Consider the following 110,384-nt stretch of genomic DNA (forward strand, 5'->3'; position numbering starts at 1 on the left):
AAGACGCCGGATTCGCCGCCGGGCGGTTCCAACGTGTGGGCCACGCAGGCGACGCTGGTCGACGCCGACACCACGACCGCCGACGAGGCGATCGACTATCTGCGCTCCAACGTCACGGTCCCCGACGACATGCAGTTCATGGTGACCGGGCAACCGGCCATCCAGAAGGACAGCATCGACGCGCTGCTCACCCGGATGCCGCTGATGATCGCGCTGGTCGTGCTGGTCACCACGCTGCTGATGTTCCTGACGTTCGGCTCGCTGGTACTGCCGATCAAGGCCGCGCTGATGAGCGCGCTCGGTCTCGGCTCCACGCTCGGCATTCTGACCTGGATCTTCGTCGACGGGCACGCGGCCGGGCTGCTCAATTTCACGCCGCAGCCGATCATGTCGCCGGTACTGGTGCTGATCATCGCGATCATCTACGGCCTGTCGACCGACTACGAGGTGTTCCTGCTCTCTCGCATGGTCGAGGCGCGCACCATGGGCGCGAGTACCACCGAGGCGGTCCGGATCGGCACCGCGCAGACCGGCCGGATCATCACCGCGGCCGCGCTGATCCTGCTGGTGGTGACGGGCGCGTTCGCGTTCTCCGACCTGGTGATGATGCAGTACATCGCCTACGGCATGATCGCCGCGCTGTTCATCGACGCCACCGTGCTGCGCATGCTGCTGGTGCCGGCGACCATGAAGCTGCTCGGTGACGACTGCTGGTGGGCGCCGAAGTGGATGAAGAAGATTCAGCAGAAGATCGGCCTCGGCGAGCCCATCCTCGACGACGAGCGGCCCGGCACCGACGAGCTGGTCGACCTGGTGAAGACCACTCCGGTCACCGATCCGGTGACGCTGCAGATTCCGGTGCTGGCCGACGGCACTCCGGCCAAGCCCGCGCGTAAGAAGAAGCCCAAGCGGGCGCGGTTCATCGGCGGAGTGGACGGCGAGGCGCCGACGCAGCGGCTCGGCGAGATTCGGACCGAACCGGGGCGGCCGGGCGACACCGGCAACCTTTCGCGGGTTCCGGATGCGGCACAGGAGGATTCGGAGAGCGATCCGGCCGCCCTGTCGTCCGGCACCGCGTCGCTGTTGAATCTCGGTACCGAGCAAGACGTTCCGGGCGATGGTGCCGCGGCCGAGCGCGGCGGAGCGTCGGATTCGGGTACGGCGCAACAGAATTCCGCCGGGCCGCAGGGCCGCGGACCGCAGCCGGGCATGTTCGCGCCGCAGACGACCCCGCAGACGAACCTGAAACTGCCGCGGGCCATCGAACCGCAGTCCGGCGTGATCGGCGTGACGCCGCGTTCCGAGGCCATGCCGACGACTCCCGTCCGCACACAGTCCGTCACGCCGCCGAATGCCCCTCGCCGGGCGCAACCGTCCGCGCCCACGCCGCCGGAGCCGCCCGAATCGGCCACGGAGACATCGCAGTCCGCTCCCGGGCCGACGCCGCCGATCCGGCCGTCGCTGTCCGGGCCGCTGCCACAGCCCCCGCGGGCGGCCTCGGAGGAGCCCCGGGCCTCGATGCCCTCCATCTCGACACCCTCGGTGTCGACGCCCGCCATCTCGACGCCGCAGACGGCGCGACCGCCGCTGCCGCCACGAACCGTCCGGCCGCAGGAGCAGACGCGGCCCACCGAGCCGTCGAAATCCGCCGCGCCCAGTGAGCCGACACAGCCGACCGCACCGGTCGGCACCACACCCCGAGTGCTGCCACCGCAGCCGGGGGTGGCGCCGCACCCCGCCAGCCGCGCACAGCTGTTCCATTCCGGTCCGAGTCACGAGAGTCCTTCGCCCGCAAAGGATCCCGCGTCGGCACCGGATCAGGGATATCCCACCTCGGACCAGGGTTCCTCGGCCGCCGAACGGAAGTTCATCGAGCCCGGGCAGCGGTCCGGCGTATCGGAGGACTCCTACGGCGCACCCGAGGCGCCGCGCACCCCGCCCGGCAAGTTGCTTCCCGCCCCCGAGCGCCGCTACAGCCCGACCGACGGCGCATACCAGGCACCGGAGCAGTCGTACGAGCCAACCGAAAACCCTTACCCGGCACCGGAACAGCCGTACACCGCGTCCGGCCGGTCATACGCCGACTCCCACCAGGCCTACAGCGCAACCAGCGAGCCCTACCCCGCCCCCGAACAGCCCTACCGCTCCACCGGCGAGCCCCATTCCACACCCGAACAGCGCTACGGTCTCACCGGCGAGGCCGGCATCGCACCCGAACAGCGCTACGGTGCTGAGGGCGAATCGAACGACGCACTTCAGCGGGACCACGGTGGCTCCCGTGAGACCTACTCCGAGCCCGAACCGGGAGACGGTGGTTACACCGCGCCTGAGCAGGCCTATCTGTCCGAACACCAGGCTTACAGCGCGGCGGACCAGTCGTCTACTGCGCCAGAGCAATCGGCGAACCAGGCCGAGACGCCGGACGCCGCCGGGGACCAGCCGGACGATACCGAACGCAACACCATCGAACGCTGGATGGCCGACCTCCGCTCCTCCCGACGCCGCCCGGGACATCCGGATCCGGACGAGGGCAAGCACTCCGGCGGAGCCGGTCGCACCGTCAGCGTGAACGAACTGCTCCGCCGCCAGAACCGCGACTGAACGCTCCGGTGAGCGATCGGCCGCGGCCGATCACGTCCTGCGTGAGATGAACATGATGTACTCGCAGGGCGCGTCCGTCCGGTTGGCGAAGCCGTGGTCGGCGTCGGCCTGGAAGAACAGCGAGTCGCCCGCGTGCAGGGTCTCGCTGATGCCGCCGATCGCGACGGTGAGGGTGCCTGCGAGCACCACGAGTTGTTTCTCGGTGCCCGGCGGATACGCGGGCAGCAGGCCGGTGGAGACCCGCGCGGGCAGGTAGTGGACGACCATCTCGGCCCCGCCCGCGCCCGGGGCCGCCGACACCATGTGCCGCTCGAAACCGGTTTCCGGGTCACGGAAGACAGGGCGCTCGTTCCTGCGCATGACAACGGCCGCACCGGGCGCGGCAGCGGCAGCCCCACCGATCAGCTCCGACAGCGACGCACCGAGCGCGTGGGCGATCTTGGACGCGACGCCGATCGTCGGGCTTTTCTCACCGCGTTCGACCTTGGACAGCATCGCCTTGCTGACCGACGACTGCGCGGCCAGTTGCTCCAGCGTCAGGCCCGCCTCCTCGCGGCGTCGGCGCACGTTCCGGCCGAAAGCGCCGGCCAGGTCGTCACCGTGCAGCGCCGCGGCCACGTTCCGGTCTTGCTCGACCACCCTGCTCCTCGATCACTAGGCGCCTGTGCTGCCGACAGTGTATGTTTCTCCGATAGAAGACGGTTGTCTTCTATCGGAGACGTACGGCCGGAGGTTCCATGCGTTTGATCTCGAGTGGCAAGCACCACGCCACTTTCGAATTCGGCGACCTGCGAGTGATCTCGTTGCGGGACGGGTACATCGACATGCCGCCGACCCGACTGCGCGACGAGAACGGGTGCGCGCTCGACGCGCTGCCCGCCGCCGTCCCGCTGGTCGGCGACAACTTGCGGCTGTCGGTCAACGCCTTCTTCGTCACCGACGGCACGCGATCGGTGCTCATCGACACCGGCGCGTCCAACGTCTGGCACGACCCCACCATGGGTTTGCTCCACGACGCGCTCGACGAAGCGGGAATCGACCGCGCGCATATCACCGATGTGGCCATCACCCACAACCACGAAGACCACGTGAGCGGCCTGATCGCGCCGGACGGTTCGCAGGCGTTCCCCGGACTCGAGCGCGTGTGGATCGGCGCGGGCGACACCGCGGTGTTCACGGGGCGGCTCGAGCCGATCCGCGACCGTGTCGTACCGGTGTCGGAGAGGGTCGCGATCAACGAATGGACCACCGCCGTCCCGACACCGGGCCACACCCCCGGCCACACCGTCTACGACCTCAGCGGCGGCACCGGCCACCTGCTCGCCTGGGGCGACACCGTCCACGTCCCCACCCTCCAGTTCGAGCAGCCGACCGTGTCATGGGAACTCGACGGCAACCAGCCCCAGGCCCGCGCCGCGCGCGCCGCCCTCCTCGAACAACTGACCCGACCGGACCACTTCGTAGCCGGAGCCCACCTCGACTCCCCCGGCATCGCCCGCGTAACCCGCTCCGGCGACGGCTACGCGCTGGAGTACCTCGCACCACCGATCGGGCAATAGATCGCCTATAGCCACGGAACACCTTGTGGCCGAGTCGGATTCGCCCGCCGACCGGATCGACAGCGCGTACCTTGCGCGAACTACCTTGCCTTTCCGGTTGTTTCGACGGTCCCGCTGGCGGCGTCCAGTGCGGGGGCGAGGGGGGCGAGGGCGGAGCGGAGGAGGTCGGCGAGGGAACCGGAGACCACGACCAGGTTGCCGCTCGCGGGCTGGATCCACTGTTCCAGAGCGACGCGGATGGCGGCGGCTACTCCGGCCGCCAGGACGCGGGAGGTGAGGCCGGTGGGGTCGTCGATGCGAGCGGCGATGACGGTGGCCAGGGGGTCGGTGATGACGGTGGTGGTTCGGAGAAAGGCTTCGCGCAGGGCGGGTGTGCGGGTGATCAGAAGGAGGGCCTCGCGGGCGGTGTCGCCGGAGGCGGTGTACTGCTCCACGATCGCGTCGACGACGGCGTCCGCGAGGGGGACCTCGGGCGGGCGGGACGCCACCGCGGCCGCGACCCGCTCTTCGCGTTCGGCGGTGACGGCGGCGACGATGGCCTGTTCGCGGCTGGAGAAGTAGTTGTTGTAGGTGCGCGGTGAGACACCGGCCGCCTCGGCGATGTCGTCCACGCGCACGTTGCCGGGCCCCCGTTCCATGGCCAGCCGCAGTGCCGCCGCGCGCAGTGCCTCGCGCGTGGCTTGCTTCTTTCGCTCACGTAAACCCGCCACCCGCCCAGCCTTTCACGAATTCGTGCACACACGCAAACTTGCGTGCACGCAAATTTGCGGTCTACGCTGTGCCCGAACCGCCCATCCGCACCAGAAGGGACAGCACACATGCGCGGCAGAGGAATGACGTACGACACGGGCTTCGTGAGCGCGGGCAGGATTTCGAGAACGGATTGGGATCTCCGGACCGTCGCGCGCGAACTCACCATCATTCGAGATGACTTGCACTGCAACGCCGTTCAGATCATCGGCGGCGATCCGGAACGGCTCGAACAGGCCGCCCGCCACGCCGCCGAACTCGGCCTGGAGGTCTGGTTCTCGCCGTACCCGCTGGATCTGACGCCCGGGGAGATCCACACCTTGTTCCTCGACTGCGCGGAGCGAGCCGAACGGCTACGGCGGACGGGAGCCGAGGTGGTGTTCGTCGCCGGTGTCGAGCTGACCGTCATGAACAAGGGCTGGCTGCCGGGCGCGGACGTCGACGAACGCCTGCGCCTGCTGCTGGCCGACCCCGACGGCCGGGCCGAACGACTCGCGGGCGTGAGCGCCCGGCTGGACGAGTTCTTCGGCACGGCCGTGCCCGCCGTCCGCCAACGCTTCGGCGGCCGAATCACTTACTGCGCCATCCAGTTCGAGCGCATCGACTGGGCACCGTTCGACTTCGTATCGCTCGAACTCATCCGCTCCGCCGAAGTCGCCGACCGGTTCCGCCAGGGCGTGCGCGATCTGGTCGCACCGGGAAAGCCGGTCGCTGTCACGGGATTCGGCGCGGCCACCTGGCAGGGCGCGGGCGACGTCGCGCCGCGCAGCATGGAGATCGTCGAACACGACCCCGCGACCGGCGACCCCGTCCGCTTGAACGGGGAGTACACCCGCGACGAGGCCGGTCAGGCCGCCTATCTGAGCGAGCTGCTGGAAATCTTCGACTCCGAGGGCGTCGACAGCACCTTCGTCTTCCTGTTCGCCCTGTACAACTACCCACACCGCACCGACCCCCGCACCGACCTCGACCTAGCCAGCCTCGGCATCGTGAAGGTCCTGGAGAACGGCTACGGCGACACCTACCCGGACATGCGCTGGGAACCCAAGCGGGCCTTCACCGCCGTCGCCGAACACTACGGCCGCGCCCTGCAGACCACTCCCGCGTAGCCCGGCCGGTCCGTGGTCACCCGAGTTGGTCGCGGCGGCGAGCGAGGTACGCCGTCTCGGCGGAGTTGCCCGCCAGCTCGATGGCCTTGTCGTAGGCCGCACGCGACTGCCGGCTGCGGCCCAGCCGCCGCAGCAGATCGGCCCGGGTTGCGTGGTAGGCGTGATATCCGGCCAGCTTGCCTTCGATGCGGTCGACAGCGGCGAGTGCGACCTCCGGCCCGTCCAGCTCGGCGAGGGCGATGGCCCGGTTGAGGGCGACGATCGGGGAGGCGTCGAGGCGCACGAGTTGGTCGTAGAGAGCGAGTATCTGGGACCAGTCGGTATCACGCACGTCGCGGGCGGAGGTATGCACGGCGTTGATCGCGGCGAGGATCTGGTAGCGGCCGGGAGCCGCTCCGGCCGCGAGACGCTCGCGCACCAACCGATGCCCCTCGGCGATCAACGTCTCGTCCCAGGCGCCGCGGTCCTGCTCGGCGAGGGCGACCAGTTCGCCGTCGGCCGAAACCCGGGCGGGGCGGCGGGCTTCGATGAGCAGCATCAGCGCCAGCAGTCCGGCCACCTCGCCGTCGCCGGGCAGCAGGGTACGGATCAAACGGGTGAGCCGGATCGCCTCGGTGGTCAGGTCGTGCCGTAGCGGCTCGGTGTCGGAGCCGGTCGCCAGGTAACCCTCGTTGAAGACGAGGAACAGGACGTTGAGCACGCCGGTGACGCGGGACGGAAGGTCCTCGGCGGACGGTACCCGATAGGGGATGCGGGCCGCCGTGATCTTGGCCTTCGCGCGCGTGATCCGTTGCCCCACAGCGCTTTCGGTCGCCAGGAAGGCGCGGGCGATCTCGGGCACGGTCAGGCCGCCGACCATGCGCAGCGTCAATGCCAGGCGGGCCTCCATCGCCAGCGCCGGGTGGCAGCAGGTGAAGATCAGCCGGAGCCGATCGTCGTCGATGGCGCCGAGCGGCTCGGGCGGGGTGTCGTCGTACACGATCCGAGCCTCCTTGTGCTTGTCGTCGCGCTTGTTCTCGCGCCGGATCCGGTCGATGGCCTTGCGGTTGGCCGTGGTGGTCAGCCAGGCGCCGGGGTTGGGCGGCACGCCGTCGCCCGGCCACCGCTCGACAGCGGTCGCGAACGCCTCGGCCGCTGCCTCCTCGGCGATGTCGAGGTCGCCGAAACGCCTGGTGAGAGCGGCGACCACCCGCGACCACTCGTCGTGGTGGGCGCGGGTGATCGCGTGCTCGATGTCGTTCACCGGAACGGCCGTACCTCGATCTTGCGATCGCACGCCTTCGACGCCTCGGCGGCGAGTGCGAGCGCCACGTCCAGGTCGGGGGCCTCCCACACCCAGACTCCGGCAAGGTATTCCTTCGACTCCACGAACGGCCCGTCGCTGAATACCGGCTGCTCGCCTCGGTTGTCGACGACCGTGGCCGTGTCGGTGTCGGCGAGTCCCCCCGCGAAAACCCAGTAGCCCTCGGCCCGCAGTCGTTCGTTGAACGCGCTGATGGCGGGCTCCCGGTCCGTGCTGCCCGGATTGCTCTTGTCGTCGATCACCGAAACCAGATACTGCATCTGAAGTCCTCTCCTGTGCGTCGCCGGCGGGTGTGGTCTATCGGTCGGCGATCGCGCCCCCGCTTTTCCGAGGCTGCGGCCCGACACCCTCGGGAACCTTCCCGTGCACGTGCGGGATGTACACGAGCTTGTGCGTCCGGCCGTCGAGCACCGTCGACTCGACCAGCTCCAGATCCAGCTCGGCACCGCCGTGCAGCAAACCCGCGCCACCGGCGCGGCCGGAGACGGCGGGGAACATCATGACCTCCAGCCGGTCGACGAGCCCGGCGGCGAGCAGGGCACGGTTGAGCGCGATGCTGCCGTGCGAACGCATCGGCACGTCCGTCGTGCGCTTCAGTCGCTCGATCGCCGTCACGGCGTCCTCGTGCAGAACCGTCGAGTTCTGCCATCCGAGCGGCTCTTCGAGCGTGCTGGAGAACACGATCTTCGGCAGCTCGTTCAGGCTGTCGTAGTAGGGCTCGTCGTACTCGGTCACGAACTGCCGGAACTCGCGGAACGTCGTCGCGCCGAAAACGAGCACCTGCTCCTGGGCGAAGGTACGCACCCGATCCGCGATCAGCTCGGGCCCTTCCTTCCCCCAGTACCCGGGCCAGCCCTCCGCCATGCCGTAGCCATCGACGGTGCTGAAGAAGTCGACAGTGAAGGTGGTGCTCATGATGCTCTCCTCGCTCGCGCCACCCCCGTTGGGCGGCCTCACCACTGCTACGAACACCACCACCCCGATCCGACACCCCACCCAAGATTTCTTCGAAAAATTCTCCGGAACACTCAGCCGCGCATGGTGGCACGCGGCCACGGGCGACGGCGGCGCGGATTTCGGTGGGGGCCTGACCTTGCCCGCCGGTCAGAAGCCCGACATCAGACGGCGCCACTGGGCGCCGAAGGGCTGTTTGGCCGTGACGGAGCCGAATCGCAGCCGCCCGCTGACGACCAGGTGCAGCGGGCCGATCGGGGGGCCGGTACGCACCTTGTTGTTCGCGCTGGAGCCGATCAGGTCCAGGCCGTTGAGGTCGACCGTGGCCGCCGCGGGCACGATCAGCGTGAGCGAACTGCAGAAATCGTCCACGCGCAGCTCCACCACCTGGGTGGACATGATCGCCTGGGTGAAATCCAAAGTGACGCCGGAGAATTGGCTGTTGAGGTAGAGCACCGGCGGCACCTGCCACCGGCCCTTGCGAGTGATGCCGGACAGCCGGGCCCGGATCCGATCGCCCGACGATGCGGCCGGTGCCGGACGCGCCGCGCCGAACGAGGGCGCCTTCGAATACGGCGGCGGGGCGGGCTGCGGCTGACCCGCCATCCGGATCCCGGGCAGGTCGATCAGTACGGCGTTCAGCTCGCCGCGGGTCTTGGCGGCCAGCGCGGTATCCATCCGCTCGGTGAACTCACCCAGCGACAACATGCCCAGGCCCACGGCCCGCTGCAGCAGCACTCCGACGTGCTCGCGCTCGGCATCGGACACCCGCAGATCGCGGTCGCCCACCGCGCCGCCGGGCTCCGGCACCGATCGCGTCCCAGGAGCCGAAACCGTCTCACCACCCATGCCGTCGAGGGTACCGACGGCGGCGTTCCCGCACATCAGGGCAATCCCTGATCCGGGCTACGCCCTCGGGGGCAGCCGAGGGCTACTCCAGGCCCTGCTCGATCGCGTACCGGGTCAGCTCCACCCGGTTGGCCAGCTGGAGTTTGCGCAGCGTGGCCTGGACGTGGTTCTCGACCGTGCGGTGGCTCAGGCCCAGGCGAGTGGCGATCTGCTTGGCGGACAAGCCCTTGGCGACCATGCGCAGCACCTCGGTCTCGCGGTCGGTCAGTGCCGGGCGGTGCGGTTCGTCGCGGCCGGACGGCGCGCTGGCGATACGGCGGTACTCACCGAGGACCAGACCGGCCAGGCCCGGCGTGAACACCGCCTGCCCGGCCGCGGTGGCGCGCACCGCCGCGACGAGTTCCGCGGCCGAGGCGCTCTTCACCAGGTAGCCGGTGGCGCCCGCCTTGATCGCGTCCAGCACGTCGCCGCGTTCGGCCGAGGCGGACAGCACCAGCACCCGGCTGTCCGGCGAGACCCGCAGAATCTCGGTGGTGGCCTGAGCGCCGTTGCCGTCGGGGAGCCGCATATCCATCAACACCACCGTCGGCCGCACGGCCGCGGCGCGGCGGGTCGCCGACCCGACACCGTCGGCGGTGGCGGCCACCTGAAACCCGGCCTCGGTCAGATCGCGCGAAACGCCGTCGCGCCACATCGGGTGATCGTCCACCACCATCACCGAAACGTCTTCGGCGGCAGCGCCTTCCGGCTTCGCATCGCCCGGACGTTCGCCGCCCGGCACATCATCTCCGCTCATGTTCGTCTCCCGTCCCGCCCGGTCTCCCGCGTCAACTCCGACCTACCGCACCGGCTCCGGCCGCCCAGACCAACTCGCGCCTTCCACACCAATTCAGGTCTCCTACACCAACTCCGGCCTCCCACACCGACTCCGCTCGTCCGCATCGGCTCCGGACCCCCCGGCTGTACGCGACCGCGTCATCGTCAGGCCCCGGTCGGTCGGGGCACGCGGAATTCCCATTCGGTGCCTTCCTCCGTGGTGAGCAATTCCGTTTCGCCGCCCAGGGCCTCGATGCGGCCGACGATCGAGCGCGTCACTCCCATTCGCCCTTCGGCGGCCGCGTCGGCGAGCCGGCCGGGGGCGATGCCGGGGCCGTCGTCGCGGATGCTCACCACCAGAGCATCGCCCATATCCTCCAGCAGCACATACGCTTTGGCATCGGGTCCGGCGTGCAGTGCGGTATTCGACAGCGCCGCCGCGACGGCCGCCGCGATTTCCCGGGCGGTGTATTCGCCGATCCGCACGGGGTCGCCCGGGGTGGAGACGAAGACCGAGGGGGACGCCTGCGCGGTCAGCAGCGGGCGTAGATCGACTCGCGCACCGCCGGATTCGGACCGGGCGCCCTGCTCGGAGATCAAGACCCGCAGGGCCACTTCCTGTTCCCCCGCGCGCTGCGCGAGTTCCGCTGTGCTGCCGCCGATCTCACTCCCCCGGCGCTTGATGTAACTGAGTACCTGCAGGACACCGTCGTGCACCTCGCGCGCCAAGCGCTCCCGTTCCTGCGCCGCGGCGGTCAACCGCATCGCGGCCTCCAGTTGCCGCTGGGCTCGGCGGGCCGTGCTGGCGGCGAGGCCGATCGCCAGGCCCACCGACACGAGCACGGGCGCGGTGGCGTCGTTCCACAGCTCCAGTTCCCACTGCTCCCGCACCGCGATGCTCACCGCCGAGACCAGCAGCCCGGACAGCACACCGCCGATCGCACCCCACCGGATGGCCGCCGACATCACCGCATTCGCGGCCCAGAGCGTGGTCGGCAACGTCTGGTGCCCGTGATACCAGTCGTAGTCGGCGACCAGCCGGGTCGAGGCCATCAGCGCGATCACCACTGCGTGGTCCCCGAGCACCACCGCCGTGTGCCGACGCGCGGACTCGGGATCGGCCCACTGCGACAACAGGATCGCCGAAACCACCGACCACACCACCAGTCCCCCGATCAGCAGCCAGCTGAGCCCGGGCTCCCGATACGAGTCCACCGAAGCGACCTGCTGCCCCACCGCATACAACACGGTGACCAGCCGAAACGCCTGCGCCGCCCGCCACAGCGGAGCAGTCGCCACCGCATCGTTGCCCTGCTCGGCGGCCACTATCCCCACCTCGGCTCAGCCGTCGCCCGCATCGCGGATCTTCTCCGCTTCCCCGGCCGAGGCCGCGGGGGCGGGCAGGGAGTAGCGGCCCTCGTCCGGGGTGTCGGGTTCGGCGTGGAACATCGGCTCGTCCGGTTCGCCGGTGTTGAGTTCCTGGTACAGCTCCTCCGGACTGCCCGCCAGGAGTGAGCGGACGGCCGTGTTGAGCACCGCGACGAACGGCACGGCCAGCAGGCCGCCCGCGATGCCCGCCAGCACGACACCGGCGGTGATGGCCAGCACGACCGCCAGCGGATGGATGCGGACCGCCCGGCCCAGCAGCAACGGTTGCAGCACATGGCTTTCCAGCTGCATCACCGCGATCGTGATGCCCAGCACGATCAGCGCGGTCACCAGTCCCTTGGTCATCAGCGCCAGGAACACCGCCACCGACCCGGCCAGCACCGACCCGACGATCGGGATGAACGCGCCGATGAACACCAGCGAGGCCAGCGGCAGCGCCAACGGCACGTTGAGGATCCCCAGCCCGGCCCCGATGCCGATGGCGTCCACGGCCGCCACCACCACGGTGGCCCGCACGAATCCGATCAGCGTTCCGAAACCCAGCTGCCCGGCCTTGCGCACCCGCGGCCGCTGCTCGGTCGGAATGACCCGGGTGACGAACTGCCAGATCTGGTCGCCGCTGTAGAGGAAGAAGATGGTGATGAACAGCGTCAGGAAGATGCCGGTGAGGAATTCCCCGATCGCCGCCGCGGTGGTCAGCGCGCCGCTGGTGAGCGAATCCTGGTTGGACTCCAGCGTTTTGATGATGGTGTTGCCCGCGTTGCGAATCTGGTCGTTGCTCAGGTGCAGCGGGCCGTTGATCAGCCAGTCCTGAATGGTGTGGATGCTGGTCTTGAACTCGTCGGTCAACTGCGGCAGGCCGTTGACGAACTGCTCGATGACGAAGGTGAAGACCCCCGCCAGCAATCCGAGCGATCCGATCAGTGCGACGAACACCGCGACCGAGCGCGGCAACCCCATCCGCTGCATCCAGTCCACCACCGGCGACAGCAGCGCCGCCAGCAACAACGCGATCGCCAGCGGAATGACCACGGTGGTCAGCCGGTGCGCCAGATAGGCCACGGCCAGCACCGCGACCAGGATGATCAGCAACCGCCAGGACCATTCGGCCGCCTCCCGCACCAGCGGATGCACCGCCTCGGCCGCGCGCCGGGCGGGCCGCTCCCGCACCACCGCTCCCCCGGCCGTGTCCTCGCTGTCCTCGCGGCTGCTCCCCACGTCACTCACGCCGCGAGCCTAACCGCACCGGCACGCGTGCGCGCGGGACCGCACCGGCGTGAAACGCTAGATTGGTCCTCGTGTCGGCGCCCTTGGAAGCGGTCAAACAGACCATGCGAACGCGCTGGCCGCTGTACCTGGCATCGATGCTGGCGGCCAACGCCTTCGGTGCGATTCTGGTGTACGCGTTCATCCAGTACGGCCTGCCCTCGCCGGAGGGCTCGCCGACGGGTGTGCGCCGCACCGGCCTGCTGATTCCCGTGACGGTGTTCGTGGTCGGCGGTGCGCTGAGCGTGACCGCGTCGGCGCTGATGCTGCGCCCGGTGATGCGCTGGCAATTGCGGGGCGGCCCGCCGAGTCGTCAGGAGCAGATGGCCGCGCTGCACGCGCCGCTGCGGCAGGCCATCGTGCATCTGCTGTTGTGGCTGGTCGGCGGCGGCGTGCTGGCCGCGACGATCATCGTCGACACGCCCGAGCTGGCGGGTGCGGTCATCGTCACCGAATGTATGGCGGCCACCATCGTGTTCGGCTTCACCTACATGCTCGGCGAACGCATCCTGCGCCCCGTCGCCGCGCACGCGCTGTCGACCGGAACCTTCGACCACACCCTGACCCCCGGCGTCGGCACCCGGATGGCGATGACCTGGGGCATGGGGACCTTCGCGCCGACCATCGCGATCGTGCTGCTGTGCGTCACCCAGATCACCTCGCAGGTGCAGTTCTCCGCGCGGTCGCTGGCGGTGTCGATCCTGCTGCTGTGCGGTGTGGTGATCATGCAGGCGCTGGCGCTGTCGATGCTGACCGGCTCGAGCATCTCCGATCCGGTGCGCCAGCTCTCGCGCGCCATCAATCGCGTGCAGGAGGGCGCGCGCGACGTGCAGGTGGAGGTGTTCGACGGCAGCGAGATCGGGCTGCTGCAGGTCGGGTTCAACCGGATGATGGAAGAGGCCGCGCAGCGCCGCGAACTGCAGGAGCTGTTCGGCCAGCACGTCGGCGAGGAGGTGGCCCGCCGGGCCCTCGAGTTCGGCACCGAACTCGGTGGCGAGACCCGGTTCGTCGCGGTGCTGTTCGTGGACATGGTCGGCTCCACCGCGACCGCCGCCGAGCGCCCGCCGACCGAGGTGGTGAGCCTGCTCAACGAGTTCTTCCGGGTCGTGGTCGACGTCGTCGATCGCAACAACGGTCTGATCAACAAATTCGTCGGGGACGCGGCGCTGGCAATTTTCGGCGCACCGCTGGATCGCCCCGACGCACCCACGGCCGCGCTGACCGCCGCCCGGGAACTGCGTGAGGCGCTGCGCGAGGTGCCTGGTCTGGATATCGGCATCGGGGTGTCCGCGGGCCTGGCCGTGGCCGGAAATATCGGGGCCGCAAATCGTTTCGAATACACCGTGATCGGCGATCCGGTCAACGAGGCTTCCCGGCTGACCGAACTGGCCAAGGAACATCCCGGCCGGGTGCTCGGTTCGGGTAGCGCGCTGTATTTCGCCGACGCGCGGGAGCAGCAATTCTGGGAATCCGGCGACGAGGTGCAGTTGCGCGGGCGCCGCCGCAAAACCCGTCTGGCCTGGCCGAAGCCGCTGGACAACCACCGCGCGGAGGCCGGCGGGGCCGATGTCGAGCTGCGCCCCGACTCGATAGTGGACTGAACGGTCTGCGTGCCCGGCGCGAAACACGTGCCGAAAGCAGGGGGCTGCGTCGCAAAAGAACCGTTCGTTAGGCTGACGGACGTGAGGGCCCATGGTGAACTAGCCGGCGACTCCGAGTCGCCCGCCGAACCGGGCCGCCGGGGGCGGTTCTGGTGGGTGAAATGGGTTCTCGGGGTAGGGCTGTCGGCACTGCTGATCGCCGAGGGTGTTTATCTGTGGCCCCGTTTGCACGATTCGTGGCGAAATCTGACGGAAATCCATTGGGGCTGGGTCGCGGCCTGCATCTTCGTGCAGGCGGTGTCGATGAGCGGTTTCGGGCGGATCCAGAAACAGTTGCTGCGGGCCGGTGGCGTGGCGGTGAGCCAGCGTAAATCCGTGGCGGTCGTCTACGGCGCGACCGCGATGTCGGTGACGCTGCCCGCCGGTCAGGTGTTCTCGACGGCGTTCACCTATCGCCAGACGCGGCGCTGGGGCGCGAGTCCGATGGTGGCGTCGTGGCAGCTGGTGATGTCGGGTGTGGTCGCCGCGGCGGGCATGGTGCTGCTCGGGGTGGGCGGGGCCGTGCTGGTGGGTGATCAGGTCGGGCCGTGGAAGCTGGTGCTGCCGGTGGCCGCGGTGATCGCGCTGATCTGGGCGGGCAACTACGTCTCGAACAATCCGGGCACGCTGGAGTCGCTGGTCCGGCGGGTACTGCGCCTGGTCAACCGGATTCGGCACCATGCGGCCGACAGCGGCATGGACAAGGTGCACGAGATCCTGCACCAGCTGGAGTCGGTGGAGCTGGGGCGGCGCGACGGCGGTCTGGTCGGGGCGTGGGCCGTGGTGCACCGGATCGGCGACGTGGCCTGCCTGGGCGCCGCCTGCTACGCCGTGGGCGCCGAGCCGCGGCTGGCCGGGCTGCTCATCGCGTTCAGCGTCGGCAAGGCGGTCGGCACCATACCGTTCGCGCCCGGCGGCATCGTCTACGTGGACGCCACCCTGGTCTACAGCCTCACCGCCGCCGCCGGGCTGCCCGCCGCCCAGGCCGTCGCTGCGGCCTTCGTCTATCGGATGGTCAGCTTCATCCTGGTCGCGATCATCGGCTGGATCGTCTTCGCGTTCCTGTTCCGCAAGCCGCAGGCCGAGGACGCGGAGTTCGAGAAGGAGTTCGAGCGCCGCTCGGCGATTCTGGCCGAGCAGCGGCTGTTGAACGAGAAGCGTCCACGGGAGGAGAAGGCGCCCGAGTCCCCGGGCAAGGCGAGCCCGGGGTCGGCCGACGGCACCGCCGCCGGACAGCCCGGCGAGAGCTGACACCGGCCCCGTCTGTCACCGTGACGCGACGCGGAACCGCCGCAAGCTCCGCTGTGGCCTCGGGACGAGCGGCCACATCGCTCCCATTACCCTGACGGCGTGAGGAAACTGGGGCCGTTCGTGGTCGACCTGCTGCTGGTGATCGTCTTCTGCGCGATCGGGCGGCGCAGTCACGACGAGGCGGTGCTCACCGGGTTGCTGCGTACGCTGTGGCCGTTCGGCGCGGGGCTGGTCGTCGGGTGGTTGCTGGCGGCGGGGCTGGGCGCCCGCGACGGATTCGCCGCTGCGCTACGGCGATTCGATCCGCTGCCGCTGTGGCCGACGGGCGTCGTGGTGTGGCTGTCCACGCTCGTGGTCGGCATGCTGCTGCGCGTGGTCAGCGGTCAGGGCACCGCGGTCAGCTTCATCATCGTGGCGGCGACGGTCCTCGCGGTCTTCCTGCTCGGCTGGCGACTCGCCTGGCGATTCCGGCGCTGACTTCTTTGCGCCACCAGGCTCTTTCGGGACGTCGGCGTGAGGACAGCTACTTGTCGTCCGGGGCCGCGAGGGCTTGGAGCATACGGGCCGCCATGCGTGAGGTGGCGTCGCCGCTGTCCACGTCGTCGATGTGGATGGCGAAGGCCAGGTCCCCCATGTTCGCCAGTAACCAGCCGCTGGTTCCGGCGGTCGCGGCGTATGCCGTTACGCCTGCGTACCGGCGCAGCGCCGCCAGCTCGGGGCCACCCGCGGCATCGTCGGTGAGCATGCGGCGCAGCTGCTGCAGCACCGGGTCGGGCAGCGGGGAGAGCTCGGCCTCGGTGGTGGCGGGGCGACCGATCTCGATCATCGGCGGGACGACCGAACCGCGGGCGATGGTCGAGGCGGCGAGCGCCATTCCGAACGGACTGGCCAGGATCGGGTCGGCCCCGCCCTGGCGCACCTGCTCCACACCGCGGCCGCCGATCGGCAATCGGCCCGTGGTCTGTTCCAGGCCGGGCACCTTGAAGCCGATGCCGACCCCGAGCGTGGCCGCCGCCTCGGCCGCGTCCTGCACCGAAACATCTTGCGGCGCCTTCTTTTTCGCGACCGCCGCGGCCTGCTTGAACAGCTCGATCATGCCCCCGGCCGGGTAGGCGCCGGTGAACGCGACCGGACCCTGCTCGCTGGCGTAGGTGTTCTGCGCGGCGGCCACGACGGCGCCGGTGGAGGGCTGCACGGCCACGATCGAGGCCGCCGTCCCGGCGCTCACCACAGCGTCCTCGGCGGCCCGCTGCAACCGTTGGTCCAGTGTGGAGGCGATATCCGGTCCGGGCGGGCCCTGCTGTCCGGCCAGCTGCGCGACCGGACGCCCGTCGGCCTCGAACAGCTTCACGCCCCAGCCCGCGTGGTTGTCGCGATTCTCCTGCCACACCTTGCGGAAGGCATCGGTGAGCGGCGAGAAGATGCGGCGGTCGGTGACGATCAGCCGTGGCTCCTTGTCCATGACCACGCCCGGGATCGGCGCCATCCGCGGCTCCAGGATCGCGAAATCGTCTTCCCGCAACTGCACCGCGACCACGGGTTTGCCCTGGGACGCTGCCAATTGCTGCATCAGCGACGGCCCGGTGATCAGCGGGGCGACCGGAGCGATGGCGTCGGCCAGCGCGTTGGTGGAGGCCACCGGGTCGGGGGTCTTGGCGGGATCGAGCTTCACCACGTTGATCACCTGCTCGGTCATCAGCGTGTTGCCCGCGTTGTCGTTGACCTTGGGCGGCGGGGCGTCGGTGCGTACCAGCTTGATGCTGCGCTGGCCGTCCAGTTGCGGGGCCACCACATTGGGCTCCCAGGAGATGCGCCAGCCGATTGCGAGCTTGCGAATGGTGCCTTGCAGATCGTAGGTCCAGTCCTTGCCGGGACCGAAGTTCCAGTCGGCCTTCAGGTTGAACATGCCCGAATCGCCGTCCAGGCCGATGTACTGGGCAACCTGGTAATCAGGTTTGCCGGGATTGAGCCCGTCGAACAACTTCTGCAGGGTGGCCTCGGCGCCGTTGGGGTACGAGGTCAGCTGGGCGGCACTCTCGGCGTCTCGATCGTCCAGTAGTTGAGTGAATTTCTCGACGATGGCTTGGGGGCTGTCCGGCTTGTCGTCCAGGCCGCACGATCCCAGCGCGACCACCAGGGCGACCGCGCCCGCAAGTGCCGCTGCGCCGCGAACGCGAAAGCGGCGGGATCCCCACACATCCATATCGCCCACTCTTCACTCTTGCCACTCCAGTAACAAGACCAACGGTACCCGAATAAATCTGCCGCGACGCCGGCTCGGCGCCGCCCGCATTCTCCATGCTCAGAGACCAGAATAGTGCCCCGACCGCGACAACCGGCGCATAGGGCGCGGAATCGCCGACCGTGTTGATCATGCGACCGTCTCGCAGCCCGTTCTCCGACAGCGGAATTCGTCGCGCACTCGACGGCGTAATCTTGTAATCACTGTTACAAGCTTTTCAAAGCAAGCGAGGTAGGACCATGAGACACGGATCGCGAGGCCGGGCATTCGGACGTCCCGGCGGTTGGCAGCAAGCCGATCTGCCCGACGCCGCCGATGCCCCGGACTGGTTCGCCGGGAGGTTGCCGAGCGAGTGGTTCGCGGGCCCGCCGACGATCGAGATCGACCGCGACGAGATCATCGTGATCGGCGAGTTGCCGCTCCCGACGCCGGAATCGAGCGATGGTGACGAGCAGGAGGCAGACGATGCCGCCACCTCCGTTCCGCGCGCTACCTGGGAGGGGCTGGTCGCGCGCTTCCGCGAGTCCACCCGCCCGGCCCGCATGCGGATCGCGCAGGAGGCCCAGGCCCGATACGGGCGCAGTGTGGCCTGGGGCGTCTCCGTACAGGGCGAGCGAATCCTGTTCACCCACTCGGCGGTTCCGGTCATGACCCGCCTGCGCCAGCCCGAACGCAAGGTCCTTGACACCCTGGTGGACGCCGGGGTAGCCCGCTCCCGCGCCGACGCCCTGGCCTGGACGGTCAAACTGGCCGGCCAACACGCCGAGGAATGGCTCGAGGAATTGCGCTCGGCCATGCGCAAGGTGGAAGACCTACGCGCCGAAGGCCCCCGCGGCCTTTGACGGACGCGGGAAGCGGCATCCCACGGCCCCGGCACGGGAGGACGGGTTTCCCTGCCTGAACCCGGTCCGCCCTGGCGGGGCGGGTCTCGGCGTACCGGCCGACCTGTCGGGCTAGGGTGGCGGGATGGCACCGATTCTCGTGCTCAACGGCCCCAACCTGAACATGCTGGGCATTCGGCAGCCTGAGGTGTATGGGTCGGACACGCTCGATGATGTGGTCGCGTTGTGCCGCCGGACGGCCGCGCGATTCGATCGGGAGGTCGAGCCGTTCCAGTCCAATTCCGAAGGCGCGCTGATCGATCGCGTCCATGCCGCGCGGGGCGTCGAGGGCGCCATCGTGATCAACCCGGGCGGCCTCACCCACACCTCGGTGGCATTGCGCGATGCCCTGGTGATCCCGGAGGTGCCGATCGTGGAGGTGCACATCTCGAACGTGCACGCCCGCGAGGAGTTCCGGCACCACTCCTACATCTCGCCCATCGCCACCGCCGTGATCGCGGGCATGGGCATCCAGGGTTACGCCGCCGCTATCGAATTCCTCTGTGCCACAACATAAACGGCGGGGACTGACTCAGGAGGCGCAGCCGATTGCGGCCCCTGCGGCCGCCGGGACCCCGTGCCGGTTCACGCAGTCGAGACCCTCGCCGACGTCGATCACGCGCCAGTGCGTGTGCCCGTCCCGCTCGGAGTACTCGAACAGATACATGACCGGGTGGAGGGTGCCCTCCGGGTGAGACATGGCCGATGCGAACGAGCCACTGCATCGGGCCTGTTCGAGACGGGCCAAGGGGTATCGAGGCGTCCCGGTCATTCTCAACGTGGTGATCAGGTACTCGTCGGTTACATCAGCGCACGGATCGGCCACCGGCGGCGCGGGGGCAGGCGCGGCCGAATTGCCCGGTGCCGGAGCCGCGCTCGGCGCTGCGGGCGCGGCGGCGGGTTCGGGCGCCGAAGAGGCAACCGACGCGGTTCCGCCCGGGGCGGGCCTGGTGGTTTCCGCGCCGGATTCGCTTCCGCCGCCGCACGCCGCGACCGAGATCGTGAGGGCGGCCGCGAAGGCGGTGAACAATGCGCTGCGGGTCATGACTTCTCCCTGGTGAGCACGGCCTCGGGGCACTGCTGGAGCGACGAGTTCAGAGGCGGCCGACCTCACGAAACCCCTTCTCGCGCAACGCTTCGATGTCGCTTGATCATCGATGGCCGAGCGCGACTCGTTACCGGGTGGAACGAAGGAAAATGCCTTGTCCGGTCCGAGATGTAGTAGTTATGCTACGTCCCATCTCTAGTGTGCTACGGAGGGTGGGATGACGGTAGGCGACGGCGTGGTGCTGGATGTCCGAGGTCTGCGGATGCGGTACGGCAGCCGGGATGTCTTGCACGACGTGACTTTTCAGGCCCGGGCGGGCGAGGTGCTGGTGCTGCTGGGCCCCAACGGCGCGGGCAAGACCACCACGATCGAGATTCTCGAGGGCTTCCGGATGCGTTCGGCCGGAGAGGTTTCGGTGCTGGGCATCGATCCGGCCCACGGCGACGAGGCGTGGCGGGCGCGGCTGGGTGTCGTGCTGCAGTCCTGGCGCGATCACGGCCGCTGGCGGGTGCGGGAATTGCTGTCGCAGGTCGGCGCGTATTACGGGCCGTACTCCACGGCCGCGATCACCAGGCCCTGGGATACCGACGAATTGATCGCGGCCGTCGGCCTGACCGCACAGCGCGACGCCCGGATCAGCAGCCTGTCCGGCGGCCAGCGCCGCCGCCTGGATGTGGCCATCGGCATCGTCGGCCGCCCGGAACTGCTGTTCCTGGACGAGCCCACCGCCGGTTTCGACCCGCAGGCCCGCCGCGAATTCCACGACCTGCTGCACCACCTGGCCGACGACGAGCAGACCACCATCATGCTCACCACCCACGATCTGGACGAGGCCGAGAAGCTGGCCGACCGCATCCTGATCCTGGCCGGCGGCCGCATCATCGCCAACGGCTCGGCCGACGAGCTGTCCCGGCGGATCGAGGGCGAGGCCGAGGTGAAATGGACCCGCGACGGTCAGCGGTTCGTGCACACCACGACCGAGTCGACCAAGTTCGTCTACGAACTGTTCCAGCAGTACGGCGCGGCGATCGACGAACTGGAGGTCCGCCGCGCCTCGCTGGAGGACACGTACATGACCCTGGTGCAGCGCTTCGAATCCGGGCAGACCGACACCGAGGTCCACACTCTCGAGGAGGTCACCCGATGACACCGAAGACGGCGGCGGTCCGGGCGGGCGCGGCCCGCGGGCTGATCGAGCTGCGCCAGCTGCACACCAACGGCCAGGACCTGTTCATGCAGTACTTCTGGCCGGTGCTCATGCTGGTGGCGTTGTTCTTCATGCGCAACGGTCACTTCGAGGCGACCGGCATCGGCCTGGGTTCGCTGGCCCTGCCGAGCATTCTGGGCCTGCTCGTCGCCTCCACCGGCCTGATGGGCATCTCGCAGTGGCTGACGATGGACCGCGAGGACGGAACGTTGTTGCGCGCCAAGGTAACTCCGAACGGCATGGCCGGCTACTTGATCGGCAAGCTCATCAGCACCTCGGGCACAGTGCTGGTGCAGGTACTGGTGATGCTGGCGGCCGGGGCGCTGGTGGTGGGCGGCATCCGCCTCGACAGTCTCGGTGGCTGGTTCACCCTGCTCTGGGTGCTGGTGCTGGGCCTGCTCGCGACGCTGCCGATCGGCGCGATCATCGGATCGGCGTTCGAGAATCCGCGCGGTGTCGGATTCGCCTCGTTCCCGATCATGGGTTTGGTCGCGGTGTCGGGCATCTTCTACCCGATCACCTCGATGCCGGGCTGGGTGCAGGGGCTGGCGCAGGTGTTCCCGATCTATTGGATGGGCCTGGGCATGCGCTCGGCGCTGCTGCCGGACGAGGCGGCGGTGGTCGAGCTCGGGCACTCCTGGCGGCACTGGGAGACCTTCGGCGTCTTCGTGGCCTGGGCCGCGATAGGCTTGGCGATCGCGCCGATCATGTTGCGCCGCATGGCTCGCCGCGAATCCGGTTCGAGCGTGGCGACCCGCCGGGAGAAAGCGATGCAGCGTGCCTACTGAGGTCATCTACAACCGCATCGCGATGCTGCGCGCCGAACGCGGCATCTCGCGGCGGCAGCTGGCCGAGGCACTGGGCGTGCACTACCAGACGGTCGGATACCTCGAACGCGGCGAGTACAGCCCGAGCCTCCATCTGGCGCTGCGCATTTCGGAGTTCTTCGGGGTGGCGGTGGAGGTGGTCTTCTCCACCACACCGTTCCCCCGGCTGGGCTCCGAATCCGAATCCGCCTGAGCCGCACGGCTTCGTCTCGTCCCCTTCGTCAAAGCTTCGCGAGCCGGTCCTGTTCCTTCTGGTATGCGCGCCATGCCTGCTGGGTCGGGGTCGGCTTCGTCATGAGTGCCTGCCAGTCGGTCGAGCGGACGAAGTTCACGACCATCAGCACGGGCAGGATGAACGCCTGGAAGAAGATCAGGTAGCTGCCACCCTCGAACACGAAGGCCAAATACGCCGCGTAAGCGAGGTATCCGGCGCCGAAGGCGGCATTGAACCACCGCACGGTCTCGCTCTGCCCACCCTTCACGGCCGCCATCGAGACCATGACGATGCCACTGACCGCGAGCATCCCGACGTACACCTCGAACATGAACTTCCCTTCCGACACCTGGTCCGACCCACTGTCAGCACCCGATGCCCGAAAGAAAACCGCGAACCCCTTGCCGGGCCCTTACCAAGCCCTTGCACCGCCGCTACCGGAGGTCTCCTCCACCGCGACTGTCTCCGAATCCGCTCGAACGGCAACGGCCCTGATCCACATTCGGATCAGGGCCGTGCACAGCCTCGAAAACGCTTGCCCTCAGGGTCGATCGAACTCTCCGTGCCACATACCGGTGGTGAAGGCATCCCACTCGCCCGGTGCGAACACCAGTGCGGGGCCGGAGGGGTTCTTGCTGTCACGCACCCCGACCGCACCTTCATCGAGGAACGCGACTTCGACGCAATCCTTCGACCCCGTGCTACGGCTGCTCTTGAACCATCGGGCTTGGGTTAGGTCTACGCTCACGCTGCATACTCCTTTGCGATCTCTAGGATGAATGCGCGACTCTCCGCCTCATCCAGCGCCCGCCGTTCGATGTCGGCGTACACCTCACGATACTGCCGAACCTCCTCCGGCTGCTCCAGATACAGATCTCCCACGAAGCCTTGCACGTAGACGACTGGCGGCATCGTCAGTTCGGCCTTCGGATGGACGGGAAACTCCAGGATCACGAACGCACCGACCATCAGACCTCGGTAGGTCCCAGCGGACATCGGAACTACACGAATCGACATGTCGGACAGCGGCCTTGCCTCGGCGAGGTGGCGCAGTTGCGCCTCCATAATTCGCGCATTGCCCGTCGTTCTCCGCAGTGCTGACTCATCGATCAACACGTGCAGGGCGAACGGCTTGTTCATCCGGGTGAGTCTCTCCTGGCGTTTCAAACCGGCTTCCAACATCCGCTCGACATCGGCGGAAGGTTTGTTCGGAAACTCGGTCCAGATCAGCTCACGTCGGTAGTCGGCAGTGTGCAGCAGGCCGGGCAGGAAGGTGGTCTGGTACGACGTGATGCGCTGGGCCGCGTCCTCCAGGCTCACGAACAACCCGAACTCCTTGGGGATGGCGTCGTCGGCGAAGGCTTGCCACCAGCCGGTTGCCTTCGTCTCCTTGACGAGTTCGGTGATGACTCGGGTTTCCTTGGGGGTCAGCTGGTACAGGTCGCAGAGGTGTTGCATGAGGACCGGGTAGAGGCGGGCGTTCTGGCCGGTCTCTATCTTCCAGAGGGTGGATCGGGCTACGCCGATGGCGTCGGCGGCGGCCTCGCGGCTGATGCCGGCCTGTTTGCGCATGGCCTCGAGGGTGAGGCCGAGCATGCGGCGGGCGGTGTTCGTATCGGCTGTGGGTGTCATCGAAAGGGCCTCCGGGACGGCTCGTTTGAGAAAACGCGTTTTTACTCGAACAGGAATTCACCGGCTACTGAAACGGAGCCGGATTTCTGCCGAACATTGGTGCCCGAGCATTGCGTAGAGACCTGCACGGGTGTGTTCTAGATGCACGCCCGGCCGCCCCGGACGTACCAGATCGCCACTGCAAAAACACTTTTCGGAGGTGCAGAGTGCTCGGAATCCCAGTCACCGATCAGAATGCGTTGCCCCCGGACGAGATAGCAGCCAGCGTACACCCGAACGCCGCTGTGCCGCACTCATTCTCGAAGGAAGTTCGAAAGGAGGGGACCGACGAATTTCGCGTCGGCCAGAATGAACCGACCACGGTGGTCGGACCATCGCTGCATACCCTGCGGGAAATACTCGACAAATTGTCCGAGCTGGCACGGGATGTGTGAGCGCCGCACCCGAGCGGGGGAATGGCTGGCCGTCTGGCGACTCGATCACTGGCGCATCCGCGTGCTGCTCGTGCGCGGCAGCGCCGGGGACGAGCGGCCGTTGCTGCGCGCCCACATCCCGGCGCACGCACCGGATCTGGCCGAAGTGCGCGAGCGATTCCCGGAGCTGTCCATACTATGGAACGCGATCCGGCACGAATACTGGGCGGAAGCGACTACGCCCCAGGCGCATTCACGGGGGACGATGTGAACGACACGCCGACCGACACCGACCGTGCCGACGAGATCACGGCACGCGCCGAACGGGCGGGCTACCGCCTCGAGCACATGCCCGGTTCGCTACACGAATGGCACCTGCTCGACGCCGAAGACGGCGCACCGCTCTATTCGTCCACCACCCTCGCCCTGATAGAGCAGTGGCTGAACGAATAGCCCGGCCGCCGTACTCAGCGTCGGAACTTCATGAAAACGGTCAGGCCGCGCGACCCCGCATGAGCTCGAAGATCGACACCGCGCGGCCTGCCTGCTCGCTGGCGGCGAGTGCCTTGCGCCAGAAGGTTTGCGCGGTGTGCGAGAGGGTGGCGTCCACGCCGACCTCCTCGCTGGCGTCGATGATGTGCTGCGCCCCGGCGTCCATCATCCGGAACGCCGACTCGTCGCCCCAGCCGCCCGCCTTGGCCGCGGCGGCGTACTCGGCCATGAAGAACGGGAACGCCTCGCTGGAACGCTGTGCGTAGGGCAGGAATTGGTCGATATCGTGGCCGGAGCGCTCGATGACCGCCAGCGCCTGGTCGAACGCGAGCATCCAGGGATGGAAGACCACCAGCAGCGCTTGGTAGAAGACCTGCGCCACACCGTCGTCCGCGCCGAGGTACTCCTGCGGGCTGAGCGGGCGCAGCAGCTCGGCGTGCCGGTCGAAGACCTCGCGGGGGCCGCTGTAGAAGATGTACGAGGCCGGATGGGTGATGTTGTCGCCCGCCGACATGAACCCGCCGGACAGGAACTGCGCGCCGTGCGAGCGCACCCAGGCGCCGCCCGCGCGGGCCTTCTCCGGGGAGTCGGAGGACAGGTTCACGATCACCTTGCCCGGGAGCTGATCGACGGCCGGGCCGAGCACGTCGTACATGGCGGCGTAGTGGGTCAGGCTGAGCACGATCACCTCGTTCGCGGCCAGCGCCTCGGCGACGGTGGCGGCCCGCTTCGCGCCGAGTTCGGCCATGGCTTCGGCCTTTTCGGGGCTGCGGTTCCACACCGTCACCTCGGTACCGGCGGCCAGGAACTGCCGCACCATCGCCTGGCCCATGGGTCCGAGCCCGACGACGGTGACGGAACGGGTCTGCTGAGACATCTTGCATCCTTCGCTGTGCTGCTCTGGTCGGGTTTCGGCGCCGGTTCCGATAGTCGTCGCCGCAGGTAGGCTCGGGAAGAGCGCACGTCGAGGTCGGGTTGCTTACCTCGAGGTTCGGAAACCGGTCAGGAGGTCGCAGTGGAAACCAGCCGTGACGCAGATCACGATGTGTGCGGGATGTCGATCGCGATCGATGTCGTCGGCGGCAAGTGGAAGTTGCACCTGATGTGGGTGCTCGGCGCGGGGCCGCAACGGTTCGGCCAGATTCGGCGGATGCTGGACGGGGTGAGTGAGAAGGTGCTCGCCGAGAATCTCCGGCATCTGGAGTCGGCCGGGGTGGTGCATCGTGAGATCTATCCGGAGATCCCGCCGCGCGTGGAGTACTCGCTCACACCGCGCGGGGAGGAACTGCGCCAGGCCCTCGTTCCCTTGGAGGAGTGGGGCGACAGGCACCGTGACCACGTCCTGGGCTGCGAACTCAACCCGGTGTGAACGTCAGGCACGACAAAGTGTTAGTGCCGGTTCAGAGCGAGCGCGTCTCGTGCGGCGGGAAGGCGGTTCACACCGGAGAATGTCGGGATGACGAGCGGGGTGGCGCGGCGGGTGATCCTGGCGCCGGACAAGTTCAAGGGGTCGTTGACGGCTCCCGAGGTTGCCGGGGCGCTGGCCGCGGGGATCGAGCGGGCGGCGCCGGACGTGGAGGTGGTGGCGGTGCCGGTGGCCGATGGCGGCGACGGGACCGTCGACGCGTTCGTGGCCGCCGGGTGGGAGCCGGTACCGGTGCGGGCGGAAGGGCCTACGGGGGTGGTGGGTGATTCGGTGTACGCGGTGCGGCGTGGTGCTGCCGGGCGGCCCACCGCGGTGATCGAGCTGGCGCGCGTGGTGGGCCTGGAGCGGCTGCCCGACGGCCAGCCGGATCCGTTGCGCGCGAGCACCTTCGGCCTGGGCCGGGTGATCGCGCACGCGCTCGATCGAGGCGTGCGCGATATCGTGCTCGGCGTCGGCGGGAGCGCGTCCAGTGACGGCGGCGCGGGCATGTTGCAGGCGCTGGGGCTGCGGATTCTGGATGCGCACGGCGAGCAGGTGCCGCCGGGTGGCGCGGCGCTGGCCCGAGCGGAGCGAGTCGAGCGGTCCGGCCTGCATCCCGCGCTGGCCGACACCTCGTTCACCCTCGCCAGCGATGTGGACAACCCACTGCTCGGCCCGCACGGCGCGGTGGCGGTCTTCGCACCGCAGAAGGGCGCCGACGCCGACCAGCGCGCCACTCTCGAAGCGGCCCTGGCCAATTGGGCGAAGCTGATCGACCCCGGGTGCGCGGAGCGGCCCGGCGCGGGTGCGGCGGGAGGCACGGGATTCGGCGCGATGGCCGTGCTCGGCGCGGTGGAACGCCCCGGCATCGACGTCGTGCTGGACCTGATCGATTTCCGAACCCTGGTCCGCGCAGCCGAACTGGTCGTCACCGGTGAGGGATCCCTCGATGACCAAACCCTGCGAGGCAAGGCCCCGATGGGCGTCTGCGCCGCCGCCCGCGCTGCCGGAATCCCGGTGGTCGCCGTCGCGGGCCGCTGTCTGCTCTCCGAATCCGAGCTGCGCACAGCCGGTTTCGAGGCGGCCCTCACCCTCACAGATCTCGAACCCGATCCGGCCCGATCCATCGCCCACGCCGCCCCGCTGCTGGAACGCCTGGGTGCCACCCTGGCCGACCGCTGTTTGCGGCGCTGACACCCTGAACATGGCGTGCGCCCGCCCGTGAGTAGCTTCTCGGGTATGGACAATGACGGACCCAGCCGGACGGCGCTCGTCACCGCCTATGCCCGTGCCTACCATCAGATCGCCGACCAGCCGCGCATTCTCGCCGATCCGCTGGCGGCACGGCTGCTGGATGTCACGGTCGATGAGCTGAACGAATTGGGCCGCCCCGGGGAGAGTGGCCGCGAGGAAATCCTGCGGCTGGGTGTCGGTGACCGGCCGCGCCGCCTGTTCTTCGCCGCTCGCGGCCGTTTCGCCGAGGATCGGGTGGCCGCGGCCGTCGGCGCGGGTGTGCGGCAGGTCGTGATCCTGGGCGCGGGGCTGGATACCTTCGCCTACCGTCATTCGCATTCCGGCCTGCGGGTATTCGAGGTCGACCATCCCGCTACCCAGGCGTGGAAATCGGAACGCCTCGCGGCATCGGGTATCGACCTGCCCGAGGGGTTGTCCTTCGTACCGGTCGACTTCGAAACCGACACGCTGGCAACACGATTGGCGGACGCCGGATTCAGCCGGAGCGATTCGGCGGTATTCGTGTGGCTCGGTGTCGTCTACTATCTGACCCCGGACGCCGCCGACGGCACCCTCGATTACATTGCGCGGCAATCGGGATCGGTCGAGGTGATCTTCGACTATCTCGCGGACACCGACGAGGATCGAGCGCAACTGCGGGCGCGTGCGGAGCGCGCGGCGGCTGTCGGTGAGCCGTGGTTCAGCTACTTCGCTCCCGACGACATCGCCGCTCGATTGCGCGCACTCGGCTTCACCGACGTCGAAGACCACGCCGCTACGGACCTCATCGCCGGGTACCTCGGTGACTCCGCGGAATTCGAGGGCGAGCCACCCCAGGCGTTGCGCCCGGTCCGCATCCTACGAGCGAGCCGCTGAGGTATCCGCCGAAGTCGTTCGAATCAGTTCATCGGCGCCTGATCGGCATGGTCGATGGCGACCGTGCCGGTGCGCAGGTAGGTCAGCACGGCCTGGTCCACGGCGGGGTTGTTGCGGCCGAAGGTCCCATGGTCACCACCTTCGACGGTGATGAGCGCACCGTGCAGAGCCGCGGCCATCGCGGGACCGCCGTCGTATTCGGTGACCGCGTCGTGGCGGCTCTGCAGGACCAGGGGCCGGGTGGCGAGGCCGCGATCGGCGATCGGCACGGGCGTGGTGACCGGGTCCCAGTCGGCGCAGGCCACGCCGGAACGGACGAGATCGGCGCGGGCGTCGAGGGCGTTGCCGCCGGAGGCGACGGTGGCCGCGGCCGAGCCGAGCAGTTCGGGGCGGCCGGGCACGGCGTTCTCGTTGCAGGTGACGGCGGAGAAGACGTTGCGGCCCGTGCGGTCGATGGCCGCCACGCCCTCGATCGCGCGCAGTTGCCGGGTGTCGGCGGGATTCGCGTCGGCGTCGGCCATGGCGCGGGCGAAGGTCGGCCAGAAGGAGCGGGTATACGTTGCGACCGCGGTCGCGGCCAGCAGCGGCACCTGCGCCGACATCCCGCCGGAGGCCAAGGTGCGCACCAGGTTCTGCAATTGCCCGATCTGGTCGCGGCTGCCGTTGAAGCCGTCGCGGGCCAGCCGGGCGATCGGCTCGGGCAGCTCGCCCGGCAGGTCGGCGGTCGAGGCCGGGGGCGGGGTCAGGTTGGCGTACCAGCCGCCGCCCTGCGCGACCACCAGACGCACCCAGTTCTCGTACACGCGCAGCGGTGTCGCGCCGAGGTGGTAGTCGCCGTCGTGGGCGGCGATCCAGGTGAACAGGTCGTCGAGGCGCTGCTTGCCCGCCAACTGCTGCTGTGCGAACTGCTCGTTCCACACCCAGTCCGGGTGCACGCTCGAGTCGAGCACCATGCGATCGATGCGCTGCGGGAACAGACTGGCGTAGACCGCGCCCAGATAGGTGCCGTAGGAGGTGCCGAAGAAGTCGATGCGGTCCAGGCCCAGCGCGGCGCGCACGGCGTCCATATCGCGCGCGGTGTTCTCGGTGGTGACGGTCTCGACATAGCCGGGTTGCGCGGCGTCGCACGCGGCCTTGGTGGCGCCGCGGTCCTGTGTGCCCGCGGTCCCGCACTCCAGCGGTGTCGCCCAGCGCAGGCCGCGCGGCTGTACCGCGATCCGGTCGTAGTGCTCGCTCAGCTCGGCGGGCAACTCCGGCGAGCGGCGCGCCCAGTAGTCGAGGGCGTCCGCGCCCGGACCACCCGGATTGGTGAAGAGGGTGCCGTACCGCTCGCCGGAGGCGCGAATCCGGCTGACGGTCAGGTCGATTCGGGGCCCGTCGGCCGCGCCGTAGTCGCGCGGGACCGAGATCACGGCGCATTCCGCGCCGCGATCCGGCGTCACCGCGCCGTCGGGGCAGGCGCCGAACACCGGCCGATCGTCGGCGGCGGCGAGACCCGCCGGCTGCGCCGCCAGGAATGCCGCACACAGCCACGCGAGCGAGCGCGCCGTCCGTCGTGTCATCATCCGCGTCTTCTCCCCGATCCGGCCGACCGACGATCGGCCGCGCTCGCATCCGACGTGAAGCATTCTCGGCGGGCGGGCCGCCGGTCACAACTCGACACTCCCCGGCGGGAGAAGCCGATAACCGTCACATTCGGCCACATTGTGCCCGAGACACAGTAGCGTCGAGCCATGTCGACCGATGTGCGCAACAACACGCAGCTCGATCGTTTCGAGATCTACGTCGACGGCGGACTCGCCGGCATCGCGGAATACCAGGACACCGCCGCCGAGCGCGCGTTCGTCCACACCGAGATCTATCCCCGCTACGAAGGCAGCGGCTACGGCCGCACGCTCGTGCAGGGCGCGCTGGACGCCAGCCGCGACGAGGGTTTCGGCATTCTGCCGATGTGCGGGATGGTGCAGCACTTCATCGAGACGCGGCCGGAGTACCAGTCGCTCGTGCCGCAGTGGGCAAGGGAGCGATTCGGCCTGCGGCGCTGAGTGATTCGGGCCGTCAGTAGGCCGCGACCGCGCCGTCGAGCGCCAGCTGCAGTTGCTCGCGGACCACGCGGGCGATCTCGGCGGGCCGCGCGGGCAGCTCGGGCATCGGCACCCCGAAGTGGAAGCTGGCCGATTTCACCTCCTCGGCGGTCGGTTCCACGGTCGGGTCGGGTCGCGGTCCGTAGCTGAGTCCGAGGCTGACCAGTGCGGGGCGGGCGCCGAGTTTCATCGCCCGGAACGCGATGTGCCCGATCCCGCTGCCGACCGCCTGCACCCGGGTGGGGTCGACGTCGTTGCAGGTGCCCTCGGGGAACACCGCGACGCTGTCGCCGCGGGCCATCCGCTCGGCACAGATGTCGATCATGCGCTGCCCCGCCGCGTTCACCGCGCGAATGCCGTGGTCCTTGCCGCGGAAGACCGGAATGCCGCCCATCATCTCGACCTTGCGCCGCTGGTCCGGATCGATGAACAGTTCGTCCTTGGCCAGCACCCGCGCCCGCCCGATCACCGGCCGCAGCCCGCTGCGCCACGCCGCGGCCGCCACCGTGTACGGATCCTGCTGCGACAGGTGATTGATCGAGATCAGCAGCGGCCGCCGCTGGGAGGTCAACTCCCGCAACCCCTCCCGCGCCCCCTCGGCATAGCTGATCCGCGGCCGATAACGCCGCGCCAGCAACGCGTACGCGCCCATGGCCTGCACGCGATTCTGCCGATGGTCCCGATAGAAGTCGTAGACCGAATCGCAATTATCCAGAACCACCTCGGGATGCCGCATGCCGAAACAGTAGCGACCGGAGCCGGCCACCCGAAGGACGCTGTGATTTGCGTTACATGCGAATGCGCCCAGCCGCACGCCGCGACGCAGACCCAGCCGATAAACCCATCCATACCCCCCGCTCCGGTGCGATGATGGCGTGGTGGCACGCGCAGAGGAACACGGCGACCGCTCCAGACGGGAATCCCGGCACGATGAACAGCCGGTGCGGCCCGGGACGCTGCTGGTCTCGGCTACCGAACTGACCGAGCCGTCGTTCCGGCGCACCGTGGTGTACATCGTGGAGCACAACGACGCGGGCAGTCTCGGTGTCATCATCAACCGCCCCAGCGAAACCGCCGTCCGCGACGTGCTGCCGCGCTGGGCCGACCTGGCGGCGGCGCCCGGCGCGCTGTACCTCGGCGGCCCGGTGAAAAGGGATGCCGCCCTGTGCCTTGCGACGGTCAAGGTCGGCACCGGTATCGATCGGTCGGCGGGCCTGCGCCGGGTGGACGGCCGTGTGGCGCTGCTGGACCTGGATTCCGATCCCGACGTGATCGGCCCGATGGTGGAGGGCATCCGCATCTTCGCCGGATACGCCGGGTGGACGTTCGGGCAGTTGGAGGGCGAGCTCGAGCGCGGCGACTGGATCGTGTTGTCGGCGTTGCCCTCGGACCCGATCGCCCGCCGCACCGACCTGTGGGCGCAGGTGCTGCGCCGCCAGCCGCTGCCGCTGTCCCTGCTGGCCACACATCCGATCGAACTCGAACGCAACTGAGCACGTATCGATCCGGTGTGGGCACTACACCCGGATCTCTGATCCGCCGATCGACCTGGTGAGCAGATGGCGCGTTCACCCCGCTACCCCAGCGATGGGGCCGATACGCAGCCCTCGCGCAGCCGCGTTCCCGCACTGCCCGCCGACGACGGCGATCCGGTCCAGGCGGAATTGCTGCGGGCGTTGTACGACGAGCACGGCGCCGCGCTGTGGCGCTACACCTACAGCCTCGTCCGCGATTCCGGCCGCGCCGAGGACATCGTGCAGGAGACGCTGCTGCGGGCCTGGCAGCGGCCGCGTGTACTCGACCAGTCGACGGCGTCGGCGCGGGCGTGGTTGTTCACCGTGGCCCGCAACATGGCGGTGGACGAGTATCGCAGCGCCCGCCACCGGCGGGAGTACCGCACCGACAAGCCGCCGGAACTGGCGACCCCCGATCAGGCGGACCGCGCCCTGGACGGGTGGCTGATCGCCGATGCGCTGGCCCGGCTCAGCACCGACCACCGCGAGGTGATCGTGCGTGCTTATTACCGTGGCCTGTCGACACATCAGATCGCGACGGAACTGGCCATACCGGAGGGCACCGTGAAGTCCCGGATGCACTACGGCATGCGGGCGCTGCGTTCGACACTGACGGAGATGGGGGTGACGAAGTGACGGAGACCGCGCACGCGGCGGAGCCCGAGGGCGACGACTACGCGACGTGGGACGGCCCGTATGTGCTCGGCGCCCTCGGCCGCGACGATCGGCTGGAGTACGAGGAGCATCTGGCGGTGTGCCCGTCGTGCCGGGCGGCGGTGGCGGAGCTGGCCGGATTGCCCGGACTGCTCGGGCAGGTGGATTCCGGTGTGGCGCTGTCGTTCATCGATCCGATCGCCGGACCGCCCGAACGGTCGGGTGCGGCGGTTCCCGAGATCCCCGAGCCGCCGCCGGTCGCGCTGGCCCGGCTGGCGGATCGGACCCGGCGGCAACGGCGGCGCGGGCGGATGGTCGCGGTGGCGGGTGCGGTGGTGGCGGCGGCCGCCGCGGTGGCCGTCACGATCCCGGTGACGGCCTCGCTGAACGAGCCCGCCGCGCCGCCGCCCGCCGCCGAAGTGGTGGCCGAGCGCAGTATGGTCGCGGTGGTGCCGTCGCCGATCACGGCCAGTTTCCGGCTGGTCGCGGTGCCGGACGGGACGCGGGTCGAGATGTCGTGCAGTTACGCGCCGTCGGACACCCGGTACACCTGGCAGGGCTCGATGTGGGTGGTGCATGCCGACGGCACCCAGTCGATGATCGCGCAGTGGACCGCCCGGCCCGGCGAGACGGTGGCTCCGAACGGCACCACCGCCGCCGCGCCGGATCAGGTGCGCTCGGTCGAGATACGTTCCGCCGCGACGAATCAGGTGATGCTCAGCAGCAGCCTGTAGCGCGGCGACCGCTCACAGCAGGATCAGGGCCACGCACAGGGACGCGACGGCGAGGGCCTGCAGGCCGACCCGGAACCCGAGGATGCTGTCCCATTCGTCTTGCAGCGCACGGGCGTTCGCGGGAATGACGCCGGATTGCGCGGCCGCCGTCTGCGCCGTGTTGATCGGCTTGGCGACCCGGACGTAGAAGCCGAGCCACGTCACCAGCGCGACCAACGCGACGCCCGCCGCGATCGCCGCCGCGCCCGCACCCGCCAGGACGGCGGCCACGATCGTCAGCACGGTGGCGATCACGCCGCCCGCGCCCGCGAACGGCATGCGACGGTCTCCGTAGTAGTGGCCCCAGCCCGCGAACTTCGTCACCGACGCGTCGTCGAGGTGCCGGAACACCGACCGCGTGATGAGGGCGGCCGACGTGTCGGTGCCGTAGACGATGCCGTTGGCGAGTACGGCGGCAACGGCGAGGACCTGGGCTGTCGTGGTGAGCATCTGCTTCTCCTACTCCAAAATCTAGCGGCGCTAGATGTTGGTGAGGAGCGTAGCAAGGCGACGTTAGGTTGTCTAGCGCCGCTAGATATTCAGGCGTCCCACCCATTGCCCGCTGTGGACGGCACCGTCAGCGCGCACAGCCCGCTGTCCTCGCCCACCGTGCGGCCGTGCGGTCCGCCGGGTAACGGCGGTCCGCCCAGCGCGCGCCGGACCGCGGCGTCCGCGGCGCGATCACCGACGGCGATGCGTGCGCTGCCGTCCGGGAACGTCTTCGCCGCGATCCCCGCGCGGGCCAGCCTGGCGGCGATATCCGCGCCCGGCAGATAGAGGAAGTTCGCGCGACTGCGTGGTACTCGGATTCCGTTGCGGCGCAGGGCCGTACGAAGCAACTCGCGTTCGGTGGTGATACGCAGCACCCGTTCGCCCAGCTCCATCCGCGCGGCGAACGAGGCCGACACCGCCGCGACCGCCGTCTCGGGCACGCCGAACGGCAATTGCAACCGGCGCACCCGCCGCACCAGATCCGGGTGGCCGAAGGCGTATCCGATGCGCATTCCGGCCAGCCCGTACGCCTTCGAGAAAGTGCGCAACACCAGTAGGTTCGGATAGCGCGAGACGAGTTCCGCGGCGTCGAGAATATCGGCGGCGCCGAGGAATTCGACATAAGCCTCGTCCAGGATCACCGGCACGTCGCGCGGGATGCCGAACAGGAATGCCTTCAGTTCACTGGCCGAGGCCACCGTGCCGGTCGGATTGTGCGGGCGGCACACCGTGACCAGGCCGGTGCGCGGGCCGACCGCACGACCCAGTGCGGCGAGGTTCTGCCGTCCGCGCGCATCCAGCGGTATCGCGACGGGTGTCAGCCCGGCCATATCGGCGAGGATGGGGTAACCGTCGAAAGTCGGTGTGGCGAAGACCATCTCCGCACCGCGGCGGGTCAGGGTCTGCATGATCTGCAACGCCACCCCGGTCGCCCCCGAACCGACCACCACCTGATCGGTCCGCACGCCGAGTTGCTCGGCGATGAGCCGCGGCAGCCGGTGCGGCAGGAATTCCGGATACCGGTTCGCCCGCGACAGTGTGTGCTGGATCGCGTCGAGCACGGAAGGCAGTGGCGGGAACGGGTTTTCGCTGAGGGACAGATCGAAGCGCACCGACCCCGGCTCGTGCCACAGCGCCGCGCGCCGCTCGGACAGCGTCGCGGGCTCGGTGTGCCGCAACGAGATCGACCGGCTGCCGCTCATCGGGCGGCTCCCCAGCGCACGGCCGCCGCGGCGGCGAAATCCCCGGCGTGCGCGAAGGCCGACAGCAGTACCACCGAGCCGTTGCGCAGCCGCCCCGCCCGGTTCTCGGCGTCCAGAGTGACGGGAATGCCCGCGGCGAACAGGTTTCCGCACTGGTCGAAGGTGTCGGGGTGACGCTCGGCGGGCAACTCGAGCGCGTCGTGCCAGTTCCGCAGGAACAGCCGGTTGGGCTGGTTGGTGACGAAGGTGTCGATGTCGCGGCCCTTCACGCCGATCCGTTCGCACACCGCCAGCGCCACCTCGGGCACCAGCCGGTTGCCGCGGGCGAACACCTTGGTGATGCGGGATTCGCTGAAACTGACGCAGCCCTGGCCCTCGCCCGGTTCCCAGTACTTGCGATCGGAGCCGGTGGTGAAGTCCATGTCGCCCGCGAATTCGGGGTAGGTGCGGGATTCGATGTCCAGGATGGGGGCGGCGTCGTTCTTCAGCAGCAGCCCGACGCCGCAACCGTCACCGGGCACCGGGGCCTGGGCCAGTCCGCGAATCTCGGTCTGGGTGAACACCGGGCCCGCGGTGTTCTGCACGGTCGCGATCAGCGCGCTGCGGGCCGCGGTGGTCTGCAGGATCATCCGGGCCAGCGACATCATGTGCACGAACGCCGCGCAGCCGCCGTTGTGCACGTCGAATACCCAACCCGGTCGCATACCGAGCCGCCGCGCCACCTCCGGACCCGCGCCGAGCACGGGGTTGGTCGGCAGCTGGGTATGGGTGATCAGCACATCGATGTCCGAGATCGTCTGCGCCCCATGGCGTTCGATCAGTGGCGCGACGGCCTGCTCGACCATGTCGACCGCGGTCTCGTCGCGTCCGGCGTGGTGGCGGGCCTTGGGCGCCCGGAACATCACGTTCTTCGCCATCCGCTCGGAACGGGAGAAGCGCGTGAAGTACTCGGTGCCGACCGGATCGCCGGGCAGGTAGGAGGCCACGTCGGCCAGGCTGACGGGCGGCAACGCGGGTGCGGTTTCGGTGGATGCCATCGACATGCCTCACTTCATCCAGTCGGGTTTGATCGGCAGTTCGTTGGCGGCCCGGTACTCACAGATCGCCTTGAGGTTGTCCAGTTCGAGCTGGTGGCCGGCGGAGAACATCTCCCAGAAGTCGCCGACCCAGACCGGGCGCTTCGGCGGTGCCGCCTCGGGATAGGGATTCTCGTCGTAGAACGGGTGGTGGCAATTCGTCCACAGCACTACCGAACCCGGCTTGTTGAAGACCACCTGGGCGTCGACCACGCGCATCAGGTACACCATCCACAGGTGCTGGCCCTGATCCCAGGCGCAGTGGTAGTCGACCGTCATGGCGTCCGGGTTGGCGACCGTGCGGGTGAAGATCTTGGTCTCCGGGCCCAGCCGGTCGTAGGCCAGCCAGAGCCCCGGCTCGTCCGTCTCGACGAATCCGCGCAGGCTGTAGGTCCATTCCTCCAGGCTGCGGGTGTCGGCGAGATAGTCGTAGACCGCGCGCGGCGGTGCGTCGATGTAGGCCTGCACCGGGCAGAATTCGCCGTAGATCTGATCGTGCGGATACACCGAACGCAGCATGTCCATGATGACCGGCGTGGTCGCCTCGCGATCGGAGTTCTCGATGCGCAGCACGCCCGGCAACTCGTGCTCGGGGATATCGCTGAGCGCGGGCAGGGAACTGGTGGTCACGGGTTCCTCCTCGGAGTCGACAGAAACGGGGTGAACGGCGGGATCTCGTCCGGATCGCAGTCGATCGAGACGAACGACGGCCCGGGGGTCTCGAAGCAGCCGGCCAGGACGGCGGTCAGCTCGCCCGGGTCGGCGGGCGAATAGGACGGCAGCCGCGGGAACATCGCGGCCAGCCCCGCGCCGAGCCGCGCGGGGTGGAAACGGTTGAAGCTGTAGCGGTCTCCGTAGTACAGCTGTTCGCGAGTGACGCACATGGCATGTGCGTTGTTGTTGAGCACGATGAAGGTCACCGGCAACTCGTGCTCGATCGCGGTGTGGATTTCCATGCCGTGCATGAAGAACGCACCGTCACCGGCGACCACGACGGTCCGACGCACCCCGCCGTCGGGACGCCGCCGCCGCGCGCAGGCCGAGCCGATGCCCGCGCCGAAGGCATACCCCATCCCGCCCATGCCGAGCGCCACGACGAACCGGCCGTCGCGGGGCAGGCGCAGGTGGTGCACCACCGACGCGCCGGTATTCCCGGCATCGGCGAACACGTCGGTCCCGGGTTCCAGTGCGGCGTTGAGGGTTTCGACGATGTCGCGATAACGCAGGCCGGGGCCGGTGGCGGGTGGCACCTCCAGTGCGGTGAGCAGGCGCGGCGGCGGGGCCGAGAAGGCGGCGTCGGTATCCGGCACCGGCAGGAGCTCCCGAGCGACGGGCGACTCCCCCGCCGGGTGGTCGACAAGTTCGGCGAGCACCGCCTTCAGGTCGGTGGCGTTGGCGTGCAGCGCGTCCGGGTAGGGCGGTTCGGCGCCCACGCTGGCGACCGCCGTCCGGGCCAGCGCGTCCTCCAGCCCCGCCCGTGCGGTGATCGGCATGCGGGTACCGACCAGCAGGCACAGCGCCGAGCGGCGCACGGCGTCGACCAGCTCCGGGTGGCCCATGCTGCCGGACACCCCGCAGAAGCCCGGCTCGCTCTGGTCGTAGACGTCCTTGGCGTCCGGAGCCACACCCACCGCCGCGTCGAGAACCGTTGCCAGCTGCCGCAATTGGGCTCTGGCGTCGCTGCGGGCGACCTGATCCCCGGCGATGATGGTGATCTTGCCGGTCGCCCGCGCCGATTCCAGCGCCGCCCGTACCCGGATCAGACCGGCCTCGTCGCGGGTGTGCGCGGGCAGCGGTGGCCGGAACGGCGGGAGGTCACCGGCGTCGGCCTGCTGGACATCCTTGGGCAGCAACAGCACCGCGGGCCCACCGCCGCGGGCGGCGGTGATCGCCCGGTTCAGCTGCCCGGATAGCGATTCGACCGTGTCCACTCGCGCGCAGTAATGTGCGACCTGCTCGAAAAGTCTTGTCGCGTCGAATGTTCCGGCGAGGCCACTGGTGTCCTGGAACGCGCCGCGGCCCGCCAGCGCGGTCGGCGGCTGCCCGACCAGCGCGAGCACCGGAACCCGCGAGGCGAACGATTCGGCGAGTCCCGCAACGAGATTCATCGCTCCCCCGCCGGAGGTGGCGCAGACGACGCCGAGCCGTCCGCTGCTGCGCGCGTAGCCGTCGGCCATGGTGGCGGCGGAGAACTCGTGCTTGGCCACCACACCCGTAATGTCCTGCGGCGTATCGAAAATCGCGTCGTAGAGGTCTTCGATGTTGGCGCCGTCCACCCCGAAGATGTGCCGAACTCCCAGCGCCCCTACGGCTCGCACCAGATAGTCCACCGTTCGTGACGGCATCGAGACTCCTTTCGGCCGGGCACTCGAGCGCCCGATATCGGTCCGCTCTGCCCCGAGATACGAGCGGCGCCCCGCGATGGTTCATCTCCGGCCGCGCATCGGCCGCGTGGCGGTTTCCGGGGAGCGCTTGTGTGTATGTATACGTCTACGTATAGTGGAGCCATGCCCAACAAGACGGTGTACGTGTCCGATGACGATCTTCCCCTGTTCCAGCGCGCGCAGGAGCTGGTCGGCGGAAACCTGTCGGGCGCGATCGTGACGGCACTGCGGCGGTTCATCGAACTGGAGGAGGGCCGGCAGCAGGGCTTCGAAGAGGTCGTCCTGCGCGTCGGGCACAACGGCGCCCGGCAGGTCCGGTTCTCCGGCGCCCTGCTGGGCGAGATGAGCGACCTGAACGACCGCCACCAGCAGCACATCCGCGTCTACCGCAGCCGCAAGGGCAAATTCGTGCTGCACATGCGGACCTCGGCCTGGGAGGACTACCCCGCCGACACCAGCACCAACTGGATCAAGGATCTGACCAACTGGCGCAAGCTGCTCGGCGTCGGCGAACCGGAATGGGGCGAGTTCACCATCGACATCTACGACTCGGTGACCGATCTGAAGGGGAGGATTCCGAAGGCGCTGTATCAGCGAGTGACCGACATCGTCGAGCACCCGCAGATCGAGGATCTCGACATCTGATCGCGGCCGGGCGCGAGCCCGGCTCCCGCACAAGCGAATAGGACCACACCTTGACCACCGCACAGTGGTCACGGCTCGGTCGACGCATGCATTGATTCATATCTGTTGATGAGAGGACAGTGATGAAAAACGGATATCCCCCGCCGGCCATCTCGGTCACCGGCCTGCGGAAATCCTTCGGGGAACAGGTCGTGCTCGGCGGCATCGACCTGACCGTCGGCGAAGGCACGATCTTCTCGCTGCTCGGCCCCAACGGCGCGGGCAAGACCACCACCGTGCAGATCCTGTCGACGCTGCTGCGCGCCGACGGCGGCGAGGTCCGGGTCGGCGGGCACGACATCGCCGGTGATCCGGACTCGGTGCGGGCCGTGATCGGCGTGACGGGCCAGTTCTCCGCGGTCGACGAGCTGCTGACCGGCCGGGAGAACCTGCTGCTGATGGGCGACCTGCAGCATCTGCCGCGCAGCGAGAGCAAGCGCCGCGCCGACGACCTGCTGACGCGATTCGACCTGGTCGAGGCCGCCGACAAGGTGGCGGGCGCCTACTCCGGGGGCATGACCCGGCGACTGGACCTGGCCATGACACTGGTCGGCGATCCACAGGTGATCTTCCTCGACGAACCCACCACCGGACTCGACCCGCGCAGCCGCCGCGCCATGTGGGAGATCATCCGCGAACTGGTCGCGGGTGGCGTGACGGTCTTCCTCACCACCCAGTATCTGGAGGAGGCGGACCAACTGGCGGACCGGATCGCGGTCCTCGATCACGGCCGCATCGTCGCGCAGGGCACGCCCGAGCAGTTGAAGCGGCTCGTGCCGGGCGGGCACATCAGATTGACCTTCGCCGATCGCGCCACCCTGGACATCGCCACCCAGTTGCTCGGTGGCGTGCCACAGCCCGAGGACCCGACACTCGCGATTCCCGGCGACGGCAGCGTGCAGACGCTGCGCGCACTGCTGGACCGGCTCGACACCGCGGGGATCGAACCCGCGGGCCTGGCCGTGCACACCCCCGATCTCGACGACGTATTCCTCGCTCTCACCGGACAATCCGTTCCCGAAAAGGAAATCGCGCAATGAGTACCGCCACCTACGCGCTGGCCGACACGGCCACCATGCTGCGCCGGAACATCGTGCACGCCAAGCGTTATCCGGCCATGACGATCATGCTGGTCGCCATGCCGCTGGTGCTGCTGCTGATGTTCAACTACGTATTCGGCGGCGCCTTGGAGAAATCGCTCGCCGCGGGCGAGAAGTACATCGACTACATCGCCCCGGGCATGATCCTGATGGTCCCCGCGCTGCTGGTCACCTCCGTCTCGGTGTCGGTGGCGACGGATATGACCAAGGGCATCGTCAACCGGTTCCGCACCATGTCGATGTCGCATTCGTCGATACTCACCGGCGAGATACTCGGCACGATGATCCAGGGGATGCTGGGTGTTGCCCTCATGGTGGGGGTGGCGCTGCTGCTCGGATTCCGCCCGAACGCCGACGCGATCGAATGGGTGCTCGCCCTCGGCCTGCTGGTCCTGGTGCTGTTCGCATTCAATTGGCTCGGAGCGGGTTTCGGCCTGGCGGCCGCGTCTCCGGAGGGCGCGAGCAACACGCCCACCCCGGTCGTCTACCTGCCGATGCTCGGCAGCGGCCTGGTTCCCACCGACACCATGCCCGCCGGCGTGCGCCACTTCGCCGAGTACCAGCCGTTCACCCCGATCACCGAGACCCTGCGCGGCCTGCTCATGGGCACCGAGATCGGCAACAACGGCATCATCGCCCTCGGCTGGTGCGCGGCCATCGCGGCGGTCGGATATCTCTGGGCGAAAACCACATTCCGCCGCAAGACCGCCTGAGTCAGCCGACCTCGGCCTGGGTGAGCCAGTCCGGGAAGGCGGTCAGGTCGGGCAGGACGGTGTCGGCGCCCGCGGCGCGCAGCTCCTCGGCGGTGCACGGGCCGGTGGTCACGGCGACCGAGTAGGCGCGGGCGGCGCGGGCGCCGCGGACGTCGCCGATGTGGTCACCGACGTAGATGCTCGCGCCCTCCGCTCGGAGGGCGCGAGCTTTGCCGTCGGCCCACAGGTCGCCGATGACGGCGTCGGCGGGGATGTCGAGATGTTCCAGGTGCAGTTCGGCATTGGGCTGATACTTGGCGGTGACGACGATCGCCCGGCCACCGGCCGCGTGCACCGCCTCGATCGCCTCTCGCGCGCCCCGCATCTCGAGGGTTCCGGTGACGGCGTGGCCGGGATACATCTCGCGGTAGAGGTTCGCCATCGCGGGGACGTGGGCGGCGGGAAACCAGTGCGCCAGTTCGTCCTCGAGCGGTGGTCCCAGGCGGGTGACGACGAGATCGCAGTCGATGTAGGTGCCGGTGCGTTCGGCCAGCGCCACGTAGCAGGCGCGGATGCCGGGGCGGGAATCGATCAGGGTCATGTCCAGGTCGAAGCCGACCGTGAACGGCCGCATCAACTCGCTGGCTGGCAGGCGTCCCGCAGCGAGCAGGCGCCACAGGCCCGGCCGCAGCCGCCCACCTCGGGCGCGAGCCCGGCGATCGCCCCGGCGGCGGCGTTCACACCCGCGCCGAGAACGAACACGGCGATCAACGCGGCCAGCAGCGCGCCGATGATCCCCACCACGGGCCCCGCGAACAAGGCGATCACACCACCGGCGGCCAGCAGCACCCCGGCACCGAAGGAGGTCGGCGCGGCCACTCGATTGGCGATGCGGAAGGACTCCTCCGTGCGCAACGCCTCGTCGGTGTGCACGCCGAAGAACCGATTACGGGGCAGCGAGCCGGTCAGCCCGAGTACCCCGGTGACAACGGCCACCGCCGCCAGCACGAACAGGATCAGCGCCACCACGAACACTCCGCTCACGCTACCCGGTCCGCAATGCCGCCATTCCCCCGCCCCGCCGCAACTCCGCCCCTTTTTGGGCCCTGACGTGCGCACGCTCTAGTCTGGGGACAACGTTCACCCGGGGATATGGCGACAAGAAGGCAGGATCGTGCAGGACACTCGTGCAACCGACCAAGCCGGTGCGACCGCGACCGGTGACAGCGACGTGCCCGCACACCGCTACAACGCCGACCTGGCCGGACGCATCGAGCGCAAATGGCAGCAGGTCTGGGACGAGCGCGGCACCTTCTTCGCGCCGAACCCGGTGGGTCCGCTGAGCGGCGAGACCCCGGCCGACAAGCTGTTCATTCAGGACATGTTCCCGTACCCGTCGGGCGCGGGGCTGCACGTCGGGCACCCCCTGGGTTATATCGCCACCGACGTGTTCGCCCGGTACCACCGCATGCGCGGCCGCAACGTGCTGCACGCGCTGGGCTACGACGCCTTCGGCCTGCCCGCCGAGCAGTACGCCGTGCAGACCGGGGCCCACCCGCGCGTCACCACCGAGGCCAACATCAAGAACATGCGGCGCCAGCTGGACCGGCTGGGCCTGGGCCACGACCGCCGCCGCTCGTTCGCTACCACCGATCCCGAGTTCTACAAGTGGACGCAGTGGATCTTCCTGCGCATCTACAACGCCTGGTACGACACCGGCGCGAACAAGGCCCGCCCGATCGCCGAGCTGGCCGCCGAATTCGATTCGGGTGCAAGGGAAATCGGTGACGGCCGGGTCTGGTCGGAGCTGTCCGAGGCCGAGCGCGGTGCGGTGCTGGACTCCTATCGCCTGGTGTACCAGTCCGATTCGGTGGTCAACTGGTGCCCGGGGCTGGGCACGGTGCTGGCCAACGAGGAGGTCACCGCCGAGGGGCGTAGCGAGCGCGGCAACTTCCCGGTCTTCCGCAAGCGCCTGCGGCAGTGGATGATGCGCATCACCGCCTACTCCGACCGCCTGGTCGACGACCTGGACCTGCTGGACTGGCCCGACAACGTGAAGGCCATGCAGCGCAACTGGATCGGCCGCTCGCGCGGCGCGCAGGTCACCTTCACCGCGAACGACCACGCCATCGAGGTCTTCACCACCCGCCCCGACACCCTGTTCGGCGCCACGTATGTCGTGCTCGCCCCGGAGCACGAGCTGGTGGACCGGCTGGTCGCCGCCCAGTGGCCCGAGGATGTCGACCCGCGCTGGACCTTCCACGCGGCCACGCCCGCGCAAGCCGTTGCCGACTACCGCGATTCGATCGCCGCCAAGTCGGATCTGGAGCGCCAGGAGAACAAGCAGAAGACCGGCGTCTTCCTGGGCGCGTACGCCACCAACCCGGTCGACGGCCGCCAGGTCCCGGTCTTCATCGCCGATTACGTGTTGAGCGGCTACGGCACCGGAGCCATCATGGCCGTGCCGGGCCACGATCAGCGGGACTGGGAGTTCGCCACGGCGTTCGGGCTGCCGATCGTGGAAGTCGTCGCGGGCGGCGACATCTCGACCGCCGCGTACCCGGGCGAGGGCACCCTGGTGAACTCCGGCTATCTGAACGGGCTGTCGATCGAGGCCGCCAAGGCGAAGGTGATCGAGCACCTGGAAGCCGACGGTCGCGGCCGGGGCACCGTCCAGTACAAGCTGCGCGACTGGCTGTTCGCGCGGCAGCGGTACTGGGGTGAGCCGTTCCCGATCGTCTACGACGAGGACGGCCGGGCGCACGCGCTGCCGGATTCGATGCTGCCGGTGGAGCTGCCCGAGGTACCGGACTTCGCCCCGGTCACCTTCGACCCGGACGACGCCGACTCCGAACCGTCCCCGCCACTGGCCAAGGCCACCGACTGGGTCCATGTCGAACTGGATCTGGGCGACGGCCCCAAGACCTACCGCCGCGACACCAATGTGATGCCGCAGTGGGCGGGCAGTTCCTGGTACCAGCTGCGCTACACCGATCCGACCAACACCGAGGCGCTGGCCGCGCCGGAGAACGAGCGGTACTGGCTGGGCCCGCGCCCGGCCGAGCACGGCCCGAACGATCCGGGTGGCGTCGACCTGTACGTCGGCGGCGTCGAGCACGCGGTGCTGCACCTGCTGTACGCGCGGTTCTGGCAGAAGGTGCTGTTCGACCTCGGTGATGTGTCCGGCCCGGAGCCGTACCGCCGCCTGTTCAACCAGGGCTATATTCAGGCGTACGCCTACACCGACAAGCGCGGCGCCTATGTGCCCGCCGCCGAGGTCGAGGAGCGGCTGGGCAAGTTCTTCTGGACCGACGGCGACGGCGCCGAGCACGAGGTGTTCCAGGAGTACGGCAAGATCGGCAAGTCGCTGAAGAACGCCGTGTCCCCGGACGAGATGTACGACCTGTACGGCGCGGACACCTTCCGCTTCTACGAGATGTCGATGGGCCCGCTGGACACCTCGCGCCCCTGGGCGACGAAGGATGTCGTGGGAGCGCACCGGTTCCTGCAGCGCGTGTGGCGGCTGGTGGTCGACGAGGAGTCCGGCGCGGTGCGGGTCACCGAGGACGAGCCGTCGGACGGCACGCTGCGCCTGCTGCACAAGACGATCGACGGCGTCGACGGCGACTACGCCGCGCTGCGGGACAATACCGCCGGGGCCAAGCTGATCGAGCTGACCAACCACCTGACCAAGGAGTATCCGCAGGGCCCGCCGCGGTCGGTGGTGGAGCCGCTGGTGCAGATGCTGGCGCCGATGTCGCCGCACATCGCCGAGGAGCTGTGGGAACGCCTGGGGCACCGCACCGCGCTGGCGCACGGCCCGTTCCCGGCCGCGGATCCGGCACTGCTGGTGGAGGATTCGGTCGAGTACCCGATCCAGGTCAACGGCAAGGTCCGCAGCCGCGTCAGCGTCCCGGCCGACGCCGACACCGCGACCGTGGAGACGCTGGCGCTGGCGGACGAGAAGCTGCTGGAGTTCCTGAACGGCAAGCAGCCGCGCAAGGTGATCGTGGTGCCGGGGCGGTTGGTGAACGTGGTCGCCTAGTTCGGGTCAGCGGGCGATCGGGCGCAGGACTATTTCGGTGGGGTGGGCGTCGCGTGGTGTGTGTACCGCGTCGCGCACTGCTCGCGCCACTGTCGCGGGGGTGAGGAATTCGTTCGGGTCGTAGGCGCGGCCCTCGCCCGCGACGATGGCGCGCTGCATGTCGGTGTCGATGCGGCCGGGGTGGATCGAGGTGACGCGCAGGTCGGGTTCCTCGAGGCGGAGGGCGTCACCGAAGGCGCGCAGGGCGAACTTGCTGGCCGCGTAGATGCCCCAGCCCGCGTTCGCCCGTAGGCCCGCGCCCGAATTGATCAGTACCACATGGCCTTTCGCCGCGCGCAGGGCCGGGAGTAGCATCCGGGTCAGCTCGGAGACGGCGATTACGTTGGCCTCCAGTGTGTTTCGCCACTGCTCGACGGAAGACTCGGCGAAGGTGCCCAATTCGGCGATACCGGCGTTGTGCACGAGTACCTCGAGCCGCTCGATCAGCGCGGTCGCGCGCTCGACGGCCGCGTAGTCGGTCAGGTCCACCGGCCATCCGGCGGCGCCGGGCAATTCGGCCAGGACGGCGGTCAGCGACGCCGCGGTGCGGGCGCCGAGCAGCAGGTCGTGGGTGGGCGCCAGCTCCGTGGCGATGGCGGCGCCGAGCCCGCGGCTCGCCCCGGTGATCAGCGCTGTCGGTCTGGTTTGCGCGGAGCTGGATTCGGCCATGCGACAACCGTAACCGGGTGGTGCGTAGCTGTGAGCAAACAGTCACTCCCCGAGTGGCGAGCACCGAGCGGCCGGGTGTATCAATCTCGGCAACCCGGAATCACGAACCGAGGCGGACAGCGTGAGAACTGCCGAACAGCAGCCGGCACCACACCGGACGGCGGGCGCAGCGCCCGCGCAACGCGCATACCTGAAGGTGACGTCGCAGAATGGGGGGATGAACGGGCCCGGTTTCACCCCGACACAACTGGCGGCCCGTGCCGCATACCTGCTGCGTGGCAACGACTTGGGCACGATGACCAGCGCCGCACCGAAGCTGTATCCGCACATGTGGAGCTGGGACGCGGCGTTCGTCGCGGTCGGCCTGGCCCCGCTGAGTGTGGAACGCGCGGTGGTCGAACTCGACACGCTGCTGTCGGCGCAGTGGAAGAACGGGATGATCCCGCACATCGTGTTCGCCAACGGTGTGGACGGCTACTTTCCCGGCCCGGCCCGCTGGGAGTGCCGCCGCCTGGCCGCCAACGCGCCGGACGGCCCGGACACCTCCGGCATCACGCAGCCGCCGGTGCACGCGATCGCCGTGCAGCGCATCCTCGACCACTCCCGCCGGCACGGCCGCACCACCCGGGCGGTCGCCGAGGAATTCCTGAACCGGCGCTGGGTGGATCTGATGCGCTGGCATCGCTGGCTGGCGCACGCGCGCGACACCAAGCAGAACGGCCGCCTCACCCTGTACCACGGCTGGGAATCGGGGATGGACAATTCGCCGCGCTGGGACCGCGCCTACCAGAACGTGGTGCCCGGCGACCTGACACCCTACGAGCGCGCCGACATCACCCTGGTCGACGCCTCCCAGCGGCCCAGCGATCGCGAGTACGACCGCTACATGTGGCTGGTCGAGCAGATGCGCCGGTGTGGGTACGACGATTACCAACTGGCCGCCACGATGAGTTTCGCGGTGGAGGACGTGTTCGTCACCGCGATCTTCGCGCTCGCCTGTGAGGTCCTGGCCAATATCGGCGAGGACTACCGCCTGCCCCACGCCGATGTGCGCGAGCTGTACGAATGGTCGGACTACTTCCGCGCCGGCGTCGTCGCCACCACCGATTCGCGCACGGGCGCGGCCCGCGATTTCGATGTGCGCCTGGGCCGCTGGATCACCACCGAGACCCTCGCCATGTTCGCGCCACTGCTGTGCGGCGGCCTGCCCCGCGACGCCGAGCGCAGCCTGCTGCGGTTGTTCGAGGGCCCGCGCTTCTGCGGCCATCCGGACCTGCGCTACGCGCTGCCGCCGTCGACCTCGCCCGTGGCCAAGGACTTTCGCGCGCGCGAATACTGGCGCGGTCCGGTGTGGCCGGTGATGAGCTGGCTGTTCTCCTGGGTGTTCGCCCGCCGCGGCTGGGCGGAACGGTCGTTCATGCTGCGGGCGGAGGGCCTGCGCCAGGCCAGCGACGGCAGTTTCGCCGAGTACTACGATCCCTTCACCGGCGAGCCGCTGGGCAGCATGCAGCAGTCCTGGACGGCGGCTTCGGTACTCGACTGGCTCGGCTGAATTGGGATGCGGCCCGGATCCGCGCATCCGGAGCAATCACTGCCTACTCTCATAACCATGTATCGACGCACCGTGGCTCGCCCGAGAGTTCGTCGCACGCTTCTGGCCCTGCCCGCGCTGGCGGCAGTCGGCATCCTTTCAGCAACTACCGTGTCCGCCGAGCCGACCGGCCCGGACGTGTCGTCCTGGCAGCACATCGACGGCCGGATGATCAACTGGTTCGAGGTTAAGGCCGCGGGCAATCACTTCGCGATGGTGAAGGCCACCGAGGGGCTGAACTACGTCAATCCGTACTTCGTGCCCGACAGCGTGCTGATGCGCGCGGCGGGTGTCGCCCGGGGCACCTACCACTACGCGCATCCGGAACTGCCGCCGGAACCGCAGGCCGCGCTGTACGCGACGGTCGTGCTGGGCCAGAACGGCCCGCTGGACCTGCCGCCGGTGCTGGACCTGGAGAACTCCGGCGGCCTGCCACCGGCCGCGCTGATCGATTGGACCCACCGCTATCTGAACACGGTGCGGGCCCTCACCGGCCGGGTGCCGATCATCTACACCTATCCGGCGTTCTGGCGCACGGCGATGGCCGACACCGGCGAGTTCACCGGCTACCCCCTGTGGATCGCCGACTACCGCGGTAACGAGCAGCCCGAGGTGCCCGGCGGCTGGCCCGCCTGGACCTTCTGGCAGACCACCGATTCCGGGCAGATCCCGGGCATCGCGGGCCGCACCGATCTCAACATCTACAGCGGCGCGCAGGGCGATTTCGCCCGCTTCGCCAACATGCCCGCCACGGGGAGCGGGTAGTTCCCGGCGAAAGCATGCCGGGAATGGGTGGTCGCGCATGCCCGGGGAATGGTGGTCGCACGCCCGGGAGTGGTGGTTGCCGCACGCCCGGGAGTGGTGGTCGCACTCCCGGGAACCGTGGTCACACACGCCGGGAGTGGGGTGCCGCCACGCACGCAATGGGTGCCGCCACGCCCGGAATAGGGGGTGGGGCGGGGTCAGTGCTCGTCGTAGTGGCCGTCGTGGGCGGCGTGGCGGCAGCCGTCGTGGATGTAGTCCACATGGTCGCCGTGCGGGACGGCCACGTGTCCACAGCCGTCGCCGTGCACGTGGTCGTGGCCGGTGTGCTCGGTGTGTCCGGTCGGCTCGCACTCGTCGAAGTGGCCGTCGTGCTCGCGGTGCAGGTGGCCGTCGTGCACGTAGTCGACGTGGTCGCCGTGGGGCACCGACACGTGTCCGCACCCCGCGCCGTGCACATGGGTGTGATCGGTGTGCGTGGCATGTGCTGTGGTCATCGATCTGTCCTCTTTCCTTGTGGAGTGCCCATGTCTAAAGGCATCGTGTGTCGATAACCACACATTAACAGTTGCGCATTAATCCACAGATCGAGCGACGCGCGGTCCTACACGCCGATGTTGCCGCCGTCCTTCCACACCGCGACGACCGCCGGGCGCGGCTGCGCGGTCCCGCCGTCGGGCCAGTGCGAGGCGGGCTGGTCCGCCGAGGCGCCGTCGACCTCGCCCGGATGCTGCACGCAGACCATGACCCGCTTGTCGGTCACCACCGGTCCGCAGGTCTCCGCCCCCTTGGGCACGGTGAGGAACTGTTTGGTCTCGCCGCGCCGCTCACCCTCGAGCACGACCGAGAACAGGCCATCGTTGGATTTCAGCGCGTTGCCGTCGGTGGCGATCCACAGGTTGCCGTAGGGGTCGAAGGCCAGGTTGTCCGGGCAGGAGATCGGGCTGACCTTGGTCTTGTCGAAACCGGCGAAGTAGGTGTCGGCGGCCTGGGGGTCGCCGCAGACCAGCAGCAGCGACCAGGTGAACGCCGTGCCCCCGTGGTCGTCGGTGATCTCGAGGACCTGACCGTTCTTGTTCTGGTTACGCGGATTGGCCTCGTCGGCGGCGGCCTTGCCCGCGGTGCCGCGGTTGCTGTTGTTGGTGAGGGCCACGTACACCTTCCCGGTCTTCGGGTTCGGCTCGAAGTCCTCGGGGCGGTCCATCTTGGTCGCGCCCACCTTGTCGCCGGCCACCCGGGTGAACACCGCGACCTCCTCGGCGGACATGCCCTCGACCAGCGACGTGCCCTTGCCGTCGGCGGCGGTCTGCAGGATCGGGATCCACTGCCCGGTACCGGTGAATCCCTTGTCCGAGGGCGGTTTTCCGCTGCCGTCGACCTGATCCGGGTGATCGCCGGTCAGCTTCGCGACATACAGGGTGCCCTCGTCGAGGATCGTCATGTTGTGCTTGCGGGTCGCCGCGGTGTTGCCCTGCTGAATCTTCTTGGCGGAGACGAACTTGTACATGTACTCGAAACGCTCGTCGTCGCCGGAGTACGCCACCACGGTGCCGTCCGGCGTGACGTAGATGTTGGCGGACTCGTGTTTGAACCTGCCCAGCGCGGTGTGCTTGATCGGCGGGGCGGTGGGATCCCACGGATCGAGTTCGACGATGTAGCCGAAACGGTTCGGCTCGTTGGGTTCCTGCGCCACGTCGAAGCGCTTGTCGAAACGCTCCCAGTGCCGCGGCAGTTCGCCCTGACCCGCGCCCGGGTGGCCGAGGCCGTAGCGCTTTCCGCGCTCCTGCGCGACCGGATCGGCCAGCACCCCGGCGAAGTACTGGTTGAAGTTCTCCTCGCCGGACAGCACCGTGCCCCACGGGGTGATCCCGCCCGAGCAGTTGTTCAGTGTCCCGCGCACTGTGGTGCCGGTCGGGTCGGTCGAGGTCCGCAGCAGCGCGCTGCCCGCCGCCGGACCGGTCAGGGTGAATTCGGTGGTGCCGGTGACGCGCCGGTTGTAGCGGCCGAGCACCGGGGTCAGTCTGCCCGACCCGGATTCGCCCTTGACCTCGACGACCGAAAGACCATGCGCCGCAAGGCAGACCTCGAACTGCTCGCGGGTCGGCGCGTCCGGGACGTAACCGGTGAACATGTGCGGTTCGGTGGTGTATTCGTGGTTCACCACCAGCAGGTAGGAGTCCGGCTGTCCCTCGATGGGCAGCAGTCCGGCGAAGTCGTTGTTGTAGCCGAACTGCTTGGCCTGCGCGGCCGCGGTCTGTCTGCCGAAGTCGAAGGCGGGCGCGTCCGGAAGTACGGGATCGCCCCAGCGGATGACCACCGCCTGTCGATAGCCATCGGGGATCACCACCGCGTCCTGGGTATTGGGCGCGACGGCTGGGAACGCCGTACCCGTGCCCGGACGGCTGCTGCCGGTCGGCTGGGGCTCGTCGTCCCCGCAGGCCGCGAGGGCCGTACCCGCCCCCGCCGCCAGCACGACCGCCGCGCTGCCCCGCAGCAGCCGCCGCCGCGAGATGGACGCGACGATATCGCCGAAGTATTCACCGGCCGAGGTGTTGGGCGCCTCGTGGAAACAGGCGTTTCCACACTTGTAGGCGCAGGTGGTCGAGGAGCGCGACGAGCGGCCGTCGTGCGTCACGAACAGAGACAAAGGCTTGAGATTCACAATCGCTCCTCGAATGGTCCGGCGATGCGCACGCTAAACGCATCGCGCGAGCCGGAGAAGACGAACGAGTGAACATCCGACCAATTAGGCCACCCTCAGAGCACCTGAGAGAGGAACTGCCGCAATCGCGGGGTCGCCGCGTCGTCGAAAAGCCGATCCGGCGCGCCGGATTCGACGACGGCGCCCCGGTCCATGAACACCACGCTATCGGAAACCGACCGGGCGAAACCCATCTCGTGGGTCACCACGATCATGGTCATGCCGCCCGACGCCAGGTCGGCCATCAGCGCCAGCACGCCCTTGACCAGCTCGGGATCCAGCGCCGAGGTCGCCTCGTCGAACAGCATCAGCTCCGGTTTCATCGCCAGTGCGCGCGCGATGGCGACGCGCTGCTGCTGGCCGCCGGACAGGTTGCCGGGGCGCGCATCGGCGCGGGCGGCCAGGCCGACGGTCTCGAGCTGTTCGAGCGCGACCGCGCGGGCCGCGTCCTTGGACAGCCCGCGCAGCTTGCGCGGGCCCAGCGCCACATTGTCCGCGACGGTCATGTGCGGGAACAGGTTGAAGTGCTGGAACACCATGCCGATGCGCTGACGCAGCTTGTCCGGGTCCTCGCCGAGCACCGAGACGCCGTCGATCAGCACATCACCGGCGTCCGGTTCGTGCAGGCGGTTCAGCACGCGCAGCAGCGAGGATTTGCCCGACCCGGACGGGCCGATCACGGTCGTGGTCTTTCCGGCGTCGACGTGGATGTCGACGCCGCGCAGGACTTCGTTGCCGCCCAGGGTGAGACGCAGTCCGGTACCGGTCAGGGAGGAACTGCTCATGCTCCACGTCCTTCCGTGACGACGGCCTGTTCGATGGGCTCGGCCGGGTCCTCGCGCCGCCCGGTGCGCAGTCTGCGATCGATGTAGTTCACCAGATGGGTGAGTGGAATGGTCAGCAGCAGGTAGACCAGGCCCGCGGCGACCAGCGGGGACAGGTTGCCGGTCTGCGCGTTGAGGTCGCGCCCGACCGCGAACAGTTCGCGCTGCGAGGCCAGCAGGCCGAGGAAGTAGATCAGCGACGAGTCCTTGATCAGCGCGATGAACTGGTTCATCAGCGCGGGCAGCACCCGCCGCACGCCCTGCGGGATCACCACCAGCGTCATCGCCTGCCGGTAACCGAACCCGATGGCGCGCGCGGCCTCCAGCTGTCCGGCCTCCACCGACTGGATGCCGGAGCGGAAGATCTCGCCGATGTAGGCGGCGGCCAGCAGCGCCAGGGCGACCGCGCCGAGCCAGTAGGGGTTGTTGCCGGTGAGGTTCTTGACCACCGGTCCGATGCCGAGGCCGATCAGCAGGATGATCACCACGGCGGGCAGGCCACGGAAGATGTCGGTGTAAATCCTTGCGGGCCAGCGCAACCAGCGCGTCCGCGCGATACCGGCGACCGCCAGCAGCATGCCCAGCAGGGTGCCCAGCACGCCCGAAACCACCGCCAGGATCAGCGTATTCGGCAATCCGGTCTTGAACAGGTCGGGAAAAGCCTTGCGGTACAACGACCAGTCGAAGAACGTGTCCCGCAGCTGCTCGAGGGTGGACTTCGGCGCCGACTGCCCGGTGGCGGTGTTCTGATGCTCGGCCGCGATCTTGTCGAAGTCGGGCAGCTGCGGCAGCGGGGCCGCTTTGGAGCCCGGCTTCCAGCCCGGCGGGAAGGAACGCGGCGCCCAGTCGGAGTAGAGCCGCGCGTAGGTTCCGTCGGCGATGACCGCGTCCAGGCCCGCGTTGAGCGCGTCGATGAGCGGCTGGTTGTCCTTGCGCACCGCCCAGGCGGTGAAGTTGTTCAGGCTGAAGGTGTTCTGGACGATCGAGGTCGAGTCGCCCGGCTTGACCGCGCCGGTGGCCTGCGCCGACGGCGCCACCCACGCGTCGATCTGGCCGGATTTCAGATTCGCGTACGCGGTGTTGTAGTCCGGGAACTTCACCGGATCGAGCTTCAAGGTGTTGACGACGTACTCGTCTTGCACCGTGCCCTGCACCACGCCGATCCGCACACCGGATTTCAGGTCCGAGAAGCCCTTGACCGGGCTGCCGTTCTGGACGACCAGCGAGAAGTATCCGAAGTCGTAGCCGTTGGTGAAGCCGACCAGTTGGCGGCGCGCGTCGGTGGTGGTGATGCTCGACGAACCGGCGTCGAAGCGCCCGTTGGCCACCTGGGCCAGCAGGCCCGCGAACTCGGTGCCGGAGAATTCCACCTGGAGGCCGAGTTTCGCGCCGACCGCCTTCAGCAGCTCGTTGTCGAAGCCGGTGAATACGCCCTGGCCGTTCACGCAGATGCTCGGCGGGGCGTCCGACAAGGTGCCGACGCTCAGTTTGCCCGGGGTGAGCAGACCCAATCTGCCGGTGTCGATTCGGTCCAGCGGCACGGTGTTCGGTGTGGTGAACCGGTCGGTCCCCGCCTCGGCGCCCGTGGCCAGGTTGGTCGGGGCCGCCGACGCCGACTCGACGCCCGGCGGCGCGCACAATCCACTGCTAGCCGACGAATTGCTGCTGTCCGAACCGCAGGCCGTGAGGAACAGCAGGCTCAATACCGACAGCACCGCTAGCAGCGCACGGGATCGCGACACGGGCAAACGGACCATAGGCGAGAACATTAGCCGGAAACCGCCACCCATCAGTCGACCACGCCCCGGTGCAGCACCCGCACGGTGAGCAGCACCAACCCCAGCGACACCGTCGCCACGACGACCAGCCCGACCACCGCCACCACCAGCGGCCGCCACCCGGAGCGCCCGAGTTCACGGAAATCGGTGTTCAGGCCGACCCCGGCGAAGGTGAGCAGAAAGGCCCACTTCGACACGTTGCCCAGGTTGGCGAGCTGCGGCTTGTCGATCCAGTGCACGGTCGCCAGCGCGGACACCGCCAGGAAGCCGAGCACGAACTTGGGGAACTCGGCCCACACGAACGCCGCCTTGGCGCGCAGCCCCGGGGCCAGGGCGTCGGCTTCGCCGCGGGCGGCCCAGTAGAGGGCGAAGCCGAGCACCACGAACCCGATCAGCGCGTTGCGGGTCGACTTCACCAGCACCGCCAGCTTGCCCGCGGCGTCGGAGTAGGCGTAGCCGGTAGCGGTGGTCTCGGCGGTGTTGTCCACGGCCAGGCCCGCCCACAGGCCGAACTCGTGATCGGTCAGGCCGAGGCCGTGCCCGATCGCGGGCAGGGTGAACAGCGACACCGCGCCCAGCGTCACGATCGCGGCGATCGCATAGCTCACATCGGCGTTGCGGGCTCGGATGGCGCCGCGCGCGGCCACGATCGCCGAGACGCCGCAGATCGAAGTGCCCACGGCCAGTAGCGAACCCAGCTTTCCGGACAGGCCCAGCAGCCGGGCGACGGTGAGGATGATGGCGCCCGCCACCGTCATGTCGATCAGGATCAGCACGAAGCTGGTGCCACCGAGTTTCGCGACGTCACCGAGCAAAACCGGGAGCCCAGCGTGACGATGCCGACCTTCAGCCAGAACTCGTAGGTGCCGATGCCCGGCTTGAAGATGCGGTGCACGCCAACGGTATTGGCGATGATCAGACCGAAAACGATGGCCCAGAGCACATATTCGATGTCGGGGAAGCGCCAGTGGTGGTCGTGGACCAGGTTGTTCACCCAGGTCTGGGTGTATTTGCCGAGCAGACCGACCGCGATCAGCAGGGCGATGCCCGGCAGATAGGCCGGTGCCCCGCGCAATGCGCCGGAATCCGCCGGTGCCGTGGAGGTTTCGGTGCTCATCGGATCACCACGGGATCGTCGGCAGCACGTCGGCGACGGCGAGCAGCACGAATACGCCCGCGACGAGCACCGCCCACCAGTCCACGCCGATCCGGCGCCATACCGGTATCGGTGCGGCGGACGCCTCCGGATCCTCCGATGCGGGCGCAGCGCCCGGTTCACTCATGGCCGACTCCCTCATCGCGGCTGATCCCGGGGCACTCCCGCGACCAGCCGCCATGATGAACCGCATCACCTCCCGCGGGAAGTGATCGAATCACCGGGATTCGATCCGCCGGATCAGGCGATGCCGGTGACGGATTCGGGATTGAACTCGTCGCGCCAGCGGATGGCCTCGACCAGCGTGGACAGGTCGTAGTCGGGACCGCCGGTACCCACGGTGAAGGTGGTGGCGCCCGCGGCCACCAGGGCCGGAGCCTTGTCGGCGCCGGGCCAGTCCACGGAGCGCTCGATGCTCTCCGGGTCGGTGCCGACGGCCGCGCAATGGTCGGCGAGGATCTTCGACTTGCGTTCCAGCACATCCAGTTCCGCGAAGGTGTGCCAGATGTCGCCGTACTCGGCCACCAGCCGCAGCGTCTTCTTCTCGCCGCCGCCACCGATGAGGATCGGAATGTCGCGGACCGGCTGCGGATTGAGCTTCTTCAGTCGGCTGTCGACGCGGGCCAGGTATTCCTTCAGCAGGTTCAGACGTGTTCCCGCCGTGCCGAATTCGTAACCGTACTCGTCGTAGTCCTTCTCGAACCAGCCCGCGCCGATGCCGAGAATCAGGCGGCCACCGGAGATGTGGTCCACGGTGCGGGCCATATCGGCCAGCAGGTCCGGGTTGCGGTAGCCGCCACCGGTGACCAGCGCGCCCAGTTCGACCCGCTCGGTCTGCTCGGCGATGGCGCCGAGCATGGTCCAGCACTCGAAGTGCGCACCGTCGGGGTCGCCGTAGAGCGGGTAGAAGTGGTCCCAGTTGAACACGATGTCCACGCCCGCGTCCTCGGCACGGAGCACGGCGTCACGGATCAGTCCGTAGTCGGGGGCGTGCTGGGGTTGTATCTGAACTCCGATCCGAACGGGCCGGGCCATTGCTCCTCCTCGCGGTATCGATGCGTCGCAGGCGAGGCTACCCGCCCGGGCAGTAGGATTCCGCTCTGCGGCCGCGCCGCGGCACCCTCTACTCGGATCGTCCGGCACGTTCCTGCCGGTGAAGGGATTGATTCACGATGGCCACGGTCACCTTCGACCGCGCGACCCGGCTGTACCCGGGCGCCACCAAACCCGCCGTCGACCAGCTGGACCTCGAGATCGCCGACGGCGAATTCCTGGTGCTGGTCGGTCCCTCGGGCTGCGGCAAGTCCACCTCGCTGCGCATGCTCGCCGGGCTCGAGGACGTCGACGGCGGGCGCATCCTCATCGGCGACAAGGACGTCACCGTCGCCGAGCCCAAGGAACGCGACATCGCGATGGTGTTCCAGAACTACGCGCTGTACCCGCACATGACCGTCGCGGACAATATGGGTTTCGCGCTCAAGATGGCGAAGGTGCCCAAGGCGGAGCGCGACCAGCGGGTGCGGGAGGCGGCCGCGTTGCTCGACCTCGAACAGTTCCTGGACCGCAAGCCCAAGCAGCTGTCCGGCGGCCAGCGCCAGCGCGTGGCGATGGGCCGGGCGATCGTGCGGCAGCCGCAGGTGTTCCTGATGGACGAGCCGCTGTCGAACCTGGACGCCAAGCTGCGCGTGCAGACCCGCACCCAGATCGCGCAGTTGCAGCGCCGCCTCGGCACCACGACCGTCTACGTCACCCACGATCAGGTCGAGGCGATGACCATGGGCGACCGGGTGGCGGTGCTCAAAGACGGTCTGCTGCAACAGTGTGCGACGCCGCGCGACCTGTACCGGGACCCGGCGAATCTGTTCGTGGCGGGGTTCATGGGTTCCCCGGCGATGAATCTGTTCACACTGCCGGTCGCGGACGAGGGGGTGGTGCTGGGCGGGCACACACTGCCGGTGCCGCGTACGGTCGCCGACGCCGTCGAGGGAACCGTCGTGGTCGGCATCCGGCCGGAGCACTTCGACCTCGCCGGGTCCGGTGACGGGATCGCGATGGAGGTCGACGTGGTCGAGGAACTCGGCTCCGACGCCTACATCTACGGCCGCACCCTCGGCACGGACGGCGACTCGGGCGACGGCGAGACCATCGTGGCACGGGCGGACTGGCGCAATCCCCCGTCGAAGGGCGAAAAGCTCTCCCTGACAGCGACTTCCGAACACATCTACTTCTTCGCGCCCGAGGACGGCCGCCGCCTGAACTGAGGGACGACCGGCGCGCCCCGCCCCCGGCGTAAGCCGGGGCGGGTGCCTGCCGGTGGGTAAGCCGGGGTGAGCGCGCTCGTCGAGGGCTCAGGCCGGAGCGGATGCCTCGCGCTCGCGCGCTGCTCGCCACTTGCGGTTGACGCGGATGCGGAGGTTCTCCAAGGGCACCTCGTTGCCCGACGCGCTGCGCACCTCGACGCGCACCGGCTCGCCGGTGGCATCCTCGAGGCGTTCGAGCGGGGGTTCGCCGTCCTGCAGGTACTGGTCGCCCCACTGCCACAGGGCGAACACGACCGGTAGCAGGTCGCGGCCCTTGGCGGTGAGCACGTATTCGTCGCGGGTGCGCTTGCCGTCCTCGCGGTAGGGCTGTTTGCGGAGCAGGCCCGCCTCGGTGAGCTTGCGCAGGGCGGCCGAGGCGGCGGCGTCGGTGATGCCCACACGGGCGGCGAAGCCGTCGAAGCGCGTGGTGCCGTAGATGGTCTCGCGCAGGATGAGCAACGCCGACCGGGTGCCGACGATATCGAGCGCCTTGACGATCGAGCAGTGGTCGGGCTTCCACGAACTCAGGTCACGCAAGGGTCCTTCCAGTACAGCCGCCATGAGATCGATCATAGCAATTCTGACTTGTGGCAACTATTGCCAGCTCGTAGTCTGGCTATAGATCGGTTTAGCTAGAGCGAAGGAACCGTCATGAGAGACGCAGTCATCGTCGAGGCCGTGCGCACCCCCATCGGCAAGGGCAAGCCCACCGGCGCCCTGCACGGGGTGCATCCGGTCGATTTGCTGGCGCACAGCCTGCGCGAGGTGGTGCGGCGCAGCGGGATCGATCCGGAGCTGATCGACGACGTGATCGGCGGCGTCGTCACCCAGGTCGGCGAGCAGGCCGTCAATGTCACCCGGCGGGCCGCGTTGGCCGCCGGCTACCCCGAATCGGTGCCCGCGACCACCGTCGACCGCCAGTGCGGCAGCAGCCAGCAGGCCATCCACTTCGCGGCACAGGGCGTCATCGCGGGCGCGTACGACGTGGTGGTCGCCGCCGGACTCGAATCGATGAGCCGGATCCCGATGGGCACGAGCGTGCTCGGCGCCACCGATCTCGACGGGGTCGCGTTCCGCGAGCGCTACCCCGAAGAGCTTGTGCCGCAGGGCATCAGCGCCGAGCTGATCGCGGCCCGCTGGGGAATCGGCCGCACCGCCATGGACGAGTTCGCCCTCGCCAGCCACGAGAAGGCCGCCGCCGCGACGAAGAACGGCTCGTTCGAGGCGCAGCTCGCCCCCCTCGCCGGGCTGACCACCGACGAGGGTATCCGCGTCGGCAGCACACCGGCCACGCTCGCGGGCCTGCGACCGGCCTATTACAGCGAGGCGTACGCGGCCCGGTTCCCGGAGATCGGCTGGAATGTGACCGCCGCCAATGCCAGCCAGATCAACGACGGCAGCGCGGCCGTACTCATCACGACCAGCGAGAAGGCGAAGCAACTCGGCCTGACCCCGCTGGCCCGGCTGCACAGCTTCGCCGTGGCCGGCGACGATCCGCTGCTCATGCTGACCGCTGTCATCCCCGCCACTCGGAAGGTGCTGCGGCGCGCGGGTTTACAGCTTTCCGATATCGACCTGATCGAGATCAACGAGGCGTTCGCCTCGGTGGTGCTGGCGTGGCAGCGCGACACCGGTGCGGACCTGTCGCGGGTCAACGTGCACGGCGGCGCCATCGCCCTGGGGCATCCGCTCGGCGCGTCGGGCGCCCGGCTGGCCACCACCCTCGTGCACGCCATGCGCGAACGCGGCGCGCGGTACGGCCTGCAAACCATGTGCGAGGCAGGAGGTTTGGCCAACGCCACCGTCTTCGAGCGGTTGTGACGGTGGCCGGGCGGTGCATCGCCGTCAGCCGGTGACCTGTTCGGCCAGCAGCAGGCCGGTGACGAACGAGGCGGGCACCAGCAGGAGTGCGAGCGCCGCCCACCACCACATGTACCAGCGCTTGACTCCCGCGACGATCACCATCACCAGTCCGCCGCCGAGGGCCGCCGCGGTACCGCCCCACGAGACCAGGATGCCCCAGGTGGCGAACTCCTCGCGGCATCCGGTTCCGTAGCCGCACGGGTCGGTGGCCATGGCGAAGAACGGGGTGAACGACGCCGCGAACAGGCCGAGCAGGGCGGCGAGCGAATACAGCACGACGGCCAGCACCAGATCCCAGGTCCGGATGGGCCGGGGCGCGGGCGGCAGCGGCGGACAGGCCATCGGCTGGGGGTAGGTCATCATGGGTCCAGGGTGGCCGACCAGCGGCGGCTCGGGATCCGCAAAACTACTCAGTGCGAGCTGGTTAGGCTGCCGGGGTGAGCGATCTGCTGGATCCCGAGTCGGCCTTCGTCTACGCGATCCCGCTGCGGACGCGTTTTCGCGGGATCACGGTGCGCGAGGGGATGCTGGTCGAAGGGCCCCGTGGGTGGGGCGAATTCTGCCCGTTCCCCGAGTACGACGATCGGGAGGCGGCGGGTTGGCTGGCGACTACGGTCGAGCAGATCACCGAGGGGTGGCCGGCGCCGGTGCGGGAACGGATCCCGGTCAACTGCACCGTGCCCGCGGTCGGGCCCGAGCGGGCGCACGAGATCGTGGCCGGATCGGGATGCCGCACGGCGAAGGTCAAGGTCGCCGACCACCCCGATGCCCTGACCGAGGATTTGGAGCGGGTGGCCGCGGTCCGCGACGCCCTCGGGCCCGGCGGGGCCGTGCGGATCGATGCCAACGCGGCGTGGGATGTGGCGACGGCGGTAGCGCACATCCGCCGAATCGACCGGGCGGCAGGCGGTGTGGAGTACGTCGAGCAACCGTGCCGCACCGTCGAGGAGCTGGCGGAGGTGCGCCGCCGCGTCGAGGTCCGCATCGCCGCCGACGAATCCATCCGCCGGGCCGAGGATCCGCTGCGGGTGGCGGTCGCGGGAGCGGCCGACGTGGCCGTGCTCAAGTGCACTCCGCTCGGCGGTGTGCGCCGGGCGCTGCGGGTCGCCGCGGCCGCCGGACTTCCGTGCGTGGTCTCCTCGGCGCTGGAGACGAGCGTCGGCCTGTCCGCTCAGCTCGCCCTGGCCGGTGCGCTGCCGGACCTCGACTTCGCCTGCGGCCTGGGCACACTGCGCTTGTTCGACGGCGACGTCACCGCACCCTCGCTGCTCCCCGTCGACGGTTTCCTGCCCGTTCCGGCTACCCCGCCGGAGCCGAATCCGGAACTGCTGCAACGCTTCCGCCACCCGGACGCGGACCGGGAGCGCTGGTGGCGCGACCGCCTCGACCGCGTCCGCCGATTGCTGCCGTGAACCACCGCTCACGAGCGCCCTTACCCGGCGATACGGTGCGCCAGCACCCCTGCTCCCGGACCGGCGAGTTGCTCGAGCGCCACCGGACGGCCGGTGGCCGCGAGCAGGAGATCCGCCGCCTTCCCGGTGATCTCGGGGCCGGTTCCGGATTCCCAATCCATATCGGTGGCAACGAGTTTCAGGCCGGACAGCCGGGCCGGGGCGCCGAGGAAACGGTTGCCCACCACATAGTGCAGGACCGGGACCGCGTGCTCCGGCAGCAGGGGCAGGCTCCGCCGCAGCGGGCGGGCGATGTCCTGGCCGTGCACGAGCACGTCCATCAGCGGGTCCATCGGCGAGCTGAAGGGAGTGCGGCGGGACGATTCGGCGCTCTCGCGCAGTTGCTCGATCAGCTCGGCGGCGGGCAAGCGCGCCGCGCGTTCCCGCGCGACGGTGGCCTCCATCCGATCGAAGCTGCCGCGCGCCCGGATCGCCTCCTTCACCACCGACCACACCGACGTTCTGGTCGTCGTGGTCAGGTGCGCCAGCACCTCGTGTACGGTCCACGCCGCGCACAGCGACGGTGTCGACCACTCGTCGGCCCCGAGCCCGGCCAGGAACTCACACAACCGCAGCCGCTCGACCCGCACGGCGGCCTCGATCTGCGCCGTCTCCAGTACCGGCGCCCACGCACGCGAACGCTCGTCGTTGGTCTCGATCATCGAACCTCACTCGATAGCCCGTCCCGTCCCCGCTGTGTAGACGCGGCGAGATCGGCGAACTCATCGGCACGGTCGATGGGCGGGCGTCAGCACCAGCTCGCGTGGGGGCGGCAGACCTGCCAGCCGGTGCCGTCGGCGTTCGGAACCGCGGTCCAGGTGGACGTGCCCCGCTCGGCGCCCAGGGCGCGTTCGGGTCGCTGCGGACCGTTGTCGCGCTGACGATATGCACGCCTGTTGTCGCGAATCTCGTTCTGACGGAGCCTATTCGTTTCGAGGTGGTGGTAGCCACGCGGGTCGATGTGCCGCCAGCCGGTGGTGTCGCGCGGGTCGGCCGGACCGCGGTCGGAGTGCGTCCGCACGCCCGGGTCGGCGGCCGCGACCCCGGCGGTGACCAGGGAGCCGAGGGCGGCCGCGCCTGCGACCAGGGCCAGAGCGGCCGTCCGGGTTGCCCGGCGACCGGCCGTCGCCTCGGGGTGGGATCTGCGGTCCGTCGCCGGATGTCGCCTCGGAAGTACACGTCGCATTGTCGGCCCCTTTGCCTCGTTGCTGTCGTGCGCCCTGTTCACCTGCGCGTCAGAGCCCATCTACGTAGGTTAATAGTACGTAGTTGAATCGTACGTACGGCGAACGTAGATTGCTCGTAGTCGTGCCTCGGGCCATAGGGGCCGACCGGAGCGGAAGCGGGTCAGCCGAGGCGGACGCCGCAGCCCAGCATGGTGGTGCGCAACAGCAGCGCGGCCTCCGGACCGATCACGCCGTCCACCAGCTCGACGTAGCGAGAGCAGAATTCGGGGCCGTGGGCGGTCAGCTCGGCGCCGGCGGGCTCCAGGTGATGCGCGATTTCGTGCAGGATCACCAATTCCCGCAGGGCCCAGGCGGTTCCGCGGGTGTGCAGGGGCACGGCCAGCACCGCGGTCTCGACCTCGTAGTGCGCGGCCGACGCACCCGCCCGGGCACGGACGGTCAGAGGAGTGTGTGACCTTTCCCATTGTGCCCGTACCCAATTCAGTGACAAGACACGATCGACGTAGCTCTGCACCGACTCCACCGAGGCGAAGCGCCGCTCGACCGGCAGCGTGATCTGCGAGCCGTGCAGATCCACCGTCCGGGCCCCGTACGCGTCGGCCCGCTCGAACATCCGCCGCACCAACCCCTCGGCGTCGTACACCTTGCCGCGCTGGGCATCCCGCACACTCACGACCTGACCCCTACCCACCCGAGCCCACGACGCGGCACCGTTCACCCGTCGCCCGAACCGAGCTGACCGCGGGCCGCGCCCAGTTCGGGCGCCGAGCCCAGGCGCGCCGCCCGGCCCGCGCGGTCCCCGGCGCGCCGGGCGGCGGCCGAGTAGCCCGCCGACTCCTGCGGGCCGCGCCACGTGCCGCGGGCCTCCGAGGTGCGGGTATAGAAGTCGTGCAGCTCCAGTTCCTTGTCGCGCAGGGCCAGTTCGGTGCCGGGGGCGGCGGTCGGCTCCGCGCGCACCTCGGCCTCCACGTCCGCGCGCACCTCGGCCAGCCGCTTGCCGACGCGGGCGGCGAAGGCCATCTGGAAGTTCAGCCGGGCGGTCACCGCCGCGACCGGAGCCTGCACGCGGCGCTGCACCGCACGGCCCCAACGGTTCTCGACGACGATCTTCTCCACCGTCGCCGACTTGTACCGGCCCGACTTGATGTACTGGTCCGAGGCCCGCACCATCTGCACCAGCAGGCTGGTGTACAGCGCCTCGCAGGTGGCGATGTCGGTGTCGAAGCCGTAGGCGTACACCTGCGTGGACGAGCGGGCCACGTCGCAGCGCACGTCGTTGGCCGCCGCGATCGCCACGAACAGCTGCACATACGTGCGCAGCCCGCGCTTACCGGCCGCGCCGATCGCAATCACCTTCTGCGTGGGCGTTTTCCGATGCTCGCGGCCGGCGATGTGGGCGCGCGCCACCGTCAGGTCGATCGACGAACGGGTCGCCAGGCGCTGCGCGGCGGCGAGAAATGCCTCGGCCTCGTGCTCGTTGTCGGTCGACTCGGCCTGGCGGAGCAGCCCACCGATCCTGGTTAGCAGTTTGTCGTTTGTCAGCTGGGTCGACATCGGAGCCCAGGATAGAAGAACCGGCCGACACAACTCGCGGCGAACAATGTATCTTGCCTTGTGCAACCGGCTGAGTGTGCTGGCGCTCACGAGCACTCCTCGCTGGCGTTCGGCGTCACTCGTGCACCGGAGCGCGCTGTGTCGATGGTTCGCTCACAAGCTCGCTCACGTCTCGACCCTGGAGTATCGATGGCTTTGAACAAGGTGTCGTCACGACGCTCGTCCCTGGTGTCTCGCGCCGCGCTGGCCGCCGTCTCGGCCGCGCTGCTCACCGCGACCTTCACCAGTGCGTGCTCGAGCGGCGGGGGTGACGACGCCACCAATCAGAACCTGAGCGGCCGCGGCCCCATCACCTACGTGGAGGGCAAGGACACCACGGAGTCGGGTGCGGTGAAGCAGCTCATCGAGCGCTGGAACGCCACCCATCCCGACGAGAAGGTGACGTTCAAGGAACAGTCCAACGACGCCTCCCAGCAGTACGACGACCTGGCTCAGCACATGCGGGCCAAGCAGCCGGACTACGACGTGATGGCGCTGGACGTGCCGTGGACCGCGGAGTTCGCGGCGAAGGGCTGGATCCAGCCGCTGCAGGACTCCTTCGCCATCGACACCGCCACGCTGCTGTCGCCGACGGTCGCCAGCGCCACCTACAAGGGCACCCTCTACGCGGCTCCGCGCAACACCAACGGCGGCCTGCTGTACTACCGCAAGGACCTGGTGCCGAACCCGCCGAAGACCTGGACGGAGCTGCTGAACGACTGTGGCGCCGCGCGCGACCACCAGATCGGTTGCTACGCCGGGCAATTCGCGCCCTACGAGGGGTTGACGGTGAACTCGGCCGAGGTCATCAACGCCTTCGGCGGCACCTTCGTCGGCCCGGACGGCAAGACGCCGACGGTGAACAGCCCGCAGGCCCGCGCCGGACTGCAGGTGCTCGTCGACGCGTACAAGAACGGGGAGATCCCCAAGGAGTCCATCTCCTTCAAGGAGCCCGAGAGCCAGAACGCCTTCGCCCAGGGCAAGTTGCTGTTCCTGCGCACCTGGCCGAACTTCTACGGCGTCGCCAACGCCGACTCCTCGGTGGTGAAGGGCAACGTCGGCGTCGCCCCACTGCCCGGCAAGGACGGCATCGGCGCGTCGACCCTCGGTGGGTACAACGCGGCGATCAGCGCGTACTCCAAGCACAAGGCCACCGCGCTGGACTTCCTGCGCTTCATGATCAGCGAGGACGCCCAGCGCATCGTCGCCGAGGGCGCGTTCCCGCCGGTGCGGCAGTCGATGTACGACGACCCGGCCCTGATCGCCAAGTTCCCCTACCTGCCGGCGCTCAAGGATTCCATCGCCAGCGCGGTGCCGCGCCCGGTCACCCCCTACTATCCCGCGGTGTCGAAAGCCATCCAGGACAACGCCTATGCTGCGTTGACCGGAGCCAAATCCGTCGACGACGCGATCACCGGCATGCAGAAGGGCATCCAGGCGGCCGGATCGTAGACGACGGAGAAGCACCCACCGAGCCAGCCCCGTAGGAGAGAAGAACGTGTCAGATCCTTCGGGAGCGACCGACCTCGCGCCGCCCGCCGCACCGGCGGAACCGACTCCGAGTCGGCGGGCCGGATCCCGAAGCAGTTCCCCGGGTTCGGCGCGGCCGTGGTTGTTCGTCGCACCCGTACTCGTGACGCTGGCCGTCATCATCGGGTATCCCGTGGTGCGGGCGGTGGTGATGTCCTTCCAGAAGGACTCGGGGCTCAACGACGCCACCGGGATGTTCGAGGAGGGCGGGTTCGCCGGGTTCGACAACTACACGCACTGGCTGCTGCAGCAGTGCACCCTGCCCGGCGGAGCCTACGAGGCCTGCCCCACCGGCAACCTGGGCTCGCAGTTCTGGGTGGCCATCGGCATCACGCTGCTGTTCACGGTGGTGACCGTGGCGCTGGAGGCGACCATCGGGCTCGGCATGGCCGTGGTGATGGGTAAGACCTTCCGCGGCCGGGCGCTGCTGCGGGCGGCGGTGCTGATCCCGTGGGCGATCCCGACCGCGGTCACGGCTCGGCTGTGGGAGTTCATGTTCCAGTACGACGGGGTGGTGAACCGGGTGCTGGGCACCCACATCCTGTGGCAGACCGACCCGTGGTGGTCGCGGTTCGCGGTGATCATCGCCGACGTCTGGAAGACCACGCCGTTCATGGCGCTGCTCGTTCTGGCCGGGCTGCAGGTCATTCCGGGCGATGTGTACGAGGCGGCGCGGGTCGACGGCGCCTCGGCGTGGCAGCGCTTCACCCACATCACGCTGCCGCTGCTGAAGCCCGCGCTGCTGGTCGCGGTGCTGTTCCGCACGATGGACGCGCTGCGCCTCTACGACCTGCCGGCGATCATGACGCAGGGCAACCCGGCGACCCGGACCATCTCGATCCTGGTGGTCGACCAGGTGCGCCAGGGCCAGAACAGTGCCGCGGCGCTGTCGGTCATCACCTTCCTGTTGATCTTCGCGGTCGCCTTCGTACTGGTGAAGGTGCTGGGCGCCAATGCCGTAGCGACCCAGGAAGAACAGCGGAAGGCGCACTGATGACCACGCTCACCGACGCGCCCACCGGCGCCACCGCCGCCACCGTCACCGCCGACGTGCCGTGGACCCAGCGCCTGCGTTCGGCTCGGGTCTACGTCGGCGCGCTGATCGTGCTGGTGTGGGGACTGGGACCGTTCTACTGGATGGTGGTCACCGCCTTCCGGGACCCGGCCTACACCTTCGAGAACACGCCCTGGCCCACCCACGTCACGCTGGAGAACTTCCGCAACGCGTTCGACACCAGCCGCGGCAACGATTTCGGGCGGGCGGTCACCAACAGCATCATCATCGGCCTCGCCACGGCGGCCCTCGCGCTGCTGATCGGCATGCTGGCCGCCTACGCCCTGGCCCGCCTCACGTTCCGGGGCAAGACCCTGGTGGCCGGGCTGGTGCTGAGCGCGTCGATGTTCCCGGTGGTGGTGCTGGTGACGCCGCTGTTCCAGCTGTTCACCGATATCGGCTGGATCGGCCACTACCAGGCGCTGATCATCCCGAACATCTCGTTCGTGCTGCCGCTGACGGTCTACATCCTGGCGTCGTTCTTCGCCGAGTTGCCGTGGGAACTCGAGGAGGCCGCGCGCATCGACGGCGCCACCCGCTTCCAGGCCTTCCGCCTGATCATGCTGCCCCTGGCCGCACCGGCCGTATTCACCACCGCGATCCTGGCTTTCATCGCCGCGGTGAACGAATACCTGCTGGCCCGCCTGCTGTCGGCGGATTCCACCGAACCGGTCACCGTCGCCATCGCCCGATTCTCCGGCAACGACCCCCTGGTCCAGCCCTACGCCGCGATCATGGCCGCCGGCACCATCGTCACCGTCCCGCTGGTCATCATGGTGCTGCTCTTCCAGCGCCGCATCATCTCCGGCCTGACCGCGGGCGGCGTCAAGAGCTGACAGCACGCGCGGTCGAACCAGTAGTCTGTGTTTCGAATGGGGTTTTCGCGGTAGTTCGCTCTTTGTTGCGGTAGTTCGATCCTTGTTCGGGTAGGTGTTCGTGCAATAGGTCCGGCATCTCAGGAGATGATCGTGAGTTCGATCCGTAAGCGACGGCACCACGACAATCGGAACGACGCCCCGTACGCCTCGGTCGCCGGATGGAACGAGCCACCGAGTGGCACGGCACGGCGGCAGCGCGAGCAGCAGTACCGGCTCCGGCGGCGCGGGCGGCCACCCACCCTCGAGACGCCGCAGTCCCGGCCGCCGCGCACGCGGGCGCAGCGGGTGCGGCGGCTGCTGCTGGCCCTGTTCGTGATCTTCCTGGTATTTCCGGCGCTGTTGATGACACTGGCGTACTGGAGCGCCGAGATCCCCGATCCGGCGGCGGTGCAGACCAATCAGATCGCCACCATCACCGCCTCCGACGGCACCACGGTGCTCGCGAAAGTGGTTCCGCCGGAAGGCAATCGGACGCCGGTGCCGCTGTCGGACGTGCCGCAGCCGGTCCGCGACGCGATGCTGTCGGCTGAGGACCGCAACTTCTACACCAATCCCGGCTACTCGGCCTCGGCGTTCCTGCGCGCGGCCCGCGACAACGTGCTGTCCCGGGACGACGCCGGGGGCGGGTCGACGATCACCCAGCAGTACGTCAAGAACGCCTTCCTCAGCTCCGAACGCACCCTGTCGCGCAAGATGCGGGAGCTGATCATCTCCGCGAAGATGGCGCGGCAGTGGAGCAAGGACGACATCCTCGCCGCCTACTTCAACACCATCTACTACGGCCGCGGCGCGTACGGCATCGCGGCGGCGGCCAAGGCGTACTTCGACAAGCCGGTGCCGGAGCTGACCCTGGCCGAGGGCGCGGTGCTGGCCGCGGTGGTGCGCACGCCGTCGATCCTCGACCCGGAAACCCATCTGCCGCAACTGAAGGCGCGCTGGAACTACGTCCTCGACGGCATGGTCGAGATGGGCACGCTGCCCGGGGCGCAGCGGCCCGGGCTGCGGTTCCCGGAGATCGCGCCGATCACGGTCGCGGCCGACGATGCCGCGCACGGCCCGGCCGGGCTGGTCCGTACCCAGGTGCTGCGCGAGCTGCGCGCGGCCGGGGTGAGCGAGCAGGAGATCAATACCGGCGCGCTGCAGGTGGTGACGACCATCGACGCGCGTGCCCAGCAGTCCGCCGTGGACGCGGTGCACGACCGCCTCGGTCCGCAGCCGCCGGAACTGCGCGGGGCGGTGGTGTCGATCGATCCGCGGTCGGGTGCGGTGCGCGCCTACTACGGTGGCGACGACGGCGTCGGATTCGATTTCGCTCAGGCTCCGCTGCAGACGGGTTCGTCGTTCAAGACGTTCGCGGTGCTGGCGGCGCTGCAGCAGGGCGTCTCGCTGTCGTACCAGCTCGACAGCGGCCCGGTGACGGTGAACGGGGTCAGGGTCACCAATGTCGAGGGCGAGTCGTGCGGAACCTGTTCGCTCGCAGAGGCTTTCAAGCGCTCGCTGAACACCAGTTTCTACCGGCTCGCCGATGTGGTGGGCCCGCAGGCCATCGCCGACGCCGCGCACCTGGCCGGGATTCCGGACCAGATTCCGGGGGTGCCCGGCAAGACGCTCACCGAGGAGGGCGGCGGCATCCCCACGCCGTCGATCGTGCTGGGCGTCTATTCGGTGCGGCCCATCGATATGGCCTCGGCGTACGCGACCATCGCGGCGTCGGGGGTGTACCACCGGCCGTATTTCGTGCAGCGCGTCGTCGCCGGTGACGGCCGGGTGCTGCTGGACCGCGGCGCGCCCGGGCAGGGCCGCATGCCGCCGGGCGAACAGCGACTGCCCAGGCACGTGGCCGACGGTGTCACGCAGGCGATGCAGCCGATCGCGGCATACTCGAACCGGCACGATCTGGCCGGGCGGCCGTCGGCGGCCAAGACGGGCACCACGCAGCTGGGCGACACCGGCGCCAACAAGGACGCCTGGATGATCGGCTTCACGCCGTCGCTGGCGACGGCGGTGTGGGTGGGCACCGAACAGTCCCAGCCGATCCGTACCTCGCGCGGCGCCCCGATCTACGGCTCCGGACTGCCCGCGGACATCTGGAAGCAGACCATGGACGGCGCGCTGGCGGGCAGCCCGGTCGAGCAGTTCCCCACGCCCGGTCCGGCCGCTTCCGCGGGTCCGCTGTTCGGTGGCCCGCCCGCCCCGCCGACGGAGGCGCAGGGCCCGTTCGATGTGCTCGCGCCGCCGTCGGACTCGCCGCCGGATCCGGTGATCGTATTCCCGCCCGCGCCACCCGAACCCGCGCCCGCACCGCCGGAACCGAGACAGGTCGAGATCTTCCCGGGCCTGAGCATCCCCGTGCCGGGCTGATCCGAGCCGGATGACGGGGACACGCCGCAGCGGTTGTGACAAACCGAATCCTCGTTGTGCGACCGTCGGCCAGCCGCCGCCGATAGGGTGGAGCCGGTGCGAAAGGGCAGGTCCCGTGGAATCGATGACGTGGCAAGGACCGGGCCGGGATGATCATGGCCGAACCGAAATGATTCCGAACGGGTAGATGTCCGACGGCGATGGCAGGATGCAGGAGGATGTGCGCACAGTGAGTAACCAGTCCGGCGTCGGTCCGAGCCGCGCGGGACGGCACACAGCACGAGACATAGGGGCGACACCGGTGGATTTCAATGTCGTTGACCGCCACGAGACGCTGGTGGCGGGGACGGTGCTACGGAGCCCGGCGCTGGCGGTCGAGGGACCGCGGCGGTTGCGGGTGGAGGAGGCGTGGAAGCGCAATCTGGCGCGCCCGTTACCCGGCCCGCCGGCGACCGCGTACGTCGACCACGCACCGGAGATCGGTTCGTATCTGACCCACATCGTCGGTTATCGCTGCGACAGCCTGGCCGATCTGCAGCCCGGTGACGTACTGGCCCGGGTGCCGGCGGGCCGGTTCGCGCGGTTCATCCGCACCGGCGACGACCTCGGCGACACCATCGTGTCCGTGTGGCGGGCGGTGTGGGATCTGGAGGCGGCCGGTGCGCTGGTGCGCGCCTACACCGGCGATTTCGAGCACTATCCGGACGTGCGGACGGTCGAGGTCTTCGTCGCCCTGAAGGACGACGGCACGACCGGCGACGGCGACGAGTAGAGGGGGCACACCGTGGACTTCGAGATCGTCACGCTGGACGAGAGCCTGGTGGCCGGCCTCACCGTCCCGCTGGCGGGCCGCGAGGTGACCGCCCGCGACCTGGACCTGGTCAACTTCACCTGGGACCGGTACCTGTGCCGGGAGAAGAGCGTGCCGCGGGTGGCGGCCTACATCGGCCAGCACGACCACGCCGTCGCCGTGCTCGGCTACGCGCTGGATTCGCTGGAGCAACTCGACGTCGGCGACGTCATGACCCGCATACCGGCCGGGCGCTACGCCAAGTTCGTCGTCTCCGACAAGCCCTACGACCTGCTGCGCACGGCGTGGGCACAGGTCGCCAAGGCCGAGAGCGCCGGGACCATCACCCGTTCCCACACCGCGGAGGTCGAGCGCTACACGGGGCCGACGTCGGTCGAGGTATACGTCTCACTGGACTGAGGGCGAAAAGCAAAGCCCGGCCGAGGATTCGGACCGGGCTTTCCCTCGTTCGCGGAAAGCTCCTGCCTATTCCGCTCCCACAATGAAGGTTTCCAGCTCCGCGCGGGCGACGTCGTCGGCCATCTGCTTCGGCGGGGACTTCATCAGGTAGGCCGAGGCCGGGAGGATCGGGCCGCCGAGGCCGCGGTCCTTGGCGATCTTGGCCGCGCGGATGGCGTCGATGATGATGCCCGCCGAGTTCGGCGAGTCCCACACCTCGAGCTTGTACTCCAGGTTCAGCGGCACATCGCCGAAGGCGCGGCCCTCGAGCCGCACGTAGGCCCACTTGCGGTCGTCGAGCCAGCCGACGTGGTCGGACGGGCCGATGTGCACGTCGCCCGCGCCCAGCTCCTTCTTGAGGTTGCTGGTGACGGCCTGGGTCTTGGAGATCTTCTTGGACTCCAGCCGCTCCCGCTCGAGCATGTTCTTGAAGTCCATGTTGCCGCCCACGTTGAGCTGCATGGTGCGGTCCAGCTGCACGCCGCGGTCCTCGAACAGCTTGGCCATCACGCGGTGGGTGATGGTGGCGCCGACCTGGCTCTTGATGTCGTCACCGACGATCGGGACACCGGCGTCGACGAACTTCTTCGCCCAGACCGGGTCGGAGGCGATGAAGACCGGCAGCGCGTTCACGAATGCGACACCGGCGTCGATGGCACACTGCGCGTAGAACTTGTCGGCCTCCTCGGAACCCACCGGGAGGTAGGACACCAGCACGTCGACCTTCGCGTCCTTCAGCGCCTGGACCACGTCGACGGCCTCGGCGTCGGACAGCTCGATGGTCTCGGCGTAGTACTTGCCGATGCCGTCCAGCGTCGGGCCACGCTGCACACCGACACCGCTCGGCGGCACGTCGGAGATCTTGATGGTGTTGTTCTCGCTGGCGAAGATCGCGTCCGACAGGTCGAATCCGACCTTCTTGGCGTCGACGTCGAACGCGGCGACGAACTTCACGTCGCGCACGTGGTAAGGGCCGAACTTGACGTGCATGAGGCCGGGGACGGTCGCGTTCTCGTCCGCGTCCTTGTAGTACTGCACGCCCTGGACCAGCGAGGAGGCGCAGTTGCCCACACCCACGATGGCCACGCGAATCTCGGTGTCGGATGCGGCGCTCGCGCCGTGCTCAGCCGTGTTGACATCACTCATGGCCGATATTTCCCTCTTTCTGTGGTGCCGCCTTCATTGACTGCTCCGCTGCAATCAACTCGTTGAGCCAGCGCACTTCGCGCTCGCTTGATTCGAGCCCGAGCTGGTGGAGCTGGCGGGTATAGCGATCCAGGGTTCCGCTGGCCCGTTTGATCGCCTCCCGCAGACCTTCTCGGCGCTCTTCGACCTGCCGTCGTCTGCCCTCGAGGATCCGCATCCGCGCCTCGGCGGGGGTGCGGCTGAAGAAGGCGAGATGAACGCCGAAGCCGTCGTCGGTGTAGTTCTGCGGACCGGTGTCGGCGAGTAGTTCGCTGAAGCGCTCTCGACCCGGTTCGGTCAGTTGGTAGACCCGGCGCGCCCGTCGCGTGACCGCGCCGGCGGGACTCTCCTCCGCGATCAACCCGTCGGCCTGCATGCGGCGCAGGGTCGGGTAGAGCGAACCGTAGGAGAAGGCTCGGAACGGTCCCAGCAGGCCGGTCAGCCGCTTGCGCAGCTCGTAGCCGTGCATGGGCGACTCCAGGAGCAGCCCGAGAATCGCGAGTTCGAGCACGGGCCTCACCTCCTGACTGTTGTCTGCAGATCTAACCGGTAGATGCGATTCCAAACTATATCGCACCGATACATTGAGTGAGAGGCCGACAGGAAAACCGAGCGGTCGGACGGCGTTGAGCCCACCCGTACCCGGGGCATTCCATCGAACAGCGCGGCAGCGCGTGTCGGGTGTCCCCGCTACTCTGGGATGCGTGCGAATTCAGCGGCAGGTAGTGGACTATGCGCTCCGGCGCAGGTCGCTGCTGGCCGACGTCTATGCGGGCCGAGTGGGCGTCGCCGAGGTGTGCGATGCGAACCCGTATCTGCTGCGGGCGGCGAAGTTCCACGGGCGGGGGAGCGAGGTCACATGCCCCATCTGCAGGAAAGAGCAGTTGACTCTCGTATCGTGGGTCTACGGCGAGGGGCTGGGCCCGGTGGCGGGTTCGGCCCGCACGCCCGAGGAGTTGGTCCGGTTGGCCGAGTCCCGTGAGGAGTTCACGGTGCACGTCGTCGAGGTGTGCCGAACCTGCAGCTGGAATCATCTGGTGCAGTCCTACGTGCTCGGGCACTCGCCGACGCCTCGTCGGCGTACCGGTACCCGGCGGACCGCCGCCGAGTGATGGGCACCGCCGACTGAAATGCGGAGCACAGGTGTGCCCGCCCGCGATCGATCGCCGGGAGGCGTAGCAGGCAGCGTGCGTGACCGCGTAGGCTCCCGCTTCGATCCCCAATCGAACAGCGCAACGATCGCAACGAGCTACCCGGACCGTTTCGAGTTATGGAGATCCAGGCTGTGACTTCGCCCCACGACGATGGCCCCCACGGTGAGCGACCCCCACGCGGCACGCAACCGCGGCCGGGCGGCTATCCGCCGCCGCGGCCGTCCGGCCCACCGCCCGGGCGTCCGCTACCGCCGGTCCGTCCGGGGCAGGGTCCCGGCCCCGCCCCGCGCGGCGGGCCACCGCCCCGCCGTCCCGGACCCCCGCCGCAGGGCGAGCCCCGCGGTCCGCAGCCGCCACGCGGACCGGGCGGCCAGCCGCCCCGCCGTCCGGGCCCGCCGCCGGGGCCGCGTTCCGGCCCGATGCCGGTGGACCCGGCCCGCGCCACGCAGAAGATGAGCCGGCCCGACCAGTCCACCAAGAAGATCTCGGCGGGCTCGCTGAGTGAGGCTGTCGCCCAGCGCAATCAGCGTTCCGGCACGGCGACCCGGCCCCGCCCCACGCGCGACGGCAGCCGCCCGGTCACCGGCGGGCACCGCGCGGCGGACGGCGCCCCGCCGTCCGGTCCGCCGCCCCGCAAGAACGGCGGCAGCGGCGGCTCGGGTCCCGGCGGCCGCCGCCCGCAGGCGAAGAAGAAATCGCCGTGGCGGATCGTGCGGCGCGTGCTCTATGTGCTGGTGGCGCTCGCCATCGTGGTGCCGAGCGCGGTCTTCCTGGTCGCGTACACCACCGTTTCGGTACCCCAGCCGGGCGATCTCAAAACCAATCAGGTCGCCTCGATCCTCGCCTCGGACGGCACCTCGGAACTCGCGAAGATCGTGCCGGACGACGGCAACCGCACCGACGTCACCATCGACCAGATCCCGCCGCACGTGCGCAACGCGGTGATCGCGGCCGAGGACCGGGACTTCTACACCAACCCCGGCTTCTCCATCTCCGGTTTCGCCCGTGCCGCCCGCGACAACGTGCTGGGCAAGGAGAGCGCCGGTGGTGGTTCGACGATCACCCAGCAGTACGTCAAGAACTCGATGGTCGGTAACCAGCGCTCGCTCAGCCGCAAGATGCGCGAGCTGGTGATCTCGGCCAAGATGGCGCGGCAGTGGAGCAAGGACGACATCCTCGCCGCCTATCTCAACACCATCCCCTTCGGCCGCGGCACCTTCGGCATCGACGCGGCGGCCCACGCCTACTTCGACAAGCCGGTCCAGGAGCTGACCGTCGAGGAGGGCGCGATGCTGGCCGCCACCATCCAGCAGCCCTACGGCCTGGACCCGGAGAACAACCCGAAGGGCGCCGAGGCGCGCTGGAACTACGTCCTCGACGGCATGGTCGGCGCGGGCTCGCTCCCGGCCGCCCAGCGCAAGGGCATGGTGTATCCGCAGGTGCAGCCGTCGGCCAAGGCAGGTGAGGAATCGGCCGGTTCCGGTCCCGAGGGACTGATCAAGCGACAGGTGCTCAACGAGCTGTCCGAGGCCGGTATCAGCGACACCCAGCTCAACACCGAGGGCCTGCAGATCACCACCACGATCGACGCGAAGGCGCAGCAGGCCGCCGTCGACGCCGCCCGCAAGAACATGCAGGGCGAGCCGGAGAACCTGCGCACCGCGGTGGTGTCGGTCGATCCCAAGACGGGTGCGGTGCGCGCCTACTACGGCGGCGAGAACGGCCAGGGCTACGACTTCGCCAACGCGGGCCTGATGCCCGGTTCGTCGTTCAAGGTCTTCGGCCTGGCGGCGAATCTCGAACTGGGCAAACCGCTTTCGACGATGTACGACAGCTCGCCGCTGACGGTGAACGGCATCAAGATCACCAACGTCGAGGGCGAGCAGTGCGGCACCTGCACCATCGCCGAGGCCCTCAAGCGGTCGCTGAACACCAGCTTCTACCGCATGGAGCTGGACATGGGCCAGAACTCCGGCCCGCAGAAGATCGCCGCCATGGCGCACAAGCTGGGCATCCCGGACACGATCCCGGGCGTGGGCAAGTCGCTGGTCGACCCCGACGGCGGCCCGCCCAACAACGGCATCGTCCTGGGTCAGTACCAGGCCCGGCCGCTGGATATGGCCTCGGCGTACGCCACGCTGGCCGCCTCCGGCGTCTTCCACAAGCCGCACTTCATCTCCAAGGTCGTGACCGCCGACGGGCAGGTCCTGCTCGACCGCGGCGAGGTCGCCGGTGAGCAGCGCGTCCCCGCCGCCATCGCCGACAACGTGACCTCCGCGATGCAGCCGATCGCCGGCTGGTCGCGCCACCACGACCTGGCCGGTGGGCGCGCCTCGGCGGCCAAGACCGGTACCGCCCAGCTCGGCGACACCGGCGAGAACCGCGACGCCTGGATGGTCGGCTACACACCGCAGTTGTCCACGGCGGTGTGGGTCGGCACCGAGGAGGGCGAGAAGCTGCGCAACTCCAGCGGCGCCATGATCTACGGCTCCGGCCTGCCGTCGGACATCTGGAAGGACACCATGGACGGCGCCCTGAAGGGCACCCCCAACGTGAACTTCCCCAAGCCGGCGCCGATCGCCGGGCAGGCGGGTGTGCCGTCGTGGACTGCCGCCTACACCCCGCCCTCGACGACGCAGGAGTACGTCCCGCCGGTGGTTGTGACCCCGTCGCAGGTGGAGATCCTGCCGGGCATCACCATCCCGGTGCCGGGCCTGGCGCCCAACCAGCGCTTGCAGCAACAGCAACAGCAGCAAGGCCAAGGGCAGCAACAGGACTCGGGCGCGGGTCCGCTACCGGGACAGCCGGTCGCGCCGTCCGGAGAACCGAGCGCCCCGGAAGGTAATCAGCAGGGGACAGGGAACGGTACGTCACCGCGGCAACGGTAGCCTCGGACGGCGTGATCGAGCAGCAACTGGTGAACCCTCCGGCCACCGGAGACGCCGGCCCCGACGACGTCCGTGGCTACGCGTCTCCGGCGCCGGTGGCACCGGATTCGAGGTCGGCCGACCGGCGGGACAAGCCGAGCCGGACCGACTCGCTGACCTCGCAGTTGTCCACCGTCATCGGCGGACCGGTCGGTCACCACGCGCTGATCGGACGCACCCGGTTCTGGACGCCGCTGCGGGTGTTGCTGGCGATCGCGGTCGTGTTCCTGGCGCTGGGCTGGGCGGGCAAGGCGGGCTGCATCCAGCAGACGTCCGACGGCGAGGGCGGCCTCACCCTGGACTGGAACAACGGCCGCCAGTACGTGGCCATGTGCTACTCGGACACCGTGCCGCTCTACGGTGCCGAGCACCTCGACGAGGGCGCCTTCCCCTACAAGAAGCAGTGGACCGAATTCGGTTCCGACGGCAAGCCGCAGGCCCGGTACATGGAGTATCCGGTGCTGTCGGGTCTGTACCAGTACGCGGCGATGGAGGTCGCCACCGCGTGGGAGCAGCTGCGGCTGCCCGGAGCGCTGCCGGTGGTGGTGTATTTCAATGTCGCCGTGGTGGGTCTGGCGATGGCGTGGCTGGTCACCGTGTGGGCCTCGGCGCGGCTGTCCGGGCGCCGGGTGTGGGATGCGGCGCTGGTGGCGGCCTCGCCGCTGGTGCTGGTGCACGCGTTCACCAATTTCGACGCGCTGGCAACGGCTTTCGCGGCGACGGGCCTGCTCGCCTGGGCGCGGCGGCGGCCGGTGCTGGCGGGCGTGCTGCTCGGGCTCGGCGGCGCGGCGAAGCTGTATCCGCTGCTGCTGCTCGGCCCGATCCTGGTGTTGTGCCTACGTTGCGACGGGCGGCACCGGATGACCGGGCTGCGCGAACGACTGCGGCATCGCGCGGGTCCGTGGCAGGGCCTGCGGGAGTATCTCGCCGACGCGCAACTGAGCCCGCTGCGTTCGGCCGGGCTGGCGGTCGGCGCGGCGACCACCTCCTGGCTGCTGGTGAACCTGCCCATTCTGGTGCCGTTCCCGAACGGATGGCGAGAGTTCTTCCGGCTCAACACCGAACGTCACGCCGACCCGGATTCGATCTACAACGTCGTCACGTCGTTCACCGGGTGGGCGGGCTTCGACGGGCCGCTGCAGCCGTCGCAGACGCCGACCGTGCTGAACCTGGTGTCGCTGTCGCTGTTCGTGGCCGCCTGCGCCGCGATCGGGTACATCGGGCTGACCGCGCCGCGGCGGCCGCGGGTGGCGCAGTTGATCTTTCTGGTGGTGGCGGCGTTCCTGCTGACCAACAAGGTATGGAGTCCGCAGTACTCGCTGTGGCTGGTGCCGCTGGCGGTGCTGGCGCTGCCGCATCGGCGAATCCTGTTGGCGTGGATGACGATCGACGCCCTGGTGTGGTTCCCGCGCATGTACTACTACCTGGGCACGGACAAGAAGGGCGTGCCCGAGCAGTGGTTCACCGGCACGGTCGTGCTGCGCGATCTGGCCGTGATCGGCCTGTGCGCGTTGATCATTCGCCAGATCTACCGCCCGGCCGAGGATCCGGTGCGCCGCGACGGTGTGGACGACCCGGTCGGCGGCGTCCTGGACCGTGCGGCCGACCCACTGCTCCCCTGGTTGCCCACGGCCCTGCGCCCCCGCCCGACTTCTGCCCCACCTGCGGCGGCGGCAGCACCGCGACACCTGGAATGATCATGGTCATGACGACACTCAGCGACAAGGCCGCAGCGTTCCTGGCTCTGCATCGGCCCGGCGATCCGGCGGTGCTGCCGACGGTGTGGGATGCCTGGTCGGCGGGGCTGGTGCAGGAGGCCGGGTTCGCGGCGCTGACCATCGGCAGCCACCCGCTGGCGGATTCGGTCGGCAAGGCCGATCAGGAGGGGATGGACTTCGCCGCCGACGTCCTCCGCCGGGTCGGTGAAATCACCTCTGCCGTGGACATTCCCGTCTCCGTCGACCTGGAATCCGGGTACGGCCAGGAGCCGGCGCGGTTGATCGAGGGACTGCTGGAGGCGGGCGCGGTCGGCTTCAACCTGGAAGACAGCGTGCACGCCGAGGGCGGTCGGCTGCGCGAACCACAGGAGCACGCGGACCTGGTCGCCGCGCTGCGGCAGGCGGCCGACGCGTCCGGCGTGCACGTGGTGATCAACGCTCGCACCGATCTGCTGCTGCGCCAGATCGGCGACGCCGGGGACCGTCTCGATCGCGCCATCGCCCGGCTGCGCCTGGCCGCCGAGGCCGGCGCCGACGTGCTGTACCCGGTCGGCCGCCACGAGCCCGGCGACCAGCGCCGACTCTGCGCCGAACTGCCCTTGCCGGTCAACGCGATCGGCCTGCCCGACCAGGACGACCCGAAGACCTTCGCCGAACTCGGCGTGGCCCGAATCAGTTTCGGCCCGTTCCTGCAGCGCACCCTGAACACGGAAGTGAACCGGCTGCTGGGCCGCTGGCAGTGAGCTAGGCGGCGGAGGTGACCGCGGCGTCCCAGATCGGGTAGTCGGTGTAGCCCTCGGCCGTGCGGCCGTAGAGAACGTGCTCACGGATCGGCGCCAAGGGCAGCTGGTGCGTGATCCGGTGCACCAGATCGGGATTGGCGATGAAGGCGCGGCCGAACGAGACCAGGTCGGCGTGGCCCGAACGCAGCGTGCGTTCGGCGGCGTCGGCGGAGGTGGGCGCGCGGTTCTCGCCGACATTGGCGATGAGCGTGCCGTGCCAGCGCGGGCGCAGGTCGGCGAGCGCGGGGTAGTCGTCGTTGTCGGTGAGATGCAGGTAGGCCAGGTCGCGGCGGTCGAGTTCGGCGACCAGCATGCGGTACAGCGGCGCCGGATTCCGCTCGCTCATACCGAATTGCGGGTTCCCCGGCGAGAGCCGGATGCCCGTGCGATGCGAACCCACCTCAGCCACAACGGCATCGGTGACCTCCAGCGCGAACCGCATCCGATTGACCGGTGCGCCGCCGTATTCGTCGTCACGCAGATTGGTGTTGTCGGCGAGGAACTGGTGCACCAGATAGCTGTTGGCGGCATGGATTTCGACACCGTCGAACCCGGCGTCGACGGCATTGCGCGCCGCCGCGGCGTAATGCTCCACGGCCGCGACGATCTCGGCCCGGGACATGGCGCGTGGGACGAGCGATTTCGCCTTTCCACCGTCGATGAGGTGCAGCACGTCCTCGTCGGACACCGCCGACGGTCCGGCCGGCAGCGACCCGTCGATGCGGGCCAGCGGATGGCCCTTGCGCCCACCGTGCATGAGCTGGGCGAAGATTCGGCCGCCGGCGGCGTGCACCGATTCGGTGACCCGCCGCCAGGCCGCCACGTGCTCGGGGGTTTGCAGGCCCGGCACCCAGGCCTCGCTCTGCCCGCTGGAATGCGGCCAGATCCCCTCGGTGACGATGAGTCCCGCCGTCGCGCGCTGCGTGTAGTAGTCCACGACATCGGCGGTCGGTGAGCCGTCGGGGAGCGAGCGCAGTCTGGTCATCGGCGACATCACCACCCGGTTCGGCAGGGTGAGGCGTCCGGCATGGTATTCGGTCAGCAGCTTCATGCGGGTACCGTAAAACCTGACACTGATGTGAGGTGCAAGGAGGGAGCCGTGCGAATCGGTGAACTGGCGCGCCGCACCGGAGTGAGCGTCCGGTCGCTGCGCTACTACGAGAGCCGCGGCCTGCTGGCCGCCACCCGCACTCCCGGCGGCCAGCGCGACTACCCGGAATCGGCGGTCGACCGCGTGGTCCGCATTCAGGAATTGTTCGCCGCGGGCCTGCACAGCGGCACGATCGCCGAGATGCTGCCCTGCATCCACGACACCGACGGAACGCCCAGCGCGCTCGCCACGCCGTGGCTGACCGAGACGCTGACCGCCGAGCGCGCCCGTATCGACGCCTGTATCAAGGATATGCACCGCGCCCGGGAGGTCCTCGACGGTGTGATCCGCGCGGCCGAGGGCTGCCCGGCCGACTGAGCCCGCCGGCCTTCGGGCCGGACGGTCATGTGGGCCGGTGTCGGTCATCGGCTCGCGACAGACTCTGCCGCGTACCGGGTGTCGTTCTCGGCCGCGCCTCGGGAGTCCTTCCGGCCGGCGCGCCGGGACGCCAGGACCATGCCGAGTACCCCTACCCCGAGCCCCGCGATCGTCAACGGCCGCAACGGTTGTGCGATCAGCAGCCAGGCCATGACGGCGGTGACGGCGGGCGTGGCGAAGAACAACCTGCCCACCCGGGTGGTGTCCCACCGCCGCAGCATAGCGTTGAGCAGCAGGAACGCGCCCATCGAGTTGATCAGCACCATCCAGACCATGGCACCGGCGAATCGGCCCGGATCGGCCACGTGGAAGTCGTTGTGCGTCAATGCGATCAACCCCGCGACCGGCGCGCTGGCCAGCACGTGCACGGCCGTCGAACTGCGCGAGTCGATATCCGGCGTGAAGCGCTTCTGATAGACGGTGCCCAGGCTCAACCCGAGCAATCCACCCACACACAGCAGCAGTCCCGCGAGTGAGAAGGCGGACTGGTCCGCGACGGCCAAACCGACTCCCACGCCACCGATTCCGAAGCCGAGCCACTGCCGGGGAGTGACCGTCTCCCCCAGCACGCGCCCCGCGAACAACGCGATCACCACCGGGTTCAGCCCCTGCACCAGCGAGATCACCGCCGCCGAGACATGTTCTGCCATGGCGGTATAGAACGCGCCGAACTGGATCAACTGCATCAGCAGCCCGGCCACGATCGCGTGCCCCCACTGCGCGCCGCGCGGCCACCGCGCACCCACGAACCGCGCGTACAGCGCCAGCGCCACCGCCGCCGCGGCGAATCGGACGAACAACACCAGGAACGGCGGCGCCGCGCCCACGCCGATGATTCCGGCGATGAACGCGCTGCTCCACATGACGACGAAGGCCGCGGGTGCGGCCGTGTCCATCAGACGATTCTGCACCGGACCTCCCGAGGTAACCACCTGAACCGGTTACTACCGTCGCAGTCTCGGACGTAACCTGTCAAGGTGGTTACTATCGGGAATGTGTTCACCTTCGTCAGTGGCAACGCGGCCCTCGACTTCGCCGGTACGGTCGCCGCCCGGACCACCGACTATCGGGATCGGCTCGCCACACCGGCGGCTCTGGCCCGCTGGCTGATCGCGGCAGACCTGCTCGACGCGGTCCCCGAGTGCGACGAGACCGCCCTGCGTCGCGCCGTGGCGGTGCGCGAGGCCGTCTACCGCCTGGCCCTGGCCGCAATCCGCGGCGAGCCGTCCGGCGAATCCGACCGCGCACTCGTCAACGACACCGCAGCCGGGCAGCTGCCACTGGTCACGCTGCTGTCCGACCACACCGTGCGCCGCACCGGCGGTGTGGACGCGGCCCTCGCGGCGGTGGCACGCTCGGCCGTCGAACTCCTCGGCGGCCCCGACCGCGAGCGAATCAAGCAGTGCGGCCGCGACAATTGCACGCGCCTGTATGTCGATACCTCGCGCGGCGGCACGCGGCGCTGGTGCGACATGGCCCGCTGCGGCAATCGCGCGAAAAGCGCCGCCTTCCGCGCCCGGCACGGCGGGTCGTAGCGCATCCTCCGCCCGGGCATCGGGTGCGAGCGGGTGTCAGCGGAATACCGAAACCAGCTCGCCGCGTGGGTAATTGGGCACCGGTGCGGGTTCGCGACGGCGACCGCGCGGCTCGGCCCACACGAACACGAAGAAGAACACCACGAGCAGCAACGCCCGGCCCCATACGCCGAACTGCACGACATGCTTTTCGATGTCGGCGGGCTCGCCCGACCCCAGGGCATAGAAGTAGCGGAAGACCCCTACCCCGATCGCGGCGTCGGCGAGCAGGTACCCGCCCACCGCCGTCCACGGCACCCGCAGCAGCACCAGGAACGGAATCAGCCACAGCGTGTACTGCGGAGAATGCACCTTGTGGAACAGCAGGAAGCCACACAGCATCGCGCCGCTCACCCCGACCCACGGGAACGCCGCGCCCGCGCTGTAGCGTTTCCAGCCCAGCCACACCGCCAGCAGGAACGACACCAGCACCAGCACCGGCGACGCCGCCGACACCACCTCCTGGAACGACTCCTCACCGCCCGGAGCCTCGCCGAACAGCGGTCGCAATCCCCAGTACCAGATGGAATTGGTGGTGATGTCCGCCTGCCGCAGTTGCTGGAAGGTGATCGAGGCGCGCCAGCCCTCGTAACCGGCCAGGGCGAAGGGCAGATTGATCACGACCACCGTGGCCGCCGCCGCGCCTGCCACCGCGAGCGCGCCGCGCACGTCGTAACCGCGGGGCCCGTCCTCCGCCCGCTGTTCGCCGCCGCGTCCGTCGCCGCGGGTGAGCACGTAGATCAGCAGCGGCAGCACGAAGATGCCCGGATACAGCTTCAGACAGAACCCGACGCCCAGCAGCACGGCGGCCGCGATCGCCCGGGCCCGCAACGAATATCGAGTCAACGCGGTGACCACATATATCGCCGCCACCGACGTCCACACGACCGGCAACTCCCAGTTGTGGAAAGCGTAGAGCAGCAGCGGCGGTCCGACCGCCCACAACAGCGCGGCCGGACCGGACAGCCTGCCCAGCATCCACGCCGTCAGCAGCGCGAACGGGGCCAGCAGCAGCGCCGAGTGCAGCAGGAATACGGCATCGTCGGTGGCACCCGCCGCACCGAGCCACATCAGCAGTCCACTGAGTACCGGGTATTCCACCGCCCCGCCGGTCAGCGTGCCGTCCGGGGTGATGCCGCCGCTGACATAGGGAAAGACGTGCTCGTTGATGCTGCGGCCGAGCCACAGGAATTGGATGTCGGAGTAGCAGACCTCGGCGTCCTTGATCTTGTCGAACACCTCGCTGCGGCCGTCGGCGTCGAACGGGCCGACCGCGCAGCGCGCCTTGTTGAAGTAGGCGAACACCAGCATCACCCCGCACAGCAGCGTCGCTGCGACGGCGGCGGCCCGGCCTCCCGGGCGCGCGGTATCCGCTCGGTTCGACATGAGGACCACGATATGTGGATCACCCCGCGCGCGTCCGCATTCCTTTTCGGACCGAGATCGATTTCGCCGGTGCACACCAGCTCATGTAGCCTTGGCGGGTTGCTGACGCGACGACCCTCCTGCCCACGGAACGTCCGTGGGCCGTCCTTAGTCCACAGGAGGTGATGGGTTCCCGTGCGTCAATACGAAGTGATGGTCATTCTCGATCCCAGTCTGGACGAGCGCACCGTCGGTCCGAACCTGGACAAGATGCTCAGTGTGATCTCGCAGCAGGGTGGCAAGGTCGACAAGGTCGACATCTGGGGCCGCCGCCGGCTCGCCTACGAGATCGCCAAGCAGAGCGAAGGCATCTACGCGGTCGTCGATCTCACCGCCGAGCCCGACACGGTGAGCGAGCTCGATCGCCAGCTGGGGCTGAACGAAACGGTGTTGCGCACCAAGGTGCTGCGCAACAACAAGAAGTAACCCCGCTCGCAGAGCGAACCGCGCTCGTGGTCGTCGGTGCCTGTCTCTAGGCTCTAGCGCAACAGACGAGTGCACGGCGGACTGCACCGAAGAGCAGGAGGAACCATGGCTGGCGACACGGTCATCACCGTCATCGGAAATTTGACGGCCGACCCGGAACTTCGATTCACGCCCGCGGGCGCCGCGGTAGCCAATTTCACCGTGGCATCGACTCCCCGCGTGTTCGACCGTAATACCAACGAGTGGAAAGACGGCGAGGCGCTTTTCCTGCGCTGCAACATCTGGCGTGAGGCCGCGGAGAATGTCGCCGAGAGCCTGACCCGGGGCTCGCGCGTGATCGTGAGCGGACGGCTCAAGCAGCGCTCCTTCGAAACCCGCGAGGGCGAGAAGCGCACGGTCGTCGAGCTCGAGGTCGACGAGATCGGTCCCTCCCTGCGCTACGCGACCGCGAAGGTCAACAAGACCTCGCGCGGTGGTGGTGGCGGCGGCTTCGGTGGCGGCTCCGGCGGTGGCGGGGGCTACAACAGCGGCGCCAACGGTGGCGGTCGCGGCGGGCAGCAGCAAGGCGCCGCCGGCGACGACCCGTGGGGCAGCGCTCCCGCGGCCGGCTCCTTCGGAGGCGGCGCAATGGACGACGAACCGCCGTTCTAGAACGGCTTTCATCGGGGCCCACGGGCTCCCAGGCATGACGGAGTAGAAAACAATGGCCAAAGCACCGGCGCGCGAAAAGGTGCTGAAGAAGAAGGCGTGTGCCTTCTGCAAGGAAGCGAAGAGCGGCACCGTCCAGATCGATTACAAGGACACGGCAATGCTGCGGAAGTTCGTGAGCGATCGCGGCAAGATCCGGGCCCGCCGCGTCACCGGCAACTGCGTGCAGCACCAGCGCGATGTCGCCGTCGCGGTGAAGAACAGCCGCGAGGTGGCGCTGCTGCCGTACGTGTCCACGGCTCGCTGAGAGGGAGGCACACGACGATGAAGCTGATTCTGACTGCCGATGTGGACAACCTCGGTGCGCCCGGCGACACCGTGGAGGTCAAGGACGGTTACGGCCGCAACTTCCTGCTGCCCCGCGGCCTGGCCATCCCGGCCACCCGTGGTGCGCAGAAGCAGGTCGAGGGCATCCGCCGGGCGCAGGACGCCCGCCGCGTGCGCGATCTCGACCACGCCAACGAGCTGAAGCAGGCCATCGAGGGCCTGCAGTCGGTGAAGCTGTCGGTGAAGACCGCCGGCACCGGCAAGCTGTTCGGCTCGGTCACCCCGTCCGACGTCGCGGGGGCCATCAAGGCCGCCGGCGGCCCGGTCGTGGACAAGCGCAGCATCGAGCTGCCGAAGGCCCACATCAAGAGCACCGGCAAGCACGGTGTCGTGGTGCACCTGCACCCGGATGTCGCGGCCAAGTTCGACCTGCTGGTCGACGCCGCCGAGTAATAGCGTCACCGTGTGAGACCACCTCCGCGCCCGATCGGTGCGGAGGTGGTCTTCCGCTGCGCGCGGATACTGGTTGCTATTTGTTAGCCATTCTCGAGGCGCGCCCGGCGGGGTACGGTCGGCACATATTCCGTATCGCTTTAACCCCAGTTCGGGATGGTTTGGGGAAAACTCCGCAAACCGACCATTCGCAATGTGATCCACGCCATAACCGGATAGATCACTGTTAACCCAACACGCCCGGCCGTTCATCTCGACCGACACGCCGATGCACCGTTGATCCACAAGTGCACAGGCGATCCAAACCGTTGCTACCTGGGAGATATCGGATCATCGCGCGCATTTTCCCCAGGTAATACACATGGCCTGCACAACAGCGGGTGAACAGTCCCCAGTTTGTCCACAGGTGGGTGCACAGGTCGGTTTGGTAGTCCACAGTTCGGTCCCTTAGGTTCTTCCCGGTGTCGTGATCCCACGCCCGGACGCCGCGATTTCGCGAGCCGTGCGGCACGCCCCATCGGTTTGCTGAGTCGCCTTTGCGAACTGCGGCGACCCCGGCGGAGTCGCGGTGCGGCAATCCGAACGTGTCGGTGCCCGGGCGTAGAAAGAGGGCTCGATACTCTCGGTGCCGCGAGCGTGATGAGAGAGGACGGTCGAGTCGGGTGGCAGTCGTCGATGATCGCGGGCACTCGGAGTACTCCGACTCGCCAGGGGAGGATTTCGGCCGGCAGCCACCCCACGACATGGCGGCCGAGCAGTCGGTGCTCGGCGGCATGCTGTTGTCCAAGGACGCCATCGCCGACGTGGTCGAGGTGGTGCGCCCCGGCGATTTCTACCGTCCCGCCCACCAGGCCGTCTACGATGCGATTCTCGACCTGTACGGCCGTGGCGAGCCCGCCGACCCGGTCACCGTGGCCGCCTCGCTGGACCGCCGCGGCGAACTCAAGCGCATCGGCGGCGCGCCCTATCTGGTCACCCTCACCCAGACCGTCCCCACCGCCGCCAACGCCTCCTACTACGCCGAGATCGTGGCGGAGAAGGCGATTCTGCGCCGCCTGGTGGAGGCGGGCACCCGCATCGTCCAGTACGGCTACGCCGGTTCCGACGGCCAGGACGTCGCCGAGGTGGTGGACCGCGCCCAGGCCGAGATCTACGAGGTTACCGAACGCCGCTCCAGCGAGGACTACATGCCGCTGGAGGAACTGCTCCAGCCCACGATGGACGAGATCGACTCCATCGCCAGCCGCGGCGGCATGTCCCTCGGTGTCCCCACCGGCTTCACCGAACTCGACGAGGTGACCAACGGTCTCCACCCCGGCCAGATGATCATCGTCGCCGCCCGCCCCGGCGTCGGAAAATCCACGCTGGGAATGGATTTCATGCGGAGTGCTTCGGTGAAGCACGGGCTGGCGAGTGTGATCTTCTCGCTGGAGATGAGCCGGACCGAGATCGTCATGCGGTTGTTGTCGGCGGAGGCGCGAATCAAGCTCGGGGATATGCGTTCCGGGCGGATGAGTGACGACGACTGGACCCGGTTGGCGCGCAGGATGAGTGAGATCAGCGAGGCGCCGCTGTTCGTGGACGATTCGCCGAATATGACCATGATGGAGATCCGCGCCAAGGCGCGGCGGCTCAAGCAGCGCCACGATTTACGCCTGGTCGTGGTCGACTACCTCCAGCTGATGACATCCGGCAAGAAGGTCGAGTCGCGCCAGCAGGAAGTCTCCGAATTCTCCCGGAGCCTCAAACTCCTGGCCAAGGAACTCGAGGTCCCCGTCGTAGCGATCTCCCAGCTGAACCGCGGCCCCGAACAACGAACCGACAAGCGCCCCATGGTCTCCGACCTGCGCGAGTCGGGCAGCCTGGAACAAGATGCGGACATGGTCATCCTGCTGCACCGCCCCGACGCCTTCGAACGGGACGATCCACGAGGTGGTGAGGCGGACCTGATCCTCGGCAAGCATCGAAACGGGCCCACCGCCACCATCACCGTGGCACACCAGCTGCACCTCAGCCGTTTTGTCGATATGGCGCGGGGTTAGCTAGTTCCCGAGGAACGCCGGCCGCAGTGTGTTCCATACTTGTCGTTGGAAGGCGTGGATGACCCCTTCGGGGCCGCTCATGAGTGGGCCGGGCTCGTAGTAGCCGGACTCGAGACCCCGCTGCACCTGTTCCATGACCTCGATATCCTCGGCGACTCCCCGGCCGAACAGTAGGCCGTTCATTTCCGTGACCGGCTCGGTGGGCAGCTCGGGCCGCAGGTACGCGCTGCCGACGGCCCGGGTGGTACCGGGACCGGTGGGTTCGAGGCGAAGGATGCGCTCGCCGACGTACCCGCTGACTATGAGCGTGTTGGGCCAGAGGGTGTACTGGGCGTATCCGTACCGGCTACCGGCCTTGCCGTCGGGGAATTCGGCCTGCCACTGCTCCGAGAGGTATTGGCCGACGACCATTCCGAATTTTCCCGTCGGGTTGAGTTCGTAGTCGAAATCGGCACCGGTGACCGCGCAGATCGTGTGTGGGTGGATCGTCGGGCAGTGGTAGCACTCATTGGCGTTGTCCATGACGAGCTTCCAGTTCGCACGGACCACGGTATGGCTTTGGGCGTCGGCCGGTATCCGGGTCAGGTTGCTGCCGGGGTCGGCGAAGGGGAAGTCGTAACCGGCTCGCCGCATCATCTGGGGCATATCGCCGAGTTGGTCGAGCAGCGACTCCTGCGGTTCGAGGCAGACGAAGACGATACCGCCGAAAGTGTCCACCGCAATCGGCCGCAGGCCCAACGTGTCCGCGGGCGGCAGATCGCCCTGGGTGCGATGCGGTATCCCTTTCAGCGAGCCGTCCAGCGAATAGGTCCAGCCGTGGTAGGCGCAGTGCAGGCTGCGGCAGTTGCCACTGCCCGTGGCGACCACATTGGCTCGGTGCCTGCACACATTGACGAACGCCCGCAGCGTGTCGTCCCGGGCGCGCAGCACCACCACCGGTACGGCCGCGACCTCGGTTGTCAGATAGTCGCCCGGGTCGCGCAGCTCGCCCAGTGTTGCGACGGCCTGCCAGGCGCGGCCGAGCAGCAGCCGCTGTTCCAGCCGGAACAGCGCCGGGTCGTGGTAGAAGGCGGCGGGCAGGGCGCGCCGGTCGCCGAGCAATCGGTCGACTTCTTCCGGATCGATCGAACCGATTCCCGCGGCGAGTTGCTGCACTGTGGCCGACATGATGACTCCGTTCCCTTGCGTACGCGCCGTGCGGGCGTGCCCGGCTGTCCGCCACGATAAGAAGAAAATGAGGCACATATGTCTCACTTCCTGAGCGGACGAAGCGCAGGGGCCGCTAGCCTCGATGCGTGCGCGTGGACGCAGCGGGCAACCGCGAACGGATCATCGAGGCCTATCGACAGCTGGTCACCCCCGCGAATCCGGACCCGAGGATGGACGACGTCGCGACGACGGCCGGGATCGCGCGCGGCACGCTGTACCGGCACTTCAGAGACCGGGACACACTGCGCCAGGCTGTGCATGTCCGCGTGCTGGACGAGACGGAGCAGCTGATGCGCGATGCGTTCGACCGGGCGGGCTCGGTCGAACACATCCTGTGCATCGTCGTTCGGGAAAGTTTCGGCCGGGTGCGGCTGTTGCAATTGCTCTCCAGCCACCAAGACTATTTCGATCGGCAGATCGCCCGCCGCTGGACCAGGTGGAAACGCCCGCTCATCGATCTGGTGCGCGCCGAGCAGCGCCGCGGTGGGCTGCGCGCCGACCTACCCGCTGATTGGCTCGTCGATACGCTGCTGTGGACCGTGTACGCCATCGCCATGAGCGACACACCACCGAGCCATCACGATCCGGCACCGAGCCATCGCGATCCGGCGGACGCGGCGCTTTCCCTGTTCTTCGCCGGCGCCCGGCCCGGTGCGGCGAGTTAGTCGCCCGGGCGAGGCGTCACGAGTTCTGAGTCCCTACGGCTTCCGGTTCCTCGTCCGGCACGGCGGTATCCGGCGTTGCCGTGATCCCCGCTCGCAGTGCCAGGCTGATGAGCAGGCCGGCGATCATGCCCGCGGCGGTCAGCAACACCACCAGCCGCTCACCGTCGGCCATGGCGGCGAGCAGGTCGGGGCCGGACTTGCCGTCGATGCCCAGATCGGCGACCACCGTGAATACCGCCAGGCCGATGGCATTTCCGATATTGAGCGCGGTGGAGGCGACGCCGTTGGCCACGCCCTGCTCGTGCGCGGCGGTACCGGTGGCGGCGGTGATCCACATGGCGGTCCAGACGATGCCCTGGCCGATACCGGAGACCACCAGGCCCGGGATGAGGATGCCGTAGCCGGACGCCGCGCCGAAACCCAGTGCCAGAACGACGGTTCCGGCGGCACCGAGGGCGAATCCGATCAGGAGGGTGGCGCGATTGCCGATGCGGGTGGCGAGCCGTTCACCGAGCTGAGTGCCGGTGGCGATGGCCAGGGAGGGCACCAGGAAGGCCAGGCCGGTCTGGAGCGCGCTGTAGCCGTGCACGCTCTGGAGCAGCACCGTCAGGAAGTACGGCAGCACACCGAAAGTCGCCATGTAGAGAAAGGTGACGACCATGCCCACGGTGAGGCTGCGATTGCGGAAGAGCCGGAAAGGCATGAGGGGATCGGCGGTTCGGGCCTCGATGACGGCGAAGGCCGCCAGCAGCAGCACCGCCGCGGGGAACGCGCCGCCGACAACCGGACTGGCCCAACCCAGTTCCGGCCCCTCCACCAGCGCGAAGACCAGAATCGTCGAGCCCGCGGTGACACTGAACGCACCGGGCAGATCGAAGGAGCGGCGCTGTGTGGCCACCGGATCGCGGGGGATGACCAGCAGCGCGCCCACCACGACGATCGCCGCCAGCGGGACGTTCACGAAAAATACCGCGGGCCAGCCGAACTGCTCGGTGAGGATGCCGCCGAGCAGCGCTCCGATGGTGAGGCCGCTGGCGCCCGCGCCGCCCCATACGGCCAGTGCGCGATTGCGTTTCGAGCCCTCCTCGAACTGCGTATTGATGAGTGCGAGCGTCGCGGGAAGCAGTAGCGCACCACCGATGCCCTGCACGGCGCGGGCGGCGATGATGACGGCCGGGCCGGTCGCCATCGCGCCTGCGAGCGAGGAGATTCCGTACAACAGCAGCGCGAGCACGAACATGCGACGGCGGCCGAGCAGATCCGCCGCCCGCCCGCCCAGCAGCAGGAACCCGCCCGCGAAGACCACGTAGACGCTCACCACCAATTGCTGCGTCTGACCGGGAAAGCCCAGGTCCTTGCCGATTTCCGGCAGGGCGACGAAGACGATGTTGAGGTCGAGGGCGTAGATCAGCTGGGCGAATGCCAGCAGCGCCAGCGTCAGTCCCAGTCGTCGTCCGGTGGGTGAGGTGGAGGTAGATGGCATGTGAGAGCACGCCTTTCGAGTGCGCAGGGGTATGACAGCGAGCCCGTGTCGCTGATCGTACGAGAAAGTTCGTACGGTATGAATGTACTAAGGATTACGTACGATCTGTCAAGACCATAGTTCGATAATTCCGGTACTATCGAACTATGGTCTTGAGTCATCCGAGCCGTGCGCAGCTGCGCGTCGAGAACGTGCTCTCGGCGCTGGGCAATCCGATCCGCCTCGGCGCGGTCCGCGTTCTCGACGCCGGAGGCGAGTACAACTGCACCAGTGTGCTGAATGTCCTCGGTGTGACGGCCAAATCGACCATGACGCACCACTGGCGGGTACTACGGGAGAGCGGCGTCATCCGGCAGACCCCCTCCGGTCGGGAGTATCTGCTCGAACTCCGCCGCACCGACCTCGACGCCCGCTACCCGGGATTGCTGGACGCCGTCCTGAACGGCTCCCGCACCGACGAGAACTCCTGACCACACTCGTCCGATCCCGAGGAATCGGTCAGGCGGCGGAGGCGGGTGTTGAGGTAGCGCTGTTCGGGGCGGCTTGCGGTGAGTTGGGCGGCTCGGCGGTAGCTTTCGATGGCGGCGGGGTGGTCACCCAGCATTTCCAGCAGGTGGGCGCGCACGGCGTGGGTGCGGTGGTGGCGGCGCATCGACGGGTTGCCGAGCAGCGGGGCGATGAGGTCCAGGCCTTGCTGTGGGCCGACGGACATGCCCAGGGCGACGGCTCGGTTGAGGGTCACGATCGGGCTGGGGGCGACTCGGTCGAGCATGGCGTAGAGGATGCTGATCTGGCGCCAGTCGGTGCTCTCCCAGGTGGGTGCTTCCGCGTGCACGGCGGCGATGGCCGCCTGCAGCTGGAAGCGGCCGACGTGGCCACGGGGCAGCACCCGCTCCAGGATCGCGACACCCTCGGCGATCAGATCGCGGTCCCAGCGGTTGCGGTCCTGTTCGCCGAGCGGGACCAGGTCGCCGTCGCGGGTGCGGGTCGCCGCGCGGGAACGGGTGAGCAGCATGAGGGCCAGTGCCCCGGCGACCTCGTCGTGATCGGGTATCGCGCAATGCAATTGGCGGGTGAGCCGGATCGCTTCATCGGTCAGGTTCCAATCCATCAGCGCGCCACCGGCCGACCGCGTGTGGCCCTCGGTGAACAGCAGATGGCATACGTCGAGTACGGAGGCGATGCGCGCGGGCAGATCGGCTCGGTCCGGCAGTTCGAACACCGCACCGGCCGACCGCAGGGTGGCGCGGGCGCGGGTCAGCCGTTGCGTCATGGTGCGTTCGGGAACGAGGTAGGCGGCGGCGATCTGCGCGGTGCCGAGACCGGCGACGGCGTGCAGGGTCAGCGCGACCTGCGAGGAGCGACTCAGGCTCGGATGGCAGCACAGCACGAACATGCGCAGCATGTCTTCGTCGTCGCCCACCGCCTGGTCCGCGGGCGGTGCGAGGCGCGAGTCACCGAGTTCCACGGCGGCCACGGCCTCCTCCCGCCCGGCCCGCGCGCGGTCGGCCCGCAGCCGGTCGATCAATCGCCGCGACGCCACGGTGATCAGCCACCCGCGCGGATTGGCGGGGACGCCGTCGCGAGGCCACTGCGTCGTCGCGGCTTCGGCCGCCTCCTGGGCGGCGTCCTCGCAGTCACCGAGGTCGCCGTGCCTGCGCAGCAGAGCGGCGAGGACGTGCGGCGACTCCCGCCGCCACACGTCCTCCACCACCCGGGTGCTCATTGGTCGTCGCCGCCCGGCCACATCGCGGGCCGCAGTTCGACGGTTTCGCCCGGTCCGGCGAATCGCACCGCGATCTCCTCGGCGCGGACCCGGTTCTCCACATCGATCAGGAAGAACCCCGCCAGATGCTCCTTGGCCTCCGAATACGGACCATCGGTCACCAGTGGTTTCCCATCGCCCCACCGATACAGCCGGGACGACTCGGGCGCGCCGAGAGCCTCGCCCGTCACCAACTCCCCTTTCTCCTGCAGCTCACCGAGCAACTTCTCGAAGTCGGAGTTCACCCGGTCGCGCTCCGCCTGCGACATCGCCCGGTACTCGGGCAGGTAGTCACTCGTCGGATGCCCCCAGGGCTGCGGATTGGAGTGAATCAGGATCACGTACTTCATCACGGCTCCTTCGCGATCGAGGATGCGCCCGGATGACCCATCCTTACCCGAAACGTCGGAGCCCACGTCCCGATGTCGACATCGCCGCCGTCAGGTGGTGTGCAGAAACAGTTCCAACGCGGTCAGAAGTTCCCCCGGTGCGTCCTCGGGGGTGAAGTGGCCGGCGTGCGGGAGTTCGATGACGGGAGCGTCGGGATAGGCGAGCCGGAAGGCGGGGACCATGTGGCGCGGCAGTAGCGCGGTATCGCGCATGCCCTCGACGAGGATCGCTGGTTTCGCGCGCAGTGCGGCAACGGCCTCGGGATTCGGTTCGGCCGGTACGGTCGCGGGGTCGGGGGCGACCAGTTGCTGAGGGAAGCGGAGCACACCCTGGCAGTCGGCGCGGGTGCCGAAATGCGCGGCGTAGGCGCGAACCCATGTGGGGGTGATGATCTCCGGCCGGGCGATCGTCTGCAGCGCGAGCATGAGGTGGCAGACGGTCGATCCGGCATTGCCGAGGATCTGTTCCAGGGTGCCGGACGCCTGGGCGGACACGGCCCAGCGGAACCAGGCGCTCTCGGCGAGGTTGGCGGCGAACAGCTCATCATATCCTGGAAGGCCCAGCGGCACAACGGTATTGGTGGCGAACAGGCGCGCCACGCGGTCCGGGTGGCGCAGGGCGAATCCGGTGCCGATGGGCCCGCCCCAGTCGTGCATGACCAGGGTGATGTCGGTGAGGCCGAGATCGTCGGCCAGCAGCGCGGTGAGGTTGTCGATGTGCTCCTCGGCCAGGTAGCCGCGCCCGGCGGGGGTGGCGCTCTTGCCGAACCCCATGTGGTCGGGCACGACCACGCGGTGGGTGGCCGACAGCGGGCCCATGAGATGCCGCCAGAGGTATCCCCAGGTCGGTTCGCCGTGCAAGAGCACGATCGGTGCACCGTCGCGGGGGCCGATATCGACGTAGTGCTGCCGGAATCCGGCCGATTCGGTGAAGCAAGGGGGGAAAGGCCAGGTGCCGTCGAACGTTTCGGTTGCCGCGATCATTCGTTCCTCCGTTGTCGGTTCGGTCGGACCACACGGTAGAAGCGGGTCACTGACAGGTGCTGTCAGTGAAGGCGCGCGGTTTTCGCGCAGGCTGTCGGTGGCGGTTGCCAGACTGAGGCGGTGCGTGCGAGCAGGTTGCTGTCCATCGTGCTGTTGTTGCAGGCGCGCGGCCGGATGACGGCGGGTCAGCTGGCCCGGGAGTTGGAGGTGTCGGTTCGGACGGTCTATCGCGACATGGATTCACTGAGCGCCTCGGGCATCCCGTTGTACGGCGATCCCGGCCACGACGGCGGCTACCGGTTGCTGGACGGCTACCAGACGCGCCTGACCGGGATGACCGCCGCGGAGGCCGAGGCCCTGTTGCTGTCCGGATTGCCCGGTCCGGCAGCTGATCTGGGGCTGGGCGCGGAACTGAACACCGCTCAGCGCAAGCTGCTGGCCGCACTGCCGGAGTCGGTGCGCGCCTCGGCCGGGCGCATTACGCAGCGCTTCCACCTCGATACCGACGAGTGGTACAGCCGCCCGGAGGGCCTCGCGCACCTGGCCGACGTGGTGCGGGCGGTATGGACCCGTCGCCGCCTGCGCATCGAATACCGGCGCTGGGCCGATCCGCGGTACGTGCGGCGCACGGTCGATCCGTACGGCCTGGTCCTCAAGTCCGGCCACTGGTATCTGGTGGGCGCGGCCGGAGCGGGCACTCGCACCTATCGGGTGTCGCAGATCATCTCGCTGCAGATTCTGGACGACATCTTCGAACGCCCCGCCGATTTCGACCTGGCGCGGTACTGGCGGAACTATCTCGACGAGTTCGACGCCCGCCGCCGCCAGGGCACGGCCACCGTGCGGATGTCGGCCTACGTGCTGGATCGCCTCGACCACCTGCTCGACGCGGATCTGGTGCGTGCCGCGCGCGACACCGCCCGCATCGAACCGGACGGGTGGTCTGTGGTGCGGATTCCGCTGGAGAGCCTCGAGCACACCGCGGGACTGCTGCTGCGTCTGGGCGCGGAGGCCGAGGTCGTGGACCCGCCCGCGCTGCGGACATATATGGGCGAGGTGGTCGCCGCGTTGACCCGCACCTACCGCGGTCACGAGTGACTCGTCAGATGATAGGACAGGCGACGAACGAATTCGGTGGCCATCACCGCTTGGCCGGACGTGGAGAAGTGGATTTGGTCGGCGCTCACCAGATTTGCCCGGTCGTTGACGGGGTGGTCCCACATGTCGACGACGACGGCCCCGTATTCGGTGGCGAGGCGGCGGGTCATGGCGTTCATGGTGCGGATGCGGTCGGGCCAGTCCGGGAAGGCCGGGACGACGTACGCGCGGCCGAGGGTGAAGGTCGTCAGCAGGGCGCCGGTGTCGGCCGCGAGGTCGTACATGCGCCGCATCGCCTTCTCGATCGCGTCGAAGTCGGGGTCGCGCCGCACGATGTCGTTCGGCCCGCTCGGCAGGTGCAGCAGGTCGGGGGCGAATGCGCGCATCCGGTCGAATTGGCCCGCCACGGTCCGGGCGGTGGTGACGCCGTTCTCCGCGGTGTTGAGGTAGCGCAGGTCCGGACGCACCCGCCGCAGAATATTCGCCACCCGATCGGCCCAGCCCTGGTCGGCGTAGCCGGGGGTGGGGTCGCCGATACCGGCCGACAGGCTGTCGCCGACCACGCCGAACCGGCGCCACGGGGCGTCGAACAGCAAGGCAGCGGAGGTCAGGGGCGGCAGGCAGTACGGGTCGGTCGCTTCGGTCGCCGCCGGGAAGTGCGTGGTCATTTGCCCGAGTCCTTCCGGGGGGTGATACCGAATGCCGTGAGCGCGCTGACGGCGGCGGCGAGGGCGATGAACCACCAGCCGTGCCGGAAGGCGGTCGGCATCCGGTCGGCGGCGAGCGAGCCGACGAGGGCGACCAGCACGGCGACGCCCAGGACATAGCCGAGCTGGCGGGCCGTGTTCACCACCGCACTGCCGGTCGCCGACCGGTCCGGCGGTAGATCGACGGCGGCGGAGGCGATCATGCTGGGCAGCGCGAGACCGATGCCGACGCCGGAGAGCATCCACCCGGGCAGCACCTCGGTGGCGTACCGCACGGGCATGGCGGCGCTGCTCGCCACCAGGAGCACTCCCCCGGCGAACAGCAGATTCCCAACGGCGACAACGACTCCCACCGGCATACGCCGGATCAGCCGCTGGCCGACGGCGGCGAAGAGCGGCACCATGATCGGCCCCGGGACGATGGCCAGCCCGGCCTCGACGGCGCTGAACCGGGCCCCGTTCTCCAGCCACATGGCGATGCTGAGGAACCATGCCCCGAAGGCGGTGCAGAAGGCCAGCACGGTCACGTTGGCCCACACGAACGTCGGCACGCGGAACAGGTCCGCGGACACCACCGGATCCGGATGTCGCAGCAGGCGCAGCACGAACAGGCCCAGGCTCACCCCGGCGACGGCCAGCGCGCCGAGCGTCGCGGCGCTGGTCCACGACCATTCGCCGCTCTGCACCAGGCCCAGCGACAACGCCCCGATCGCCACGATCAGCAGCGCGGCGCCGAGCAGATCGGGCACCCGTGCCGACACCTGCGGGCGCAGGTCGGGGACGAGGCGCGACGCGGCGATTCCGGCGACCAGTCCGACCGGCAGATTGATCAGGAACACCCAGCGCCAGGACAGCTCCACCAGTGCGCCGCCGACCACGGGCCCGAACGCCGCGGCGAAGGAACTCGTTGTGGCCCAGACTTTTACCGCGCCCGGCACCCGCACCGGCGGTAGCACCGTGAGCAGCAGCCCCAGGCTGGTGGGAGTGAGCGCCGCCGCGCCGACCGCCTGCAGCACCCGGAACGCCACCAGCGCCCACAGCGTCGGCGCGACCGCGCAGGCCAGGCTCGCCAGTGTGAAGAGGGCGAGCCCGGCCAGGAATCCGGTCCTGCGTCCCCAGCGGTCCGCGAGCCGCCCGGCCGGAATCAGCAGTGCCGCATAGACGATCGCGTATCCGTTGAGGACCCAGCTCAGCTCCGCCAGTGAGGCACCGCGGTAGGACTCGCCGATCGCGGTGAACGCCACGTTCACGACGAACACGTCCAGCATCGCCATGAAGGCGGCCGAACACAGGATCCACACGATCGCGGTCGAATGATCACGGCCCGGCCGCCGTGCCGTTGGTCCGGCCGCCGTCGTCTCGGCCACTACGTCATCCATCCGGCGTCCCTTCTTGTACGCGCCGTATATCGGCCCGCAAAGCATACGGCCGTACGTACTTATAGGGCAAGCCGCGCTCAGCTGGACAGAAAGCGCAACAGCTCCGCGATGACGGGAATCGGCTCGCGTACCGGAATGCCACGGCCGCCGAAATCGTGCCGACGACGGCCGCGTCGCGAATGGCCGGCCGCTCGGCGAGCAGCAGGTGCACACAGCGCGAGCGTGGCCTCGTCGTACCCGGTCGGCGAGCCGGTGCTGTCGCCCGGTCCGGGTAGATCGATCGCCCGTATCCGGCAAGGATTCTCGCGGTTTCGGCGACTGCGGTAGCTCGCCCGACCGGATTACGGCGTGGTACTGCTCCGGTCGCCGTGGTGCGAGGCAGTGCCGGGCACGGTCGCGGCGGGGCGGGCGCCGGTGAGGTGTTCTCGGAGGAAGGCGAGGATTTCGGCGCGGGCGGGCTTGGCCTGTGGCACCAGGCCCGGGAGGGCGAGGAAGGCATGCGGCGCGCCGGGGTATTCGGCGAGGCGGGCAGGGGTGCCCGACTCGAGCAGCCGTTCGGCGTAGCGGCGGCCCTGGTCGGCGATCGGGTCCAGGGTGGGTACGACCACGAGCGCCGGCGGCAGGGCGCCTAGGTCGTCGGCGTAGAGCGGGGATACGGCGCGCGCGTCGGCGCCGGGCGGGACGGCCAAGCGGTGGAACAGGCGCATCTTGTCGACCGTGAGAGTCGGGCAGTCCCCGTGCTTTTCGAACGAGGGATAGTCCAGCATCGTCTCGGTCACATCGGCGGCGGGATTGACCAGGACCTGGGCCCGCACGGGCAGGGCGGCCGCCTTGGCGCGCACCGCGACCAGCGCGCTGACCAGCCCGCCGGTGCTCTCACCGGCGAGCGCTACCCGGGCCGGGTCGATGCCGTGGTCCGCGGCGTTTCGCACGAGGTGCCGCAGCACGTCCCAGCCGTCGTCGACGACCGCCGTCAGCGGGATGCCCGGGGCCAGCAGGCGGTGTTCGACCGATACGACGACCGCGGGCAGGCGGGCGGCGAAATGGCTGTTGGCCCAGTCACATTGGGCGGCCGTGCCCACGAAACCACCACCGTGCACATGCAGGACGAGCGGCAGCGCGCCCGGGCCGCCGCGCCGTGGCCGGTACACCCGCACCGGGAGGACGCGATCGGGCAACGTCACGTCCTCCCACCGGATCGTGACACCGCGCTCGGGTAATCCGGTGACCACCCGGAACAGCCGCGATCCCGCCTTGCGGTTCGCCGCGTCCCGGAAGGTGACCAATTCCTCGGCCGTCATGGTCAGCCAGTCCGGCTCCTTCTGCAGGCGATACACCAGCCCGATGCGTCGTGGCATCCGCCCCGCGCCGATCGCGTCGTTCATGAATCCTCCTCGATCGCCCCCGCGCCGACCGGCACCACGCCACGCCCACGCGAACTCCACACATGCCCGCCAGCATCACCGACCCCACCACCCACCGTCTTGGAGAAATGTTCCCGGCGGCACGAATCCACGACCGCAGGTGGGTTGCGCGTGTTCTCGACCGCAGGGCGAGTCGCGCCCGGGTCAACGGCGTGGGGCGTACTCCGGGGTGGCCCAGGCGACCGGGTCCACTGCCAGCCAGGGGGCGGTGGGTAGGGCCGCGGGGGTCAGGTGGGCGAAGGCCATGACCTCTCGGTGGAGGTGGGATTGGTCGGTGTAGCCGCCGGCGGCGGCTACCGCGGCCGGGGTGTGGCCGGCGGCGAGGCGGTGGGCGGCGTGGTCGAAGCGGATCAGCCGGGCGGCTCGTTTGGGCGTCAGGCCGATCTGGGAACGGAAGCGGGACCACAGGCGTTTGCGGCTCCAGCCCGCCTCGGCGGCCAGGCCCTCGACTCGAATCCGCCCCTGGCTCAGGGAAATTCGCTGCCAGGCGAAGGCGACCTCGGGGTCGACCGCGCGACCGGCCGCGGCACGCCGGGCGAGTACGGACTTCGCGAGCGCGAACCGCTCGTCCCACGACGCGGTGGCGTGCATCCGGTCCTGGATTCGGGCGGCGTCGCGGCCCCACACGTCCGCGAGCGGCACCACCGTATCGCCGAGATCGCCTGGCACGCCGAGTATTTCGTGCGCCACCACGGGCGAGAGCCGCACCTGCAGCAGATCGATGACTTGCCCGCTGCCGCGCATGCCGACGGGATGCAGACCGACCACGGCACTGCCGTGCTGCCGAGCGCCGCCGGAGGCGTCGATGAACGACGCGTCGCCGAGGTCGAGGAAAATCGTCAGGGCCGGGTACGGCACCACCGGAAGTTCGGCACGATCACTCGCCCGGCCGCGGAACCCGGCCATGCTGACCCCGCCAGACGGTCCGACCACGCGGGAACCGCGACATCCAGCACGGTTCCCGCGACGTGAACCGGCTCGACGGGCATGTCGCCATGATACGAGCCGCTCAGGCGGCGGGCTCCCACGCGAAACCGTCCGGATCGACCAACGCGCCGAGACCGCCCGCGATGGCGAGACGGTGCGACCCCGTGCCCTCCGGGGAGACCCCCGCGTCCTTGGCGGCGGCGCGCCGCCCGTAGAGCGCCAGCTTGACCGCGGAACCCGCCGTGTCGAACTCGACGTACTTGCTGCCGAAGCTCTTCGCCACGGCAAGGCCGTTGTCGAGGTAGAACTGCTTGGTCGCCTTCACGTTGTCGACCCCGAGGAGCAGCACGAATTCGTCCACCTCCCGCGTGGCCGGGCCGGTGTCCTTCTTCGACGACGTCGCGATCTTGAACAGTGTCCCGTCCGGAGCCTGGACGACGGCGCCGTAACCCCAGAAGCTCTTCTTGGCGGGCTTCACGACCGTCGCGCCCGCGTCCAGCGCGGAGCCGACGAAGCTGTCGACGGTGCTCGGCTGCGAAACCACCAGCGACAGCACGAAACCCCGGAACCCGGACGACGGCGCGTCGGAAGCCCGCACGCGCAACCTGTCGCCGAGGCCGAACGCGGCGGTGTAGAAGGCGGTGGCGGCGGCGGGGTCGGCCGCCTCCAGGATGATGGCGTCGACAGCGGCCTGATCAGTGGTGATGTTCATGCCGATAACGCTAGGCGCCGCGCACCGACCGGCGCTTCTCGATTCCTGACCGGTCGCGCGGGCCGGATCCGCGGGTGGCACAGTGCACACATGTCTCTCGTGCCGCAGTTCGAGCTTCAGGCGAGGGCCTGCGAGAAGCTCGGCTCACCGTTGTACGCCGCGTTGCTGGGCGAGATCGCCGACGATCTCGCGCGAGGCGGCGGATGCGCCCGGGTACTCGCCGACTACGCGGACATGCCCATGGCCGCGGCGGCACCGCTGCGGTTCCTGGGGGCCGTACACGGGCTGGTGCTGACCGGGCAGGCGCCCGACCTGGCGGCCTACTACCCCAGTGCCGCGGGAGCGGATGCCCGCGACGCCGCGAACGGCGGGGCCTGGCGGGCCTTCCGCGAGGTCGTCGACGCCCACCCGGAGTGGATCCGGGACTGGATGTCGCGGCCGCCGCAGACCAACGAGGTGGGTCGTGCGGTGCCGCTGCTGGCCGGTCTGCTGGCCGCCGTCGCCGCGACGCCGCTGCCGGTGCGGCTGCTGGAGCTGGGCAGCAGCGCGGGACTGAATCTGCGGGCCGACCACTTCCGCTGGCACAGAGGCGATTTCGGCTGGGGACCGGCGGATTCGCCGGTGTCACTGGGTGCTGCGTGGGACGGCCGGATACCCGGCTGGCTGACCGACGCCGTGCGACGCCATCCGCGCATCGAGGTGGTCGAGCGGCGCGGTTGCGATCCGACGCCGCTGAACCCGCTCTCCCCCGCCGACGCGCTGTCGCTGCGGTCCTACGTCTGGCCGGACCAGCCCGAGCGCGCGGCCCGGCTGGACGGCGCGCTGCTCGTGGCACAACGGGTTCCGGCCGAGGTCGACGCCGTGGGCGCGGCGGAGTTCCTGGGCGGTATCGAGCCGGCGCCGGGCACGCTCACGGTGGTGTGGCATTCGGTGATGCGGCAATACGTTCCGCAGGACCAGTGGGCGAAGGCCGCCGCGGAACTCGACCGGTTGGCCGCCACGACCGGACCGGACGCGGCGTTCGCGCACATAGCCTTCGAGCCGATGGCGCGCAGCGGCAGCGGTTTCCCGCTCACCGTCCGGCTCGGCACCGGACCGGCCCGCGTGCTCGCCCGCGCCAAACCGCACGGCATCCCGGCTTTCGCCGCCTGATACACCGCGCCGCCGCGCAACCGAAATGCCCGCGCTGCTCGGAAATGCTGCGACGCAGCAGAATTCACGCCCGCTCGTGCAACAGCAGCAGTGAGTACGCGGCGAGCGTTCCGGAGTCGGTGATCTCGCCGGTGCGGATCATTCGCTCGAGATCGGCGCGCGTGAACCAGGCCGAGCGCATGTCCTGCTCCTCCGGCTCGCGTTCGGGCTCGCCGGAGGTGAGTTCGGTGGCGAGGTAGACGCGGCCACGCTGGCGCAGGGTGGCCGGGGTGGCGTTCAAGGGGCCGAGAAAGGTGAGCCGGGCCGCCCGCAGGCCGGTCTCCTCGCGCAGTTCGCGGTGCGCCAGCTCGTCCGGATCTCCGATCGCGCGATCGGGCAGGGTGCCCGCCGGAAACTCCCAGCAGCGCCGACCCACCGGATATCTGAACTGCTCGACCAGATGGAAGCGCTCGCCGTCGCGGGGCACCACCAGGACGAAATCGGGCCGATCGACGACGCCGTAGATGCCGGTGGTGCCGTCGGAACGACGAATGGTGTCCTCCCGCACCTCCATCCAGCGATTGCTGTAGACCGTCCGCGAGCCGAGCGTCTCCATACCCCGGATTGTGCCGCACAGCCCGCTACTGCGGCGCTCGCCCGCGTATCACCGCGCCTTGGACAGGTACTTCACCGTCGGTGGCGTGGCGTAGCCCATGCGGCGCAGGAACCACCGCGTCATGGCGAGGCCACGCCCCTCCGGCGGCACCCCGCCCATGGCGTCCATGATGCGGTTGATGGCGTGGAAGGCCACACTGATGCGCACCGCCTCGGTGAGCGCCTCGTCGGTGACGCCCGCGATGCGCACCCGCGCCACGTCGGCCGCGGACACCTCGTCGGGCGCGTCGGCCAGCTTGGCCAGAAAGTCCAGCACCACAACGACTTCGATGCGCTGACCGGACTCGGCGGGCCGCTCCAGCGCCCGCACCACCAGTTCGCGATCCTGGTAGCTCTCGGCGACGACCTGATGGCAGGCGCGGCAGAAATCGCACTGATTGCGCGCGGAGGTGAACGTGGCGAACAGTTCCCGCTCGCCGATGCTCCACGCCGACGGGCCGCGCATCAGATCCTGCAGGTAATCGCTATAGGGAGTGCTGAAGTAGCGGTGCCGGTACAGCAGCACCTTGATCACGTCCGGTACCTCGGTGCGGCCGACGACGCGCATGACGCGCAAGGTCCACCGGCCCGGCCGATCATGGCCGCGGTCCACGACATCGAGCCTCATGCCGATTCTCCCATCGCGCGCAGGGCTGCGCGCAGGCGGCGGTCGGCGGCCCCGACGGCGGCGACCACGGTGGCCTCGAACACCTCGTCCTCGGATCGGTGCTCGGTCAGCGCCGCCACCTGCTTGTCGGTGACGCGGTAGGCGTGCCGGGCCACGGTGTCGACGAAACGCTCGAGATCGGCCGGGACGGAGGCCGACTCGTCCCCGGCGGCCGCCCGGAATATCTCTCTGCGGGTGACGGCGGGCAGCGCAGCGGGGGCCGCTTGCAGGTGCTCGACGAAGCTGTCCCAATACTCTGCGCGTGAAGCCATGCGCCCATGATGCAACACCGACAAACGCCACGAACCGCATTCCGGCAGAAGGGGTTTGGGCGCACAGCGCGGCGCATCCGATAACACCGTAATCGCGCAGGCCGCGAGCGGTCCGCCGGTTCGAGCGCGCCCGGTCGGTCGACAACGGCTATGAGACACCGCCCGGCCGGATTCGTAGACTCGCGGCGGTGACGGAACCCGAGGATGTGCGGCGGACGCGCCGCGGCTACGACGAGGTGGCCGAGCTGTACAAGTCGATGTTCGACGACGCGCTCGCCGCGAGCCCGTTCGACCGGGCGATGCTGGGCGTGTTCGCCGAGCGGGTGGGTACCGGCGCCGTCGCCGATCTCGGCTGCGGGCCGGGCCGGATCACCACACACCTGGCCGCGCTCGGGCTCGACGTGTTCGGTATCGATCTGTCGCCGGAGATGATCCGCCTGGCCCGCGCCGCCCGGCCGGACCTGCGCTACGTGGTCGGGTCGATGGAGAATCTCGCGGTGCCGGACGCTGCGCTGGCCGGAATCGTGGCGTGGTACAGCGTCATTCACACGCCGCCGGTCCGGGTGCCCGTCATCGTGGCGGAGTTCCACCGCGTGCTCGCCTCCGGCGGGCAGCTGATCCTGGCGTTCCAGACCACCGACGGCGACGACGTGCGGACCCACGACCACAAGGTCGCGCCCAGTTACCTCTGGCCGCCGGACCGCGTAGCGGAGTTACTGGGCGAGGGCGGGTTCCGGACGGTCGCCCGGCTGGTGCGAGAGCCGGGCGACGAGGCGCATCCACTGGCGTACCTGCTGGCGGAGAAGTCCTCGGCGAGTTGACCGCCGCGGCCCGCGACCGCCGTGATATCCAGGGCAGATGCAGCCCACACGTGCCTCCTACGATGTCGTCGTCGCCGGTGGCGGCCACAACGGGCTGGTGGCGGCCGCGTATCTGGCCCGCGCCGGGCGTTCGGTGTTGGTGCTCGAACGGCAGGACCACCTCGGCGGCGCGGCCGTGTCCGAGCGGGTGTTCGACGGCGTGGACGCGCGGCTGTCCCGGTACTCGTATCTGGTGAGCCTGCTGCCGCGGCAACTGATCCGGGAGCTGGGGCTGCGGTTCGAGACATGCAGGCGGCGGATCTCGTCGTATACGCCCGTCGGTGACACCGGGTTGCTGATCGATACCGCGGACGAGTACCGCACGCGTGCGAGCTTTCTGCGAATCACCGGTTCCGAGGCCGACTTCCGTGCCTGGCAGGAGTTCTACGGCCGGACCGGACGGCTCGCGCAGCGGGTGTTCCCGACCCTGACCCGGCCGCTGCCGACCCGCGCCGAACTGCAGCGGCTGATCGACGACTCCGCCACCTGGGAGGCGCTGTTCGAACGCCCGCTGGGCGAGACGATCGAGGCGTCGTTCGCCGACGACACGGTGCGTGGCGTCGTCCTCACCGACGCGCTGATCGGCACCTTCACCCATGCCCACGACCCGACCCTGCGGCAGAACCGCTGTTTTCTGTACCACGTGATCGGCGGCGGGACCGGCGACTGGGATGTGCCGATCGGCGGGATGGGCGCACTGACCGACGCGCTCGCCGCGGCCGCCCGTGCCGCGGGCGCCGAACTGTGCACCGGTCGCGCGGTCACCGCCGTCGAAACCGACGGCGCCACCGCGGAAGTCCGCTTCGACGGCGGCGCGGTCGGGGCGGGGCACGTGCTGGTGAACGCCGCGCCGCGCGAGCTGGCGCGGCTGCTCGGCGAGCCGGTGCCGGAGCGGCCGGAGGGCGCGCAGCTCAAGATCAACATGCTGCTCCGGCGGCTGCCGCGGTTGCGGGATTCGGTCGACCCCGCCGAGGCGTTCGCCGGGACCTTCCATATCGCCGAGGGGTACGCGCAATTGGATCGGGCCTATCTCGAGGCCGAGGGCGGCCGGTTGCCGTCCGCGCCGCCCGCCGAGATCTACTGCCACACCCTCACCGACCCCTCGATCCTCGCGCCCGATCTGGTGACGCAGGGCGCGCACACCCTGACCCTGTTCGGATTGCACACTCCCGCAAGCCTTTTTCTCGACGACCCGGACGAGACCAAGCAGCGCCTGGTAACCGCCACCCTGGCGCAGCTGGATTCGGTACTGGCCGAACCGATCCGGGAGTGCCTCGCGGTGGACGCGCACGGCCGCCCCTGCCTCGAGGCCAAGAGCCCGCTGGACCTGGAACGCGAGGTCGGCCTCCCCGGCGGCCACATCTTTCATCGCGATCTGGACTTCCCCTTCCGCGCCGACGACGCCACCGACCCGGCCGACCGGTGGGGCGTGGGCACGGGACACCGCAATGTCCTGCTCTGCGGTGCGGGCGCGGTGCGCGGCGGCGGGGTCAGCGGAATCGGCGGCCACAATGCCGCCATGGCGGTACTGGAGAGCGATCGCGGCTGACCCCGGCGACCACCCGCGTCCTGGACAGGGCTAGCGCAGTACCGCGCGAACCACCAAGGTGCGCAAAGGAAATTGGAACTCCCCCACCCCCGTCTCCGGACGCGAACGCAGGTATCCGGTGATGCGGTCGAGGATCTCCGCACGCTCCTCCGGTGTGACGACGAGCGTGTGCGAATGCGTCCCGATCGTCGCCGCCAGGCTCTCGGCGGTGCGACGCTGCGAGTGCGGGAAGGTGGCCCGCTCGAACGGGCGGAACAGCGGGTGTGACGGCGGCGACGGGTCAGCGGCGCGCCGCTGGGACGACACCGCCGAGCGGGACAGCCGATCCAGCTCGGCGACCCACTTGACCGAGCTGTCGTGGGTGTTCCAGAACGCGGCCAGGACACCGCCCGGCCGCAGTACCCGCGCGATCTCCGGAAACGCCGCGGGCAGATCGAACCAGTGCAGCGCCTGGCCGACGACCACGGCGTGCGCCGAATCATCCGGCAGCGGAATGCTTTCGGCGCTGCCGCTCAGCACCGGAACCTCGGCGTGGTGCCGCGCGAACTCGGCCCGCATGGCCGCATCGGGCTCGACGGCCGTCACCCGCGCACCGAGTGCGGCGAGGCCACCGGTGAGCTTGCCGGTGCCCGCGCCGAGATCAACGACCTCCCGCTCCGCGATACCGCCGAGCGATTCCAGCGCCCACCGGATTCCCTCCACCGGATAGTCGGGCCGGTGCGTGGCATAGGCCGCGGCCTCGGGGCCGAAGGAACTCGCGCGCCGCGCGTTCAGTTCCGCCTCGTCCACCACCGACTCTCCGCTCTCGCCCACCCGGCCATGCTAATCGCCGTGAATTACCGCCACACAGCAGTCGACGAAGCTGTGCACCAAGGGATTCGAGTCGCCGACCACGGGCCATGCCACGCCGACGACCAGCGGGCCGATCCCCGTCACCGGCCGGTACTCCACGCCCGGCCGCGGGTAGTAGCGCGCCGAGGACGCCGGGGTGAAGCTGATTCCGAAGCCGTTGCCGATGGCGGTGAGCCACTCGTCGGTGTTGTGCGCGAGCGCGCCGACGACCACCGTCTCCGGCGGCCGGGAATCGGCGCCGATCCAGAAGTCGCGCCAGGCGCCGCTGTCCGGCGGCGCCGCGACGAACGGCTCGTCCCACAGCTGCTCGAACGTGATCTCCGAGCGGTCGGCCAGGCGGTGGCCGGTGGGCAGCGCGATCCACCGAGGTTCGGTGAACAGCTCCCGCAGCCGGTAGGAACGCTGGTCGGGGAACGGCAGCCACACCAGGGCGACATCCACATCGCCGGACGCCAGCCCCGCGCTCGGCTCGAGCCAGCCGAACTGCCGCATGTCCACCTGCCAGTCCGGATTGCGCCGCCGGAACTCGGCGACGATCCCGGCGGTGTGCTCGTGCGCCGCGCTCGCGATGAACCCGACCCGCAGCACCCGGGCGGCCCGCGCGGCACCGCCCTTGGCCGCCCGGAGGATCGCGTCCCAGTCGGCCAGCAGGCCCGGAACCCGTTCGGCCAGTACGCGTCCCGCCTCGGTCAGCGTCATCCCGGTGTGCGAGCGCTCGAACAGTTCGACGCCGAGCCTGGTCTCCAGCTGCCTGATCTGCTTGGTCAGCGCCGGTTGCGACACGTAGAGCCGCCGCGCCGCCCGAGTCAGGTGACCCTCCTCGGCCACGGCGGCGAAATACCGCAGCAGACGGGTGTCGATGTCCATGACCTCAGGCTATGGAAGCGGCGGGACGCCCGCTCGACCCGGTAGGTCGCGAGGATGACGCCGTTGCCGAGCACCTGCGACTCCGACGGCGCCAGCGTCGCCTCGGCATCGGTGTCGCCGAACAACCGCAGACCCCTGCCCAGCAGCACCGAGGGCGGCACGGCGAATTGATCGGTGGTCTACCTCATCGCACGACGGGTAGTCCCGCGCCCGGTTCGGACAGCCACAGCAGCCAGTGCGGCACGATCAGCGAGGCGAATTCCTCGTACCCGGCGGCACTCGGGTGGTAGCCGTCACCGCCGGAGACCTCGCGCATCCAGGTTCCGCTGTTGCGCAACGCCTGATGCACGCGGACGTAGGAAACCCCTTCGCTGTCACAGGCTTCGGAGAACGCGGCATCCAATTTCGCGGTGCGGCCGTTGTGTTCGTCGTCGTCGACCGGCGGCGGGGCGACGACCAGCGTCGACCAGCCGCGGGCGCGGGACCCGCGCAGCATGCCGGTCAGGTGGGCCACCGACTGCTCGGTCGGCACCGGCGGCCGGCCGTCGAGCGGCAGCGTGTCGTTGACTCCGAAGGAGAACACCACCCGGCCGTCGACGTCGGCCGGTAATCGGCGCGCGCATTCGGCCTCCCAGCGCGCCGCGATATCCGCGGAACTCTCCCGCCGCACCCCGAGGTTGTAGTAGGTCAGCGGCTGACCGGCCCCGGCCGCGCGCGCCGCGAGGCGGCCCGCCCAGCCCAGGCACTGGCGGTCCCCCAGACCGGCCACCAGTGAGTCACCCACGAAGCAGATACGGACATCACGAACCACCGTGTGATGGTTTCACGCCGGGCACCGGTTGTCGGGACAAAGGCCGGAATCCACGCACGGCACGCACGCAATAAGATCGCGGTGGTTTGTCCGGGAGGGAGTACGCATGGCAACGGAGGCGCCGCTACCGCGGTGGTTCATCGATCTACTGGCGCATCGTCGCTGGATCCACCGGACCCGCCCGTTCCCGCACGTCTACGTCCGTGACGTCTTCACCGAGGTGTTCTACCGGCGGCTGGCCGAGGAATTCGAGCGCGTGCACCGGGAGCCGGGCCGGTTCACGCCGGTCGCCGAGGGCTACGGCGCGACGGGGGTGAGCCTGGCGGCCGTGCGCGACGGTCCCCTGGAGGTGTTCCTGTCGCGGGCCTGGCACGACGTGATCGAGCGGGTCGCGGGCGTACGGGCCACCGGCGACGTGGAGGGCTCGCTGCATCACCACGCACCGGGCGGCCCGGCCGGACGGCCGCATCACGATCTGGCGCCCGCCTGGTTCCCGGGCGATCCGCCCGGACCGGCCGCCGTCGGCCTGCCCGACGGCGCGATCGACCTGCGCACCGGCGCGCGGCCGCCGGGGACGCCGGCCCGCGAGCTGGTACGCGCGGTGGCGGTGCTGTTCTATCTGAACAACCCGCGATGGCAGCCCGGCGACGGCGGCGAGACCGGACTGTTCGGCGATATCGGCGCGGCGGAACCGCGAGCCGCCCTGGCCGTTCCCCCGCTGGACAATTCGATGGTGGTGTTCGAGTGCACGCCGCGGTCCTGGCACACCTTCCTGGGCGCCAACACCGCCGCCCGCAACAGCGTGGTGATGTGGCTGCACCGGCCCAGGGACGAGGCGGCGCGCCGCTGGGGAGGAGACCGCATTGCGCAGTGGTGACAACCGCCGGGTGTGCCTGCTGACCGGAGCCGGGGGAGTGCTGGGCGACGCCTTCTGCCGCGCGTTCCACACCCGCTACGACATCGTCGCGGTGTGCCGCACCCGGACACCGGCGGCGCCGTCGCAGGAGGAGTGGTTCGTCGACCCGCTGGAACCGTCGAAACCGCTGCCGGAGAACGACTCTCGCATCTTCGTGGTGCGCGCCGACCTGACCCGCGAGGGCGAGGTGGAGCGGGTGGTGGACCTGGCGCTGGCGAAGTTCGGCGCGGTGGACCTGCTGGTCAACAATGCCGGGCACGCCCGGATGCAGCCCCGCGGGATCGTCGACGGCGATGCCGCGCTGGACCAGTTCGATCCCCACTTCGCGCTGAATGTCGGTGTGCCGCTGCGGCTGTCGGCCCGGCTCGCGCAGCGCTGCTGGCTGCACAGCGATGCCGACAACCGGGCGCGCAACCGCAACGTCGTCAACGTGTCGAGCATCTCGGGCTCCCGGGTGTACCCGGGCGGGCAGGCCGTGTACGCGGCGTCGAAGGCGGCGCTGGATCAGCTGACCCGCCACCTCGCGGCCGAATTCGCCGAGTTCGGCGTGCGGGCGAATGCCATCGCGCCCAACTCCTTCCCGGCGCTGGTGCCGACCGAGCAGGTGGCCTCGGCCATCACCGAACTCGACGCGGGCGCGATGACCGGCGGGGTCTACAGCGTGGGCGTCCCGGACGGGGCGTCCGCACCGGGCACCGTCGCGGCCGGGCAGCACACCCGCCCGGTGACCGAGCGGCCGGGGTGAACGCGGACGGCGACGGCGACCCGCGCGACCGCCACCGGGCGCGCGAGACCGCGGCACGCACGGCCGACCCGCACGCCGCCCCCGGCACACCCGGCCGACGGCGTGTTGGCACCGGACGTCCCGCGACGCTGCTGCATACTCACACCCGAGCCGACCCCGGGACCGCCGCTCCCTCGATCCGAAAGTTCCGATACGACATGCGAGTCGACGGGCGGGAGATCCCCGTCTCCGGCAGCCTGCTGCAACCGCGGATCCGGCGCACCAGCGACATTCTGCGCGTGGTGCTGTCGGCGCTGCTGGTCGCGCTCGTCATCGCCGGCTCGCTGATCACCCGGCCGCGCTGGGAGGCGCTGGAGCGCTCGCTGTCCGACATCGTCGGGTTCCTGACGCCGGAGCAGTCCAATCTGGTCTATCTGCTGTACGGCGTGGCGATCGTCGCGCTGCCGTTCGCGATCCTGGTGCGGCTGATCTTCCGGTGGCAGTGGACGCTGCTGTTCGGCTATCTCGCGGCGGGCCTGATCACCGTGGTGCTGCTGTCGATCACCGGCACCGGGATCTCCGCGCCGCAATGGCATCTGGTGGTGCCCGAACAGCTGGACACATTCCTGTCGCAGTTCCTGGACGACCCGCGCTGGATCGCCATGCTCACCGCGATGCTGACGGTGGCGAGCCCGTGGCTGCCGGTGTCGTGGCGGCGGTGGTGGTGGGCGCTGCTGCTGGGATTCGTGCCGCTGCACCTGTTCGTGAGTCTGGTGGTGCCGTCGCGGGCGATGTTCGGTCTCGCGGTCGGCTGGTGCGTCGGCGCGGTCATCGTGCTGCTGGTGGGCACGCCCGCGCTGGAGGTGCCGCTGGATTCCGCCGTGCGGGTGCTGGCCAAGCGCGGTTACACCGTCACCGGCTTCACCGTGCTGCGCCCGGCCGGGCCCGGACCGCTGCAACTGTCGGCCGAGACCGGTCCGCAGCATCGGCTGATCGTGGAGCTCTACGGCCAGAATCAGCGCAGCTGGGGCATGCTGCGGCAGCTGCGTCGCTGGCTGACCTTCCGCGCCGGGGAGCGGGCGCCGGCATTCGCCTCGCTGCGGCGCGCGGTCGAGCACCGGGCACTGATGGGCATCGCGATCGGTGATCTGGGCCTGGCCAGCAACAAACCGCTCACCGTCGCCGCGCTGGAACGCGGCTGGACGCTGTACGCGCACACGGTGCCGCGCGGCGCCACACTGTCGGCCACCGACAGCGAGGCCGTGCTCACCAACGTCTGGTACGCGCTGCAGAACATGCATCGCGCCCAGATCTCGCACGGTGATCTGCGGGCCGAGGAGATCCGGGTGGTCGAGGGCCGGGTGCTGTTCGGCGGGTTCATGTCCGCCGAATTCGGTTCCTACGAGCCGCGTTTCTCCTCCGACGTGGCACAGCTGCTGCTGTCGACCAGCGCCCTGTTCGGCACCGAACTCGCGGTGCGCACCGCGATCCACGTGCTCGGCGCCGACGCCGTACTCAACGCCTCCCGGCGCCTGACCAAGTCGGCACTACCCGCACACGTGCGCAAATCCGTGCCCGATCCCGGGCACCTCATGAAGCAGACGCGCGAGGAAGTCCAGCAGCAGACCGGCGAGGACCGCATCGAGGCCGCGCGGATCACCCGGTTCTCCCGGGGGCAGTTCATCCAGCTGGTCCTGCTGATCGGTTTGGTCTACGTGGCCTACCCGTTCATCAGCCAGGTGCCGACATTCGTCACCGAACTGCGCACGGCCAACTGGTGGTGGGCGCTGCTCGGGCTGACGGTCTCGGTGGGCACCTATATCGGGGCCGCCATGGCGCTGTGGGGTTGCACGTCGGAGTCGGTGAACTTTCCGAAACTGCTGCTCGCGCAGGTGGCCAACACCTTCGCCGCCACCACGACACCCGCCGGTGTCGGTGGCCTCGCGCTGAATGTGCGATTCCTGCAACGCAACGGGCTCGGCGCGGTGCGCGCCACCGCCGCCGTCGCGCTGCAACAGTCGGTGCAGGTGATCACGCACGTCGTGCTGCTGCTGTTCTTCAGTGTGGCAGCGGGGGTTTCGGCGAATCTGAGTCACTACGTCCCCAGCGCCACCACGCTGTATCTGGTGGCGGGCGCGCTGCTGGGACTGGTGGGTATCGCCATGTTCGTGCCGACGGTGCGGCGCTGGCTGCGCACCGAGGTCCGGCCCCAGCTCGCGGAGGTCGTCAACGAACTGCGCGCGCTCGCGCACAGCCCGATCCGCCTGGCGATGATCGTCGGCGGTTGCGCCGCCATCACGCTCGGGGCGGCCGGGGCGCTGTGGGCCAGCATCGAGGCATTCGGCGGCAGCGCCACTTTCGTCACCGTGACCGTGGTGACCATGATCGGCGGGACACTGGCGTCCGCGGCGCCGACGCCCGGTGGAGTCGGCGCCGTGGAGGCCGCGCTCATCGGTTTCCTCGGCGCGTTCGGGATCGGGCTGCCCATCGCGGTGCCCGCGGTGCTG

General features: G+C 69.2%; 114 protein-coding genes and 1 pseudogene (2 of these 115 cut by a window edge). 55 read left to right on the plus strand and 60 right to left on the minus strand.

The features are described from left to right. On the plus strand, positions 1 to 2,601 hold the 3' portion of the coding sequence (locus NWFMUON74_RS34140) for an MMPL family transporter (protein ID WP_232110740.1). It extends 1,389 nt beyond the left edge of the window; only the last 2,601 of its 3,990 coding nucleotides appear in the window; its start codon lies off the left edge, out of view; the stop codon is at positions 2,599 to 2,601. A 30-nt stretch (positions 2,602 to 2,631) separates the two neighbouring features. Here the strand turns inward: NWFMUON74_RS34140 and NWFMUON74_RS34145 are convergent, their stop codons facing one another. After that, positions 2,632 to 3,240 carry a helix-turn-helix domain-containing protein gene (locus NWFMUON74_RS34145; protein WP_187685799.1) on the minus strand — a complete coding sequence of 203 codons (609 nt, stop codon included), beginning with the start codon at positions 3,238 to 3,240 and terminating at the stop codon, positions 2,632 to 2,634. A 98-nt stretch (positions 3,241 to 3,338) separates the two neighbouring features. Here NWFMUON74_RS34145 and NWFMUON74_RS34150 point away from each other — a divergent pair, with 98 nt between their 5' ends. After that, positions 3,339 to 4,160, plus strand: a complete 822-nt coding sequence (locus NWFMUON74_RS34150; RefSeq protein ID WP_187685800.1) for an MBL fold metallo-hydrolase — start codon at positions 3,339 to 3,341, stop codon at positions 4,158 to 4,160. An 80-nt stretch (positions 4,161 to 4,240) separates the two neighbouring features. On the opposite strand, the gene NWFMUON74_RS34155 is transcribed toward NWFMUON74_RS34150, so the two are convergent. Continuing rightward, positions 4,241 to 4,870: a TetR/AcrR family transcriptional regulator gene (locus NWFMUON74_RS34155; protein WP_187685801.1), complete on the minus strand. Its 630-nt coding sequence runs from the start codon at positions 4,868 to 4,870 to the stop codon at positions 4,241 to 4,243. A 123-nt stretch (positions 4,871 to 4,993) separates the two neighbouring features. On the opposite strand from NWFMUON74_RS34155, the gene NWFMUON74_RS34160 reads away from it, so the two are divergent. Further along, entirely contained in the window at positions 4,994 to 6,019 is a 1,026-nt protein-coding gene (locus NWFMUON74_RS34160) for a hypothetical protein (RefSeq protein ID WP_232110741.1), read from the plus strand. A 16-nt stretch (positions 6,020 to 6,035) separates the two neighbouring features. On the opposite strand, the gene NWFMUON74_RS34165 is transcribed toward NWFMUON74_RS34160, so the two are convergent. From NWFMUON74_RS34165 to NWFMUON74_RS34195, 7 genes are all read right to left on the minus strand, one after another. Then, positions 6,036 to 7,262, minus strand: a complete 1,227-nt coding sequence (locus tag NWFMUON74_RS34165) for an RNA polymerase sigma factor (RefSeq protein ID WP_187685803.1) — start codon at positions 7,260 to 7,262, stop codon at positions 6,036 to 6,038. Then, positions 7,259 to 7,582, minus strand: coding sequence for a YciI family protein (locus NWFMUON74_RS34170; protein ID WP_187685804.1), 324 nt, complete (start codon positions 7,580 to 7,582; stop codon positions 7,259 to 7,261). Before NWFMUON74_RS34170 ends, NWFMUON74_RS34165 begins: the two co-directional genes overlap by 4 nt. A 37-nt stretch (positions 7,583 to 7,619) precedes the next feature. Beyond that, entirely contained in the window at positions 7,620 to 8,237 is a 618-nt protein-coding gene (locus NWFMUON74_RS34175) for a dihydrofolate reductase family protein (RefSeq protein ID WP_187685805.1), read from the minus strand. A gap of 189 nt (positions 8,238 to 8,426) precedes the next feature. Then, positions 8,427 to 9,065, minus strand: coding sequence for a DUF1707 SHOCT-like domain-containing protein (locus NWFMUON74_RS34180; protein WP_232111266.1), 639 nt, complete (start codon positions 9,063 to 9,065; stop codon positions 8,427 to 8,429). Positions 9,066 to 9,207: 142 nt separating this feature from the next. Beyond that, complete coding sequence (locus NWFMUON74_RS34185) at positions 9,208 to 9,840, minus strand: response regulator (RefSeq protein ID WP_187689592.1); 633 nt, start codon at positions 9,838 to 9,840, stop codon at positions 9,208 to 9,210. A gap of 266 nt (positions 9,841 to 10,106) precedes the next feature. Then, on the minus strand, positions 10,107 to 11,267 hold the full coding sequence (macS, locus tag NWFMUON74_RS34190; protein ID WP_187685807.1) for a MacS family sensor histidine kinase: 1,161 nt from the start codon (positions 11,265 to 11,267) through the stop codon (positions 10,107 to 10,109). Between the two features lie 15 nt (positions 11,268 to 11,282). After that, the gene (locus NWFMUON74_RS34195; RefSeq protein ID WP_425300484.1) at positions 11,283 to 12,503 is read right to left on the minus strand and encodes an AI-2E family transporter; all 1,221 of its coding nucleotides are present in this window, start codon (positions 12,501 to 12,503) and stop codon (positions 11,283 to 11,285) included. A 158-nt stretch (positions 12,504 to 12,661) separates the two neighbouring features. On the opposite strand from NWFMUON74_RS34195, the gene NWFMUON74_RS34200 reads away from it, so the two are divergent. The 3 genes from NWFMUON74_RS34200 (at position 12,662) to NWFMUON74_RS34210 (ending at position 15,964) form a co-directional block, all read left to right on the plus strand. Next, positions 12,662 to 14,197 carry an adenylate/guanylate cyclase domain-containing protein gene (locus NWFMUON74_RS34200; RefSeq protein WP_187689594.1) on the plus strand — a complete coding sequence of 512 codons (1,536 nt, stop codon included), beginning with the start codon at positions 12,662 to 12,664 and terminating at the stop codon, positions 14,195 to 14,197. 81 nt (positions 14,198 to 14,278) lie between these two features. Further along, positions 14,279 to 15,487, plus strand: coding sequence for a lysylphosphatidylglycerol synthase transmembrane domain-containing protein (locus NWFMUON74_RS34205; RefSeq protein WP_187685808.1), 1,209 nt, complete (start codon positions 14,279 to 14,281; stop codon positions 15,485 to 15,487). Between the two features lie 99 nt (positions 15,488 to 15,586). Continuing rightward, entirely contained in the window at positions 15,587 to 15,964 is a 378-nt protein-coding gene (locus tag NWFMUON74_RS34210; RefSeq protein WP_187685809.1) for a DUF3054 domain-containing protein, read from the plus strand. 46 nt (positions 15,965 to 16,010) lie between these two features. Here the strand turns inward: NWFMUON74_RS34210 and NWFMUON74_RS34215 are convergent, their stop codons facing one another. Then, entirely contained in the window at positions 16,011 to 17,690 is a 1,680-nt protein-coding gene (locus tag NWFMUON74_RS34215; RefSeq protein ID WP_187685810.1) for an NTF2-like N-terminal transpeptidase domain-containing protein, read from the minus strand. A gap of 278 nt (positions 17,691 to 17,968) precedes the next feature. On the opposite strand from NWFMUON74_RS34215, the gene NWFMUON74_RS34220 reads away from it, so the two are divergent. Next, positions 17,969 to 18,571 (plus strand): hypothetical protein, encoded by a 603-nt coding sequence (locus NWFMUON74_RS34220; RefSeq protein WP_187685811.1) that lies wholly within the window; start codon positions 17,969 to 17,971, stop codon positions 18,569 to 18,571. A gap of 124 nt (positions 18,572 to 18,695) precedes the next feature. Beyond that, positions 18,696 to 19,127 (plus strand): type II 3-dehydroquinate dehydratase, encoded by a 432-nt coding sequence (gene aroQ, locus NWFMUON74_RS34225; RefSeq protein WP_187685812.1) that lies wholly within the window; start codon positions 18,696 to 18,698, stop codon positions 19,125 to 19,127. 15 nt (positions 19,128 to 19,142) lie between these two features. On the opposite strand, the gene NWFMUON74_RS34230 is transcribed toward aroQ, so the two are convergent. Further along, positions 19,143 to 19,655, minus strand: coding sequence for a hypothetical protein (locus NWFMUON74_RS34230; RefSeq protein ID WP_187685813.1), 513 nt, complete (start codon positions 19,653 to 19,655; stop codon positions 19,143 to 19,145). Between the two features lie 220 nt (positions 19,656 to 19,875). On the opposite strand from NWFMUON74_RS34230, the gene NWFMUON74_RS34235 reads away from it, so the two are divergent. From NWFMUON74_RS34235 to NWFMUON74_RS34245, 3 genes are read left to right on the plus strand one after another with little or no spacing between them, the layout of a single operon-like run. Further along, positions 19,876 to 20,805: an ABC transporter ATP-binding protein gene (locus NWFMUON74_RS34235; protein WP_187685814.1), complete on the plus strand. Its 930-nt coding sequence runs from the start codon at positions 19,876 to 19,878 to the stop codon at positions 20,803 to 20,805. Continuing rightward, the gene (locus NWFMUON74_RS34240) at positions 20,802 to 21,653 is read left to right on the plus strand and encodes an ABC transporter permease (protein ID WP_187685815.1); all 852 of its coding nucleotides are present in this window, start codon (positions 20,802 to 20,804) and stop codon (positions 21,651 to 21,653) included. Before NWFMUON74_RS34235 ends, NWFMUON74_RS34240 begins: the two co-directional genes overlap by 4 nt. Further along, positions 21,643 to 21,885, plus strand: a complete 243-nt coding sequence (locus tag NWFMUON74_RS34245; protein WP_197986944.1) for a helix-turn-helix transcriptional regulator — start codon at positions 21,643 to 21,645, stop codon at positions 21,883 to 21,885. The genes NWFMUON74_RS34240 and NWFMUON74_RS34245 overlap by 11 nt, the downstream gene beginning before the upstream one ends. A 28-nt stretch (positions 21,886 to 21,913) precedes the next feature. On the opposite strand, the gene NWFMUON74_RS34250 is transcribed toward NWFMUON74_RS34245, so the two are convergent. The 3 genes from NWFMUON74_RS34250 to NWFMUON74_RS34260 form a co-directional block, all read right to left on the minus strand. After that, positions 21,914 to 22,255 carry a hypothetical protein gene (locus tag NWFMUON74_RS34250; RefSeq protein WP_232110742.1) on the minus strand — a complete coding sequence of 114 codons (342 nt, stop codon included), beginning with the start codon at positions 22,253 to 22,255 and terminating at the stop codon, positions 21,914 to 21,916. Positions 22,256 to 22,447: 192 nt separating this feature from the next. Beyond that, on the minus strand, positions 22,448 to 22,654 hold the full coding sequence (locus tag NWFMUON74_RS34255) for a DUF397 domain-containing protein (protein WP_187685816.1): 207 nt from the start codon (positions 22,652 to 22,654) through the stop codon (positions 22,448 to 22,450). Continuing rightward, on the minus strand, positions 22,651 to 23,538 hold the full coding sequence (locus NWFMUON74_RS34260) for a helix-turn-helix domain-containing protein (RefSeq protein ID WP_232110743.1): 888 nt from the start codon (positions 23,536 to 23,538) through the stop codon (positions 22,651 to 22,653). Before NWFMUON74_RS34260 ends, NWFMUON74_RS34255 begins: the two co-directional genes overlap by 4 nt. 426 nt (positions 23,539 to 23,964) lie before the next feature. On the opposite strand from NWFMUON74_RS34260, the gene NWFMUON74_RS34265 reads away from it, so the two are divergent. Further along, positions 23,965 to 24,222: a hypothetical protein gene (locus NWFMUON74_RS34265; RefSeq protein ID WP_187685817.1), complete on the plus strand. Its 258-nt coding sequence runs from the start codon at positions 23,965 to 23,967 to the stop codon at positions 24,220 to 24,222. Continuing rightward, positions 24,219 to 24,404, plus strand: coding sequence for a hypothetical protein (locus NWFMUON74_RS34270; protein WP_187685818.1), 186 nt, complete (start codon positions 24,219 to 24,221; stop codon positions 24,402 to 24,404). Before NWFMUON74_RS34265 ends, NWFMUON74_RS34270 begins: the two co-directional genes overlap by 4 nt. A 40-nt stretch (positions 24,405 to 24,444) precedes the next feature. On the opposite strand, the gene NWFMUON74_RS34275 is transcribed toward NWFMUON74_RS34270, so the two are convergent. Then, on the minus strand, positions 24,445 to 25,320 hold the full coding sequence (locus tag NWFMUON74_RS34275) for an NAD(P)-dependent oxidoreductase (RefSeq protein ID WP_187685819.1): 876 nt from the start codon (positions 25,318 to 25,320) through the stop codon (positions 24,445 to 24,447). 177 nt (positions 25,321 to 25,497) lie between these two features. Between NWFMUON74_RS34275 and NWFMUON74_RS34280 the strand changes: the two genes are divergently transcribed. The 3 genes from NWFMUON74_RS34280 to NWFMUON74_RS34290 all read left to right on the plus strand — a co-directional run bounded on the left by NWFMUON74_RS34280 (position 25,498) and on the right by NWFMUON74_RS34290 (position 27,957). Further along, positions 25,498 to 25,812, plus strand: a complete 315-nt coding sequence (locus NWFMUON74_RS34280; protein WP_187685820.1) for a winged helix-turn-helix transcriptional regulator — start codon at positions 25,498 to 25,500, stop codon at positions 25,810 to 25,812. 87 nt (positions 25,813 to 25,899) lie between these two features. Further along, entirely contained in the window at positions 25,900 to 27,042 is a 1,143-nt protein-coding gene (locus NWFMUON74_RS34285; RefSeq protein WP_187685821.1) for a glycerate kinase, read from the plus strand. Positions 27,043 to 27,087: 45 nt separating this feature from the next. Further along, complete coding sequence (locus NWFMUON74_RS34290) at positions 27,088 to 27,957, plus strand: class I SAM-dependent methyltransferase (protein ID WP_187685822.1); 870 nt, start codon at positions 27,088 to 27,090, stop codon at positions 27,955 to 27,957. A gap of 23 nt (positions 27,958 to 27,980) precedes the next feature. Here NWFMUON74_RS34290 and NWFMUON74_RS34295 read toward each other — a convergent pair whose 3' ends face one another. Continuing rightward, entirely contained in the window at positions 27,981 to 29,522 is a 1,542-nt protein-coding gene (locus tag NWFMUON74_RS34295) for an alpha/beta hydrolase (RefSeq protein ID WP_187685823.1), read from the minus strand. A gap of 168 nt (positions 29,523 to 29,690) precedes the next feature. Between NWFMUON74_RS34295 and NWFMUON74_RS34300 the strand changes: the two genes are divergently transcribed. Continuing rightward, positions 29,691 to 30,002 (plus strand): GNAT family N-acetyltransferase, encoded by a 312-nt coding sequence (locus NWFMUON74_RS34300; protein ID WP_187685824.1) that lies wholly within the window; start codon positions 29,691 to 29,693, stop codon positions 30,000 to 30,002. 13 nt (positions 30,003 to 30,015) lie between these two features. On the opposite strand, the gene NWFMUON74_RS34305 is transcribed toward NWFMUON74_RS34300, so the two are convergent. Then, positions 30,016 to 30,777 (minus strand): lysophospholipid acyltransferase family protein, encoded by a 762-nt coding sequence (locus NWFMUON74_RS34305; RefSeq protein WP_187685825.1) that lies wholly within the window; start codon positions 30,775 to 30,777, stop codon positions 30,016 to 30,018. 142 nt (positions 30,778 to 30,919) lie between these two features. On the opposite strand from NWFMUON74_RS34305, the gene NWFMUON74_RS34310 reads away from it, so the two are divergent. The 3 genes from NWFMUON74_RS34310 to NWFMUON74_RS34320 all read left to right on the plus strand — a co-directional run bounded on the left by NWFMUON74_RS34310 (position 30,920) and on the right by NWFMUON74_RS34320 (position 32,943). Then, positions 30,920 to 31,534 carry a YqgE/AlgH family protein gene (locus NWFMUON74_RS34310; protein ID WP_187685826.1) on the plus strand — a complete coding sequence of 205 codons (615 nt, stop codon included), beginning with the start codon at positions 30,920 to 30,922 and terminating at the stop codon, positions 31,532 to 31,534. 66 nt (positions 31,535 to 31,600) lie between these two features. Next, complete coding sequence (locus NWFMUON74_RS34315) at positions 31,601 to 32,191, plus strand: sigma-70 family RNA polymerase sigma factor (protein WP_187685827.1); 591 nt, start codon at positions 31,601 to 31,603, stop codon at positions 32,189 to 32,191. Beyond that, entirely contained in the window at positions 32,188 to 32,943 is a 756-nt protein-coding gene (locus NWFMUON74_RS34320; protein WP_187685828.1) for an anti-sigma factor family protein, read from the plus strand. The genes NWFMUON74_RS34315 and NWFMUON74_RS34320 overlap by 4 nt, the downstream gene beginning before the upstream one ends. 12 nt (positions 32,944 to 32,955) lie before the next feature. Here the strand turns inward: NWFMUON74_RS34320 and NWFMUON74_RS34325 are convergent, their stop codons facing one another. From NWFMUON74_RS34325 to NWFMUON74_RS34345, 5 genes are all read right to left on the minus strand, one after another. After that, entirely contained in the window at positions 32,956 to 33,432 is a 477-nt protein-coding gene (locus tag NWFMUON74_RS34325) for a DUF1772 domain-containing protein (RefSeq protein WP_187685829.1), read from the minus strand. Positions 33,433 to 33,521: 89 nt separating this feature from the next. Then, on the minus strand, positions 33,522 to 34,676 hold the full coding sequence (locus NWFMUON74_RS34330) for an aminotransferase class I/II-fold pyridoxal phosphate-dependent enzyme (RefSeq protein WP_187685830.1): 1,155 nt from the start codon (positions 34,674 to 34,676) through the stop codon (positions 33,522 to 33,524). Then, positions 34,673 to 35,713: a 3-oxoacyl-ACP synthase III family protein gene (locus tag NWFMUON74_RS34335; RefSeq protein WP_187685831.1), complete on the minus strand. Its 1,041-nt coding sequence runs from the start codon at positions 35,711 to 35,713 to the stop codon at positions 34,673 to 34,675. Before NWFMUON74_RS34335 ends, NWFMUON74_RS34330 begins: the two co-directional genes overlap by 4 nt. A gap of 9 nt (positions 35,714 to 35,722) precedes the next feature. Then, on the minus strand, positions 35,723 to 36,382 hold the full coding sequence (locus NWFMUON74_RS34340) for an SRPBCC family protein (protein WP_187685832.1): 660 nt from the start codon (positions 36,380 to 36,382) through the stop codon (positions 35,723 to 35,725). After that, positions 36,379 to 38,097 carry a thiamine pyrophosphate-binding protein gene (locus tag NWFMUON74_RS34345; protein ID WP_187685833.1) on the minus strand — a complete coding sequence of 573 codons (1,719 nt, stop codon included), beginning with the start codon at positions 38,095 to 38,097 and terminating at the stop codon, positions 36,379 to 36,381. Before NWFMUON74_RS34345 ends, NWFMUON74_RS34340 begins: the two co-directional genes overlap by 4 nt. Positions 38,098 to 38,259: 162 nt before the next feature. Between NWFMUON74_RS34345 and NWFMUON74_RS34350 the strand changes: the two genes are divergently transcribed. The 3 genes from NWFMUON74_RS34350 (at position 38,260) to NWFMUON74_RS34360 (ending at position 40,633) form a co-directional block, all read left to right on the plus strand. Further along, on the plus strand, positions 38,260 to 38,781 hold the full coding sequence (locus NWFMUON74_RS34350; RefSeq protein WP_187685834.1) for an EXLDI protein: 522 nt from the start codon (positions 38,260 to 38,262) through the stop codon (positions 38,779 to 38,781). A 122-nt stretch (positions 38,782 to 38,903) separates the two neighbouring features. Beyond that, the gene (locus NWFMUON74_RS34355; protein WP_187685835.1) at positions 38,904 to 39,860 is read left to right on the plus strand and encodes an ATP-binding cassette domain-containing protein; all 957 of its coding nucleotides are present in this window, start codon (positions 38,904 to 38,906) and stop codon (positions 39,858 to 39,860) included. Beyond that, positions 39,857 to 40,633 carry an ABC transporter permease gene (locus NWFMUON74_RS34360; protein ID WP_187685836.1) on the plus strand — a complete coding sequence of 259 codons (777 nt, stop codon included), beginning with the start codon at positions 39,857 to 39,859 and terminating at the stop codon, positions 40,631 to 40,633. Before NWFMUON74_RS34355 ends, NWFMUON74_RS34360 begins: the two co-directional genes overlap by 4 nt. A gap of 1 nt (position 40,634) precedes the next feature. On the opposite strand, the gene NWFMUON74_RS34365 is transcribed toward NWFMUON74_RS34360, so the two are convergent. Both NWFMUON74_RS34365 and NWFMUON74_RS34370 read right to left on the minus strand, forming a co-directional pair. Next, on the minus strand, positions 40,635 to 41,246 hold the full coding sequence (locus NWFMUON74_RS34365) for an HAD family hydrolase (RefSeq protein WP_187685837.1): 612 nt from the start codon (positions 41,244 to 41,246) through the stop codon (positions 40,635 to 40,637). After that, entirely contained in the window at positions 41,246 to 41,656 is a 411-nt protein-coding gene (locus tag NWFMUON74_RS34370) for an SdpI family protein (protein ID WP_342212957.1), read from the minus strand. Before NWFMUON74_RS34370 ends, NWFMUON74_RS34365 begins: the two co-directional genes overlap by 1 nt. Before the next feature lie 130 nt (positions 41,657 to 41,786). On the opposite strand from NWFMUON74_RS34370, the gene leuS reads away from it, so the two are divergent. Then, positions 41,787 to 44,657 carry a leucine--tRNA ligase gene (gene leuS / locus NWFMUON74_RS34375; protein ID WP_187685838.1) on the plus strand — a complete coding sequence of 957 codons (2,871 nt, stop codon included), beginning with the start codon at positions 41,787 to 41,789 and terminating at the stop codon, positions 44,655 to 44,657. A gap of 6 nt (positions 44,658 to 44,663) precedes the next feature. Here leuS and NWFMUON74_RS34380 read toward each other — a convergent pair whose 3' ends face one another. Then, complete coding sequence (locus tag NWFMUON74_RS34380) at positions 44,664 to 45,365, minus strand: SDR family oxidoreductase (RefSeq protein ID WP_187685839.1); 702 nt, start codon at positions 45,363 to 45,365, stop codon at positions 44,664 to 44,666. A gap of 217 nt (positions 45,366 to 45,582) precedes the next feature. On the opposite strand from NWFMUON74_RS34380, the gene ggh reads away from it, so the two are divergent. Together ggh and NWFMUON74_RS34390 are read left to right on the plus strand one after the other, a co-directional pair. Then, positions 45,583 to 46,917 carry a glucosylglycerate hydrolase gene (gene ggh / locus NWFMUON74_RS34385; RefSeq protein WP_187685840.1) on the plus strand — a complete coding sequence of 445 codons (1,335 nt, stop codon included), beginning with the start codon at positions 45,583 to 45,585 and terminating at the stop codon, positions 46,915 to 46,917. Between the two features lie 57 nt (positions 46,918 to 46,974). Next, entirely contained in the window at positions 46,975 to 47,721 is a 747-nt protein-coding gene (locus NWFMUON74_RS34390) for a glycoside hydrolase family 25 protein (protein WP_187685841.1), read from the plus strand. 197 nt (positions 47,722 to 47,918) lie between these two features. On the opposite strand, the gene NWFMUON74_RS34395 is transcribed toward NWFMUON74_RS34390, so the two are convergent. The 7 genes and pseudogenes from NWFMUON74_RS34395 to NWFMUON74_RS34425 form a co-directional block, all read right to left on the minus strand. Continuing rightward, the gene (locus NWFMUON74_RS34395; protein ID WP_187685842.1) at positions 47,919 to 48,215 is read right to left on the minus strand and encodes a hypothetical protein; all 297 of its coding nucleotides are present in this window, start codon (positions 48,213 to 48,215) and stop codon (positions 47,919 to 47,921) included. Positions 48,216 to 48,322: 107 nt separating this feature from the next. Further along, positions 48,323 to 50,380: a PhoX family protein gene (locus NWFMUON74_RS34400; protein ID WP_187685843.1), complete on the minus strand. Its 2,058-nt coding sequence runs from the start codon at positions 50,378 to 50,380 to the stop codon at positions 48,323 to 48,325. Positions 50,381 to 50,475: 95 nt separating this feature from the next. Then, positions 50,476 to 51,204, minus strand: a complete 729-nt coding sequence (locus NWFMUON74_RS34405) for an amino acid ABC transporter ATP-binding protein (RefSeq protein ID WP_187685844.1) — start codon at positions 51,202 to 51,204, stop codon at positions 50,476 to 50,478. After that, on the minus strand, positions 51,201 to 52,985 hold the full coding sequence (locus tag NWFMUON74_RS34410; RefSeq protein ID WP_232110744.1) for an ABC transporter substrate-binding protein/permease: 1,785 nt from the start codon (positions 52,983 to 52,985) through the stop codon (positions 51,201 to 51,203). The genes NWFMUON74_RS34405 and NWFMUON74_RS34410 overlap by 4 nt, the downstream gene beginning before the upstream one ends. A gap of 47 nt (positions 52,986 to 53,032) precedes the next feature. Continuing rightward, positions 53,033 to 54,138 (minus strand): annotated as a pseudogene (locus tag NWFMUON74_RS34415) (YeiH family protein). Between the two features lie 4 nt (positions 54,139 to 54,142). Next, positions 54,143 to 54,304: a hypothetical protein gene (locus tag NWFMUON74_RS34420; RefSeq protein WP_187689624.1), complete on the minus strand. Its 162-nt coding sequence runs from the start codon at positions 54,302 to 54,304 to the stop codon at positions 54,143 to 54,145. Between the two features lie 113 nt (positions 54,305 to 54,417). After that, positions 54,418 to 55,212 (minus strand): LLM class F420-dependent oxidoreductase, encoded by a 795-nt coding sequence (locus NWFMUON74_RS34425; protein ID WP_187685846.1) that lies wholly within the window; start codon positions 55,210 to 55,212, stop codon positions 54,418 to 54,420. A gap of 137 nt (positions 55,213 to 55,349) precedes the next feature. Here NWFMUON74_RS34425 and NWFMUON74_RS34430 point away from each other — a divergent pair, with 137 nt between their 5' ends. Next, entirely contained in the window at positions 55,350 to 56,438 is a 1,089-nt protein-coding gene (locus NWFMUON74_RS34430; protein ID WP_187685847.1) for an ABC transporter ATP-binding protein, read from the plus strand. 87 nt (positions 56,439 to 56,525) lie between these two features. Here NWFMUON74_RS34430 and NWFMUON74_RS34435 read toward each other — a convergent pair whose 3' ends face one another. After that, the gene (locus NWFMUON74_RS34435) at positions 56,526 to 57,050 is read right to left on the minus strand and encodes a winged helix-turn-helix transcriptional regulator (RefSeq protein ID WP_187685848.1); all 525 of its coding nucleotides are present in this window, start codon (positions 57,048 to 57,050) and stop codon (positions 56,526 to 56,528) included. A 78-nt stretch (positions 57,051 to 57,128) separates the two neighbouring features. Here NWFMUON74_RS34435 and NWFMUON74_RS34440 point away from each other — a divergent pair, with 78 nt between their 5' ends. After that, complete coding sequence (locus tag NWFMUON74_RS34440; protein WP_187685849.1) at positions 57,129 to 58,298, plus strand: thiolase family protein; 1,170 nt, start codon at positions 57,129 to 57,131, stop codon at positions 58,296 to 58,298. Positions 58,299 to 58,322: 24 nt separating this feature from the next. Here the strand turns inward: NWFMUON74_RS34440 and NWFMUON74_RS34445 are convergent, their stop codons facing one another. Further along, on the minus strand, positions 58,323 to 58,703 hold the full coding sequence (locus NWFMUON74_RS34445) for a hypothetical protein (protein ID WP_187685850.1): 381 nt from the start codon (positions 58,701 to 58,703) through the stop codon (positions 58,323 to 58,325). 74 nt (positions 58,704 to 58,777) lie between these two features. On the opposite strand from NWFMUON74_RS34445, the gene NWFMUON74_RS34450 reads away from it, so the two are divergent. Continuing rightward, positions 58,778 to 59,752, plus strand: a complete 975-nt coding sequence (locus NWFMUON74_RS34450) for an o-succinylbenzoate synthase (protein ID WP_187685851.1) — start codon at positions 58,778 to 58,780, stop codon at positions 59,750 to 59,752. 20 nt (positions 59,753 to 59,772) lie between these two features. On the opposite strand, the gene NWFMUON74_RS34455 is transcribed toward NWFMUON74_RS34450, so the two are convergent. From NWFMUON74_RS34455 to NWFMUON74_RS34470, 4 genes are all read right to left on the minus strand, one after another. After that, positions 59,773 to 60,453, minus strand: coding sequence for a maleylpyruvate isomerase family mycothiol-dependent enzyme (locus tag NWFMUON74_RS34455; protein WP_232110745.1), 681 nt, complete (start codon positions 60,451 to 60,453; stop codon positions 59,773 to 59,775). 86 nt (positions 60,454 to 60,539) lie between these two features. Next, positions 60,540 to 60,977 carry a hypothetical protein gene (locus tag NWFMUON74_RS34460; protein ID WP_187685852.1) on the minus strand — a complete coding sequence of 146 codons (438 nt, stop codon included), beginning with the start codon at positions 60,975 to 60,977 and terminating at the stop codon, positions 60,540 to 60,542. Between the two features lie 161 nt (positions 60,978 to 61,138). After that, positions 61,139 to 61,651, minus strand: coding sequence for a TIGR04338 family metallohydrolase (locus NWFMUON74_RS34465; protein WP_187685853.1), 513 nt, complete (start codon positions 61,649 to 61,651; stop codon positions 61,139 to 61,141). A 41-nt stretch (positions 61,652 to 61,692) separates the two neighbouring features. Continuing rightward, positions 61,693 to 62,520, minus strand: a complete 828-nt coding sequence (locus NWFMUON74_RS34470) for a DUF2786 domain-containing protein (RefSeq protein ID WP_187689600.1) — start codon at positions 62,518 to 62,520, stop codon at positions 61,693 to 61,695. Between the two features lie 201 nt (positions 62,521 to 62,721). Between NWFMUON74_RS34470 and NWFMUON74_RS34475 the strand changes: the two genes are divergently transcribed. From NWFMUON74_RS34475 to NWFMUON74_RS34500, 6 genes are all read left to right on the plus strand, one after another. Further along, positions 62,722 to 64,023, plus strand: coding sequence for an ABC transporter substrate-binding protein (locus NWFMUON74_RS34475; protein WP_187685854.1), 1,302 nt, complete (start codon positions 62,722 to 62,724; stop codon positions 64,021 to 64,023). A gap of 46 nt (positions 64,024 to 64,069) precedes the next feature. After that, positions 64,070 to 65,095, plus strand: a complete 1,026-nt coding sequence (locus NWFMUON74_RS34480) for a carbohydrate ABC transporter permease (protein ID WP_187685855.1) — start codon at positions 64,070 to 64,072, stop codon at positions 65,093 to 65,095. Continuing rightward, positions 65,095 to 65,991, plus strand: coding sequence for a carbohydrate ABC transporter permease (locus tag NWFMUON74_RS34485; protein ID WP_187685856.1), 897 nt, complete (start codon positions 65,095 to 65,097; stop codon positions 65,989 to 65,991). Before NWFMUON74_RS34480 ends, NWFMUON74_RS34485 begins: the two co-directional genes overlap by 1 nt. 126 nt (positions 65,992 to 66,117) lie before the next feature. Further along, the gene (locus tag NWFMUON74_RS34490; protein ID WP_187685857.1) at positions 66,118 to 68,394 is read left to right on the plus strand and encodes a transglycosylase domain-containing protein; all 2,277 of its coding nucleotides are present in this window, start codon (positions 66,118 to 66,120) and stop codon (positions 68,392 to 68,394) included. Positions 68,395 to 68,695: 301 nt separating this feature from the next. Continuing rightward, positions 68,696 to 69,166, plus strand: a complete 471-nt coding sequence (locus NWFMUON74_RS34495; protein ID WP_187685858.1) for a GyrI-like domain-containing protein — start codon at positions 68,696 to 68,698, stop codon at positions 69,164 to 69,166. Positions 69,167 to 69,178: 12 nt separating this feature from the next. After that, on the plus strand, positions 69,179 to 69,604 hold the full coding sequence (locus NWFMUON74_RS34500; RefSeq protein ID WP_187685859.1) for a GyrI-like domain-containing protein: 426 nt from the start codon (positions 69,179 to 69,181) through the stop codon (positions 69,602 to 69,604). Positions 69,605 to 69,670: 66 nt separating this feature from the next. Here NWFMUON74_RS34500 and NWFMUON74_RS34505 read toward each other — a convergent pair whose 3' ends face one another. Together NWFMUON74_RS34505 and NWFMUON74_RS34510 are read right to left on the minus strand one after the other, a co-directional pair. Continuing rightward, positions 69,671 to 70,789 (minus strand): inositol-3-phosphate synthase, encoded by a 1,119-nt coding sequence (locus NWFMUON74_RS34505; protein ID WP_187685860.1) that lies wholly within the window; start codon positions 70,787 to 70,789, stop codon positions 69,671 to 69,673. After that, positions 70,782 to 71,339: a PadR family transcriptional regulator gene (locus NWFMUON74_RS34510; RefSeq protein WP_187685861.1), complete on the minus strand. Its 558-nt coding sequence runs from the start codon at positions 71,337 to 71,339 to the stop codon at positions 70,782 to 70,784. Before NWFMUON74_RS34510 ends, NWFMUON74_RS34505 begins: the two co-directional genes overlap by 8 nt. A 193-nt stretch (positions 71,340 to 71,532) precedes the next feature. Between NWFMUON74_RS34510 and NWFMUON74_RS34515 the strand changes: the two genes are divergently transcribed. The 4 genes from NWFMUON74_RS34515 (at position 71,533) to NWFMUON74_RS34530 (ending at position 77,370) form a co-directional block, all read left to right on the plus strand. Beyond that, positions 71,533 to 71,940 carry a DUF5318 domain-containing protein gene (locus NWFMUON74_RS34515; RefSeq protein WP_425300483.1) on the plus strand — a complete coding sequence of 136 codons (408 nt, stop codon included), beginning with the start codon at positions 71,533 to 71,535 and terminating at the stop codon, positions 71,938 to 71,940. A gap of 461 nt (positions 71,941 to 72,401) precedes the next feature. Beyond that, positions 72,402 to 74,870 (plus strand): transglycosylase domain-containing protein, encoded by a 2,469-nt coding sequence (locus tag NWFMUON74_RS34520; RefSeq protein ID WP_187685862.1) that lies wholly within the window; start codon positions 72,402 to 72,404, stop codon positions 74,868 to 74,870. An 11-nt stretch (positions 74,871 to 74,881) separates the two neighbouring features. Next, positions 74,882 to 76,606, plus strand: coding sequence for a glycosyltransferase family 87 protein (locus tag NWFMUON74_RS34525; RefSeq protein WP_187685863.1), 1,725 nt, complete (start codon positions 74,882 to 74,884; stop codon positions 76,604 to 76,606). An 8-nt stretch (positions 76,607 to 76,614) separates the two neighbouring features. Further along, a complete protein-coding gene (locus tag NWFMUON74_RS34530; RefSeq protein ID WP_187685864.1) occupies positions 76,615 to 77,370 on the plus strand; it encodes an isocitrate lyase/PEP mutase family protein in 756 nt (251 codons plus the stop codon). A gap of 1 nt (position 77,371) precedes the next feature. Here NWFMUON74_RS34530 and NWFMUON74_RS34535 read toward each other — a convergent pair whose 3' ends face one another. Next, positions 77,372 to 78,460: an alkene reductase gene (locus NWFMUON74_RS34535; RefSeq protein ID WP_187685865.1), complete on the minus strand. Its 1,089-nt coding sequence runs from the start codon at positions 78,458 to 78,460 to the stop codon at positions 77,372 to 77,374. Positions 78,461 to 78,508: 48 nt separating this feature from the next. Between NWFMUON74_RS34535 and NWFMUON74_RS34540 the strand changes: the two genes are divergently transcribed. Then, a complete protein-coding gene (locus NWFMUON74_RS34540) occupies positions 78,509 to 78,877 on the plus strand; it encodes a MerR family transcriptional regulator (RefSeq protein WP_187685866.1) in 369 nt (122 codons plus the stop codon). Between the two features lie 44 nt (positions 78,878 to 78,921). On the opposite strand, the gene NWFMUON74_RS34545 is transcribed toward NWFMUON74_RS34540, so the two are convergent. After that, positions 78,922 to 79,833 (minus strand): DMT family transporter, encoded by a 912-nt coding sequence (locus NWFMUON74_RS34545; protein WP_187685867.1) that lies wholly within the window; start codon positions 79,831 to 79,833, stop codon positions 78,922 to 78,924. Positions 79,834 to 79,914: 81 nt separating this feature from the next. Between NWFMUON74_RS34545 and NWFMUON74_RS34550 the strand changes: the two genes are divergently transcribed. Continuing rightward, positions 79,915 to 80,472, plus strand: coding sequence for a CGNR zinc finger domain-containing protein (locus tag NWFMUON74_RS34550; RefSeq protein ID WP_232110746.1), 558 nt, complete (start codon positions 79,915 to 79,917; stop codon positions 80,470 to 80,472). 36 nt (positions 80,473 to 80,508) lie between these two features. On the opposite strand, the gene NWFMUON74_RS34555 is transcribed toward NWFMUON74_RS34550, so the two are convergent. Continuing rightward, entirely contained in the window at positions 80,509 to 81,897 is a 1,389-nt protein-coding gene (locus tag NWFMUON74_RS34555) for a glycosyltransferase 87 family protein (RefSeq protein WP_187685868.1), read from the minus strand. A gap of 174 nt (positions 81,898 to 82,071) precedes the next feature. On the opposite strand from NWFMUON74_RS34555, the gene rpsF reads away from it, so the two are divergent. The 5 genes from rpsF to dnaB all read left to right on the plus strand — a co-directional run bounded on the left by rpsF (position 82,072) and on the right by dnaB (position 85,832). Then, positions 82,072 to 82,362: a 30S ribosomal protein S6 gene (gene rpsF, locus NWFMUON74_RS34560; protein ID WP_187685869.1), complete on the plus strand. Its 291-nt coding sequence runs from the start codon at positions 82,072 to 82,074 to the stop codon at positions 82,360 to 82,362. Between the two features lie 105 nt (positions 82,363 to 82,467). Continuing rightward, entirely contained in the window at positions 82,468 to 83,013 is a 546-nt protein-coding gene (locus tag NWFMUON74_RS34565) for a single-stranded DNA-binding protein (RefSeq protein ID WP_187685870.1), read from the plus strand. Positions 83,014 to 83,065: 52 nt separating this feature from the next. Continuing rightward, positions 83,066 to 83,317: a 30S ribosomal protein S18 gene (gene rpsR, locus NWFMUON74_RS34570; RefSeq protein WP_187685871.1), complete on the plus strand. Its 252-nt coding sequence runs from the start codon at positions 83,066 to 83,068 to the stop codon at positions 83,315 to 83,317. 17 nt (positions 83,318 to 83,334) lie between these two features. Next, complete coding sequence (gene rplI, locus NWFMUON74_RS34575) at positions 83,335 to 83,790, plus strand: 50S ribosomal protein L9 (protein ID WP_187685872.1); 456 nt, start codon at positions 83,335 to 83,337, stop codon at positions 83,788 to 83,790. Between the two features lie 662 nt (positions 83,791 to 84,452). After that, positions 84,453 to 85,832, plus strand: a complete 1,380-nt coding sequence (dnaB, locus tag NWFMUON74_RS34580) for a replicative DNA helicase (RefSeq protein WP_187685873.1) — start codon at positions 84,453 to 84,455, stop codon at positions 85,830 to 85,832. On the opposite strand, the gene NWFMUON74_RS34585 is transcribed toward dnaB, so the two are convergent. Continuing rightward, a complete protein-coding gene (locus NWFMUON74_RS34585; protein WP_187685874.1) occupies positions 85,833 to 86,999 on the minus strand; it encodes an aromatic ring-hydroxylating oxygenase subunit alpha in 1,167 nt (388 codons plus the stop codon). It abuts the gene before it with no gap. A 212-nt stretch (positions 87,000 to 87,211) separates the two neighbouring features. Between NWFMUON74_RS34585 and NWFMUON74_RS34590 the strand changes: the two genes are divergently transcribed. Next, positions 87,212 to 87,706, plus strand: coding sequence for a TetR/AcrR family transcriptional regulator (locus NWFMUON74_RS34590; RefSeq protein ID WP_187685875.1), 495 nt, complete (start codon positions 87,212 to 87,214; stop codon positions 87,704 to 87,706). Positions 87,707 to 87,722: 16 nt separating this feature from the next. On the opposite strand, the gene NWFMUON74_RS34595 is transcribed toward NWFMUON74_RS34590, so the two are convergent. Beyond that, positions 87,723 to 89,189 carry an MFS transporter gene (locus NWFMUON74_RS34595; RefSeq protein WP_187685876.1) on the minus strand — a complete coding sequence of 489 codons (1,467 nt, stop codon included), beginning with the start codon at positions 89,187 to 89,189 and terminating at the stop codon, positions 87,723 to 87,725. A gap of 146 nt (positions 89,190 to 89,335) precedes the next feature. On the opposite strand from NWFMUON74_RS34595, the gene NWFMUON74_RS34600 reads away from it, so the two are divergent. Continuing rightward, positions 89,336 to 89,659 carry an ArsR/SmtB family transcription factor gene (locus NWFMUON74_RS34600; protein WP_187685877.1) on the plus strand — a complete coding sequence of 108 codons (324 nt, stop codon included), beginning with the start codon at positions 89,336 to 89,338 and terminating at the stop codon, positions 89,657 to 89,659. Here NWFMUON74_RS34600 and NWFMUON74_RS34605 read toward each other — a convergent pair. The 3 genes from NWFMUON74_RS34605 to NWFMUON74_RS34615 all read right to left on the minus strand — a co-directional run bounded on the left by NWFMUON74_RS34605 (position 89,602) and on the right by NWFMUON74_RS34615 (position 92,327). Next, positions 89,602 to 90,915, minus strand: coding sequence for an RNA polymerase sigma factor (locus tag NWFMUON74_RS34605; RefSeq protein ID WP_187685878.1), 1,314 nt, complete (start codon positions 90,913 to 90,915; stop codon positions 89,602 to 89,604). The genes NWFMUON74_RS34600 and NWFMUON74_RS34605 overlap by 58 nt on opposite strands. Next, the gene (locus NWFMUON74_RS34610) at positions 90,912 to 91,304 is read right to left on the minus strand and encodes a YciI family protein (RefSeq protein ID WP_187685879.1); all 393 of its coding nucleotides are present in this window, start codon (positions 91,302 to 91,304) and stop codon (positions 90,912 to 90,914) included. Before NWFMUON74_RS34610 ends, NWFMUON74_RS34605 begins: the two co-directional genes overlap by 4 nt. Positions 91,305 to 91,394: 90 nt before the next feature. Continuing rightward, the gene (locus NWFMUON74_RS34615) at positions 91,395 to 92,327 is read right to left on the minus strand and encodes an alpha/beta fold hydrolase (RefSeq protein WP_187685880.1); all 933 of its coding nucleotides are present in this window, start codon (positions 92,325 to 92,327) and stop codon (positions 91,395 to 91,397) included. A 120-nt stretch (positions 92,328 to 92,447) separates the two neighbouring features. On the opposite strand from NWFMUON74_RS34615, the gene NWFMUON74_RS34620 reads away from it, so the two are divergent. Continuing rightward, on the plus strand, positions 92,448 to 93,425 hold the full coding sequence (locus NWFMUON74_RS34620) for a helix-turn-helix transcriptional regulator (protein ID WP_187685881.1): 978 nt from the start codon (positions 92,448 to 92,450) through the stop codon (positions 93,423 to 93,425). On the opposite strand, the gene NWFMUON74_RS34625 is transcribed toward NWFMUON74_RS34620, so the two are convergent. The 5 genes from NWFMUON74_RS34625 to NWFMUON74_RS34645 all read right to left on the minus strand — a co-directional run bounded on the left by NWFMUON74_RS34625 (position 93,416) and on the right by NWFMUON74_RS34645 (position 98,574). Continuing rightward, positions 93,416 to 94,093, minus strand: coding sequence for an SGNH/GDSL hydrolase family protein (locus NWFMUON74_RS34625; RefSeq protein WP_187685882.1), 678 nt, complete (start codon positions 94,091 to 94,093; stop codon positions 93,416 to 93,418). The two genes, NWFMUON74_RS34620 and NWFMUON74_RS34625, sit on opposite strands and share 10 nt — an antisense overlap. Next, complete coding sequence (locus tag NWFMUON74_RS34630; RefSeq protein ID WP_187685883.1) at positions 94,090 to 95,511, minus strand: MFS transporter; 1,422 nt, start codon at positions 95,509 to 95,511, stop codon at positions 94,090 to 94,092. The genes NWFMUON74_RS34625 and NWFMUON74_RS34630 overlap by 4 nt, the downstream gene beginning before the upstream one ends. Positions 95,512 to 95,852: 341 nt before the next feature. After that, positions 95,853 to 96,896 carry an alpha/beta hydrolase gene (locus tag NWFMUON74_RS34635; RefSeq protein WP_187685884.1) on the minus strand — a complete coding sequence of 348 codons (1,044 nt, stop codon included), beginning with the start codon at positions 96,894 to 96,896 and terminating at the stop codon, positions 95,853 to 95,855. A gap of 183 nt (positions 96,897 to 97,079) precedes the next feature. Then, complete coding sequence (locus tag NWFMUON74_RS34640) at positions 97,080 to 97,868, minus strand: AraC family transcriptional regulator (RefSeq protein WP_232110747.1); 789 nt, start codon at positions 97,866 to 97,868, stop codon at positions 97,080 to 97,082. 76 nt (positions 97,869 to 97,944) lie between these two features. Continuing rightward, a complete protein-coding gene (locus NWFMUON74_RS34645) occupies positions 97,945 to 98,574 on the minus strand; it encodes a VOC family protein (RefSeq protein ID WP_187685885.1) in 630 nt (209 codons plus the stop codon). 90 nt (positions 98,575 to 98,664) lie between these two features. Between NWFMUON74_RS34645 and NWFMUON74_RS34650 the strand changes: the two genes are divergently transcribed. Beyond that, positions 98,665 to 99,726, plus strand: coding sequence for a DUF2332 domain-containing protein (locus tag NWFMUON74_RS34650; protein WP_187685886.1), 1,062 nt, complete (start codon positions 98,665 to 98,667; stop codon positions 99,724 to 99,726). Positions 99,727 to 99,790: 64 nt separating this feature from the next. Here the strand turns inward: NWFMUON74_RS34650 and NWFMUON74_RS34655 are convergent, their stop codons facing one another. From NWFMUON74_RS34655 to NWFMUON74_RS34665, 3 genes are read right to left on the minus strand one after another with little or no spacing between them, the layout of a single operon-like run. After that, a complete protein-coding gene (locus NWFMUON74_RS34655; protein WP_187685887.1) occupies positions 99,791 to 100,321 on the minus strand; it encodes an NUDIX domain-containing protein in 531 nt (176 codons plus the stop codon). 48 nt (positions 100,322 to 100,369) lie between these two features. Further along, a complete protein-coding gene (locus tag NWFMUON74_RS34660; protein ID WP_187685888.1) occupies positions 100,370 to 100,987 on the minus strand; it encodes a carboxymuconolactone decarboxylase family protein in 618 nt (205 codons plus the stop codon). Further along, entirely contained in the window at positions 100,984 to 101,298 is a 315-nt protein-coding gene (locus tag NWFMUON74_RS34665) for a hypothetical protein (protein ID WP_187685889.1), read from the minus strand. Before NWFMUON74_RS34665 ends, NWFMUON74_RS34660 begins: the two co-directional genes overlap by 4 nt. A 188-nt stretch (positions 101,299 to 101,486) precedes the next feature. Between NWFMUON74_RS34665 and NWFMUON74_RS34670 the strand changes: the two genes are divergently transcribed. Together NWFMUON74_RS34670 and NWFMUON74_RS34675 are read left to right on the plus strand one after the other, a co-directional pair. Further along, entirely contained in the window at positions 101,487 to 102,119 is a 633-nt protein-coding gene (locus NWFMUON74_RS34670; protein ID WP_232110748.1) for a class I SAM-dependent methyltransferase, read from the plus strand. A 37-nt stretch (positions 102,120 to 102,156) separates the two neighbouring features. After that, a complete protein-coding gene (locus NWFMUON74_RS34675; RefSeq protein ID WP_187685890.1) occupies positions 102,157 to 103,707 on the plus strand; it encodes a phytoene desaturase family protein in 1,551 nt (516 codons plus the stop codon). A gap of 30 nt (positions 103,708 to 103,737) precedes the next feature. Here the strand turns inward: NWFMUON74_RS34675 and NWFMUON74_RS34680 are convergent, their stop codons facing one another. From NWFMUON74_RS34680 to NWFMUON74_RS34695, 4 genes are read right to left on the minus strand one after another with little or no spacing between them, the layout of a single operon-like run. Then, a complete protein-coding gene (locus NWFMUON74_RS34680; protein WP_232110749.1) occupies positions 103,738 to 104,520 on the minus strand; it encodes a class I SAM-dependent methyltransferase in 783 nt (260 codons plus the stop codon). 9 nt (positions 104,521 to 104,529) lie between these two features. After that, positions 104,530 to 105,426, minus strand: coding sequence for a LysR family transcriptional regulator (locus NWFMUON74_RS34685; protein WP_187685891.1), 897 nt, complete (start codon positions 105,424 to 105,426; stop codon positions 104,530 to 104,532). After that, positions 105,366 to 105,587 (minus strand): dihydrofolate reductase family protein, encoded by a 222-nt coding sequence (locus tag NWFMUON74_RS34690; RefSeq protein ID WP_187685892.1) that lies wholly within the window; start codon positions 105,585 to 105,587, stop codon positions 105,366 to 105,368. The genes NWFMUON74_RS34685 and NWFMUON74_RS34690 overlap by 61 nt, the downstream gene beginning before the upstream one ends. A 23-nt stretch (positions 105,588 to 105,610) precedes the next feature. Continuing rightward, positions 105,611 to 106,237, minus strand: coding sequence for a DUF459 domain-containing protein (locus tag NWFMUON74_RS34695; RefSeq protein ID WP_187685893.1), 627 nt, complete (start codon positions 106,235 to 106,237; stop codon positions 105,611 to 105,613). Positions 106,238 to 106,343: 106 nt separating this feature from the next. On the opposite strand from NWFMUON74_RS34695, the gene NWFMUON74_RS34700 reads away from it, so the two are divergent. The 3 genes from NWFMUON74_RS34700 to NWFMUON74_RS34710 form a co-directional block, all read left to right on the plus strand. Further along, positions 106,344 to 107,114, plus strand: coding sequence for a 2OG-Fe(II) oxygenase (locus tag NWFMUON74_RS34700; protein ID WP_187685894.1), 771 nt, complete (start codon positions 106,344 to 106,346; stop codon positions 107,112 to 107,114). Then, on the plus strand, positions 107,101 to 107,898 hold the full coding sequence (locus tag NWFMUON74_RS34705; protein WP_232110750.1) for an SDR family NAD(P)-dependent oxidoreductase: 798 nt from the start codon (positions 107,101 to 107,103) through the stop codon (positions 107,896 to 107,898). The genes NWFMUON74_RS34700 and NWFMUON74_RS34705 overlap by 14 nt, the downstream gene beginning before the upstream one ends. Positions 107,899 to 108,095: 197 nt before the next feature. Then, positions 108,096 to 110,384, plus strand: the 5' portion of a protein-coding gene (locus NWFMUON74_RS34710) for a lysylphosphatidylglycerol synthase transmembrane domain-containing protein (protein WP_187689607.1). 84 nt of this gene lie beyond the right edge of the window; 2,289 of the gene's 2,373 nt are visible here — the first part of the coding sequence; the start codon lies at positions 108,096 to 108,098; its stop codon lies beyond the right edge, outside the window.

The organism is Nocardia wallacei, assembly GCF_014466955.1.
In the GTDB taxonomy this organism is placed as follows: Bacteria; Actinomycetota; Actinomycetes; order Mycobacteriales; family Mycobacteriaceae; genus Nocardia; species Nocardia wallacei.

What these genes read in the sequence shown, in the direction of transcription:
- NWFMUON74_RS34305 (WP_187685825.1), bottom strand. Translation starts at nt 30,777, where the DNA reads ATGCGGCATCCCGAGGTGGTTCTGGATAATTGCGATTCGGTCTACGAC.
- NWFMUON74_RS34585 (WP_187685874.1), bottom strand. Translation starts at nt 86,999, where the DNA reads ATGTCGGCCACAGTGCAGCAACTCGCCGCGGGAATCGGTTCGATCGAT.
- NWFMUON74_RS34230 (WP_187685813.1), bottom strand. Translation starts at nt 19,655, where the DNA reads ATGACCCGCAGCGCATTGTTCACCGCCTTCGCGGCCGCCCTCACGATC.
- NWFMUON74_RS34390 (WP_187685841.1), top strand. Translation starts at nt 46,975, where the DNA reads ATGTATCGACGCACCGTGGCTCGCCCGAGAGTTCGTCGCACGCTTCTG.
- NWFMUON74_RS34335 (WP_187685831.1), bottom strand. Translation starts at nt 35,713, where the DNA reads ATGGCATCCACCGAAACCGCACCCGCGTTGCCGCCCGTCAGCCTGGCC.
- NWFMUON74_RS34360 (WP_187685836.1), top strand. Translation starts at nt 39,857, where the DNA reads ATGAGTACCGCCACCTACGCGCTGGCCGACACGGCCACCATGCTGCGC.
- NWFMUON74_RS34300 (WP_187685824.1), top strand. Translation starts at nt 29,691, where the DNA reads ATGTCGACCGATGTGCGCAACAACACGCAGCTCGATCGTTTCGAGATC.
- NWFMUON74_RS34505 (WP_187685860.1), bottom strand. Translation starts at nt 70,789, where the DNA reads ATGAGTGATGTCAACACGGCTGAGCACGGCGCGAGCGCCGCATCCGAC.
- NWFMUON74_RS34440 (WP_187685849.1), top strand. Translation starts at nt 57,129, where the DNA reads ATGAGAGACGCAGTCATCGTCGAGGCCGTGCGCACCCCCATCGGCAAG.
- NWFMUON74_RS34365 (WP_187685837.1), bottom strand. Translation starts at nt 41,246, where the DNA reads ATGCGGCCGTTCACGGTCGGCTTCGACCTGGACATGACCCTGATCGAT.
- NWFMUON74_RS34625 (WP_187685882.1), bottom strand. Translation starts at nt 94,093, where the DNA reads ATGACCACGCACTTCCCGGCGGCGACCGAAGCGACCGACCCGTACTGC.
- NWFMUON74_RS34325 (WP_187685829.1), bottom strand. Translation starts at nt 33,432, where the DNA reads ATGCTCACCACGACAGCCCAGGTCCTCGCCGTTGCCGCCGTACTCGCC.
- rplI (WP_187685872.1), top strand. Translation starts at nt 83,335, where the DNA reads ATGAAGCTGATTCTGACTGCCGATGTGGACAACCTCGGTGCGCCCGGC.
- NWFMUON74_RS34555 (WP_187685868.1), bottom strand. Translation starts at nt 81,897, where the DNA reads ATGTCGAACCGAGCGGATACCGCGCGCCCGGGAGGCCGGGCCGCCGCC.
- NWFMUON74_RS34645 (WP_187685885.1), bottom strand. Translation starts at nt 98,574, where the DNA reads ATGAACATCACCACTGATCAGGCCGCTGTCGACGCCATCATCCTGGAG.
- NWFMUON74_RS34150 (WP_187685800.1), top strand. Translation starts at nt 3,339, where the DNA reads ATGCGTTTGATCTCGAGTGGCAAGCACCACGCCACTTTCGAATTCGGC.
- NWFMUON74_RS34170 (WP_187685804.1), bottom strand. Translation starts at nt 7,582, where the DNA reads ATGCAGTATCTGGTTTCGGTGATCGACGACAAGAGCAATCCGGGCAGC.
- rpsR (WP_187685871.1), top strand. Translation starts at nt 83,066, where the DNA reads ATGGCCAAAGCACCGGCGCGCGAAAAGGTGCTGAAGAAGAAGGCGTGT.
- aroQ (WP_187685812.1), top strand. Translation starts at nt 18,696, where the DNA reads ATGGCACCGATTCTCGTGCTCAACGGCCCCAACCTGAACATGCTGGGC.
- NWFMUON74_RS34175 (WP_187685805.1), bottom strand. Translation starts at nt 8,237, where the DNA reads ATGAGCACCACCTTCACTGTCGACTTCTTCAGCACCGTCGATGGCTAC.
- NWFMUON74_RS34330 (WP_187685830.1), bottom strand. Translation starts at nt 34,676, where the DNA reads ATGAGCGGCAGCCGGTCGATCTCGTTGCGGCACACCGAGCCCGCGACG.
- NWFMUON74_RS34235 (WP_187685814.1), top strand. Translation starts at nt 19,876, where the DNA reads ATGACGGTAGGCGACGGCGTGGTGCTGGATGTCCGAGGTCTGCGGATG.
- NWFMUON74_RS34675 (WP_187685890.1), top strand. Translation starts at nt 102,157, where the DNA reads ATGCAGCCCACACGTGCCTCCTACGATGTCGTCGTCGCCGGTGGCGGC.
- NWFMUON74_RS34265 (WP_187685817.1), top strand. Translation starts at nt 23,965, where the DNA reads ATGTGTGAGCGCCGCACCCGAGCGGGGGAATGGCTGGCCGTCTGGCGA.
- NWFMUON74_RS34240 (WP_187685815.1), top strand. Translation starts at nt 20,802, where the DNA reads ATGACACCGAAGACGGCGGCGGTCCGGGCGGGCGCGGCCCGCGGGCTG.
- NWFMUON74_RS34160 (WP_232110741.1), top strand. Translation starts at nt 4,994, where the DNA reads ATGACGTACGACACGGGCTTCGTGAGCGCGGGCAGGATTTCGAGAACG.
- NWFMUON74_RS34275 (WP_187685819.1), bottom strand. Translation starts at nt 25,320, where the DNA reads ATGTCTCAGCAGACCCGTTCCGTCACCGTCGTCGGGCTCGGACCCATG.
- NWFMUON74_RS34285 (WP_187685821.1), top strand. Translation starts at nt 25,900, where the DNA reads ATGACGAGCGGGGTGGCGCGGCGGGTGATCCTGGCGCCGGACAAGTTC.
- NWFMUON74_RS34355 (WP_187685835.1), top strand. Translation starts at nt 38,904, where the DNA reads ATGAAAAACGGATATCCCCCGCCGGCCATCTCGGTCACCGGCCTGCGG.
- NWFMUON74_RS34535 (WP_187685865.1), bottom strand. Translation starts at nt 78,460, where the DNA reads ATGAAGCTGCTGACCGAATACCATGCCGGACGCCTCACCCTGCCGAAC.
- NWFMUON74_RS34685 (WP_187685891.1), bottom strand. Translation starts at nt 105,426, where the DNA reads ATGGACATCGACACCCGTCTGCTGCGGTATTTCGCCGCCGTGGCCGAG.
- NWFMUON74_RS34280 (WP_187685820.1), top strand. Translation starts at nt 25,498, where the DNA reads ATGTCGATCGCGATCGATGTCGTCGGCGGCAAGTGGAAGTTGCACCTG.
- NWFMUON74_RS34185 (WP_187689592.1), bottom strand. Translation starts at nt 9,840, where the DNA reads ATGGTGGTGGACGATCACCCGATGTGGCGCGACGGCGTTTCGCGCGAT.
- NWFMUON74_RS34700 (WP_187685894.1), top strand. Translation starts at nt 106,344, where the DNA reads ATGGCAACGGAGGCGCCGCTACCGCGGTGGTTCATCGATCTACTGGCG.
- NWFMUON74_RS34490 (WP_187685857.1), top strand. Translation starts at nt 66,118, where the DNA reads ATGATCGTGAGTTCGATCCGTAAGCGACGGCACCACGACAATCGGAAC.
- NWFMUON74_RS34545 (WP_187685867.1), bottom strand. Translation starts at nt 79,833, where the DNA reads ATGGACACGGCCGCACCCGCGGCCTTCGTCGTCATGTGGAGCAGCGCG.
- NWFMUON74_RS34660 (WP_187685888.1), bottom strand. Translation starts at nt 100,987, where the DNA reads ATGAGGCTCGATGTCGTGGACCGCGGCCATGATCGGCCGGGCCGGTGG.
- NWFMUON74_RS34600 (WP_187685877.1), top strand. Translation starts at nt 89,336, where the DNA reads ATGGTCTTGAGTCATCCGAGCCGTGCGCAGCTGCGCGTCGAGAACGTG.
- NWFMUON74_RS34425 (WP_187685846.1), bottom strand. Translation starts at nt 55,212, where the DNA reads ATGGCCCGGCCCGTTCGGATCGGAGTTCAGATACAACCCCAGCACGCC.
- ggh (WP_187685840.1), top strand. Translation starts at nt 45,583, where the DNA reads ATGAACGGGCCCGGTTTCACCCCGACACAACTGGCGGCCCGTGCCGCA.
- NWFMUON74_RS34220 (WP_187685811.1), top strand. Translation starts at nt 17,969, where the DNA reads ATGAGACACGGATCGCGAGGCCGGGCATTCGGACGTCCCGGCGGTTGG.
- NWFMUON74_RS34630 (WP_187685883.1), bottom strand. Translation starts at nt 95,511, where the DNA reads ATGGATGACGTAGTGGCCGAGACGACGGCGGCCGGACCAACGGCACGG.
- NWFMUON74_RS34610 (WP_187685879.1), bottom strand. Translation starts at nt 91,304, where the DNA reads ATGAAGTACGTGATCCTGATTCACTCCAATCCGCAGCCCTGGGGGCAT.
- NWFMUON74_RS34405 (WP_187685844.1), bottom strand. Translation starts at nt 51,204, where the DNA reads ATGAGCAGTTCCTCCCTGACCGGTACCGGACTGCGTCTCACCCTGGGC.
- NWFMUON74_RS34295 (WP_187685823.1), bottom strand. Translation starts at nt 29,522, where the DNA reads ATGATGACACGACGGACGGCGCGCTCGCTCGCGTGGCTGTGTGCGGCA.
- NWFMUON74_RS34455 (WP_232110745.1), bottom strand. Translation starts at nt 60,453, where the DNA reads ATGATCGAGACCAACGACGAGCGTTCGCGTGCGTGGGCGCCGGTACTG.
- NWFMUON74_RS34430 (WP_187685847.1), top strand. Translation starts at nt 55,350, where the DNA reads ATGGCCACGGTCACCTTCGACCGCGCGACCCGGCTGTACCCGGGCGCC.
- NWFMUON74_RS34605 (WP_187685878.1), bottom strand. Translation starts at nt 90,915, where the DNA reads ATGAGCACCCGGGTGGTGGAGGACGTGTGGCGGCGGGAGTCGCCGCAC.
- NWFMUON74_RS34260 (WP_232110743.1), bottom strand. Translation starts at nt 23,538, where the DNA reads ATGACACCCACAGCCGATACGAACACCGCCCGCCGCATGCTCGGCCTC.
- NWFMUON74_RS34635 (WP_187685884.1), bottom strand. Translation starts at nt 96,896, where the DNA reads ATGAACGACGCGATCGGCGCGGGGCGGATGCCACGACGCATCGGGCTG.
- NWFMUON74_RS34290 (WP_187685822.1), top strand. Translation starts at nt 27,088, where the DNA reads ATGGACAATGACGGACCCAGCCGGACGGCGCTCGTCACCGCCTATGCC.
- NWFMUON74_RS34345 (WP_187685833.1), bottom strand. Translation starts at nt 38,097, where the DNA reads ATGCCGTCACGAACGGTGGACTATCTGGTGCGAGCCGTAGGGGCGCTG.
- NWFMUON74_RS34655 (WP_187685887.1), bottom strand. Translation starts at nt 100,321, where the DNA reads ATGGAGACGCTCGGCTCGCGGACGGTCTACAGCAATCGCTGGATGGAG.
- NWFMUON74_RS34445 (WP_187685850.1), bottom strand. Translation starts at nt 58,703, where the DNA reads ATGATGACCTACCCCCAGCCGATGGCCTGTCCGCCGCTGCCGCCCGCG.
- NWFMUON74_RS34420 (WP_187689624.1), bottom strand. Translation starts at nt 54,304, where the DNA reads ATGAGTGAACCGGGCGCTGCGCCCGCATCGGAGGATCCGGAGGCGTCC.
- NWFMUON74_RS34595 (WP_187685876.1), bottom strand. Translation starts at nt 89,189, where the DNA reads ATGCCATCTACCTCCACCTCACCCACCGGACGACGACTGGGACTGACG.
- NWFMUON74_RS34475 (WP_187685854.1), top strand. Translation starts at nt 62,722, where the DNA reads ATGGCTTTGAACAAGGTGTCGTCACGACGCTCGTCCCTGGTGTCTCGC.
- NWFMUON74_RS34615 (WP_187685880.1), bottom strand. Translation starts at nt 92,327, where the DNA reads ATGATCGCGGCAACCGAAACGTTCGACGGCACCTGGCCTTTCCCCCCT.
- NWFMUON74_RS34435 (WP_187685848.1), bottom strand. Translation starts at nt 57,050, where the DNA reads ATGATCGATCTCATGGCGGCTGTACTGGAAGGACCCTTGCGTGACCTG.
- NWFMUON74_RS34530 (WP_187685864.1), top strand. Translation starts at nt 76,615, where the DNA reads ATGACGACACTCAGCGACAAGGCCGCAGCGTTCCTGGCTCTGCATCGG.
- NWFMUON74_RS34215 (WP_187685810.1), bottom strand. Translation starts at nt 17,690, where the DNA reads ATGGATGTGTGGGGATCCCGCCGCTTTCGCGTTCGCGGCGCAGCGGCA.
- NWFMUON74_RS34485 (WP_187685856.1), top strand. Translation starts at nt 65,095, where the DNA reads ATGACCACGCTCACCGACGCGCCCACCGGCGCCACCGCCGCCACCGTC.
- NWFMUON74_RS34380 (WP_187685839.1), bottom strand. Translation starts at nt 45,365, where the DNA reads ATGGCCGAATCCAGCTCCGCGCAAACCAGACCGACAGCGCTGATCACC.
- NWFMUON74_RS34395 (WP_187685842.1), bottom strand. Translation starts at nt 48,215, where the DNA reads ATGACCACAGCACATGCCACGCACACCGATCACACCCATGTGCACGGC.
- NWFMUON74_RS34520 (WP_187685862.1), top strand. Translation starts at nt 72,402, where the DNA reads ATGCCGGTGGACCCGGCCCGCGCCACGCAGAAGATGAGCCGGCCCGAC.
- NWFMUON74_RS34565 (WP_187685870.1), top strand. Translation starts at nt 82,468, where the DNA reads ATGGCTGGCGACACGGTCATCACCGTCATCGGAAATTTGACGGCCGAC.
- NWFMUON74_RS34665 (WP_187685889.1), bottom strand. Translation starts at nt 101,298, where the DNA reads ATGGCTTCACGCGCAGAGTATTGGGACAGCTTCGTCGAGCACCTGCAA.
- NWFMUON74_RS34350 (WP_187685834.1), top strand. Translation starts at nt 38,260, where the DNA reads ATGCCCAACAAGACGGTGTACGTGTCCGATGACGATCTTCCCCTGTTC.
- NWFMUON74_RS34650 (WP_187685886.1), top strand. Translation starts at nt 98,665, where the DNA reads ATGTCTCTCGTGCCGCAGTTCGAGCTTCAGGCGAGGGCCTGCGAGAAG.
- NWFMUON74_RS34590 (WP_187685875.1), top strand. Translation starts at nt 87,212, where the DNA reads ATGGACGACGTCGCGACGACGGCCGGGATCGCGCGCGGCACGCTGTAC.
- NWFMUON74_RS34200 (WP_187689594.1), top strand. Translation starts at nt 12,662, where the DNA reads ATGCGAACGCGCTGGCCGCTGTACCTGGCATCGATGCTGGCGGCCAAC.
- NWFMUON74_RS34460 (WP_187685852.1), bottom strand. Translation starts at nt 60,977, where the DNA reads ATGCGACGTGTACTTCCGAGGCGACATCCGGCGACGGACCGCAGATCC.
- NWFMUON74_RS34315 (WP_187685827.1), top strand. Translation starts at nt 31,601, where the DNA reads ATGGCGCGTTCACCCCGCTACCCCAGCGATGGGGCCGATACGCAGCCC.